We start from the raw sequence: 114,359 nt of genomic DNA, 5'->3' as shown, positions 1-114,359 counted from the left end.
TGCAGGGGGACGACGCGGAGCTGACCGCTGCGGTACGCGCGGCGCAGGAGGGCGGCGAGACCGCCTTCCGCACCGTCTACCGAGCCGTGCACCCGCGCCTTCTCGGCTACGTCCGCACCCTCGTACCCGACGCGGACGCCGAGGACGTCGCCTCCGAGGCGTGGCTCCAGATAGCCCGCGACCTCCCGCGGTTCGCTGGAGACGCCGACCAGTTCCGCGGCTGGGCCGCCCGCATCGCCCGCAACCGGGCACTCGACCACCTGCGGATGCGCGGCCGCAGGCCCGCCGTCGGCGGCGACGAGAGCGAACTGGCCGGACTGCCGGCCGGCGCCGACACCGCGGCCGAGGCACTGGAGGCCCTGGGCACCAGCAGCACCATGGCGCTCATATCCCAACTCCCGCGCGACCAGGCGGAGGCCGTGGTGCTGCGCGTGGTGGTCGGGCTGGACGCCAAGAGCACCGCGCAGGTGCTCGGCAAACGCTCCGGCGCGGTGCGCACCGCCGCACACCGCGGGTTGCGCAAACTCGCCGAACTGCTCGAAGACCGCGCGCGCGATGCGCCCGAGAGCACCACGGAGGGCACCGGGGGCGGCGCCGACGCCCTCGACGGCGGCTCCGTACAAGGACCCGTCGGCGACTCCGGCGGGCGCGGCCCGGGGCCCAGGCCAGGCGGCGGAGCCGCGAAGGGCAGGGCCCGTGGCATGGCCCGCGGTGTGACGCATAAAGCCACACGAACGCTGAGGGAAACGTGATGGCGGACGACCGGTACAGCTGGCTGGACGAAGAGACCGCGGAGCGTTTGCTGCGAGGTCTGCCGGTCGACCCTCCGGACGGCGGGGGAAGCGACGCGGGCTCCGCTTCGCGGCCCCGGGCCGGCGCCGCGCGGGCCGCGGACACCGCGGGAGGCACCCGCCCGCCCTCTCCTTCCTCCTCTTCTTCCCGATCCTCTTCCCGTTCCCGTCCCGCCTCCGGTCCTGGCTCCCGCCCCGGCGGCGGTCCCGACGCGCCCGGACGGGGCGGCGGCCGTTACGGCGTGCCGTCCGAGGAGTGGTTCGAGGAGGCCGACCGGCGCACGGCCGCGCGGCTGGCCGCCGCGCTGGACGACCTGGCCGCCGCCCACACCGCACCCTGGACCCCCGCGTCCACGAGCGACGCGGCGCCCGGTGCCGCCCCCGTCGAGCTGCCCGGCGAGGCCGCCGCCCTGGAGGCGTTCCGCGCCGCCCGCCTCGGCGGCCCGCACGCGGGCTCGGCCGGCCCCGCGGCGGCCCGCGCCGGAAGAGCCGCCGACCTCGGGCTGACCTCGGGCGCCACCGGGGAGAGACGCGGCGAGGACGGCGCCGGCACCGGATGGGAACGCGGCCGCAGCCGCACCCGGTACCTGCTGACGGGCAGACCCCTGCGCGCCGGATTCGCCGTCGCCGTCGCCGGGTGCGCACTCGGCGGCGTCGCGGTCGCGGCCGGCACGGGCGTTTTGCCGACACCGTTCACCGGTGGCGGCACCCCCGCCGCCACCGTCTCCCCGGCCGCCACCCCCACGGGAGAGGACCCCGAGGCGAGCAGCCCGGGCGGCGACGAGGACGGCGAAGGCCGCGACACCGCGGGCGACGGACGCCGCACCCCCCGGGAGACCGACAGTGGCGGCCCGTCGCACGACGACGACGGCCACAGGGACGACAAGCACCCCGGCGACCCCCGCGACCTGGCCAACTCGGGCGGCGGAGGCAAGCACGACAAGGACGGCGGCGGCCACAAGGACAAGAAGCCCGGCAAGAAACCCGGCAAGGGGCTGGGCGACTCCGACGACCGCAAGGAAGCCATCGCCATGGCCCTGTGCAAGGCGTACACGGCCAACAAGCTCGAAGCGGACGACCGCAAGAAGCTGGAGCGCGCGGCGGGCGGCCGCGCCGTGGTGCGCAAGTTCTGCATCCAGTACGGCGACTCGGGCGGCAGCACGCCGGGTGGCGGTGACGGCGGCGGCCAGGGCGGCACCCCGGGCGGCCCCGGCGACGGCGGCTCGGACGGGTCCGACGGCTCCGACGGCTCCGACGGATCGACGGGGGGCGGCGGACACCCCTCGGTACCGGGTGACGACACCGGGGGCGTCGGCGGCACGGGCGGCAGCGACACGCCCTCCGCCCCCGCCGAGCCCGGCGAGGGCTCGGCCGGTGGCGTCAACAGCACCGTGACAGGCGCCACACCCGGCCCCTGACCAACCGGTGTGACACTTTCGCGCGGCCCGGCGCTGAAGAGAGTGAGCCGACTGGTCATCGGCGGCGCGGAAAGCCCGAGGTTCCCCCCGTACCTCTGGGTTCGCGCGATGGCGCGGGTGGGACACGTTCCCCCGGTCCCGCCCGCGCCCCTCGGCTTTTACCTCCGCCCTGCTCCGGCCGGGGGTTCGGGGGTCGCCCCCGGATGATGCTGTCCCCGGTCCCGCCCGCGCCCCTGGGCTTTTGGCGACCTTGCTCTTTGGGTCTTGGCCTCCGCGCCCCTCGGCTCTTGTGTTTCGCGCGCCTCACGTCATTTGTAGACGACCACCTTGTCGCCCGCGCGGATCTGGTTGAAGACCTTGGCGATCGCCTTCTTGTCGCGGACGTTGACGCAGCCGTGGGAGGCTCCGGCGTAGCCGCGGGCGGCGAAGTCGGAGGAGTAGTGGACGGCCTGGCCGCGGCTGAAGAACATCGCGTAGGGCATGGGCGTGTGGTAGAGGGTCGAGACGTGGTGGCGGCTCTTGAAGTCGACCTTGAATTGGCCCTCGCGGGTCGGCGTGTAGTCGGATCCGAAGCGCACGTCCATCGCCGTACGCACCGTGCCGTCGACCATCCACGCGGCTGTCCGGCTGCTCTTGCTGATGCACAGCGCCCGCCCCGTCATGCAGCGCGGGTCGGGTGCGTCCAGCGGGCGGGAGGTGGTGGGGTGGAGTTCGGTGCGGGTGGGCTGGTGGGTGCGGGCGCGCAGTGCGGTGAGCACCGGTTCTGTGACCTTGCCGGTGCGGGGCATGCCGCGCTGTTTCTGGAAGGCGGTGACCGAGCCGGCGGTCACGGATCCGTAGTAGCCGGTCGGGTTGCGGTCGAAGAGGCCCAGTTGGCGCAGTCTGGCCTGGAGTTCGCGGACGTTCTCGCCGCGGGAGCCCGGTGCCATCCGTATGGCGCTCTGCGCCGCGGGCCGGGCGGGGGGCGCGGGCTTCGGGGCGCGGGTGGTCGGTGGGGGCGCGGTCTTCGTCGCGGGTTTCGCCGAGGGTTTCGACGGCGGCTCGGCGGGCGCCTGTTGCGGCGCCTTGGAGACGCGGATCAGCGGCTCCTGTGCGCCGGTGCCTTTCGTCTGGCAGCCGGCGACGGCCCCCGCGGTCAGCATGACGGCGGCGGCCGCGGTGAGGCGGCGGTACGCCGGTGCTCCCCTCCGGTGCATCCCCAACCCCCCGGGCGGTTCGACGGATGTACGGACCATCACTGCCCAGTACGCCGTCCTCGTGAACCTGTGGAGGTCTTCGGGTGTGCCCGGAGTCTCGGCACCCGGTTGGTTACTGGCGGGTTTCGAACTGGGTGCCGATCGGGGACAGTAGCCGCGAGGACGAACGACGAGCAGCGTGCGAGGTGTCCATGGCGACCGGTACCGGGGCGGGGCCCGCCGAGCAGCCGCGGGCGGACGGTGACGGCCCGGGCCCTGTCCGCCTGCCGGGCCTGGCGGCGGCCGTGACCGCGCTGGCGGACGGCCAGGTGACCGCGCGGGAGCTGACCGAGCGGGCGCTGCGCGGTATCGAGGCCACGCAGCCCACGCTGAACGCGTTCCGCAGGGTCCGCGCCGAGGCGGCACTGGCCGAGGCGGACGCGGCCGACGCGGCGCTGTCCCGGGGCGAGCGGCGGCCCCTGCTCGGGGTGCCGCTGGCCGTCAAGGACGACACCGACGTGTGCGGGGAGCCCACCGCGTTCGGGTGCCGTGGCGACTTCCCCCGCAAGACCGCCGACGCGGAGGTCGTGCGCAGGCTGCGGGCCGCCGGAGCGGTCGTCGTCGGCAAGACCAACAGCCCCGAGCTGGGGCAGTGGCCGTTCACCGAGGGGCCCGCCTTCGGCGACACCCGCAACCCGTGGAACCGCGACCACACCCCGGGCGGCTCCTCCGGTGGCGCGGCGGCCGCGGTCGCGGCCGGTCTGGTGCCCGCGGCGCTGGGCTCGGACGGCGCGGGATCGGTCCGTATCCCGGCGGCGTGGACGCACCTGGTCGGCGTCAAACCCCAGCGGGGCCGCATCTCGACCTGGCCGGACCCGGAGTCGTTCAACGGCATCACCGTCATCGGGCCGCTGGCGCGCACCGTCGAGGACGCGGCGCTGCTGCTCGACGCCGCGAGCGGCAACCACCCGGGCGACCTGCACCGGCCGCCGCCCGTCGAGGCGCGGGCCGCCGTCACCCGCGATCCGGGGCGGCTGCGGATCGCACTGTCGACCCGCTGGGCGTTCACGGCCACCCCCAAGCGGCTGGACCCGCGCGTGGAGGCGGCCGTGCGGGCGCTGGCCGAGCGGCTGGCCGCCCTCGGGCACGAGGTCGAGGAGGCGGATCCGGCCTACGGGCCGATCGGGCTGACGTTCGTGCCCCGGGCGACGGCGGGCGTCCGTGCCTGGGCCGGGCGCGCCCCCGACGCCGCACTGCTCGATCCGCGTACCAGGGGTACCGCCCGCACCGGGCGGCTGCTGGGCGGCCCCGTCCTGCGTGCCGCGCGCGCCGCCGAGGGGCCGCTGCGCCGCCACGTGGGCCGCGTCTTCCACCGCTACGACGTGGTGCTGGCCCCCACGACGGCCACGCCGCCGCCCCGGGTCGGCGAACTGGCGCGGCTGAGCGGCTGGCAGACCGACCGCCGGATGATCGCGCACTGCCCCTACGCGTGGCCGTGGAACGTGCTGGGCTGGCCCGGCGTCAACGTGCCCGCCGCCGTCACCGGCGACCTGCGGCTGCCAGTGGGCGCCCAACTCCTCGGCCCCGGGGACAGCGAACCCCTGCTGCTGTCCCTCGCCGCCCAACTGGAGGCCGACCAGCGGTGGTACGAGCGGTGGCCGCCGACGGTGTGACTCCGACGGTGTGCGGGCGGGTGGGTCCGCACGCCTGTCAGCCGGACAGTGCCGCGAGGTAGGAGGTGACCTCCTGGGCGTCCTCGGTGATCAGCGCGAGGTAGCCGTCGGGGCGGACCAGGTGGAGCGCGCCTGCGGTGTAGGGCGGCGTGGCGGGGAGCGGATGCGTGCGCACGTACGGCGGCAGGCCGGCCGGGGGAGTGACGTCGCCGACCGCCAGCAGGGTCAGGTGCGGGCCGCGTAGCAGGTCGAAGACGCGCAGCGGGCTGCCGTCGGGCGCGGTGGCGGGGGCGTCCGGGGCGCGGTCGCCCGGTGCCGGCGTGCCCGCGGGGGGCGCGGTCGAGTGGGGTGTCGCGGGGGGCGCGGTCGGGTGGCGGGTCAGCGGGCTGTCGGGGTAGGCGAGGTCCAGTTGGTGGGTCTCGGTGCCGCGCTTGGCCGCACGGCGATGGAGCCGGGTGGAGAGCCCGAGGACCGCGGCGGCCAGCGGCGCGCGTTCGGCCTCGTAGGTGTCCAGCAGTGCCACGTCGGCGTGCCCGTGCAGCACCAGGCCCAGTTTCCAGCCGAGGTTGTAGGCGTCCTGCACGCCGGTGTTGAGGCCCTGGCCGCCCGCGGGGGAGTGGATGTGCGCCGCGTCGCCTGCCAGGAAGACCCGCCCCGAGCGGAAGCGGTCGGCGAGGGCGGCGTTGACCCGGAACTCGGAGGCGTACACGACGTCCTTCAGCTGTTCCGGAGCCAGGTCGGTGCGGGCTGCGAGGAGTTCGCGCAGGAGCGCTTCCCGTGTGGCTCCCGGGGCGCCGTCCAGGGTGGCGTGCCGGGCGACGAACTGGAAGGTGTCGTCTCCGGGCATCGGGCACAGGGCGAGGGCGCCGTGTGCCCCGTGTGCGCTGTCGCGCCAGATGTGCCAGTAGCGCCGGTCGAGCCCCGCGAGCCGGACGTCCGCGACCACGCTCGGCTCGGCCTCCACCGTCTCGCCCGTCATGCCGATGCCCAGCGTGGCCCGCACCGTGCCCCGGGCGCCGTCGCAGCCGACGGCGTACGCGGCACGCACGGTGCGCACGGTGTCTCCGGTGGACAGCCGGGCGGTGACGCCGTCCGCGTCCTGTTCCAGGCCGGTGAGCGCGGTGCCGAACTCCACCTCGCCGCCCAGCGCGCGCAGCCGTGCGAGCAGCAGTTCCTGGGTGCGCCACTGGGGCAGCATCCACACCTCGGCGTAGGGGGCGTCGGGACGGGGTTCGGCCCGCTCGATCAGGTCCCACTCGACGGGCGGCTCCCCGGCGCGGTGCACCAGCATCCGGGGGTAGGGACCGCCCGCCGCCCGTACGGCGTCGACGATGCCGAGGTCGTCGAAGACCTCCATGGTGCGCGGCTGCACCCCCTTGCCGCGGGCGCCGGGGAAGAGGCCGTCCCCGCGTTCGACGACGGTCACCGCGACGCCGCGGCGGCGCAGGTCGCAGGCGAGCGTGAGGCCGGTGGGGCCCGCGCCGGCGACGAGGACGCGGCCGTCCCCGTCCTTAACACTGTTAAGTGGAGTCATGACGGGAGCCTGCGCTTAACGCCGTTAAAATGTCAAGCGTGTCCGAGAGGAAAGACCAGGCAAGCCGTCGCCCGGCACGGAAGAAGGCAAGCCCGCCGCGACTGGACCGCGCGCAGGTCGCCGAGACCGGACTGCGGCTGCTCAACGAGACCGGTCTCGAAGGGCTCAGCCTGCGCAGGATCGCCAAGGAACTGGACGTCCAGGCCCCCGCGCTCTACTGGCACTTCGACAGCAAACAGGCTCTGCTGGACGAGATGGCCACCCTGATGACGCGCGAGATGCGCCACCTCGAGTACCGGGTGGCACAGGACGCCGACTGGGACGAGTGGTTCGCCGAGAGCCTGCGCGTCCTGCGCCGGGCACTGCTGCGCTACCGCGACGGCGCCAAAGTCTTCAGCGGCACCCGCATGACCACCACCGAACACGGCGCGGGCCAAGAGCTCTACCTGCGCATGATGACGCAGGCGGGCTTCACCGTGAACGCCGCGGCCCGCGCCTTCTTCACCGCCTTCAGCTACACGATCGGCTTCGTCATCGAGGAACAGGCCGTCCAGCCGCTCCCCGGCGAACGCACCGAGGGCTACGACCCCGCGGAGCGCACGGAACGCATGGCGGCCTTCCCCCTGGCGGCGCAGATCAGCGCCGACCTGTTCACCGACTACGACGCCCGCTTCGACGAAGGTCTGCGGGCGGTGATCGAAGGCCTGCGGGCCACGGTGCTGCGCGAACCGCCGAGCTGAGCGCCGAAGGCGGTGAACGTCAGCCCAGTGCGGCGCGTTTGAGCGCGCGGGCCCGGCGGGCCACGCGGCGGACCGCCGGGCTGCGCGGTACGAACGCGAACTGGCGCGGCACCGCGCCCGGCAGGGCCAGCGACGTCAGCCTGCGGCGCTTGAAGTAGCGACGGGTGGCGGGGGAGAGGTGGTCCGCCAGATAGCGCTCGGCCTCCTCGCGCAGGTGCGGGTAGGTCCTCGGCTGCATGCAGAAGCCGACCGCCCCGACCAGCCCCGCCAGGTCCACGCCCCGCGCGGGGACGAACCCGGCTGAGGCGGTCGCGTCCAGATCCGGCAACAAGGCGTCCACCAGCGTGACCGGAACCCGGTTGCTGTTCTCGTACGGCGTGACCCGCTCCAGCAGCAGCGCGGTCCCCGTACGGGCCGCGGGCAGCCCGTAGAAGGCCGAGGCGGTCAGCAGCGCCGTGGAGAAACAGCCCACCACCAGCGCCGGGCGCATCCGCGCGTACAGCGCCTCGGCCGGCACCGGCGAGGAGAGCACCGTGAGACCGACACCCAGCTCGCCTGCCTCCTTCTCCAGGGCGCGGGAGTAGCGCGCCGGAGCCACCGGATGCGGTTTGAACACGAGGTCCCCGTGGCCCCGCGCCGCCGCCCCGCGCAGCATGCGCAGGTGCAGCTCCTCCTCCTCGTCCACGGTCAGGATGTCCAGCGCCGACAGGTACTGGCCCAGCAGCAGCGCCCCGCCCTCGGGCGCCTCGGCCACCGAGGGCGGCACGTCGGCCGACAGTTCGGCCAGTACGGCGCGGAAGGCCTCCGTGGGCACCACTTCGGCCGGCACCCCGAACTCGGTCAGCAGCAGCGGTGCGAGACCCGGCACCAGGTCCAGGTGCAGCAGGCGGCGCACCCGGCCGCCGACCAGCGGATCGAGCTTGTTGCGGGTGGGGCCGTAGCTCATCAGCCCGTCCGCGTACACGTCGATGGGGGCGTCCGCGAACAGCCGGGCCACCGCGAGCGCGGGCTCGACCTGCAGCGATTCGAGCACGAGCTGGACCTCGTCCTCGGGCCCGTCGCCCAGGTTCCACAGCATCCGCAGGTGCCGCTCCCACAGCGGGGCGTCGTCCGAACGGGGCGACCAGCCGCCGGGGTGGAACGGGCGGATCGTCTCGTTCCAGGAGAGCACCCTCTCGAAGCGGCCGCGCAGCCTCGCGAAGCCCGGCATCGCATCGAGCGCCGGCGTGGTCTCCGGATTGCCCGCGTTGTTGCTGACCAGCAGCAGGCGCTGGTCCGCGGCCTCGAAGTGGCCCGCGTCCAGCGCGGCGGCCAGGGTGGCGGCGCCGTAGAGGGTGGAGGCGAAGAAGATCTGGGTGCGCATCAGGCCGCCGCCTCCGTCCGCTTGCCGGTCGGGTCGGTGTCCGGGGCGGTGCTGCTCTGGCCCACGCCGCCCGGATCGGTGCCGCTCGGGGCCGTGCCGTCCGGACCCGTGCTGCCCGGGTTGGGGCCGTCCTGGCCCGCGCCTCCGGGGCGTCGGCGCAGGCGCCGCAGCCGGGAGGCGCGCTCGGCGTCCATCGAGTCCAGCGCCTGGCCGAGCACGTCGGGAGGCATCCGTTTGAGGGCCGCCGCGCTCATCGCCCGCAGCCTGCGCGCGACCTGCGGCTCGAACCTGCCGCTGGTGAGGTGGTGCGAGATGATCGCGCAGTAGGTGCGGACCGCCTTGGGCAACAGCGCCTCCGCGTCGCGGTCCCGCGCCGTCTCCTCGATCACCTGGTCGAAGGCGCGGATGAAGTCCAGCTGCCGTACGTCGCCGATCTGCGTCAGCGACGAGGCCACCCCGCGCCGGTAGAAGACCCCCAGCAGGCCGACCGCGGCGAACGAGCGTGCCTGACGGTGCAGCCGCCAGATCCACGGCCGGTCCTCGGCGGTGCGCAGCCCGTCGGTGAAGTGCAGCAGCCCCTGATCCAGCAGCCTGCGGTGGTAGATGCCCGCCCAGGCGTAGGCGTAGTCCACGGACGTGCTGCGCCCGGCCGGCAGTATCGCCTCCCGCGGGTCGCCCACCACGCCGCGCCGCCCGTGCGGCACCCGCGCCAGCGTGCGGGCCCGCGCCGTGCACTGCACATGGTCGGTGCGCACGAAGTCGCAGCCGAGGCGCTCGATACAGGCCACCAGACGCGGATAGTGGCCGGGGGCCAGCCAGTCGTCCCCGTCCAGGAACGTGACGAACTCGCCGCTCGCCTCGGCGAGCCCCGTGTTGCGCGCGGTCGCCAGCCCGCCGTTGCGCGCGTGCCGCACCCGGATCACCCGCGCGGCACCGTCGAGATCCTTTTCGCCGCGCTGGAGAATCTCCGGCGTCTCATCCTGGGAAGCGTCGTCGACGAGAATGAACTCGAAATCCCGGCGCGCGTTCGCACCCAGACTCCGAAGTGTTTCTGCGGCGTACGACTGCACGTTGTAAAACGGCACGATGACGGAGAGCTTTACCACCCGACGGACGGTAGGCGCTGCGCCGCCCGCCGTCTTGACCTGCGGCGGGCCGGGGGGTGAACGCCGCGTGGCGGGATGGTGAACGGGGCGGCGGGCCGGGCGGGTTGGCCGTTCGTCGACGCGCTGTTAACCGTCTGTTGCCCCCGCGTTGGGCCGCCTTGCGGAATCCCTTCCTAACGTCGGCGACGTGCCCTCACCAGAAACTCCGACTTCCGCGAACACGCCGGGACCGCGTGCGTTTCCCGACCAGCGTGCCCACGCGGAACCGCACGGTTCCCCCACCCCCGGGCCCCGCCGGGTCGCGGTGCTCGCGGACTCCGACACCCGGTGGAAATGGGGTGCGTCGACCGCCCGCCGGCTGGCCCCCGGTGCCGTCATCGACGGGCTGCTGCTGCGCGGCCGGGCCACGCCCACCCCGCGCCAGCTCGCCGAGGTCGGCGTCACCGTCGACGTGCTGCGCGAGGTCACCACCCGGGAGTTCCTGCGGGCCGCCACCGGGCCCGGCGGCTACGACATGATCGTCCTGGCGTGCGTCGGCGGCGCGGTACAGGCCATGCTCCACGGGCTGCGCCGGGCGACCGCCGGCACCGAAGAGGGCGCGCCCGCGCACCGCCCCGTGGTCGTCACCGGTTATGTCGGCGTCGTCTACGAGAAGCTCACCGACGGGCTGCTGCTGCGGCACGGTGCCGATCTCGTCCTCGCCAACTCGGCCCACGACACCGACCGCTTCCGCGCCGTGTACGAGGGCGTGGGCGCGCCCGCGGACGGGGTGCTGGAGTGCACCCTGCCGTTCCTCACGGACACGCGGCCGGCCCCCGGTGCCCCCGGCACAACCGTCACCCCCCGAGCCGGTGACGGGCGCGCCACCCCCACCCCCCGAGGCCGCGACGAGGCCGTCACCCCCCAAGACGGTGACGAGGCCGTCACCCCCCAAGACGGTGACGACTCCCTCACCCCCCAAGCCGGTAACGGCCGCGACACCTTCACCGTCGTCTTCGCCGTCCAGCCCTCCGTCCCCGCCTCCCGCGAGGACCGCGCCTACCTGCTGCGCCGCGCCGTCGCCCACGCGCTGCGGTACCCCGAGCGCGAGGTGCTGATCAAGCTGCGCAGCAAACCCGGCGAACACACCACCCACATCGAGGAACTGCCCTACCAGAAGCTCGTACGCAAGCTGCCCGGCGGCGACGGCACCGGCGGCGGCCTGCCGGCCAACTGCCGCCTCGTCTACGGCAACATGGGCGCGCTGCTGGACCGGGTGCGGCGCACCGGCGGCCTGCTGGTGACCGTCAGCTCCACCGCGGCACTCGAATCCCTCCACCGCCACGTGCCCACCGCCGTCCTCACCGACCTCGGAGTGCGCGAAGGCCTGGGCAACCACTACTTCACCGGCTCCGGCTGCCTCGCCTCCTGGGACGAACTCGACGACGGCCTGCTGCCCGAGGCCGACCCCCGGTGGGCACTGCGACAGGGGGTACGCGGCGGCGACGGATACGCGGCCGCGCGCGAACGGGTCGCCGCACTGGCCGTCCGCTCCGCCCGCACCGGGCTGCCGCCCCTGACCCCGTACTACACGGCACGCACCGCCCCCGGTTACCTGCCCGGCATCCTGCGGCGCTACGGACTCGGCCCCGACGGAACCCCCGTAGGACCGGCGGCGGGCTCCGGCGGCGCCGACGACGAAGAACCCGGCGCCGTCGGTGCCGCCGGACGCGGCCTGCTGCGGCGCGTGGTGCGCGAGGCGGCGCGCGGCGCCTACCGGCACGGGGTGCAGCGCGTCGCGCCGCTCATCCGGAAGGCGGGAGAGCTGTGACGGCCCACCCCGCGTCCCCCGCAGCCGCCCCGCGGCCCGCGAAGACCTCCCAGCCCCACCCAGGAGTCAACATGTCCTCAAGCCCCGCGGTCCTCGCGGTGATACCGGCCCGTGGCGGGTCCAAGGGCGTGGCCGCCAAGAACCTGGCGCCCGTCGCCGGCGTGCCGCTCGTGGCCCGCGCCGCCCGCGAATGCCTGGCGGCGCGGAACATCACCGACGTCGTCGTCTCCACCGACGACCCGGCCATCGCCGAGGCCGCACGCTCGGCAGGGGCCGAGGTCGTCGAGCGGCCCCCCGCCCTCGCCGGCGACCTGGCCAGCAGCGAGGCCGCCGTCCTGCACGCCATGGACCAGTGGGAGAAACGGCACCGCATGCCGCTGCACACCGTGCTCCTCGTCCAGTGCACCAGCCCGTTCCTGGTACGCGAGGACGTCGAACGCGTCGCGGCCGCCGTCCTCGACGACGGAGCCGACAGCGCCCTGACCGTGGCCCCCTTCCACGGCTTCGTCTGGCGGGCCGGCGAGGCGGTGGAACCCGGTGGTCACCAGGCACAGCCCGGTGGTGAGCCGGCGGTCTCCGGCGGTGTGCCTGCGGCACCCGGTCTGTCGGCGACCCCCGGTCTGCCGGCGGTGCCGGGCGGCCACGCGGGCAGCGCGTACGGCGTCAACCACGACCGCGCCGTACGGCCACGCCGCCAGGACCGGCCCGAGGACCTGCTGGAAACCGGCGCCGCCTACGCCATGGACGCCATGGGCTTCCGGGAAGCCGGCCACCGGTTCTTCGGGCGGACCGCCGTCGTCCGTACCGACCCGGCGCGCGTCCTGGAGATCGACGACCCCCACGACCTCGACCGCGCCCGCGCACTGGCACCCCTGCTCGACGCCGACCGCCAGTGCCCCGGCGCGCTGCCCACCCGCGAGGACATCGACGCGGTCGTCCTCGACTTCGACGGCACCCAGACCGACGACCGGGTGTACGTCGACTCCGAGGGAAGGGAGACCGTCGCCGTCCACCGCGGCGACGGCCTCGGCATCGCGGCCCTGCGCCGCGCCGGCCTCGACGTGCTGATCCTCTCCACGGAGACCAACCCGGTCGTCGCCGCCCGCGCCGCCAAGCTCCGGCTGCCGGTGCTGCACGGCATCGACCGCAAGGACCTCGCGCTCAAACAGTGGTGCGAGGAGCGCGGGATCGCCCCCGAGCGCGTCCTGTACGCCGGCAACGACGCCAACGACCTGGCGTGCTTCGCCCTCGCGGGCTGGCCCGTCGCCGTCGCCGACGCCCACGACGCCGTACGGGCCGCAGCCCGCGCCGTCACCACCCGGCGCGGCGGAGCGGGGGCGGTCAGGGAGATCGCGGGGTGGCTGGTGGGGGCGGGGCTGGGAGGGGACACGGATCGCCGCGCTCGTGGGGCCCACCCACAAAAGGACCCCCGCCCGAACCCGGCGCCCACCCCCGCCGCCTCCTGACCTGCAAAAACCCTACCCCGCCCCACCGCCGCACACCCCCCGAACCACCCCACCGCCCTTCAGTACCCATCCCAGAAACAAACCCCCGGAAATGGTGAACATGAACAGCACCGGCCTCAGCGCCAGCCCCCGTACCCGCGCTCTCGGTACCAAGACCGTCGGCCCCGGCCACCCCGTCTACGTCACGGGGGAGATCGGCATCAACCACAACGGGGATCTCGACAACGCGTTCGCTCTGATCGACGCCGCCGCCGAGGCGGGCTGCGACGCGGTGAAGTTCCAGAAGCGGACGCCGGAGATCTGCACGCCGCGCGACCAGTGGGATCTGGAGCGGGACACCCCGTGGGGTCGGATGACCTACATCGACTACCGGCACCGGGTGGAGTTCGGCGAGGACGACTACCGGGCCATCGGTGAGCACTGTGCCGCGCGCGGCGTCGACTGGTTCGCGTCGCCGTGGGACGAGGAGGCTGTCGCGTTCCTGGAGAAGTTCGACGTGCCCGCGCACAAGGTGGCTTCCGCCTCCCTCACCGATGACGATCTGCTGCGCGCTCTGCGTGCCACGGGGCGCACCGTCGTCCTGTCGACCGGCATGTCGACGCCGAAGCAGATCCGGCACGCGGTGGAGGTGCTGGGCAGCGAGAACATCGTGCTCTGCCACGCCACCTCCACGTACCCGGCGAAGGCGGAGGAGCTCAACCTGAGGATGATCCACACTCTCCACGAGGAGTTCCCCAACGTTCCGATCGGCTACAGCGGTCACGAGACGGGTCTGCAGACGACGCTGGCGGCTGTCGCTCTGGGCGCTGTCTTCGTGGAGCGGCACATCACTCTCGACCGGGCCATGTGGGGCTCGGATCAGGCGGCTTCCGTCGAGCCGCAGGGCCTCACCCGTCTTGTGCGGGACATCCGCACCATCGAGGAGTCCCTCGGTGACGGTGTGAAGAGGGTCTACGACAGCGAGTTGGCGCCCATGCGCAAGCTGCGCCGCGTCAAGGGCGCGGTCGCCGAGGCGGCGGAGGCGGCCGGAACGGCCGAGTCGACCGCCTCCCGCGCGGGGTCCCGCGAACCGGCCGCGGTCTGACGGCGGCTTTCGACGCCCCCGACGCGGAAACGGAGCGTGTGCGCAGTGTCCCGTAACCGCTCCGGCCTCGGAGCATCCGCGGACTCGTCCGCGACCGACCCCGGGGGCGGAGCCATCCCCGGGCCCAGCGACGGGGCTCTCGCGTTCGTCGAGAGCCCCGTCCAGCTCCTCAACGTCCTCGAGTGGGCGCACAACCATCCCGCGCCCGCCACCTCGACCCCGCTCACCCTCGTCGTCCTGCCGCCGACCGATCCGATGACCCGCGGTCAGCTGCGCCGTATGGCCGAGCTGGCCCGCGATGAGGGGATCGTCGTGCGCTGGCAGGAGGCCAGGGACGGGGCCGTCGGTGCTCTGACCGGCCTGTTCGCCCTCTCCCGGCGAGTGCGCAGGGCCCGCACCCTGGTCATCGGGGACCCGTTTTCCCGCTACGTCCAACTGCTGCTCGCTCTCACGTCGGCGCGCGCGGTGCACCGTGTCACGGTGGTGGACGACGGTACGGCCACCATGGAGTTCGTCGCCCAACTGGCGCGCGGTGAGCGCTTCGTGCGCTGGCACCGGCGTGGCACTGGTGGCGGGGCGCGTGCGTGGTTGTTCGCGCCGGTCTCCGGCCGTGCCCGCCGCCGCCTCACGCCGCGTGCGGACGGTTCCCGTCCGGTGGAGGTCTTCAGTGCCATGCCGGTGGAGGCGCCCGGCAACGTCACCGTCACGGCGAACGAGTTCGCTTGGACCCGCGCCCGGTTCGGGCCGCCCCGGTTGACCAGGGGCGCCGACCTGGTGGGTACGTCCCTGGTGGAGACCGGCGTCGTGGACACCGACCGCTATGTGGAGGCCGTCGCCTCGCTGGCCCGTACCTACGGGGCCACCCGCTATTTCGCGCACCGCCGCGAGAGCAGCGAGAAACTCCAGCAGGTCAGTGCTGTCACCGGGCTGGAGATCGTCCGCCCGGATCTTCCTCTCGAGCTGGTCGCCCGGCGCGGCCCGGTCGGCCGTACGATCCTCAGCTTCCCCTCCACCGTCGTCCACACGCTTCCGCTCGCCCTCGCCGGCACCGCCGTGACCGTGGCCGTCTGCGACATAGACCCCGCCTGGCTCACCCGCACCGCCTCGCCCCGCGCCCACAGCTTCCTGACGGGTGTCACGGGCACGGCCGCCCGGGCCAGGAGGCTGCCGGCCGCGCCCCCGGCCGCGCCGGAACCGAGCGCTTAGGCCGCCTCGCCCGCGGGTGGGGCCGTGCGGAACCGAGAGAGCAAACGAACAGCCATACCCATCCCCAAAAGGGCATAACCGCCGCCGGGGCGAGATTTTCTTCCCCTGAGAGGTTGAACTTTCGTGGATCTCTCGCCAGTTGCGGCTCCGGTGCGCCTACTCTTCGACCATGAACGAACTCCTGTCCCCTGCAGCCCCGGAGGTAGACGCACGCGGAGCCGCCGGCGTACTTCCCGAGCTGCCCGGCCGCCTCACCGAACCTCTCCGGCGCGAGCTCATCGCCTTCCGTCGCGACCTCCACATGCACCCCGAGCTGGGCAACCAGGAGTTCCGTACGACCGCGGCGCTCAAGACCCGGCTCGAACGTGCGGGCCTGCGTCCCAGAGTGCTGGCCATGGGTACGGGTCTGATCTGCGACATCCACCCCGGGCTCGGCCAGGAGCCGGGCGATGCCCGGGCCGCCGACGGGGCGGAGCCTGTGGAGGCCGCGCCGCTGCTGGCGCTGCGGGGCGACATCGACGCGCTGCCCATCCCCGACACCAAGGACGTGCCCTACCGCTCGACGGTCCCCGGGCGGGCGCACGCCTGCGGGCACGACGTGCACACCACCGTGGTGCTCGGAGCCGGCCTGGTGCTGGCCGAGCTGGCGCGGGCCGGGGCGTTGCCCCGCCCGGTGCGGCTGCTGTTCCAGCCCGCCGAGGAGGTGCTGCCCGGCGGTGCTTCCGACGCGGTCGACTGCGGGGTGCTGGACGGGGTGGGCTCGATCCTGGCCGTGCACTGCGACCCGCGGGTGGACGCGGGCCGTCTCGGTCTGCGGGCCGGGCCGATCACCTCGGCCTGCGACCGGCTGGAGGTGGTGCTCAGCGGCGCGGGCGGCCACACCGCGCGCCCCCATCTGACGACCGACCTGGTCACCGCCGCGGCCAAGCTCGTCACTCAGGCGCCCGCGCTGCTGGCGCGCCGTGTGGACGCCCGCTCGGGCCTCGCCCTGACGTGGGGGCGGATCGAGTCGGGGCACACGTCCAACGTCATCCCGCAGCGTGCCGAGATGTCCGGCACCCTGCGCTGCCTCGACCTGCCGACCTGGCGCGAGGCGCCCGATCTGGTGCACGCGGTGATCGACGAGCTGGCGACGCTGCACCGCGCCAAGTGCGAGCTGACGTATGTGCGCGGGGTGCCGCCCGTCGTCAACGAGCCGTCCGCGACGGCGCTGCTGCGCGAGGCGATGACCGCGCGCGCCGGCGCGGCCTCGGTGGAGAGCACGGAGCAGAGCCTGGGCGGCGAGGACTTCTCCTGGTATCTGGAGCACGTGCCCGGCGCCATGGCCCGGCTCGGGGTGCGGCCTGTCGGCGACCGCCGCAGCCGCGACCTGCACCAGGGCGACTTCGACGCCGACGAGACCGCGATCACCACGGGCGTCGAGCTGTTCACGGCCGCTGCCCTCCTGCACCGCTCCTGACCCGCTCCCGCTTCGCTCCTGCCGCACGCGGCGGCGCCCCGCGCCGAGAGCTCTCGTGCCCCCGTGCCGGTGTCCTCCGGGCCCTGGCCCGGGGGAGGTATGTCGGACATGGGGGCCCTCGGGGTGGGCCCCGGCGGGTGGCCGGGGCACCGTCCGTTCGCGACGATCCGATAACGGCTGGTTCCCGTCTCCTTCTGCTGGAAATCTACGCGCGTTAATGTGTGCCCGTCTCAAGGGCCGGAACCCAACTGCGGTGCCGGAACCGGTGCTTCCACGACCACAAAGGGGACTCCGTTGCGTCGGGTAACAAAGCTGGCCACCGCGGTCGCCGCCACCGCGACTCTCGCTCTGACGGCCACCGCCTGCGGTGAAAGCTCGACGGAGTCGAGCGACGGCAAGAAGACCAAGGGCGTCGGGCTCGCGTTCGACGTCGGTGGCCGGGACGACCACTCGTTCAACGAGGCGGCGGCCCGGGGTACCGACAAGGCCGAGAAGGAACTCGGCGTCAAGACCAAGGAGATGACCGCCGGGAACAACGAGACGGAGGAGACCCGCGAGCAGCGGCTCACCTCCCTCGCGAAGGCGGGCTACAACCCTGTCATCGGCGTCGGCTTCAACTACGGCAAGTCCGTCAACAAGGTGGCCAAGGACTTCCCCGACACGACGTTCGGTGTGGTCGACGAGCAGTCCCACGCCAAGAACGTGGTCGGCATGACGTTCGCGGAGAACGAGTCGTCCTACCTGGTGGGCGTGGCCGCGGCCAAGAAGACCAAGTCCAAGAAGGTCTCCTTCATCGGCGGCGTGGACAACGCGCTCATCCAGAAGTTCGAGGCCGGTTACGTCAAGGGCGTCAAGGACACCGACCCCAAGATCAAGATCGAGGTCGACTACCTCTACAAGGAGTCCGACGAGGGCTTCAACGCCCCGGACCGCGCCAAGAACATGGCCAAGGGCATGCTCGCCCGCGGCAACGACGTGATCTACACGGCCGCGGGGCAGTCCGGCGCCGGCTCGATCGAGCAGATCAGCAAGAAGAAGGGCGCCTGGGCGATCGGGGTCGACTCCGACCAGTACCGCCAAAAGGGCCTGGAGAAGTACAAGGACGTCATCCTGACCTCGTCCGTCAAGAACGTCGACGTCGCCGTCTTCGAGCTGATCAAGAGCGTGAAGGAGGGCAAGCCGCTGAAGGGGAACCAGACGTTCTCCCTGAAGGAGGACGGCGTCTCCGTCGCCACCTCGGGCGGCTACATCGACGACATCATGGACGACATCAACAAGGCCAAGAAGGACATCACCGCGGGCAAGGTGGACGTTCCCACCCGGCCGTGACGTTCCGCGGGCGGCCCCGGGTGCCGCGCGGCGCAGCCTGTGCTGTGCGGCGTGACGTGCGGGGCCGTCTTCCCTACGCACCTCCTTCACACCTCGCACCTCCTTCGCACCTCGTACCGTCTTCGCAGTTCCTTCCGCACCCCGTGTGCGCCTCTTCGTGGAGGGCCTCCACCCTCGCGCCGGGAATCTGAGCTCAACCAGGGAGCACGTCAGCCAAGTGTCCAGCGAGTCCAGCGGCAGCAGCAGCGCGCCGTCCGGGGCGGGCCCGGGGCCCGGTCGTTCCGGGAGCGCCGTCGAACTGCGCGGCATCACCAAGCGGTTCCCCGGAGTGGTCGCCAACCGCGACATCGACATCTCGGTGGCGCGCGGCACCGTGCACGCTCTCGTGGGGGAGAACGGTGCGGGCAAGTCGACCCTCATGAAGATCCTCTACGGCATGCAGCGGCCGGACGAGGGCACCATCGGCATCGACGGCGAGGACGTCGTCCTGCACAGCCCCGCCGACGCCATCGCGCGCGGTATCGGCATGGTGCACCAGCACTTCATGCTCGCCGACAACCTCACCGTGCTGGAGAACACCGTCCTCGGCGCGGAGAAGCTGCACGGCATCGGGTCCGGGGCCCGCAGGAAGATCGCGGAGCTGTCGGACGCCTACCAGCTCGGGATACGTCCCGACGCCCTCGTGGAGGAGCTGGGGGTGGCCGACCGGCAGCGGGTGGAGATCCTCAAGGCTCTCTACCGCGGTGCCCGCACCCTCATCCTCGACGAGCCGACGGCCGTGCTGGTGCCGCAGGAGGTCGACGCCCTCTTCGACAACCTGCGCGAGCTCAAGTCCGAGGGTCTGACGGTGGTGTTCATCTCGCACAAGTTGGGCGAGGTGCTCTCGGTCGCCGACGCGATCACCGTCATCCGGCGCGGCACCACCGTCGCCTCCGTGACGCCGCGGGAGACGAGCCCCAAGCAGCTGGCGGAGCTGATGGTCGGCAGCGAGCTGCCGACCGCCGAGACGCGCGAGTCGACGGTCACCGACACCCCCATGCTCGACGTGGCCGGGCTGCGGCTGGCGGCCACCGACTCCGACGGTGTCGAGCGTGCCGTTCTGGACGGGATCTCCTTCACCATCCACAAGGGCGAGGTCCTGGGTGTCGCCGGGGTGGAGGGCAACGGGCAGGCCGAGCTGGTCGAGGCCATCATGGGCATGAGCGACCCGGACGGCGGCACCGTCACCCTCGACGGGCAGGACATCTCGCACGCCCCCACCCGCGCCAGGCGCGAGGGCGGCATCGGCTACATCCCCGAGGACCGGCACCGGCACGGGCTGCTGCTGGAAGCGCCGCTGTGGGAGAACCGCATCCTCGGGCACGTCACCGAGAAGCCGAACACCAACGGTCCCCTCCTCGGCATCCCGGGCGCCCCGCGGCTGCTCGCGCTCGGTGACGCGCGGGCCGACAGCGAGCGCATCGTCGCCGAGTACGACGTGCGCACCCCGGGCATCGAGGTCACCGCCGCCAGCCTCTCGGGCGGCAACCAGCAGAAGTTCATCGTCGGCCGCGAGATGAGCCACCACCCCAAGCTGCTGATCGCCGCGCACCCCACGCGGGGCGTGGACGTCGGCGCGCAGGCGCAGATCTGGGACCAGATACGCGCCGCCCGGCGCGAGGGCCTGGCCGTGCTGCTGATCTCCGCCGACCTGGACGAGCTGATCGGGCTCTCCGACACGCTGCGGGTCATGTACCGGGGCCGCCTGGTCGCCGACGCCGACCCGGCGCACGTCACCCCCGAAGAGCTCGGCTCGGCCATGACCGGCGCCGCCACGGGACACCTGGAGCACCAGGAGGAGCCCACCGGCACGGCCGCCGAGGACGCCTCCGGGAACGACGACACGAACGGGGGCGCCAAGTGAAGGGCCTGAAGGAGAAGTTCGGCGCCGGGGCCGTGCTCCAGGCGCTGGCCGCACCCGCGCTCGCGCTCGTCGCGGCGTTCGTCCTCTCCTCCGTCGTCATCGCGGCGACCGGTGAGGACCCCTTCCACGCCTTCTACGTGATGCTCGACTTCGGCTCGAAGAGCGACAGCCAGGTCTGGATCATCAACAAGGCCATCCCCTACTACCTGTCAGCGGCGGCCGTCGCCATCGGCTTCCGCATGAACCTCTTCAACATCGGCGTGGACGGCCAGTACCGGGTCGCCGCCTTCTTCGCCGCCGTCGTCGGCGGGGCGCTCACCCTGCCCGGAGTGCTGCAGATCCCGCTGATCATCCTCGTCGCGATGGCCGTCGGCGCGCTGTGGGCGGGCATCGCGGGCGTGCTCAAGACGACCCGCGGCGTCAGCGAGGTCATCACCACGATCATGCTGAACTCCATCGCGGGCTCGCTGATCGGCTACTTCCTCTCCGAGGACAAGCTCGCCGTCAAGGACGGCAACCTCTTCCACACGCCCACCATCCCCGAGGCCGCCCGCTTCTTCCTCATCCCCACCGACCCCGACCCGATCTACGGCACCGTCCTCATCGCCGCCGTCATCGGCCTGGCCTACTGGTTCGTGCTGGGCCGCACCCGCTTCGGCTTCGACCTGCGTGCCGTGGGCCGCAGCGAGTCGGCGGCCAGCGCCAGCGGCGTGAGCGTGCGCCGGATGGTCGTCACCAGCATGCTGCTGTCCGGCGCCGTTGCGGGACTGGTCGGCATGCCCACGCTGCTGAACAAGTCCTTCAACTACGGCACCGACTTCCCCACCGGCGTCGGCTTCACCGGCATCGCCATCGCCCTGCTCGGCCGCAACCACCCCATCGGCATGGCGCTGGCGGCCCTGCTGTGGGGCTTCTTGGAGCGCACCGGCATCCAGCTGGAGTTCGAGGGCTACAAGCAGGAAATCGTCGGCGTGATGCAGGGGATCATCGTGCTGTGCGTCGTCATCGCGTACGAGATCGTCCGCCGCGTCGTGCTGCGCCGCCAGCAGCGTGAGGTCGGCGCCGAACTGAGCGCCCGGGCGGGCGCGGGCGCCGAGCAGGACGAGACCGAGCAGAAGGCGGGGGCCTCCGCATGAGCACCACCTCCACACCCAAGCCCGCCGCGCCGAAGAACGCGCCGGCCGCCCCCTCGTCGACGGGCGGCAGGCGGAAGCTGTCCTACCCCGTCGTGCTCCTGCTCATCGCCGGCGGCCTGCTGCTGCTCTCCCTCGTCCGGGTCGTCACCGGCGACGTACAGCTCTCCAACAGCGGACAGTTCTCCACCGCGATCGCCGCCGCCGTCCCCATCGGACTGGCGGGCCTGGGCGGACTGTGGGCCGAACGCGCGGGCGTCATCAACATCGGCCTCGAAGGCATGATGATGCTCGGCACCTTCGGCGCGGGCTGGATCGGCTGGCAGTACGGGCCCTGGGCCGCCGTCCTCGCCGGGATCGCCGGAGGCGCACTGGGCGGCCTGCTGCACGCGCTGGCCACCGTCACCTTCGGCGTCGACCACATCGTCTCCGGCGTCGCCATCAACATCCTCGCCCTCGGAGTCGTCCGCTACCTCGCCAAGCTCTGGTTCGGCGCCGAAGGCAGCGAAGCGGCCAAGGCGGGCGGCAACGACAAGCAGTCACCGCCCATGGACAACATGCCGTCCTTCACCGTGCCGGGACTCGCCGACGGGCTCGGCAGCATCGAGAAACACCACTGGTTCCTCGTCTCCGACCTGGCCGGCATCCTGCGCGCCCTGGTCAGCGACGTCTCCTGGGTGACGGTGCTGACAGTCGTCCTGTTCGCCGGCAGCTTCTTCGTCCTGTGGCGCTCCCCGTTCGGCCTGCGGCTGCGCTCCTGCGGCGAGAACCCCGTCGCCGCCGAATCCCTCGGCGTCAACGTCTACACCTACAAGTACGCGGCACTGATCATCTCCGGCGCCCTGGCCGGCCTCGGCGGCGCCTTCCTCGCCGTCGGCGTGCACTTCTACCAGGAGAACCAGACCGGAGGCCGCGGCTACATCGGCCTCGCCACCATGATCTTCGGCAACTGGCGTCCCGGCGGTGTCGCCATGGGCGCCGGACTGTTCGGCTTCATGGACGCCCTCCGCGTCGTCGGCGGCGGCGCCACCGTGCACGCCATGCTGCTGCTGATGGCCGTCCTGCTGGTCGGCCTCGCCGTCTGGAAGTTCCGCGCAGGGATGCGGGGCGCGCGCGGCGCCCGTGTCCAGGCCGCCGTTGCCCTCGTTATCGCCGTACTGCTCGTGCTGTGGTACGCGCTGACCGACACCGTGGCCCTGGAGTTCGTCGAGATGACGCCGTACGTCACCACGCTGCTCGTGCTCTCCCTGGCGGCCCAACGGCTCCGCGCGCCACGCGCGGTGGGCAAACCGTACCGTCGAGGCGAGGGAACCTAGCGTGCCAGACAACTCGGGAGCCGCCCCGGTGACCGGCCCGGCGGTCGACTGGGCGGCGCTGCGCGGGAAGGCCCGGGAGGCGCTCTCCCGGGCGTACGCGCCCTACTCCGGCTTCCCCGTCGGCGCCGCCGCGCTGGTCGCCGACGGCCGCACCGTCACCGGCTGCAACGTCGAGAACGCCTCCTACGGCGTCGGCCTGTGCGCCGAGTGCGGACTGGTGAGCGAACTGTTCGCGACCGGCGGCGGCCGGCTGGTCGCCTTCACCTGCGTCGGCGGCGACGGCGTGGTCGTCGCCCCCTGCGGCCGCTGCCGCCAACTGCTGTGGGAGCACGGCGGCGGCGACCTGCTGATCGAAGCACCCTCGGGAGTGCGCCCGCTCTCCGAACTGCTCGCGGACGCGTTCGGGCCCACCGACCTGGCCCGCTGACCCTCACCGGTCGTCGAACGAATCAGGGAGTACCCCCCCATGGACGCCATCTCCGTCATCCGCGCCAAGCGGGACCGCGAGGAACTGACCGGCGAACAGATCGACTGGATCATCGACGCCTACACGCGCGGCACGGTCGCCGACGAACAGATGTCCGCCCTCGCGATGGCCGTCTACCTCAACGGCATGACCCGTACGGAGATCTCCCGCTGGACCGCCGCCATGATCGCCTCCGGCGAGCGCATGGACTTCACGGCACTGCCCCGCCCCACCGCCGACAAGCACTCCACAGGCGGCGTCGGCGACAAGATCACCCTGCCGCTCGCCCCGCTGGTCGCCGCGTGCGGCGCCGCCGTCCCCCAACTGTCGGGCCGCGGCCTCGGCCACACCGGCGGCACCCTCGACAAACTGGAGTCCATCCCCGGCTGGCGCGCCTCGCTCACCAACCCCGAGATGATGGACGTCCTGCGCGACGCCGGCTCCGTCATCTGCGCCGCGGGCGACGGCCTGGCCCCCGCCGACAAGCGGCTGTACGCGTTGCGGGACGTGACCGGCACGGTCGAATCCCTCCCCCTGATTGCCTCGTCCATCATGTCCAAGAAGATCGCCGAAGGCACCGGCGCACTCGTCCTGGACGTCAAAGCCGGCTCCGGCGCGTTCATGAAGAACACCGACGACGCCCGCGAGCTGGCCACCACCATGGTGGAACTGGGCCGCGACCACGGCGTGCGCACCGTCGCCCTGCTGACCGACATGAACACCCCCCTCGGTCTGACGGCGGGCAACGCACTGGAAGTCCGCGAGTCGGTCGAGGTGCTGGCGGGCGGCGGCCCCGCCGACGTCGTCGAACTGACGGTCGCACTGGCGCGCGAGATGCTCGACGCGGCGGGCCTGACCGACGCCGACCCCGCCAAGGCCCTCGCCGACGGCTCGGCGATGGACGTGTGGCGTCGAATGGTCACCGCCCAAGGTGGTGACGCGGACGCGGAGCTGCCCCGGGCGAGAGAGCGGCACGTCGTCACGGCCCCGTCCTCAGGCGTCCTCACCCGCCTCGACGCCTACGCCGTCGGCCTCGCCGCCTGGCGCCTCGGCGCGGGCCGCGCCCGCAAGGAGGACCCCGTACAGGCGGGCGCGGGCGTCCAACTCCACGCCCGCGTAGGCGACCCCGTCACCGCCGGAGCCCCCCTGCTCACCCTGCACACGGACACCCCGGAGACGTTCGCGAACGCGGAGGCGGCCCTGACGAACGCCATCGACGTGACAGCCTCGGCCACATACGAGCCGACCCCACTGATCCTCGACCGGATCGAGTGACAGCGGGATCGTCCCCTTCGAACGCGGCGCACATCGGCTGCGGCACCTCGCCGCATGGTCGCCAGAAGCAACCCTTCCGCATGCCAGGTGGTCTTACCTGACGTCGTGTTCAGAGGAGCAGCCTCTGCCGACTCGTCCCGGTAACCGACTGGAAGGTGCATCCCGTGGCGCGCGATCCCGATTTCTGTCTGGTCGTTCCAGAGGACTTCGACGACACGGACGACGAAACTGGCGTGTATCCGATAGCCGCGAAGCTGTTCATCGCCTCAACCGCCGCGGAGGTCTTCAGGAAGGCCCATGAGTGGGTGGGGGAACACGATATCCGGCTGGTGGATGTCGCATGGAACTGCCTGTGCGGCGAGGAGGAGACCTACGCGCTGAGCATTTACTTCGCGTTCGAGCTGGACCCCGAAGACGCCTGACGACACTTGCCGGCGCTGCGCTGGGCGGTGCCGAGAGCCGGTCCGGACCGGTCCACTTCCGGCCGGCGTGGCCGCGCCTGGCTACGGCGTGTGGCAGACGGCCTCGATGTTGTTGCCGTCCGGATCCCGCACGAAAGCACCGTAGTAGGACTCGTGATACTCCGGCCTCACACGGGGAGCGTGCAGAGACTCGGCGCCGATGGCGACAGCGGCGGCATGGAACGCGTCAACGGCTTCCCGGTCGGCTGCCACGAAGGCGAGGTGGACCTCGCGCGCTTGCCCCTCGCCCGTGAGGGGGCCGAGCCACAGGGTGTGCCCGGTGGCGCCGTAACTGACAAAATCACCGAACGCCTTCGTCTGCTTCCCGCCGAGCGGCGCGAGAACGGCATCGTAGAACCGCGTGCTCGCCGCGACGTCCCGCACCTGGATCGCAATGTGATCAATCATGCGAGCCAGCTTTCCATGGACCTAGTACACCTGTCCGCTCAAAATCGCCGCCCACCGCCGCCCGAGCGCCCCGCCCTCCGGGCGCCATGGCCGCGCACCGGACCGTGAGCTCGGAACCGTCCTCAACTGTCATGGTCAGCGTCCTGCCGACAGACGCGGGGTCAGCAGCCGTCCCACCTCCGCCATGGCGTCGGGCGCGTCCGCAAGGCGGGCGTTCCAACCTGATTCAGGTCAAGTGCGTCGTCACTCCCGCTGCGTGAGTTGTGCCAAATCAGAGTAAAAGGTGCGACTGGGCCGAAGTTGCCTCGAAGGCAGTCCTTAAGCGCGTCCAGGTCGGCGCCGTAGTATCCGCCGGGGCCGTTCATGGCTTCACCCAAAGCGCAGTACAGGGCAGCCGTGTCGGTGACGTGTGCGCCTTCGACGATGAACTCGTCGCTACCGGTGGCGGGGAGGGGATAGTGCCATGCGGCACGCAGGCGAGCGGCGTCCAGCCAAGCAGTTCTGCCTTCCTCGTCGAGTCTTGCCCAAACCCGGGGCTCATGCCCGGTGGTGTCCTCACGCCAAATGGACCAGATCTCTTCCGTACGGGCTCGCGGGAGGTCCCACAGATATCCTGTGACGCGGAGGTCGACCCTGCCTTCGCCGTGCCGGAACTCCTCCACGATCTTTGCGCTTCCGATCGTGTACGCGGCTATGGGTTGACCCGTGCTATTCAGGACGCGTAGTTCCAAGGTTTCGGGGGCCGGTGGATGGGCCGGCGACGCAAGCCTCTCAGCTTTGGGGGCATGGAAGGTGGCGAGTTCGGATTCGTTCCCGAAAAAGCCCTCCGTCGTCCGAAGCGCGTACAGATCGATTCCTGTTTCAGTGGAGTCAGAAGGAATGGTGAGGTGAGTCGTACGCTCAACGCTGCTCCTTACGACGGAAAACGGCCAGAGCAACGTGCAGATCCTACTGGGAACGGCAGTTACAGGAAATCGACCTGAAAAGTGCCTCCCGCGCGCATTCGGATCGGAAGGATCTGACACCCGTCACCGGATTCGGAGCCCGTGCTCAGTGGATGTTTTCCAGCCACCGAGCACCCTTTTCTGTGTTTGCCAGCCACCACAACGCCCCCATGGGGTCCCAGTCATGGGACTCGCATCCCTCCTTGAACCTGGCAACAGAGTCGTCTACGCCAAGTGGCCAAGGTTCGAAACCTGTGTGGCCGAGATCACCGATCTCCATAACTTCTTCCCTCAGGAGTTCCCTCAGGAGCTCAAGGGAGACATCCCTGAAGTCTTCTCCGCGAGGGCTGGCGAACTCCTCGGCCACCCCGATGAGGAAGTCAACCATGACCCAATCGTCTTCTCCTTCGATTAGCATTTCCTTCACCAGTGGGATGAGGTGATCCTTCATGTCTCTTCTTCTCATTGCGACGGGTCTATGTGGACCTTTCTCGGTTTCTTGCTTTCTGGCCACCTCATATCTATGGTTGCGCCACCCGAATCGGATTCCGTCCTCCATTGGATCACGGTTCCATCGTCGAGTTTATATACCTCGGGTACCTTGGGGCCGCGGGCAGGTAGCTGTTCCGCGCCTTTCGTCCAATTGTCAAACAGCTTGCGAAGTTCCTCGTGGGTGTCGACCAGTCCAGTTCGGTTAGTAGTTCCTTGCCGTAGGTCCCTGAACTCCTGTCGTACTTCCTGAGGGCATTTAGCCAGTCCAAGCGGGTCACCCCACGTGTGGGGATTGTGTGCGTATGTATACGGAGAGGGAGAAGGGGCGAGGCCGAGCGGGTCCGCGGTGATATATCGACCCGTCTCGGGGTCGTAGTACCGGAAGTAGTTGAAGTGCAGGCCCGTTTCCGGGTCGGCGTATTGGCCGGGGAAGCGGAGGGGGCAGTCGGCGGAACCGGACGGGGCTGGGAGAGGAGTACCCCAGAGGGTGGTGCGGGATTGCCAGGCGAGGTCGCCCTGGGGGGTGAGCAACTCCGTGGGGGTGCCTACCGGATCGGTGACGACGGCGTGGAAGGCCGGTGTGTCCAGTAGGGGTTCGCGGGTGGTTTGGGTCAGGGGGCGGTGGGTGCCCGGGGCGTAGTCCCACGTCGTCGTCGTGCCGTCCGCAGACGTCTGTTCCGTGACGCGGGTGCCGTCCCAGGTGAAGGTGACCGAGTCCGTTCGGGAGTCAGGCCCGGACTTGGAGACGCGGCGGCCCAGAGGGTCGTAGGCGTAATGCCAGGTCTCACCCTGGGGATTGGTCGCCGATATCAGGCGGTCCTCGGCGTTCCACCGAAAGGTCCAGGCGTGCGTCTGGCCGTTGAGGAGCTTGCGGGTCTTGCGTATGAGGCGGCCGGCGGCGTCGTGTTCGTACCGCGTGCGGCCCGCACGGCGGATCAGGGTGCCGTCGTGTTCGCGGGGGCCGGGGGAGGGGTGGGCCGGGGCTTCGGCGTGGGACTGGTTGCCGACGGCGTCGTAGGCGTACTTCTCGCTCCAGCCGTGGGCTTGGACGCCCACCACGCGCCCCGCCTTGTCCAGGTCGAAGCGACGTGTCCCGGTCGTGAGCTCGCGGATCTCCGTGAGGTAGCCGTCGGGGCGGTAGGCGTAGGTGCGGTGCTGGAGGACCTCCTCCCCAGCGGAGTGGATCGTCTGGTGCGTGAGACGGTCGGTGGCGTCCCAGCGCTGGGCCAGGGTGGCCGACCCGGCCGGCCCGGCCGATCCGCCGAGGCGGCGGTGCGTTTCGCGGCCCGCCGCGTCATACGCGAAGGAGAGCGTCCCTCCCTGCGTGGACACCTCGACGGGGCGGTCCGCCGCGTCATGGGACCACGTCGAAATGTGCCCTGCGGGTGTCGTACGGCGCACGCGTCGGCCTGCCGTGTCGTAGGCGTACGACGTCCGGCGGCCGTTGACCGTCTCGGACAGTACGCGCCCCACCGCGTCTCGCTCCAGCACGACGTCCGTCGCCGCGTTCGTGGCGCGGACCACCGCGCCCGCCGCGTCGTAGGCGAACGTCGTCACCTCGCCGCCGGTCTCGTCGCGTTGCTCGACGGGGCGGCCGTGGGCGTCCACGGCGTAACTCAGCTGCTCACCGCAGGCGTTGGTCCGGACGCGGAGCCCGCCCGCCGCGTCCAGCTCATAGGTCTGCGTCGCCCCGTTGAAGTCCGTCTCCGCGACGAGGCGGCCTGCCGCGTCGTACTCGTAGCGCCATTCGCGGGCCTGCGGGTTGGTGACTTTCACCAGGCGGAGTTCGGTGTCGTACGTGAATGTGTATTCCGCACCGTCCGGGTCGCGCCGGGTGGCGGGGAGGTCGAAGTGGGTGTGCGTGTACGCCGTGGTGTGTCCCGCCTCGTCCGTGTGGGCGGCGAGGTTGCCCTCGCCGTCCCAGTCCCAGGACTCGCGGGTTGCGTCGGGGTTCTCGCGCCAGGCGGGTTTGCCCTCGATGGTCCAGCCGTGGCGGGTGGTGTTGCCGAGGGGGTCGGTGAGGGCGGTGACGAGGCCGTGCGGGCCGCGGCGGACGTGGGTGGTGTGACCGAGAGGGTCGGTGACGGCTGTCGGGAGGCCCGCCGCGTCGGGGGCGACGGTCGTCGTGTGACCGAGCGGGTCGGTGAGGGAGGTGAGGTGGCCGGTGCCGTTGTAGGCATAGTGGGTCACCGCCCCTGCGGGGTCCGTCGTCGAGGTGCGGTTGCCCGCGTCGTCGTACGTGTGGCGCCACACACCACCGTTCGGATCGCGGACCTCCAGCGGGAGGCAGTCGTCGTCGTAGACGGCGGTGATCGCGCTGCCGTCCGGGCGTTCGATTCGGGTGGTGTTGCCCAGGTCGTCGTACACGTAGCGGGTCGTGTGGCCCAGCGGGTCGGTGACGGTGACCGGGTGGCGGTTGGCCTCGTCCCACTCCGTGAGCGTGGTGTGGCCGAGCGGGTCGGTCACCGAGACGGTTCTGTACGCCTCGTTGTAGACGTAGACCGACTGGTGGCCGAGAGAGTCCGTGTAGCGGGTGGTGCGGGCTGCGTCGTCGTAGTGGAAGCGGCCGGAGAGGGTTCCGTCAGGTCCGACCGTGCGCAGGACCCTGCCCCGGTGATCGTAGACGTAGCCGAATGTCGTACCTCTGCGGTCCTCCCAGGACGTGATGCGGTGGTGGTCGTCGTAGCGGTAACGGAGCGGCAGGCCTGTCGAGTTGATGACCTGGTCGAGGTTGCCTGCCGCGTCGTAGCCGTACGTGACGAGGGTGGTGCTGCGTTCGCCGTGGAGCAGACGGAGAGCGGTGACGCGGAGGAGTCCCGGGTCGGTGTCGACGGCTATGCGGTAGCCGCCGGAGTGGCTGACCTCTTGCGGGGCGCCGGCCGCGTCGTATGTCACGTCGATGCGGTTGCCCGCGCGGTCGGCGATCGCCGCCAGCGGCAGCTCGCGGCCCCCGGCGGGCAGCGGTACGAAGTGCAGGACGCGGTTTTGCTCGGGCGCGGTGATGGTCATGGTCCCGTCGCGTTTGCCGTCCCAGTGCAGCGGCCAGCGCGGGCCGGAGAGGGGAAGCGTGGGGGTTTCCGGCTGCGGGACGGGGTAGGTGAGCAGCTTCCCGTCGTCGGCTATGTAGACGATGCCCTGGTCGTCGAGTTCCAGCCGTTGATCCAGTGTGCCCGTCCAGCTGGGCCCGAACCAGCCGCCGCAGGCGTGTCCTGACGAGAAGAAGCGGGTCAGCAGCAGGGGCAGCACGCCCGGCAGGTGCACGTCGGTGGCTGAGGTGAACATCTCTCCGGTCGCCACGTCGACCGGCTCGTTGACGCCCTCCCTCTCTGTGTTGCCCTTGTTCTCCCTCTCCGGATCGCCGTTCGCGCGCTCGCGGGCGCTGCCGTCGCGGCGCAGCGCCTTCTCGCGGCTCGCCAGTCGTTGGGCGGCGCTCTTGGCGGAGGCGGCGCCCTTGCGGAGGGCTCCTCCGCCGCCGGTGGCCAGGGCGAGGAGGAGGTCGGGGGTGAGCTGGCCGGCGGCGCGTGAGGGGTTGCGCTGCCATTCCTCCCAGTTGGTGACGGCTTTGGCGAATTCTTTGGGGTGGTGGGCGGCGTAGGCCGCGCCGTCGACCATGCCCGCCAGTTGCAGGGAGGCGCCGTCGGGCCCGTCCTCGACCAGGTACTCGAACTGCTTCCACAGACCCTTGGCGCTGTCCCCCATGCCGCCGAGGAACTCGCCGGTCTCCTTCTTGAAGCGGTTCCAGCCCTTGGGTGCGTTCGGAGCCTTCCGTGTCGCCTTCTCGAGCTTGCGTTTGGAGTCGTCGATGACGGTCTGGAGTTCCTGCTCCAGGGTGTCGAGGCGCCGGTGGCAGTCCTCCATCGCCGCCATACCGGGGTTCTCCGCCGGCGGCTTGTCGGGGAGGTTCTCGTCCTTGCGCTCGACGGCCTCGGCGTAGGCGGCGTCCTGCTTGACGTACGCCTTGGAGGCTGCCCGGGCGGCGTCCGCGTCCGCGATGATCGGCTTGAGCCGCTTGTGCACGGATCGCAGCTTGTCGGCGTAGGCGTCCAGCGCGGACGCGGCGGAGGTGAAGTACTTCTCGGCCTTCTCCAACTCCTTGGGCAGGTCCGAGCTGGCCTTCTGGAACTGGTCCGAGGCGGCACCGGTCCACGGCAGGAGGGACAGGTCGGTCAGCTTGTCGTAGCCGTCCTTGAACGCGCCGGCGTATGCCTTGAGTTTGATGACCAGGTCGTCGACCTTGTCGGGGTCGCCGTAGATGACGTCGCTGGGTTTGGCGTGGGGCGGTATGCGCTCCCGACCGCCCTCTGTGACGTCCTTGCCCGTCACGCGACCGACCCTTTCCGGCCCCCGTCGACGACCCAGCCCGCGCCGCCCTCGCCGGCCACCCGGTAGCGGGGGTTGGCCGGCAGGTCGCCCGTCACCGTCGTACCGTCACCGTCAGCCCCACCGCCGTCCCCGACGCTGCTGCCGCCGTCGTCGTCCAGCCAGGGTTCCTGGTAGATCTCCGGAGGCGGGTCGAACGTCGGACGGTCTCCGTCCTTCCAGGCGCGCAGTCCGTGCTCGCCGAAGGGGAGTTTGGCGATGTTGTCCTCGGTCGGTGCGAAGTCCTTGACCCGCAGCAGGTCCGCCATCATGTACGCCGCGATCACCTGCCGCAGTGTGTCCACGATCACGTCCGTGTGCTCGGCCACCCGGCCCATGCCGAAGCCCCACTCCTCCAGCATGTCCTTGGCGGGCTGCTCGATGTCGAACACGGCCGCGGTGGTGATACCACTGGACAACGACTTCCAGTCATCCTTGATCTTGTGCGCCGCCACGACCGACTCCTCCAACGGCCGCAGGATCTTCCGCACCGCGGCGATCTCGATCGCATAGCCCTCACCCGGCCTCGGATCGCCCCCGCCGCCCGGACCGCCGCCCCCCTCGTCACCTGCCACGTTTACCGCCCCTTCGCCCCATCCGGATCCGCCACGTCAGCCGCGTCCGTCGGGTCCGCCACGTCAGCCGCGTCCGTCGGGTCCGCCACGTCAGCCGGGCCCGCCAGCGTGGTGCCGTCCAGCAGGAACGGCTGCTCTCCCAGCGGATCGACCAGAGCCCGTACCCCCTCGGGCAACAAGCCGACCAGGTCCTCGGCCGTGGTCGACGCCCATCCGCACGCCCCCGCGAACAACGCCAACCGCTGCCACGAGGTGAATACCGGAACCACCGGCCCCTCCGACGTCTCCGTCACCAGAAATCCGGGTGTCTCCGGGCGCTGGAAATACAGGCGTACGTCGCGCAGTTGCGCCAGCTTCTCCGCCGGAGACATCCGCGCGACCGCCGTCTCGCGGACCAGGTCCCGCAACGACATTCCCTGCCCCCCATCCGAAGCGTGACCAGTCGGGAACCCATCGTATGTTCGCACGCGGGTGCTGCCGCCGACGGGGCCTGCGGGGGCTCGGTCAGCGTCCCGCCGACAGACGCGGGGTCAGTAGCCGTCCCACCTCCGCCATGGCGTCGGGTGCGCCCAGGGCGCTGTGGGCGTAGGGCAGGTCGTGGACGGTGAGCGGGCCGGTGATGAGGGAGTGCCAGGCGTCGGGGGCGGGGCGTGGGGCGGGGGCGGCGAGGGGGTCGGGTTCCGTGGCGCGGAGGTAGAGGGCCGGGCCCTCGTACACGGACGGGGTGTAGGTCGGCAGCAGGGCCGCGTAGTGGGACAGCATGCGGGTGACGGCGCTCAGTTGGGCCTCCCCGGCCGGCCCCGAGCCGAGGGCTTCGGTGACCAGGCGGCGGACCAGGTGGGGGTGCGCCGCGGGGTCGACGCGCAGCCGCGGGTCGAGGGGGGCGGCGTCCAGCAGGGCCAGCAGCTCCACGTCCTCGCCCTCCTTTTGGAGGTGTGCCGCCATCGCGTGGGCCAGCGCGCCGCCCAGTGACCAGCCCAGCAGCCGGTAGGGGCCGCGGGCCTGTACGGCGCGGACGCGGGCGACGTACTCGGCGAGCAGGCCGGGGAAGGTGGCGGCGAGCGGTTCGCGGGTGTCGCGCAGCCCCTGGGCCTGGAGGGCGTGGACGGGGACGGAGGGCGGCAGGTGCGGGGTGAGGGTGGCGTAGCACCAGCCGAGCCCGCCGGCGGGGTGGACGCAGAACAGCGGCCGGTCCGCACCGCCCGCGCGCAGCGGCAGCAGCATGGCGTAGGCGTCGTCCGTGGTGCCGCACGGGTCGCTCGCGGTGTCGAGGAGTTTCGCGAGCTGGCCCGGTGTCGGCGCGTGGTAGAGCGCTCCGAGGGAGACGTCGGCGCCCAGTTCGGTGCGGATGCGGTTGAGCAGGCGGGTGGCGGTTAGGGAGTGGCCGCCCAGGGCGAAGAAGTCGTCGTCCAGGCCGGTTTCGGGGACGCCGAGTACGGCGGCGAAGAGGGTGCACAGGGTGCGTTCGCGCAGGGTGCGGGCCGCGCGCGGGGCGGCGTCCGCCGCGGGGGGCGCCGTCGCGGTCCGTGTGGGCAGCGCGGCGCGGTCCAGTTTGCCCTGCGGGGTGAGCGGCAGCGCGTCGTGGGTGACGTACACGGCGGGCACCATGGCGGCGGGCAGGCGGCCTGCCGCCCAGGAGCGCAGTTCGGCGCCGACGAGGCCGGTGGCGGGCTGCGTGTCGTCACCGGGGACGCGCGGCGCGGGCACGATGTGCGCCGCCAGGTGCAGCGGGCTCTCGGGGGTTCCGGTGCGCTGTGCCGCGACGGCCACGTGGGCGACGCGGGGGTGCGAGGCCAGTACGGCCTCCACCTCCCGGGGTTCGATGCGGACGCCGCGCAGTTTGATCTGCTCGTCGGCGCGGCCCAGGTACGCGAGCATGCCGTCGTCGGTCCAGCGGACGAGGTCGCCGGTGCGGTACATCCGCGCACCGGCCCCCGCACCGGCCCCCGCACCGGCGTCGGCGTCCGGCCGCTCGCCCGTGCCCGGCTCGTCGTCGCCGCCGGCCCGTCCCGTGTACGGGTCCGGCCCCGCGTACGGGTCCGGCCCCGCGTACGGGTCCGGCACGAAGCGTTCCGCCGTCAACGCGTCGGCGCCCAGGTAGCCGCGCGCCACCTGGGCGCCGCCCAGGTAGAGCTCGCCGCGTGTTCCGGGCGGGACCAGGCGCCCGCAGTGGTCGAGTACGTAGGCGCGGACGTTGTGCTGGGGCCGTCCGATGACGGGCTCGTCCCGCTGCGCGTCGAGGCGGCACCACACGGCGTCCACGGTGCACTCGGTCGGCCCGTAGTAGTTGAGGACGGTGGTGGCGGGCAGTGCGCGCAGCCGCTGCCACAGTGCCTTGTCGAGCGCCTCGCCGCCGACCATGAGGGTGCCGGGCTGGTGCCTGCCGGGTGCGAAGAGGCCGGCGTCGAGGAGTTGGCGCAGGTAGGAGGGGGTCAGGTCGAGGAAGTCGAGGCGCCATTCCTCGATGCGGGCGACGAGCGCGGCGGGGTCGTGGCGCACCCTGTCCTCGGCCACGTGCACTTCGTGGCCCGCGGCCAGGAACAGCCAGGCCTCCCAGGAGGTGTCGAAGGAGAACGACGCCGTCAGCGCGGCCCGTAGCCTGCCGCCGCCGGTCCCGGCCACCGCCTCGGCCTCGGCCCCGCGGGCGGCGCGCTCCCGCGCCGCCGGGGTGATGAGGGAGACGAGATGGTCGTGGAAGAGGTGGGTGAGCTGCCGGTGTTCGACGACGACACCCTTGGGGCGGCCGGTGCTGCCTGAGGTGAACGCCAGGTACGCGGCGTCCTCGGGGCGCGGGGGCCTGGTCAGGTCGCCGGGCGCGGGATCGGTGGCGGGCTGGGTTTCGAGCAGGCGCCTCGTCGGCGGAGCGTCCGTCACGACGACGGGCACGGCGCACCGCGGCCCGGCTGTGCCCTCGCCCGGCAGGCGGGCGGCCGTCTCCTGCTGTGCCAGTACGCACAGCGGCGCGGCTTGCGCGAGCATCGTCCGGGTCCGTTCGGCCGGGTGTCCGGCCTCCAGGGGCAGGCAGGCGGCGCCGGTCTTGAGGACGGCGAGGACCGCGACGGCGTAGGCCTCGGTGCGGGGCAGGCCGAGGGCGATGGTGGTGCCGGGCCCCGCGCCGCGGGCGAGGAGCAGGTGGGCGAGCCGGTTGGCCCGCGCGTTCAGCCGGCGGCGGGTGAGGACGGCGGCTGCGCCGGCGGGGCCGCAGACGACGGCGACGGCGTCGGGCTCCTCCCGTACGCGCTGCTCGAACTCGGCGTGCAGCGGCGTGGCGGGGACCGGGAGCGCGGGCCCGCGGCCCCAGGCGAGCACCTGGTCGCGTTCGGCCGGGGTCGCCACGTCGATGTCGGCCACGCGGCGTGTGCTCTCACAGGTGGCGAGCGTACGCAGCAGGGAGAGGAAGCGGCGGTGGTGGGCGGCGACCTCGGCGGCCGGGTAGGTGTCGGGGTCGGCCTGGAAGTCGATGCGCAGGGAGCCGTCGCTGGGGCGGTCGTAGACGTTGACGCTCATCCCGGTGACGGGGCCGTTGGAGAGGTTGTGCAGGACGGCCGGGTGGCGGCCGAAGCTGACCTGCGGGTCGTAGACCATCACGTTGATGCCCCAGTCGGCCATGCCGCCCGCCAGCGTGGGGGCGGCCTTCAGCTCCCGCACCATGTCCCAGAAGGGGTACCGCTGGTGCCGTACCAGGCCCTTGGCCTGCGCCGCCGTGCGCCGCAGCAGGTCCTCGACGGTGCCCGCCGAGGGCGCGGGGACCCGCAGCGGCAGCACGTTGGCGAGCATGCACGGCACCTCGCGGGTGGCCCCGCCGCGTGCGGTGACGGTGACGTCGAGCATGACGTCACCGAAGCTGCCGGGCTCGCCGGGGCTCCCGGAGCTGACAGTGCCGTCGGACGGGGCGGGCGCAGCGGACCCCGCGGCCTTCGCGGCCTCCGCGGCCTCCGCTGCCTCCGCTGCCTCCTGTACGTGCTCCCGCTCGCCGAGCCGGTCCACGTACAGGGCCAGCGCCGCCATGGCCGCGGTGGCCAGCCCGGTACGGGCGCCCCGCGCCAGGGCGCGCAGGCCTCGCGCGGCCTCGGCTTCGAGGTGTCCGCTCTCCCGCACGAACCGGCGTGCGGGGCGCAGCCAGTGCGGTGAGGCGTGCGCCGAGGTGCCCCAGGCGGCGAGCTGCTCGGCCCAGTAGGCACGGTCGCGGGCCATGCGTGCGGAGCCGCGGTAGTCGGCCTCGTCGGCCAGCGCCTGCGCCAGCGGGGCGAGGCGCCCGTCGGGTACGGGTGCCCCGCTCTCCAGCGCGGTGTAGAGCTGCGCCAGCCGCGGCAGGAAGAGCGTCATGGAGAAGCCGTCCATGACGATGTGGTGGATGGCCATGTAGAGCGTGTACCGGTCGTCGGCCGTGCGCAGCAGCGTGAAGGTGAAGGCCCGGGCGTGCCGCGGGTCCACGGGAACGCCGAGGTCGGCCCACATCAGGGCGTGCGCGGCGGCGGCCGGGTCGTCCTCGCCGCGCAGGTCCACCAGCGGCAGCGGCCAGTCCTCGCAGTCCTCGACGACCTGCCGCACGTGCTCCTCGGGTCCCGTCGCGCCCTGACGCTCGTCCGTGGTGAACCGGACGCGCAGCGCCTCCGTCTCGGCGACGGTGCGCCGCAACGCCCGCTCCAGCAGCTCCGGATCGACCGGACCCTGGATCTCCAGAGCCTCGGCGGCCCGGAAGCACGGGTTGTCCGGGTCGAGTTGCTGGGCGTACCACATGCCTGTCTGCGCCGCCGTCAACGGCAGCCCTTCTCCGCTGCCGACCTGTCCCATCGAAACCAGCTCCTGATTGCGCCACACCGTCTGGGAGCACAACGAGAGGAGCTGTCAGAGGGCACCTTCCGACCGTGGGGCCGGTGTTCAGGGCTGTGCCGGCGCCGCCGCGCGCCGACTCGCGTACAGCGTGATCCCTCCCGCCAGCACCATGGCGCCCAGCGCCAGCGCGACGGTCGCGCTCCAGCCGCCCGCGGCGAACGCGGCGGCGCCCAGCGCACCGCCCAGGGAACTGCCCACGTAGTAGGACATCTGGTAGAGGGCCGAGGCCTGCGCGGGGCCGTGGGTGGCGGTGCGGCTGACCGAGCCGGAGGCCACCGCGTGCCCCGCGAAGAACCCTGCCGTGATCAGGACGAGCCCCGCGACGACGGCGGCCAGGCTGTCGGCGAGGCTGACGAGCAGGCCCGCGGAGGCGGTGCCGATCCCCAGGCAGAGGGTTCCGCGCCGGCCCAGCCGGGCGTTGAGCCGCCCGGCGGTGGCCGAGGCGAGCGTGCCCACCAGGTAGATGACGAAGATGGAGCCCACCAGGCCCTGGGAGAGCCCGAAGGGGGCGGCCACCAGCCGGTAGCCGATGACGGTGTAGACGGCGCCGAAGACGACCATGAACAGCAGCCCGATCGCGTACAGCCGCAGCAGCAGCGCGTTGCCCAGGTGGGAGCGGACCGTCGCGGCGACCCGGCGCGGGTGCAGCGGCACGGGGGTGAAGTGCCGTGCCTGCGGTACCAGGAGCCGGAAGGCGACCGCGCACAGCAGGGAGGTGACGGCGACGGCACCGAGCCCGGCCCGCCAGCCCCACGCCTCGGTGACCCAGCCGGTGAGGATGCGCCCGCTCATGCCTCCCACGCTGTTGCCCGCCACGAACAGCCCGACGGCGCCCACCAGGTGGCTGCCGCGTACCTCGTCGGAGAGGAACGCCATGGCCGAGGCGGGCACGCCGGCCACCGCCGCCCCCTGGAGCGTCCGCAGGGCGATGAGGACCGGCAGGCTGGGGGCGAAGGGGACGACGAGCGCGAGCGCGACCGCCACCGCCATGGAGACGGTCAGCATCCGGCGCCGGCCGAAGCGTTCGGACAGCGCGGCCAGCGGCAGCACGGCGACGGCCAGTCCGACGGTCGCGCCGGAGACGGTCCAGCTCGCCTGGTCGGGTGAGGCGTGCAGCGAGCGGGAGATCTCGGGCAGCAGCGCCTGGGTGGAGTAGAGCAGGGCGAAGGTCGACAGTCCGGCGGCGAACAGGGCGAGACGCATCCGCCCGTGCCCGGAGTCGCCGGGGCTCAGCTTCGTCGCGTCGGCGGCCTCAGCCGTCCCCTCGGCAGGACACGAAGAGGCGTCCACCGGCTGGGTGGACGCCCCGGTATCGAGAGCAGGCATGACACGAACGTACGAACTCTCCTCTCATCCGTCCAATGCATGAAAGTGCGAGAATCGATGCTCGTCCGCATCACCGCAGGTAAGGGCCGCCCGTGTCACCCTCCCGTAGCGTCGAAGACAGCTCCGTCACACCGCGGCCGCTCTCGGTCGGCGCGACGGCGCCCACGGTGTACGCGCTCACGCCCCGCCTCGCGCAGTTCGCGGCCGTCGCCCGCCACGAGCACGTCACCCGCGCCGCGCAGGAACTCGGCGTTCCGCAGTCCTCCCTCAGCCGGTCCCTTGCCCGGCTGGAGGCCGACCTGGGCGTGGCCCTCTTCGCCCGCCACGGCCGCACCGTCTCCCTCACCCCGGCGGGCCGCACGTTCCTGGCCGCCGCCGAGCGGGCTCTGACCGCCGTCGAACAGGGCGCCGAAGCGGTGCGCTCGGACGCCGACCCCGCCACCGGCAAGGTCGCCTTCGGCTTCCTCCACACCCTCGGCTGGGAGACGGTCCCCGAACTGCTGCGCGCCTTCCGCGCCGACCACCCGCGCGTCCGCTTCGCCCTGGTGCAGAACTACGGTGACGCCATGCTGGAGCGGCTCCGAGCCGGAGAGCTCGACCTGTGTCTGACCTCGCCCGTCCCCGACGCCCCCGACCTGGTCGCCCGCCGCCTGGACGAACAGCGGCTGCGGCTCGTCGTCCCCGACGACCACCGGCTCGCGCGGCGCAAACGCATCCGGCTCGCCGAGGCCGCCGAGGAGTCCTTCGTCACCCTGGAGCCCGGCTACGGCATGCGGCGCATCCTGGACACGATGTGCGCCGAGGCCGGGTTCACCCCCCGGATCGCCTTCGAGGGCGAAGAGGCCGAGACCATCCGCGGGCTGGTCGCCGCCGGGCTGGGCGTCGCACTGCTGCCCCCGCCCGTCTTCCCCCGGCCCGGCGTACGGGAGGTGACGGTGACCGCGCCGCGCGCCGTCCGCGAGATCGGGCTGGCCTGGTCAGCCGGGCGCCCCGACACGCCGCCCGTGGCCGCCTTCAAAGCGTTTCTGCTCAGCCGCAGGGGCCAACTCCTGCGTGCCGAACCCACCCACCACCCCGCCCCGGAGGACAACCGATGACCCCTCACCCGCACGGCCCGGCCGCTGCCCATGGACCCGACGCCGCCCATGGCCCCGGGCACGCCCACGGGGGTGGCGCCACCGGTACCGAACCGGACTGGGAGGCCCTCGCCGAACACCTCGAACGCGAGGCCGAACTGAACGTGCCGTTCCTCGAGGAGGCCGCCGCCTGGCTGCACGACCTCACGGGCAGCCGCGAGGTCACCCGCGTCCTCGACCTGGGCAGCGGCCCCGGCGTCTCCACCACCGCCCTCGCCCACGCCTTCCCCGGCGCCGAGACGGTCGCCGTGGACAGCGCCCCCGGGCTGCTGGAGCGCGCCCGCGCCCGCGCCGCACGCGAGGGGCTCGCCTCCCGGATCACCACCCGCTCCGCCGAACTCCCCGACGGCGTAGCCGACCTGGGCAGCGCCGAACTGATCTGGACCAGCAACGTCGTCCACCACCTCGGCGACCAGCGCGCCGCCCTGGAGACGTTCGCCGGAGCGCTGCGCCCCGGCGGTGTCCTGGCCGTCCGCGAACGCGGGCTGCCCACCCGCTACCTGCCCCGCGACATCGGCCTGGGCCGCCCCGGCCTCCAGGCACGGCTGGACGCCGCCGAGGAGGACTGGTTCACCGCCATGCGCGCCGAACTGCCGGGCCACACCCGCACGGTGGAGGACTGGCCCGCGCTGCTCGTCGCCGCCGGGCTGACCCCGACGGGCAGCCGCACCTTCCTCACCGACCACCAGGCCCCCCTCGACCCGGTCGCCCGCGCCCACGTGCGCGGCCGCCTCGAACGCTTCCGCACCGGCCTCGCCGACACCCTGGACGCCGACGACCTCGCCACCCTCGACACGCTCTTGGACGACACCTTGCCCGAAGGCGTCCTGCGCCGCCCCGACGTCTTCTTCCTGACAGCGACGACCGTGCACACGGCGGTACGCACCTGACCCGCGACGCCTGGCGCGCCCGCGCACGAGCTACCGCAAACTCTTGCCGAAGCCGCTCGCCAGCGGCATCCGCAGGCCCAGGGGCGGGGGAGCCGCCAGGGCGTCGGTCAGGGGCCGGCACAGGTCGCGGGCACACAGGGTGCCGAGGACGAAGTCCCGGGTGAGCGCGGAGACCTCGGCCGCGTAGCCGCGCAGCCCGTGTCCGTCCGTGTGCACCTCGAACCGGCACACCCGGGCGTTGACCTTCTTGGCGCGCTCGGCGAAACGGAAGGACAGTTCCGGGTCGCTCCGCGCGTCGTTGGTGCCGTGCACGAGCAGTACGTGACGGCCGCGCAGATGCCGTACGGGCTCCGCGTCGTCCGTGCCGTCCGCACCGTCGGCGCCGTCCAGCACGGGACCGAGCGCCACGACGGAGACCACCGCGGGATGGCCGGCGGCGCGCAGCGCCGCACGCCCGCCGACGCCTCTGCCGACCAGGCAGACGGGAACGTCACCGTACCGGCGTACGACCTCTTCGACGGCCCACTCGGCGTCCTCGGCGTACGCGCACCCGATGCGCCGGGCCCGACTGTCCGTGGCGGTCAGGGCCTCACCGAGAGCCCCGGCACCGTCGCCCGCCGCCTCGCCGGGGGGCGCGTCGGCGCGCGGACCGGGCTTTCCGATGTCCTCGACACCGCCTGCCCCCGGGGCCTCGACGTCTCTCCGGGCCTCGGCGCCGCCAGGGGCCTCGACGCCGCTCTCCACGGAGTCGGCTCCCGCGCCCCCGGCGCCCGGGGCGGAGCGCGCGCCCCCGGGCGCGTCGGACGACGGGCCCTCAGCCGCGTCCCGGCGGGTGGCAGCGGCGCGGTAGTGGACGACGTGCGCGGTCAGCGGATCGTCCCGCGTTCCGGCGCGCCCCAGACGGCGCGCCAGCGGCAGCGCGGCGGCCGCCGCCAGCGCGGAGCCGCGGAGCGCGCCGCCGCTGTCGCCCGGCAGGACGAGCACGACGGCGTGCGGTGCCTGCCCCACGGCCCCGTGGGGCCGTCCCAGGCGTGCTTCCCTCTCGGGCAACGCTCGCTGAGCCATGGCGCAACAATGGCACGCCGCCGCGCGGAGGGAAGGGAGTTGACGCAAGGGAGTGGGGAAACCGCGTGGAAACCCCGGGGAACGAGGGTCCTGAACGCCCCGAAGGCCCGGAACCACGGGTTCCGCACGCACGTGTTCCGCACGCACGTGTTCCGCACACACGGGTTCCGCACACGCGGTGCACGCACACGGGCGCCACGCGCACGGGTTGCCCGCACGCGGATCACCCGTAGCCCCCCGCCCGGGGCCAGGCGAGCGCACGGAACCGGACCACCCCGAAAACGCTCCCTCGTTCCCCATGCGTTCTACGCGCGTAGGAGCTAGAGTGCCGTGATGGTAAGCGAATCCGAGAGCACCGTCCCCCAGGGAGTCGTCCCCGGGGGTGTCGTCCCCACCGCGGAGCAGATCAGCCGCGCACCGAAGGTTCTGCTCCACGATCACCTCGACGGCGGGCTGCGCCCCGCGACCATCGTCGAACTGGCCCGCGAGGCCGGTTACGACGCGCTGCCGGAGACCGACGCGGGACGGCTGGAGAGCTGGTTCCGCGAGTCCGCCGACTCGGGCTCCCTCGAGCGCTATCTGGAGACGTTCTCGCACACGGTCGGCGTGATGCAGACCCGCGACGCGCTCTTCCGCGTCGCCTCGGAGTGCGCGCAGGACCTGGCCGCCGACGGAGTCGTCTATGCCGAGGTCCGCTACGCGCCCGAACAGCACCTGCTGGGCGGCCTGACGCTGGAGCAGGTCGTCGAGGCGGTCGACGAGGGCTTCCGCGAGGGCGAACGGCTGGCGCGCGCCGCGGGCCACCGCATCCGGGTCGGCGCGCTGCTGACGGCGATGCGGCACGCGGCCCGGGCGCTGGAGATCGCGGAGCTGGCCAACCGCTACCGCGACCTGGGTGTGGTCGGCTTCGACATCGCGGGCGCGGAGGCGGGCCACCCGCCCACCCGGCACCTGGACGCGTTCGAGTACCTCAAGCGCGAGAACAACCACTTCACCATCCACGCGGGCGAGGCGTTCGGGCTCCCCTCGATCTGGCAGGCCCTCCAGTGGTGCGGCGCCGACCGGCTCGGGCACGGGATGCGCATCATCGACGACATCCAGGTCGGCGACGGGGGAGACGTCAAGCTCGGCCGCCTCGCGGCGTACGTGCGCGACAAGCGGATCCCGCTGGAGCTGTGCCCCTCCTCCAACCTGCAGACGGGCGCGGCGTCTTCGTACGCCGAGCACCCCATCGGGCTGCTGCGCCGGCTCCACTTCCGCGCGACGGTCAACACGGACAACAGGCTCATGAGCGGCACGAGCATGAGCAACGAGTTCGAGCACCTCGTGCGGACGTTCCGCTACACGCTGGACGACATGCAGTGGTTCACCGTCAATGCCATGAAGTCGGCGTTCATTCCTTTCGATGAACGTCTCGCCATGATCAACGACGTCGTCAAGCCGGGATACGCGGCCCTCAAGGCGGAGTGGCTCTTCCCCACCGCCGCGGTCTGACGCCCGGTGACCAGCGCTTCCGCCGCCGCCCCGCGCCCCGCGGGCGGCGGCGGAAGGCGTCGGGCGCCCCGCCGCGGATCCCGTCTCGACGGCGACTTACGGCGTCGCCCGCGTGTTTGCGACTCCTCGGAATTCCTGGCTACGTTCGCCGGGCTGCTCAGGCCCCCGGGCCGCTGGAGCCCCGCACCGGGGCACTCAAGCCCTGTTCGAGCTGCTCAAAGCCCCCACTCCGAGGACGTAGACACTGATGAAGCAGGTAGCCAAGAAGACGCTGGGCGTCGCCGCGCTGGGTGCGGCCGCCGTCGTGGCCGGCGCGGGTTCCGCCTCCGCCGCCCCCACCGACATGCTCGGCGGCGCGCCCGCAGGCAAGGCCCTCGGTCCGGTCGCCGAGACCGCGGGCAAGACCGTGGGCGACCTTCCGCTCCGGGAGGCCACCCAGGGCCTGCCGGGCGGGCTGTCCCAACCGGTGGGCGTCGCCCAGCAGGCGCTGTCCGGGGCCCTGACGGGTACCCCGCTGGACGCGACCGAGACGGTGGCCGACAACGCGCAGAAGTCCACCGAGGGCAAGAGCTCGGCCCCCGGCGGCGGCATGCTCGGCGGCCTGCCCCTCGGCAAGGCCCTCCCGGTGGGCGGCTCCCACTGACGCAGCGCGGCGGTGGCCGCCGCTGAGGCAGGCTGCCGGGCCGACGACGGCGGCGCCCCGAAGGGGCTCTCCACGGCGGAGGGGCTGCGTCACCCGCGACGGGTGACGCAGCCCCTTTTCGTTCCCCCTTCGCGCGGCGAACAGCCCGTCCCCCGGCGGTCAGTGCCCGAGGTAGGCGAGCACAGCCAGCACCCGGCGGTTGGCATCCGCCGACGGGCTGATCGCGAGCTTGGTGAAGATGCTCGCGATGTGCTTGGCGACCGCGCTGTCGCTCAGATGCAGACAGGCGGCGACGGCGGTGTTCGACCGGCCCTCGGCCATCAGCGCGAGGATCTCGCGTTCGCGGGGCGTGAGCGTGCCGATGGTGCCGCGGGCGTCGCTGCGGGACAGCAACCGGGAGACGACCTGGGGGTCCATCACCGTCCCTCCGGCGGCGACCCGCAGGACCGCGTCGACGAACTGCTCGGTGCGGGTGACCCGGTCCTTGAGCAGGTAGCCGACGGCGCCCTCGCCTCCGGCGAGCAGCTCCTTGGCGTACAGCGTCTCGACGTACTGCGAGAGGACGAGAACGGGCAGAGCGGGCCGTTGCCGACGGGCTTCGAGGGCGGCCCGCAGCCCCTCGTCGGTGTAGGTCGGCGGGAGGCGCACATCGACGACGGCGAGATCCGGTGCGGCATCCGACGCGTCGAGCAGCGCGCGCAGCAGCGACGGGCCGTTGTCCACCGCGACGACCTCGTTGCCGTACTCCTGCAGTGTGCGGACGAGCCCGTCCCTCAGCAGGAAGAGGTCTTCGGCGAGGACAATGCGCACGGAATCTCCATCGTCAGCGTGGTCGGCCCGCCGTGCGGGCTGTGCAGGGTGAGGGTGCCGTCGAAAGTGTCCAACCGCCTGCGTACGCCGAGGAGGCCGGTGCCACGGGACGGATCGGCACCTCCGCGGCCGTCGTCGGTGACCGTGGCGCGCAGCAGGCCGCCGGCGTGCGTCAGCACGATGCGGACCTCACGTGCGGCGGAGTGCTTCGCGGCGTTGGCGAGCGCCTCGCTCACCGCGAAGTAGGCGGCCGACTCGACCGGCGCCGCGAAGCGGCCCGGCAGCCGGGCCTCGACGTGGGCGTCGAGGAAGCTGTCGAGAGCCAGCGAGCGGATGGCGTCACCGAGACCCCGGTCGGTGAGGATCGGCGGGTGGATGCCGTGGACGAGGGCACGCAGATCCGCCAGGGCCTGCTCGGAGGTGGTGCGCACGTCCAGCAGCAGTTCGCGCGCCGCACCCGGGTCCGTCTCCAGCAGCCGGGTCGCCCGGTCGACCGTCATCCCGAGGGCGACCAGCCGGGCCTGCGCGCCGTCGTGCAGATCCCGCTCGATGCGCCGCAGTTCGGCCGACAAGGTGTCCACCGCCCTGGCCCGGGTGTCCGCCAGGTGCTCGACCCGCCGGGCGAGCCGGGCGCCGCGGGAGGCGGAGAGCAACGGCCGGCCCGTCCTGGCGTGGAGCCGCAGTACGGCGGGGGCCATCAGCAGCCCCGCGGCCATCAGGGCCAGGCCGAGCGCCAGCGCGGCGAACACCGTCGACGAGTCGTGTACGGGAACGAACGCGTACCAGTTGCCGTCGCCGAGAAGCCGCCAGATGAACGGCTGCACCAACACCCCGAACGCGCCGTACTCGACCAGGGCGAGCGGCACCGCGACCAGCAACCCGCCGACGAGCGGCTCCACCCAGGCCCACGCCAGGTCGCGCCAGAACCCCTCGTCGGCGAGCACCGCCCTCGCTCGCGCGCGGGCGTCGCGGGCCGGGACGTCGCCGTGCGGGGGCTCGGGGCCGCTGACGTGGAGGCCCGTCCACTTGGCGGCACGGGTCCTGGAGCGGTCGGACAGTGCCCGCAGCCGGCGTGCGGTCGGCGGCAGGAGCCACAGACCGGCCCCCACGGGCAGCAGCAGGAGGGCGGACACCACCAGCGCGCCGGTCACCCACACCGCGACGGCGTGCAGCCCGGCCACCTGGCACCGGCCGAGGGCCGTACCGGCGCGGGAGACGAGCGCGCGCGGCTTATCGAACATCTCTCATGATCACCGGCAGCCTAGCCCGTACGGACGCGGCCGACTGCGCCCCAGAAGCAGCCGACCGCGCCGCACGAGCGGTTGTCCACGCCCACACGGCCGCGGCCAGCAGACACGAAGAGCCGAAGACCACCATGGGGAGCACCGCGCCGGACTCCTCGTCCATACACAGCAGCATGCCGAGGTTGATCAGCGCGTGAAAACCTCCGGCGAGCAGCAGCCGCGAGCTTCCCGCCAGATCGAGGGCCAGGCCCAGCACCACCGACATGGAAACCGCCGCCACCAGGAAGGACACCGCGTACACCGGGTGCCGCGCGAAGATCTGCACGTGCCAGACGCCCCACACGATGCCTACCGTCACCGAGGCGCCCAGGGGGCCGAACCGGGTGCGCAGCAACGGCTGCAGCAGACAGCGCCATCCGATCTCCTCACCGCACGCCCCGAGCAACTGCGCCGCGGCGATCAGTGCGAACGGCGCTTCGGGCCGCGCGAGTCCGGCCTCACCGGTCAGCGCCGCGTGGAGCGCAGCGCTCACGACGATGATCACCGGCGCGGTGGCGAGCAGCAGCGCCCCGCGGGCCCGAGCCGGCCCGGTCCCCGCGAGCACCTCCCGCAGCCGCCCGGGCCACAGCAGCGCGACGACACCCACACCGAGAGCGGGGCCGAACTGCGTCAGCTGAACGACTTCGCCGGGTATCCGCGTCAGGGGCTGCACGGCCCCCAGCACGCCGGCCGCCGAAAACGCGACGGCCACGTACACGGCCATCGCTGTGAGGTCGAGGGATCTTTTTCGCATGGCACCGACGATGCCGCCGCGTCCGGTGGACGCCACTGCAGTTGATTGCCGAACAGGGGTGTATCCAGGTACACCCCTGCGGCGACCGGTGGTCGACTGGCCTGGTGCCGGACACCCGCGCGCCAGGCCACATCGTCACCCGCGTCGTCACCCGCGTCGTCACCGTGCGTGCGGGGGGCTGTCCTCGGATCCGTCGGAGGCTGCCGTGCGACGCGGCAGGGTCACCACGCGGACCTGTGGTGCTGTCGCTCGCTGGGGAGCAGCACCCACAGTGCCAGGTAGAGCAGGCACTGCGGTCCCGGCAGGAGGCACGAGACGAGGAAGAGGACGCGCACCGTGGTGGGCGTGGTGCCGAAGCGCCGTGCGAGGGCGGCGCAGACGCCGCCGATCATGCGTCCCTGTTCGGGGCGGGCCAGTGCGGGCATGAGGCTGCTCCTTCGTCGGTCGTTCTCTCTCTGTCTTCCGACGATAGAACGGACCAACGGGATGAACATCGCACTACGGTGCCATTCCGACCCTGGTGGCTCTCGGGGGCGACCCCTGGGAGGTCTCCTCCCGCAGGCGTACACCGGTGCCGGTCCGACGCTCGGCCGTCCCGGACCGCTGCCCGCCGTCCGGCAGGCGGCCTCCTCCGCTGCGGTCGCCCCAAGAGCGCAGGCCGCGCCGCACCAACGGGAAGACGAGCCCGGCCGCCAGCGCCACTCCCGCGGTGTTCAGCAGCACCGTGTCGACGTCGAGGAGCTGCCCCGACACCCCTGTCTGCGCCAGCGTGAGCCCCACTGAGAGCATCGCCCCGGCGAAGGTGGTGCGCGCCACGGTGCCGGGGAGCCTGCGGTGCAGGCGTCCTGTGGCCAGCGGCAGCAGCACCCCGAACGGTGCCGGCAGCAGCAAGGCGGGGCCCAGCGCCTCCAGCGCGGCCCGCGGCCCGTCGGCGAGTTCGGCGCGGATGGTGGCCAGCGGTTGCAGGTTGGCGGGCGCCATCCAGGGAACCGAGAGGGGGCGCAGCGTCAGCCAGCCGACGAGACACAGGTGTACCGCCAGCAGGAGGAGTCCCACGGCGCGGATACGGGAGGCGGAGGTCAGGCCGCCGGAGCCAAGGCGCTGCACGCCATCAAGGACGCCAGCGCGTTCCGCCGCGGTTCCTTGCGGTGTCCTGAGCGGGTCAGGACTGTGTCACACGCGTGTCCCGGCCCGGGCCGCCGCACGCGTCCCACCGCCTCATGCACTCCGCCCGCGCGTGTCCCGGCTGCCGCCGCCGTACGCCCCGCCACGGGTGCCGCTCACACCTCCGTGCCCGACGTCTCGGCCGCCTCCGGCCGAGTCCGCAGTGCGGCACCGCACTCGTAGCGCTTCAGCGGCGCCTTCGTCTTCCCGGCCGCCTTCTCGTCGCCGTCGCCGTCGCTGTCGTCCGACGGGGAGCCGGCCGGGCCGCCGAGGACCACTCCGTCGTCGGCGTCGGCCGCCGCGGTGTCCGCGTACGTGCACACCAGCTGTGCCAGCGCGAACGACGGCAGCTCGTCCGGTGGCCGGTTGAGCCGCAGCGCCTCGTCCGGGTCGCCGTCGGCGGCCGGCTCGACCGTCAGGTCGTCGGGCACGGCCGTGGTGAATCCCGCCGCACCCTCCGTGGTGCGCGGCTGCCGCTTGAGCTCCTCCAGCAGCTTCCGCGCCACCGGCAGCCGCTGCGCGGACGAGCGCCCCTGCGGCATCCGCACCTCCCGTTCGACGGGCGAGACGCGGGAGCCGCACACCAGGTAGACGCGGACGAGTGACCGCGCGCCGCCCGCTTGCGGGCTCTCGTGGTCGTCGGGCAGCACGCAGCCCACCCGGGAGGGGGCCGCGCCGGCGTCCACGGGGACGGAGGTGGCGCGGATGCCGCAGCCGGTCGCCATCGCGGCGAGGACGCACAGGAGTATGAGCGGCGCCGGGCGCCCGCGCCGGGCCCCGGCAGGTGTCCGGGCGAGCGGCCCCGGCGGTGACTGCTTCCGCCGTGCGGAGCGGCTCATCGGTCTTCTCCCTCGTCCTGAGCGCGGTCGCCGCCGTGGCGCGGGTGCTCGCCGGTGCCTTCGCCGTTCTCGCGCTCCCACTCCTCGGCGACGCGGCGGGCGTCCCTGGGCAGGTGGAGGGTGAAGACCGCGCCGCCCTCGCCGCTGGGGGCGTTGTGCGCGGTGATCTCCCCGCCGTGGATGTGGGCGTTCTCCAGCGCGATGGAGAGGCCGAGTCCGCTGCCCTCGGAGCGGGGGCGGGAGGCGCTCGCCTTGTAGAAGCGGTCGAAGACGTGCGGCAGGACGTCCTCGGGGATGCCGGGGCCCTGGTCGGCGACCTCGATGGCCAGTTCGTCACCGTCCCCGCCGTCGGGCCGCTCGCGGGTGTGCACCGACACCCGCACCGGGGAGCCGCCGTGCTTGAGGGCGTTGCCGATCAGGTTGGCGAGGATGACGTCCAGCCGGCGCGGGTCGAGCCGGGCCATGATGCCCCGGTCCGCGTCCAGCTCCACCGCGTCCAGCCAGGCCCTGGCGTCGATGCAGGCGGTCACCTGGTCGGCCACGTCCACGTCGTCCAGCACCAGCCTGGCCGTGCCCGCGTCGAAGCGGGTGACCTCCATCAGGTTCTCGACCAGGTCGTTGAGCCGCCGCGTCTCGCTGACCACCAGCTGTACGGCGGGCGCGATCATCGGGTCGAGATTGTCCTGCTCCTCCTCCAGCACCTCGGTGACCGCCGAGATCGCCGTCATCGGGGTCCGCAGCTCGTGCGACATGTCGGCGACGAACCGCCTGCTGGACGCCTCCCGCGCGCTCAGCTCGGCCACCCGCTGCTCCAGCGAGGCCGCCGCGTCGTTGAACGTGCGCGACAGCTCGGCCAGCTCGTCCGTACCCGAGACCCGCAGCCGCGTCTCCAGCTTCCCCTCGCCGAGCCTGCGCGCCGCGTCGCCGAGCCGCCGCACCGGGCGCAGCACCGTCGTCGCCGCGGCCTGCGCCAGCAGCATCGCGCCGATCAGCGCGAGACCTGTGGCGATCCCCAGCGACCAGCCCAGCGAGCTGAGATCGTCCCGCTCCGGGGCCAGCGACTTGAGCAGGTATCCAGTCGGTGTGGGGTCTTCGCCGATCACCTTCGCGCCGCCGACCAGGTACGGGTCGCCGTCCAGCGTGATGCGCTGCCAGTACAGGTGGTAGGGGTGCTTGTTCTGCTTGGTGACGGGGCGCTTCTCCTCGACCGCGTGGCGCAGCCGGTCCGGCACGTCCCCCAGGGCGAAGTCGTCCAGGTTGGAGGCCGCGGCGCACCGCTTGCCGCTCTCCGTCTCGTCGACGAGCAGCACCTGGTAGTTCTGCGAGCTGCGCGCCATCTTCGCGGCCGCCTCGCGCAACTGCCCGCAGTCGACCTTGCGGGGCAGGTTGCCCGCGTTGTCCTCCATCGCCTTGCGGAAGTCGTTGAGCGCCGCGTTCTGGGCGCGGGTGAGAACGGCGTCGCGGTTGAGCCAGTAGGCGATGCCCGAGGCGGAGACCGCCGCCGTCAGTGCCACCAGCGCGAAGACGACGACGAGGCGGAGCCGCAGCGACGGCAGCAGACCGGCGAGCCGGGAGCGCAGGCGCGCCCCGAAGGAAGGGGCATCGGTCACTGCGCGGTTCCGTTCTGCGTGCTCGTACGGTTCTGTGCGCCCCTATGGTTCCGCGTGCTCGTACGGTTCCTGCTGGTGCGGTCCGTCACTGCGGCGGGTCCAGCCGGTAGCCGACGCCGCGCACCGTGCGGATCAGGGTGGGGGAGGAGGGCACGTCCTCGACCTTGGCGCGCAGCCGCTGCACGCAGGCGTCCACGAGACGCGAGTCGCCCAGGTAGTCGTGCTCCCACACCAGACGCAGCAACTGCTGCCGGGAGAGGGCCTGCCCGGGGCGTCTGCTCAGCTCCAGCAGCAAGCGCAGCTCGGTCGGCGTCAGTTGCAGGTCCTCGCCGTTCTTGGTGACCGTCATCGCCGCGCGGTCGATCACCAGCGAACCGAAGGTCGCCGCATCGTTGGACTCCCGCTCGCCGCGCCGCATGACCGCGCGGATCCGCGCGTCCAGCACCCGGCCCTGCACCGGTTTGACGACGTAGTCGTCCGCACCGGACTCCAGGCCCACGACGACGTCGATGTCGTCGCTGCGGGCCGTCAGCAGGATGATCGGCAGCTGGTCGGTGCGGCGGATGCGGCGGCACACCTCGAAACCGTCGATGCCGGGCAGCATCACGTCCAGCACGATCAGATCCGGGCGCTGTTCGCGCAGCAGCTTGAGGCCGTCCTCACCGGACGCGGCGGTCGCCACGCGGTGCCCCTGGCGGGTCAGACCCATCTCCAGGGCGGTACGGACAGCGTCATCGTCCTCGATCAGCAACAGGAAAGGCACGCGCGCCATTCTGGCCCATGGCGGCCCCATACTTCGACCGGCGGTCGGCCCCCGGCAGCGACACGCCCCGCGACCTGCGCTGTGTGTGACCCGCCGCCCCTTGTGACACCGCTGTGACAGACGGGGGACCTCGCCATGAAATCGGGGCGGCAAGGTTTATCCCACAAGCAAGCGACCGGTTGGCTCCGAGGGGGCGCGAGATGAACACACTGCACAGCACCAACACCAGCGCAGTCCTTCACACGCGTCTGCACGTCCCCGCGGTTCCCGCCACACAGAACCGGTCGGAGATCTCCGGCGCCGAGACGGGCACAGCGCTGCTCGACCACGGCCGGGAACTCGGGGGGACACGGGGGTGTCCGCGCGGCACCGGACGGATGCGTACGCGAACGGTCTTCGGGCCCGCGGTCGAGGGGCTGAGGGGAGACGCCCCGGGGGGGAAGACGGGGGACCGGGGGGAGCCGGGTCACACCGGCGACACGTCGGGTCATACCGGCGACACGGGGGAGAACGGGAGCGAGGGGGGCTCCCGGGGCAGTGGTGAGTACAGGAAGGCGACGGCTCTCGGCACCGTCGAGGAGCCCGGGGGGACTCCGGACGCGGACGCGGACGCCGAGGCGGCGTTCACCGCCTACGTGCGCGAGCGCCGTGCCTCCCTGTACGCCACCGCCTACCACCTGACCGGCGACCGGTTCGAGGCGGAAGACCTGCTGCAGAGCGCGCTCTTCTCCACCTACCGCGCCTGGGGCCGCATCACCGACAAGGCGGCGGTCGGCGGCTACCTGCGCCGCACCATGACGAACCTGCACATCAGCGCCTGGCGCCGCCGGAAGCTCAACGAGTACCCGACGGAGGAGTTGCCCGAGACCGTGGGGGAGCAGGACGCGATGCGCGGCACCGAACTGCGCACCGTCCTGTGGCAGGCCCTCGCCCGGCTGCCCGAACTCCAGCGCACCATGCTGGTCCTGCGCTACTACGAGGGCCGCACCGACCCGGAGATCGCGGACATACTCGACATCAGCGTCGGCACGGTGAAGAGCAGCATCTGGCGCTCCCTCCGCCGCCTGCGCGACGACGAGGTCCTCAGCTTCGGCCGTGACCAGGAAGAGAGCTTCGACGAACTGGTCGCCTGACCGAAGCGGCCACACGCACGTCCACCTGACCCCGCGGGGACATGGGGCACAGGGGGCTACGGGGGAAACAACGGGGATACGGGGGACACGGGGGAGCAACGGGGAAAGGGAGAGAGCGGTTCCGCCTGGACAGGGGGTCCAGACGGAACCGCTTTCTTGCGTTGTACCGAGACCCCCGGTCGGCGTGCGGACAAGAGCCGGCCCCCGGGGCAGCGGCCCCCTCTCACCTCCCCGTGGCTGCCGCGGTGAGGTCCGTGGCCGTGCGCAGGCGGGTGATGCGGGCGTGGGCCTCCGTGTGGGCGCAGGGGGTGGCGCCCAGGGCGCGGTGGCGGGCGACGAGGGCGGGTTCGGCGCGCATGAGGCGCCAGCCCCTGCGCAGCAGGACGGGCAGCGGCTTGCGCGCCTCGCGGATGTCGCGCAGGAGGCGGCGGCGGAACGTGGTGGAGGGGCGGCCCCGCAGGCAGATGGCGTCGGCCAGCAGCCCGAGGGCCGCGCAGCGTGCGGCGATGTCGGCGGCGAAGATGCCCTCCGCGAGGAAGAGGGGCGAGCCGTCGAGGGCGAGGCGGTCCGTGCCGGTGCGGGCGCTGCGGGAGAGGTCGTAGCGGGGGGCCGTGGTGGCGCCCTCGCGGCAGAGTTGGGCGATGGCGCGGACGGCGGCGCCGGCGTCCCAGGAGCGGGGCGAGTCCCAGTCGACGGTGTCTCCCACCAGGGGGAGGGTGGGGTCGTCGCCCTCCTTGTAGAAGTCGTCGAGGCGCAGGACGGGCAGTCCGCTGCGGGCGGCGAGCCGGGTCTTGCCGGAGCCGGAGGGGCCGGTGACGAGGACGACCCGGGCGAGCGCGGGCGCGGCGGCCTCGCGGTGCGGGACAGCCGCGCGGTGCGCGGCGGCCTCGTGGTCCGGGGCGGGTGCCCGGCCCGCGGTGGCGGTGGCGGCGCGGGGCGTCGTGGAGGGTGCGTCCGGTGCGAAGGTGGCGGTCGGTGCGGGGCTCTCGGCCTGCGCGGGTACGTCCGCTGCGGACGCGGTCCGTGTGGGGGCGTCACAGGTGTCGCTGGAGTCGGTCACGGGCAACGATTGTCCGTCATGCCCCCGGCGCGCTCGAAGACCCGTACGAAAGTGGGATACGCGGCTCCTGTTACCGACCCGCGGACGGGGCGGACCGGGGCAGAGCGGGCCCCCTGCCGCCTCGCGGGGAAACTGGCCGCCGCGACCCGCGTACCGCCCCTCCCGGAAACCGTCCCTGGACAGGGAGAATGGCCTCCAGGACATCCGATGGAGAAGGGAGGCCCTTCCGTATGGCACAGGAAGTACGCGGGGTCGTCGCACCCGGCAAGAACGAGCCCGTGCGGGTCGAGACGATCGTCGTGCCGGACCCGGGCCCCGGCGAGGCCGTCGTCCAGGTGCAGGCGTGCGGTGTCTGCCACACCGACCTGCACTACAAGCAGGGTGGGATCAGCGACGACTATCCCTTCCTCCTCGGGCACGAGGCGGCGGGTGTCGTGGAGGCCGTGGGCGCGGGCGTCACGGATGTGGCGCCCGGCGATTTCGTGGTGCTCAACTGGCGCGCGGTGTGCGGCCAGTGCCGGGCCTGCAAGCGGGGCCGGCCCTGGTACTGCTTCGACACCCACAACGCCGAGCAGAAGATGACGCTGGCGAGTGACGGGCGTGAGCTGGAGCCGGCGTTGGGCATCGGCGCCTTCGCCGAGAAGACGCTGGTCGCGGCCGGGCAGTGCACGAAGGTGGACCCGTCGGTCTCGCCCGCCGTCGCCGGGCTGCTCGGCTGCGGGGTGATGGCCGGGATCGGCGCCGCGATCAACACGGGTCAGGTGACCCGCGGTGACTCCGTGGCCGTCATCGGGTGCGGCGGTGTGGGCGACGCCGCGATCGCGGGCGCGCGGCTCGCGGGCGCCGCGCGGATCATCGCCGTCGACATCGACACGAGGAAGCTCGCCACGGCGGAGAAGATCGGCGCCACCCACACGGTCAACTCCTCCACCGCCGACCCCATCGAGGCGATCCGCGAGCTGACCGGCGGCTTCGGCGCCGACGTGGTCATCGAGGCGGTCGGCCGCCCGGAGACGTACAAGCAGGCGTTCTACGCCCGCGACCTGGCCGGAACCGTCGTCCTCGTCGGCGTGCCCACGCCTGAGATGACGCTGGAGCTGCCGCTGCTGGACGTGTTCGGCCGGGGCGGCTCCCTCAAGTCCTCCTGGTACGGGGACTGCCTGCCCTCGCGGGACTTCCCCATGCTGATCGACCTGCACACGCAGGGCCGCCTGGATCTGGGCGCGTTCGTCACCGAGACGATCAACCTGGACGAGGTGGAGAAGGCGTTCGAGCGGATGCACGCGGGCGACGTGCTGCGTTCGGTGGTGATGCTGTGATGGCGGCCCGTATCGATCACCTCGTCACCAGCGGCGAGTTCCGCCTGGACGGGGAGACGCACCAGGTCGACAACAACGTGTGGATCGTCGGCGACGACACCGAGGCCGTGGTCATCGACGCCGCGCACGACGCCGACGCCATCGCCGAGGCGCTGGGCGGGCGTACGCTGCGGGCGATCGTGTGCACGCACGCGCACAACGACCACGTCGACGCGGCCCCCGAGTTGGCCGACCGCACGGGCGCGCCGATCCGGCTGCACCCGGACGACATGCCGCTGTGGAAGATGACCCACCCGGACCGCGACCCCGACGGGGAACTCGCCGACGGCGACGTGGTCTCGGTCGCGGGGGTCGACCTGACCGTCCTGCACACCCCCGGTCACGCGCCGGGAGCCGTCTGCCTGTTCGCGCCGAGCCTGGGCACCGTCTTCACCGGCGACACCCTCTTCCAGGGCGGCCCCGGCGCGACGGGACGCTCCTTCTCCGACCACCCGACGATCGTCCGCTCGATCAAGGAGCGCCTGCTGACGCTGCCGCTGGAGACGGTGGTGCGCACCGGGCACGGGGACAGCACGACGGTGGGCGAGGAGACCGCGCACGTGTGACGCGGTGGAGGCCTGGAGGGCTACTGCCGGTAGCCCTCCAGGAAGCGGCCGATGCGCGAGATCGCCGCGTCGAGGTCGTCGGCGCGCGGCAGCGTGAGGACGCGGAAGTGGTCGGGGTGGGCCCAATTGAAGCCCGTTCCCTGGACGACCTGGATCTTCTCGCGGAGCAGCAGGTCGAGGACGAAGCGCTCGTCGTCGTGGATCTTGTGGATCTCGGGGTCGAGTCGCGGGAACGCGTACAGCGCGCCCTTGGGTTTGACGCAGCTGACGCCGGGGATCTCGTTGAGCTTGCGCCAGGCCACGTCGCGCTGCTCGTGGAGCCGGCCGCCGGGCAGCACGAGTTCCTCGATGGACTGGCGGCCGCCGAGCGCCGCCTGGATGGCGTGCTGGGCCGGGGCGTTGGGGCACAGCCGCATCGAGGCCAGCATGGACAGGCCCTCCAGGTAGTCGCGGGCGTGCTGCTTGGGCCCTGAGACCAGGAGCCAGCCGGAGCGGAAGCCGGCCACCCGGTAGGCCTTGGACAGCCCGCTGAAGGTGAGGCAGACCAGGTCGGGGGCGAGGGTGCCGACGTGGTGGTGGGCGGTGCCGTCGTAGAGGATCTTGTCGTAGATCTCGTCGGAGAAGACCATCAGACCGTTGCGCCGTGCCAGGTCGAGGATGCCCTCCAGCACCTCGCGCGGGTAGACGGCGCCGGTGGGGTTGTTGGGGCTGATGATGACGACGGCCTTGGTGCGTGAGGTGATCTTGGCGGCCATGTCGTCGAGGTCGGGCAGCCACTCGGACTGCTCGTCGCACACGTAGTGCACCGCCTTGCCGCCCGCCATCGTCGTCACGGCCGTCCACAGGGGGAAGTCGGGCGAGGGGATGAGGATCTCGTCGCCGTCCTCGACCAGCGCCTGTACGGCCATCGACACCAGCTCGGAGACGCCGTTGCCGAGGTAGACGTCGTCCACGTCCGCCTCGGGGAAGCCGCGCTGCTGGTAGTGCTGGGCGACGGCGCGGCGCGCGGGCAGGATGCCGCGCGACTCGGTGTAGCCGTGCGCATGGGGGAGCATCCGCACCATGTCCTGGATGATCTCGTCGGGCGCCTCGAACCCGAAGAGCGCCGGGTTGCCGGTGTTCAGCCGCAGCACGCTGTGCCCGGCCTCCTCCAGCGCGTCCGCCTGTTCGATGACCGGGCCCCGGATCTCGTAACAGACCTCGCTGAGCTTGTTCGACTGCCGGAACTCCATGCTCGCCCGCCCTCCTGCGCCTCACTTGGTTACTTGGTTCTACCAAGCCCGGACTTGGAAAGTCCAACCACATGTCTAGACTGACGGACATGCAGAGCCACGCCGGCCCCAGCCGATCACGCCGCAGCTACGACCAGTTCTGCGCCCTCGCACGCGCCCTCGACTCCGTCGGGGACCGCTGGACACTGCTCATCGTCCGCGAACTGCTGGCAGGACCTCGCCGCTACACCGACCTCCACGCCGACCTGCCGGGCGTCAGCACCGACATGCTGGCCACCCGGCTCAAGCACATGGAGGCCGAAGGGCTGGCCGAACGGCGCCGCCCGCCGCGCCCGGCCACCGGGCACGTCTACGAACTCACCGCACGCGGCCGCGCCCTGCTGCCGGCGCTGACCGCGCTCGCCGCCTGGGGAGCCCCCGCGCTGGGCAAGCCACGCCCCACCGACGCGGTACGCGCCCACTGGTGGGCCCTCCCGCTGCGGGAGGCCGTGCGGCGGTCCTGCGGCGGCGATGTGCCGGGCGCCGTCGACGTCGCCCTGCCCGAGGGCACCTTCCACCTGCGGCTCGACGACGAGCCCCGGGGCGGACCGGCGTACGCGGAAGGCCCCGCGCCCGAAGAGGCCGGGGCGCGGCTCGAACTGGACGCCGACGCGTGCGCCGCTCTCGCCGACGGTTCGCTGGCACTGGCGGACGCGGTGGCCGCGGGAACGGTCCGCGCGGCCGGGAGCGGTTCGTGGGCCCGGAAGCTGCGGGGCGAGTGACGGCACCGCCGCGGTACGGAAACGCGGGCGTGCGCTCCCGTACCGGCCTGGGCCGCCGCGGCGACGAAAGAGGGACCGGGGGAGGCCGCCACGGCCCTCCGGCCCCTCTTCTCCGTTCTTCTCCTCCGGGCCTCTCCTCCGTCGGACGTCAGGCGCCGACCGGGTGCCAGACGGTCTTGGTCTCCAGGAAGGCCGTCATCCGTTCGAGACCCGGCTGCGCCGACCAGTCCGGATCCTGCGCGGCGGGCCGCAGCACGCGCTTGAGGTTCTCCGCGGCGGCGGCCTCCAGCTCGGCCGCCAACCCGCCCTCCGCGCCCGCCAGGTCTACGGCTTGGACGTCCGCGTGCGCCGCCAGCGGGCGCGCCAGCTCGGCGGTGTCGCCGGAGAGGACGTTGACGACGCCCCCGGGCAGGTCGGAGGTGGCCAGCACCTCGGCCAGGGACAGCGCGGGCAGCGGGGCGTTCCGCGAGGTGACGACCACCGCCGTGTTGCCGCTGACGAGCACGGGCGCGAGGACGGAGACGAGCCCCAGCAGCGAGGAGCGCTGCGGCGCCAGCACGGCCACCACGCCCGTCGGCTCCGGGGTGGAGAGGTTGAAGAAGGGGCCCGCGACCGGATTGGCGCCGCCGACCACCTGGGCGAGCTTGTCCGACCAGCCCGCGTACCAGACCCAGCGGTCGATCGCCGCGTCCACCGCCGCCTGGGCCTTCGCCTTCGAAAGGCCTTCGGCCGCGGTCACCTCGGCGGCGAACTGCTGCCTGCGGCCCTCGAGCATCTCCGCGACGCGGTAGAGGACCTGCCCCCGGTTGTAGGCCGTCGCACCCGACCAGCCGCCGAACGCCTTGCGGGCGGCGACGACGGCGTCCCGCGCGTCCTTGCGCGAGGCGAGCGGCGCGTTGGCCAGCCACTGGCCCTTCCCCGCCGCGCCGGCGGCTGATGTCGCTGCGGTCACCTCGTACACCCTGCCGCTCTCGGAGCGGGGGAACTTCCCCCCGACGTACAGCTTGTAGGTCTTCAGGACGGCCAGCCGCCCCCGTGACGTCTCAGGCGTGCTCAAGGTAGGCCTCCAGACCGTGCCTGCCGCCCTCGCGGCCGTAACCCGACTCCTTGTAGCCGCCGAACGGCGAGGTCGGATCGAACTTGTTGAAGGTGTTGGCCCACACCACCCCGGCCCGCAGCTGGTTGGCCGTCTGCAGGATGCGCGAGCCCTTCTCGGTCCAGATGCCGGCCGAGAGGCCGTAGGGGGTGTTGTTCGCCTTGGCCACCGCCTCGTCCGGCGTGCGGAAGGTCAGCACGGACAGCACGGGGCCGAAGATCTCCTCGCGCGCGATGCGGTGCGCCTGGCTGACGTGGGTGAAGACGGTCGGAGCGAACCAGTAGCCCTCGCCGGGCAGTTCACACGGTGCCGACCAGCGCTCCGCGCCCTCGGCCTCGCCCGCCTCGGCCAGCTCGGTGATGCGGGCCAGCTGCTCGGCGGAGTTGATCGCGCCGACGTCGGTGTTCTTGTCGAGCGGGTCGCCCACGCGGAGGGTCGCCAGCCGGCGCTTGAGCGCGTCGAGCACCTCGTCGTGCACCGACTCCTGGACCAGCAGCCGGGAGCCCGCGCAGCAGACCTGGCCCTGGTTGAAGAAGATGCCGCTCACGATGCCCTCGACCGCCTGGTCGAGCGGGGCGTCCTCGAAGACGATGTTGGCGCCCTTGCCGCCGAGTTCGAGCGTGAGGCGCTTGTCCGTGCCCGCGACGGTGCGGGCGATCTGCCTGCCGACGGCGGTCGATCCCGTGAAGGCGACCTTGTTCACGTCGGGGTGCGCCACCAGCGCCGCGCCCGTCGCCCCGTCACCCGTGACGATGTTGACGACACCCTTGGGCAGCCCGGCCTGGCGGCAGATGTCGGCGAAGAACAGCGCCGACAGCGGCGTCGTCTCGGCCGGCTTGAGGACGACCGTGTTGCCCGCGGCCAGCGCCGGAGCGATCTTCCAGGCCAGCATCAGCAGCGGGAAGTTCCAGGGGATGACCTGCGCGGCGACACCCAGCGGGCGCGGATCGGGGCCCAGCCCCGCGTAGGAGAGCTTGTCGGCCCAGCCCGCGTAGTAGAAGAAGTGCGCGGCGACGAGGGGAAGGTCGGCGTCGCGCGACTCGCGGATCGGCTTGCCGTTGTCCAGCGTCTCCAGCACCGCCAGCTCGCGGGAGCGCTCCTGGATGACGCGGGCGATCCGGAACAGGTACTTGGCGCGCTCGGTGCCCGGCAGCGCCGACCACGGGCCGAACGCGGCGCGCGCCGCCCGCACCGCCGCCTCCACGTCCTCCTCACCGGCGTGCGCGACCTCGGCCAGCACCTCCTCGGTGGCCGGGGAGAGCGTCTTGAAGACCTTGCCCCCTGCGGCCTCGCGGAACTCGCCGTCGACGAACAGCCCGTAGGAGGGCGCGAGGTCGACGACGGCACGGGACTCGGGCGCGGGCGCGTACGCGAACAGCTGCGACGCCGCGGCGCTCGCCGACGGGTTCGGCGGGGTGGTGTTGTCGGTCATGCTCAGTCCACCGTCACGTAGTCGGGGCCGGAGTAGTGGCCCGTGGTCAGCTTCTGGCGCTGCATCAGCAGGTCGTTGAGCAGGCTGGAGGCGCCGAAGCGGAACCAGTCGGGGCTGAGCCAGTCGCCGCCCGCCGTCTCGTTGACCAGCACCAGGTACTTGACGGCGTCCTTGGCCGTCCGGACGCCGCCCGCCGGCTTCACGCCCACCTGCCGTCCGGTGGCCGCCCGGAAGTCGCGGACCGCCTCCAGCATGAGCAGCGTGTTCGGCGGCGTCGCGTTGACGGCGACCTTGCCCGTGGAGGTCTTGATGAAGTCGGCGCCCGCGAGCATGGCCAGCCACGAGGCGCGGCGGATGTTGTCGTAGGTGGCCAGCTCGCCGTTCTCGAAGATCACCTTGAGGTGCGCGTCGCCGCAGGCCTGCCGCACCTCGCGGATCTCCTCGAAGACCCGCAGGTAGCGGCCCGCGAGGAAGGCGCCGCGGTCGATCACCATGTCGATCTCGTCCGCTCCGGCCGCCACCGCCTCGCGGGTGTCGGCGAGCTTGACGGAGAGCGCGGCGCGCCCCGCGGGAAACGCCGTGGCGACGGACGCCACGTGGATCTCGCCCGCGCCGGCGTCGTCCAGCGCCCGCCGAGCGGTGGCCGCCATGTCCGGGTAGACGCAGATGGCCGCGACGCGCGGCGCCGTGCGGTCGCTCGGATCGGGGCTCGCGCCCTTGGCGCACAGGGAGCGGACCTTGCCCGGGGTGTCGGCGCCCTCCAGGGTCGTCAGGTCGATCATGGAGATCGCCAGGTCGAGCGCGTACGCCTTCGCTGAGGTCTTGATGGATCGGGTTCCCAGTGCCGCTGCCCGGGCTTCCAGCCCGACCGCGTCGACACCGGGGAGTCCGTGCAGGAAGCGGCGGAGAGCGGCGTTAGAGCTCGTCACGTCGGGAAGGGTGCCCCTCCCGGCGTCGCGAGGGGCCGCATCGGTAGGCATGCTCACCACAGCACCATATCTACGCGCGTAGCCGCGTGTCACCCCTCGGAATCGGACTGGGGCCGTACGCCGACGGAAAGGGCCCTGCGCCAACGGGAGAACGGCCGGTGCCGGCGGGAGGACGAGCCGTGGACCCGCGGGACCAGCTCGCGCGCGGAGCCGTCCCCAGACGCGGCCGCGCAGCAGAGCCGGCGGGGGCGGTTCCGCCGCGTGTTTCGATGCCGTACCGCAATGTCCGCCATGCGGACGGTCGGGCACAATCGATCGCATGACGAGCGAGGACAAGCGCCAGGACGACGGCCCCGAGGGCCAGGGCGACGGGGGCCGAGCCGCGGGAGAGGGATTCCCCGACCGGGTCTACCGGTCGCCCGCCGGAATGGCGGGCGGCATCGTGCTGCTCGCCGTCGGCCTGTGGCTGGCCGGTGACGCCGTCTTCGGCGGCGAGGGCCGCACCCCGTGGCTCGCGCTCGCCGGGCTGCTGTTCGCCGTCCCCCTCGTCGTCGCCTTCACGCTGCGGCCCGCCGTCTTCGCGGGGGAGTGGCGGATGAAGGTGCGCAACCCCTTCCGCACCGTCGAGGTTCCCTGGGGCACGGTCGAGACGATCCGCGCCGGCTACTCCAGCGAGGTCGTCGCCGGCGGCACCAAGTACCAGCTGTGGTCGATCCCCGTCTCGCTGCGGGCCCGTAAGAAGGCGACCCGGCACAACGAGCGCGTGGCCACCGGAAGGCCGCCCGTCTCGCGCGGCGGGCTCTTCGGCGGACGCGGGATGCCCGACCTTGCCGACGCGGCCGACGCGAGCGACAAGCGCGCCCCCTCCGACCAGGCGATCGACGAGTTGCGGGCGCTGGTGGAGGACCACGGCGCCAAGGAGAAGTCCCAGGGCGAGGTCACCGTCCGCTGGTCCTTTGAGGTCCTCGCCCCCGCGCTGGCGGGCGCCGTGCTGCTGGCGGTACTGCTGGCGACGCAGTGACCCGCGCGGCGCCCCGGCCGCCCCTGGTGCCCGGACCGGGGTGCGGGCTCGCGGGGAAGCCCGGACCCGGGGTGCGGGCTCGCGAGAGAGCGACGTCAGCTCACGCGCCAAAGCCGCACCGTCTTGTCGTCGCTGCCGGTGGCCAGGATTCTCCTGTCCGGGTGGAATGCCACCGCCCTGACGGGAGCGGTGTGCTTGGTGAAGGCCTGGACGGGCTTCCCTGTTTCCACGTTCCACAGCCGCGCGGTAGCACCATGGCCGTCGGCGGCCAAGAGCTTGCTGTCCGGACTGAAGGCCACCGAACTGACGGCATCGGCGCGGTTGGTGAAGGTGTGGAGGGTCTTTCTCGTTTCCAGGTTCCATAGCCGCGCGCTGCTGTCGTAGCTGCCGGTGGCCAGGGTCTTACCGTCCGGGCTGAAGTCCACCGCGGTGACGGCGTCGGTGTGGCCTTTGAGAGTAACAACGGAATGTTTGTCCTTCAGGTTCGCCAGCAGCACTCTGCCGTCCCAGATGCCGATGGCCAGGGTTCCGCCGTCCGGGCTGAAGGCCACCGAGACAGCCCCCTTGCTCAGGCCCTGGAAGGTGTGGGCGGACTTTCCCGTCGCTACGTTCCACAACCGCACCTCCCCGTCATGACCGCCGGTGGCCAGGGTTTTTCCCTGCGGGCTGAACGCCACGGAAGCGACGGCATCGCTGTGCCCTGTGAGGGTGTGCAGGCGTTTCCCCGTTTTCGCGTTCCACAGCTCTGCTTTGTGGTTGTCGCCGCCGGTGGCCAGGATTTCGCCATCCGGACTGAACGCCACGGAAAAGACGTTGCCGAGGTTGGTGAGGGTACGGGTGTTCTTCTCCGTCTCCATGTTCCACAGGCGTGCGTTTCCGTAACCGCCGTTGGTGGCCACGGTCGGTCCGTCCGGACTGAAGGCCACCGAGGTGACATTATCCGGGCAGTGGAGGGTGCCCGCGGCTTTTACGGTGACCTTCTTCGCGGTAGGGCTCGCTGTTTCCTTGGTGGCTCCGTCTCCGGACTCCCCTCCGTCGTTGCCCGGCAGCAGCGCTACCGCGGTCGCGCCGCCCACCACGAGAACGCCCCCGAGGGCGAGGATTGCCCGCCGGGGTACCGGTTTCCGGGCCGGCTCCTGTGCGTCTGGCGGGGCGTCTCGGCCCTCGCGGCCCCCGGTGGTCCTGCGCTCGGCCGACCGTGACGGAGAGGCGGAACCGCGAGGAGAGGCCGGCTTCTGCGCGGAGGCCGACTGCTGCCGCGTGCCCGAGTGCCGGGTGCCCGGGGGAAAGGTCACGACCAGGGTGTCGGTACGGGCGAGCGGTTCGCTCGACGGGCGCGACTTCTCGGGCGGGGGAGCGCGGGTGAGCGGTGCGCTGGGCGGTTCGGCACTCTGCGGTGGTGCGGCTGGAGGCGGGGCTGGGCGGCGGGCGAGGGCCACGTCGCCCTCGCCCGCGAACCGCAACTGCGGAGCGATGACGGCGTCGGCGGTCATCCAGTGGTGCACTTGCCGGTAGATCTCGACGACGGTCAGGTGTTCGGCACCCGCACTGGACGGTGCGCTGCGCAGGGCCCGGACGAGTTGCCGGGTGAACGGGCTGGGTTGGCCCGGGCGGGTGGCCGCCTGGGCGAGTTGGGTGGATCTGCTGCTGGTGAGGACGTAGCGGCCTCTCCCCGCGACCGGGGTCGTGGGGGTGGCTCCCTTGAAGGCGCCGCTGTAGCAGCAGTCGAGGACGATGAGGATGCTGGTCGCCGGTGAGCCGTCGAGGATGTTGTTGATCTCGATCGCGCTCAGTGCGGTGGCGCGCAGTGCGGCCGTTCTGGTGTCCCTGGCGCACAGGTAGAGGGTGCCGCGTTCGTCGAGTTGGCCGTGGCCGCTGTAGTACAGCAGCAGCACGTCCCCACGGGTCGCGGTGGTGAAAAGCTCGTCGACCCGCTCCCTCAGGTCGTGGATGCCGTAGTCGGGCAACACCTCGAGGTCGGCGGAGTCGAACAGCCCGGCCTGCTCATCCGCGAGCGCGTTGCGCAGTTCCACGATGTCGGTCAGCGGGCCTTCGAGGGCAGGCAGAGCGTGGGGGTCGCGAGGGTAGTCGGCATTGCCGATCAGCAACCCCCGGTAGCGCCGGCTCTCCGTCATCGGCCGTCGCCCCCGCACCGGCTGCCAAGAGCCTCGGTGAGAGCCTGGAAGGACGCTTGGTCGATATTGTCGCCGGTGACCCGCAGGCGTTGCTCGGCTCCCGAGTCATCGGTCCAGGCCACGGTCAGCGTTCTGGTCTTGTCCCGGTTCAGCCAGGCTCGGAAGCACGCCACTGCGGCCGTCACCGCTCCCGAAGAACCCAACGCGAGCACCGTCGTGTCGACAGCGCCCTTCTGCCCCGGCGCGGGCACACCGCGCCGGACGACCGCCCCCACCTCCTCGCGCAGGGTCGCATGAAGGTCCGCAACCTGGTCGCGCCACGGCTGATCGTGCAGAGCGAAGGTGTCACTACCCGGCTCAAACGCCAGTTCCAACCCAGCGGTCATGGCCTTCTCCCCCCACATGCCTTCACAAGGCAGCCTATTGGTGTGACACCCTTCCGTACTGCAAACCGGACATGCCGCCGCTGCGGAGCTCGGCACGCCCCCGACGCTGCACGGGGCCGAAGCCGCTGGCACGGCCCCGGCCCTCCGGTGCGCTCCGTGCGTGCGTCCGGGGGCGCCCGGGCAGGTGCCCGGTCGGCCTCGTGGGCAAGAGTGTGGTCACCGCACCAGGCGTTCCCCGTAAGAGGTTTGAGTACGCGCACTCATGTCCGCGGCCGTCAGGTCTCCCTAGCCTCCGTGTCATGGGCATACACAGCACCGGCGAGGACGCGGCGCCCGGCCTGCCGCGGGCGGGGATCACCGGGGTCGCCGCCGCGCTGCCGGAGCGGGTCGTGGACTCCGGACAGCTGCGGCGCACCGTCGCCGCGCACAGCGGGCTCGCGCTTCCCGAGCGGATGTTCGAGCGGGTCACCGGCATCGAGACCCGGCGTATCGCCGCCGAGGACGAGTACGCCTCCACACTCGCCACCCGGGCCGCACGCACCGCGCTCGACCGGGCCGGACTCGACCCGCTCGACATCGACCTGCTCCTGTTCGCCTCCGCCACCCGGGACGTGGCCGAACCCGCCACCGCGCACATCGTGCAGGACGCGCTCGGCTCCCGGGCGCACGCGCTGGACGTGACCAACGCCTGCAACAGCTTCGTCGGCGGCATCGACCTGGCCCGCGCCATGCTGCTGGCGGGACGGGCCCACCGGGCGCTGGTCGTCACGGGGGAGACCCCGAGCCGGGCGGTGCGCCACGACCCGGCCGACCTCGGCCAGTTCCGCGACGCGTTCGCCGGCTACACCTTCGGCGACGCGGGCGCGGCCGTGGTGCTGGAGCCCGTCGCGGCCGGCGGCATCCTCGACGTCGACACCGAGACCCACTCGGAGCACTGGGCGGTCGGTGGCATAGCCGGCGGCGGATCGCGGCATCCGCGCGGTGACGCGCACACCTACTTCCACGGCGACGGCGCCGCGCTGCGGGAGGTGTTCGAGAAGGTCGGCACCTGCGTGCTGGACCGGGTGCGCCACCGCACCGGCCTCGGCTGGCACGACTTCCGGCACGTCCTCGTCCACCAGGTGACGGTCCCCTACCTGGAGCGGTTCGCCGAACTGACCGGCGTGCCGTGGGACCGGCTGGTGGTGACCGTGCCCGAACTCGGCAACGTCGCGAGCGCCACCCTCGGCATCCAGCTCGACCGGGTGCACGACCAACTCGACCCCGGCGACCGGGTGCTGCTCGTCGGGCTCGGCGGCGGCGTCAGCCTCATGACGATGGTCTGGGAGAAGTCGTGACACGGACAGCAGCCGCGCCCGCAGCCGCGGCACAGGGCACCGCGCCGGCCCCGGCGGCCCACCCTCTGTGGGTCGTGGTCCCGGCCCACCAGGAAGCCGCACGACTGCCGGGCACCCTCGACGCGCTCGCCGCACAGACCGACACGGACTTCACCCTCGTCGTCGTCGACAACGCCTCCACCGACGACACGGCCTGCCTCGCCCGCGGGTTCGCGAAGCGGGCGCCGTTCCCCGTGCACGTCGTCACCGAACCGGAGAAGGGCGTTGGAAGCGCCGTGGACACCGGCTTCCGGTACGCCCTCGCACACGGTGCCGCCGCGCTGGCCCGCACCGACGCCGACTGCCTCCCGCACCCGGGCTGGGCGGCCGCCGCCCGCGCCGCGCTCGGCGGCGGCGCGGGTCTGGTGTGCGGACGCGTCGTCGCACGCGCCGACGAACACGGGCCCCTCGGCCGCGCCGCCTTCCGCCTCCTGGTGGGCCTCGCCGCGCTCTTCGGCAGGATCAGGCCCGCGCACCGGCGCCGCCACGGCTACCTGGCGCCCTACCGGATGCACGCGGGCAACAACATGGCGATCACCGCGCACCTCTACCAGCAGGTCGGCGGCGCGCCGCGGCGCCCCTCGCCCACCGACCGGCTCTTCCTCAACCGGGTGCGCCGCCACACCACCGCCATCACCCGCGAGCGCCGCATGGTCGTCGGCAACTCGACCCGGCGGCTGCGCGCCTACGGACTGCTCGGCACCGCCCGCTGGTACCTCGGCAAAGGCCCCGGGCGACACGGAGAGGACCCGCGCTGATGCTGGACACCCTTGCCACCGCGCTGCGCCGCGACCCGCACCTGCCTGCGCTGCTGGGCACCACCCTCGCGGGCGGCGTCCGCGTCCGCGCCACCCGCGGCGACCTGACCGGCCTGGCCGACCGCTACGCCGCCGCCCTCCACCGCAGGGGCCTGGGCCCCGGCGCCACCCTCGGGGTCGCCATCCGGCCGGGACCGCGCGCCCTCGCCGTGCTGCTGGCCGCCTGGCGGCTGGGGCTGCGCGCCGCCGTGCTCGACCCCGGTGCCGGACCCGACGTGCTCCGCGCCCGCCTCGCCCTCGCCCGCCCCGACCTCGTGCTCGCGGACGCCACCGCGCAGGCCGTCGCAGGATGGGCCGGCCCGCTGGCCCGCCGCGCCCACCTCGCCCTGCCCGACCTCGCCGGGCTGGGCGGCCCGCTCGCCACGATCGGGCCCCGGCTGCCCCGGTGCGCGCCCGCGCTGGAGACCGGCTCACTCGCCGCGCCGCGCCGTGCGGTGGACCACGCCGTCGACGCGGACGCGGACGCGGTCATCGTCTTCACCTCGGGCACCACCTCCCGGCCCCGCGCCGTCGTCCACTCCCGCGCGTCCCTGGCCGCCGGGATGGCGACGGTCACCGACCTGGTGCGCCCGTCGGCGGGCAGCCCCGTACTCGGCGGAACGTTCTTCGTGCTCGTACCGTCCCTGGCCGCGGGCGCCCCCGTCGCCCTGCCGGCCCGCCGGCCCCGCCTGCTGGCCCGGCAGTTGCGCCGGCTGCGCCCGCAGGCCACCTACCTGACGCCGCCGCAGCTGCGGGCCGCCCTCGCGGCGGACGCCCGCTTCACCGGGCGGGTGTGGACCGGCTCGGCGCCGGCGGGCGCCGCGCTGCTCGGCCGCGTGAAGGAGGCCGGAGCATCCGAGGCCTGGGGCGTGTACGCGCTCACCGAACTCTTCCCCGCGGCCGCCGTCGAAGCGGCCGACAAGGCGGCGTACGAGGGGGACGGCGACCTGCTGGGCGCTCCGCTGCCCGGCGTCACGGCCGAGACGGGACCGACGGGCGAACTCTTCCTGTCCGGGCCCGGCGCCCGCCACCGCTACCTCGGCGAGGATCCCGACCCGTGGGTGGCCACCGGCGACCGCGCCCACCTGGACGGCCGGGGCCGACTCGTCCTCGAAGGACGCGTGAAGGACATGGTGTTGCGGCGCGCGGAGAACATCTACCCGGGGCTGTACGAGCCCGCGCTCCACGTGCCCGGTGTCGATCTCGCGCTGCTCGTGGGGGTTCCGGTGGGGAACGGGGACGAACAGCTCGTCGCCGTCATCCAGCCCAGCCCCGGCGCCGACCGCCGGCTGCTGCGTGCCGCGCTGCGGGAGCCCCTGCGGCGCATGGGCGCGGCCCGCCCCGACGGCGTGCTGCTCGCCGACATCCCCCTGAGCGGACGGTCACGCAAACCCGACCGTGCGGCGACCGCGCTGCTGGCCGCGGGGCGCCACCGCCGGCCGGCCACCCGATGAGGCGGCGGCAGACCACGGTGCCAGGCACACACGCGACCACCCCCGCCCCCTCGCGGCGCACCAGGCCCCGCCCCGGCACACCGGCCAGGGCCGCCCGGCCATCCGGCGTGCGGGCAGCGCGGCGCCGGGACCGGCGGGTCTACAGCCACGCGCACCCGCTGCTGTTCGCCCTGCTCGCCGCCGCCCGCCGCCGCCCCGTCGTCCGGCTGGGCCGCACCGTGCTGGTGCACGACGCGGACGCCTACCGCCACGCCCTCACCCGGCTGCCGCTGGACCGCACGGCTGCCGGGACGACGGGCGGCGCCGTACGCGCACACGCGGGCGAAGGCGCACTCTTCGACCAGGAGGGCAACGGGCACAGAGGCACCCGGCGCACCCTCGCCGACGACCTCGGCTCCGCGGGCGTGGAACGGCTGCGCCCGGTGTGGCAGCGGGTCATCGCCCGCCACCTCGCCCCGCTCGCGACCGGCGGCGAGACCGACCTCGCCACGTTGGCCCACGAGCTGGCGGGAGCCACGGTGTGCGCGCTGCTGGGCGTCGCCGCCGCGCCGGGGGCGCTCGCGCGGGCCGCGGCCGAAGCGGCGGCAGCCACCGTCCGCGACCACCTGCCGGGTCCCCGCCGCCCCGGCGCGGCACGGGCCGCCGCCCGCGCCACCGCACGGCTGGAGACCCTGCTGGCACAGGACCGCGCACTGCCCGGTCCGCCGGGCACCGCGGGGTCCGGCCGGTGCGCGGCGGACCCTTCCGAGCCGCACGGGCGCACCGGCGACGGGCTGCGCGCCATGGTGGCGGTCGCCGCCGTCACCACGACGGTCGCCGCGCTGCCCAGGGCCGCCGCCTGGTGCGCGGACGCCGGGCTGTGGGAGCAGGCCGGTGACCGGCGCACGCGGGACGCGCTCGTCGGCGAACTGCTGCGGGTGACGGCGCCCTCGCCGCTGCTGCCGCGGGTGGCGGCAGCGCCGGGGACGCTGGGGGGCCGCCCGGTACGGGGCGGCGACCGGCTGGTCCTGGTGGCGCGGCACGCGGTCCGCGCCCACCGCGACGCGCCGTGCGGCGCCGCTCCGGCCCCGGCCGCCGTGGCGCACCTCGTCTTCGGGGCGGGCCCGCACGCGTGCCCGGGGGCGCGGCTGGCGCGGGCACAGCTCGCCGACCTGCTGGCCGCACTGGCCCCGTACCGCCCCGCCGTCGTCCGCGCCCGCACCGACCGCCGAGCGGCCCTCCCCGCCTGGCGCACGCTCACCGTCCGCGCGGACCCGCGCACCGGCACCACGCCCGGAGGGAGACGCGGCACGGTGCCCGAGGGGAGGCGCGGCACGGCGTCGCAGTACGCCCCGGGGCCGCCGGGGCACGGCTGGGGGCCGCCGTCTGAGCACCGCACCACCCGCCTGACAGGGGAGGAACCGTGACCACGATCGCCGTCACCGGAGCGAGCGGCTTCTGCGGCAGCCACGTCGCCAGGGCCGCGGCCGCACAGGGCGCCGAGGTGGTGTGCGTGGGCCGGCGCCCCGGGCCCGTCGGCCGTCACGTCCACTGGGACGCGGCGCTGGGCCGCCCCCCGGACCTGGGCGGGGCCGACACGGTGGTGCACTGCGCGGCCGCCGTGGGCGACCCCGTGCCGGGCTCGCCGCGCGAGGCGGCGATGCGCGCCGTCAACGTCGCGGGGACGGCGGCCCTGCTCCGGGCCGCGGCAGACCGGCCCCTGGTGTGGGTGAGCAGCGCCAGCGTCTACGCTCCGGGACCTGAGCGGGCGCGGCTGCGGGAAGAGCACCCGGTGGGCGCCCAGCTGAACGCCTACGGGCGCACGAAGGCGGAAGGCGAGGCGCTGGCGCTGTCCGCCGGTGCGGTGGTGCTGCGGCCCCGCGCGGTGTACGGCGTGGGGGACCCGCACCTGGTGCCGCGGCTGCTGGGGCGCGTGCGGCGCGGCCTGTTGCTGCTGCCCGGCCGCGACGTGCAGCTGAGCCTGACGGCTGTGGAGAACCTGGCCGACGCCTGCCTGGCCGCCGCCGGTTGGCCGGCGGGCGCCTACAACATCGCGGACCCGGTCCCCTACAGCAGGGACGAGGCGGTCCGCACGGTCCTGGCCGCCCACGGGGTGCACGCCCGTGTGGGGCACCTTCCGGCGGCGTTCGCCCGCGCGGCGGCGACGGCCGCCGAGCGGCTGGCGCGGCGGCGTCCCCTCGCCGAGCCGCCGCTGACCCGCTACGCCGTCGCACAGTTGGCGCGCGGCGTCGTCCTGGACGTCACCAGGGCCCGCCGCCAGGGCTGGACGGCCCAGCGCACCCTGACCGACTACGCCCAAGATCTCGGCCAGGACCGTCCTCGGGCCGGCTAGCGGACGCGCCCTCGTCCGGGGCCCGCGGGCCGTCGGCCGTGTGCGCCGTGTGTGCCCCGTTCGACGTGGTCGACCAGCAGCCGGGCGTCCTCCTCGGACAGGTCGATGCCGAAGGGGCCGGCGAACAGCTCGGGCAGCTCGGAGGGTTCGACGGTGCGTTCCTCTTCGGGGGCCAGGCCGGTGGCGGCGGTGGTCGTCCAGGTGAGGCCGTCGAGCTGGTCGGTGCGGTCGGGGCGTACCCGCTGGAGGAAGGGGCGGCGGTTGAAGGGGGAGTGGGAGCTGGTGGCGATGAAGTGGTTGCCGAGCGCGAAGTCGGCCGGGTACTGCGGGTTCTCGGTGAAGGTGTGGCGCGCCATCCAGCCGCCGTCGGCGTCTTGTTGGTGCAGCATCCAGCCCTCGGCTCCCGGGGTGACCTCGGTGTGCCGCAGCCAGAACCTGCGCCCCTCGATGGCCGGCTCGTTGCCGTCCACCAGTTCGATGACATCCAGTGGGCTGGTGCCGAAACCGATGTCGCTCAGCCAGCGGCGCCCCTCGACGGTGACCAGCACCATCGCGTGCGTCGCGGGGCGGATCCTGTCCGCGCCCATGCGGGGGCGGCCCGAGACGGCGGTGAAGGTGAACCCGAGCCGCTCCAGTGCCGCCGCGTAGAGCACGGTGTGCTCGAAGCAGTAGCCGCCCTGGCCGCGGCGCACCAGCTTGTCCTGGACGGTGCCCAGGTCGAGCGGGACATCGCCGTGCAGCAGGCAGTCCAGGTTGCCCCAGCGCACCGTCAGCACATGGGCCCGGTGCAGCGCGCGCAGCGTGCCCAGGGTGGGGGTGCGCCGCCCCGCGTACCCCAGCCGCGCCAGGTAGGCGTCGAGGTCCAGCTGATCGCCGTGCCACATCGGCCGGGCTCCTCCGTTCGTGGTGGTCGTGGGGACGACGCGTCCCTTCCACCCGAACTCGAACAAGAAGGCGACTATTCCGGTGTGGTGCGGAGGTACGCGCCACACCGGAACAGCCGCCGACACCCCTGCCCGGCTACGCCGCTACAGCCCCGTCGCCCGCCTCAGGTCGTCCTTGAAGCGGGCCAGCACCGCCGCGCCACGCTCACGCGCCGAGGCCAGATCGGCGGCGTCACCCACCGGGACGACGACCTCCAGATAGCACTTGAGCTTGGGCTCGGTGCCGCTCGGCCGCACCACCACGCGGCCGCCGCCGACCCCGTCGGCGCCTGCCAGCGAATAGCGCAGCCCGTCCGTCGGCGGCAGCGACGCGGTGCCCTGGGTGAGGTCGTCCGTACGGGCGACCCCGAGCCCGCCCAGCGCCGTCGGCGGCTCGGCGCGCAGCCGCTCCATCGCCGCGCCGATCAGCGACAGGTCGGACACCCGCACGGAGAGCTGGTCGGTGGCGTGGACGCCGTACTCGACGTCGAGGTCGTCCAGCAGCTCGCCCAGCGTGCGCCCCGCCTGCCTCAGCTCGGCGGCCAGCTCGGCGACCAGCAGCGCCGCCGTGATCCCGTCCTTGTCGCGGACGCCCTCCGGATCGACGCAGTAGCCCAGCGCCTCCTCGTAGCCGTAGCGCAGCCCGTCGACGCGGGCCAGCCACTTGAACCCGGTCAGCGTCTGGGCGTACGGCAGCCCTGCGGACTCGGCGATGCGCTCCAACAGCGAGGAGGAGACGATCGTCGTCGCGAACGTGCCCTTGGCGTGCTTGTGGATCAGATGGGTGGCCAGCAGTGCGCCCACCTGGTCGCCGCGCAGCATCCGCCAGCCGTCCTCGGCCGCCGCGTCGGGCACGGCGACGCCGCAGCGGTCGGCGTCCGGATCGTTGGCGATGATCACGTCGGGGCGCTCGCCGTGCTCGGCCTCCCAGGCACGCGCGGTCGCGTACGCGCGCTCCATCGCGCCGGGTTCCTCCGGATTGGGGAACGCGACCGTGGAGAAGTCCGGGTCGGGCTCGGCTTGCTCGGCGACCGGCACCGGCGAGGGGAAACCCGCCCGCTCGAACGCCAGCCGCGCCGTCTCGTGCCCCACACCGTGCATCGCCGTGTGCACCACCCGCACCTCGCGCGGCGACCCCTCGGTCAAGACGGCACCCGAACGCGCCAGGTAGGCGTCGAGCACCTCGCCGCCCAGCACCTGCCAGCCGGATTCCGCGCGGGGCACACCGGCGAGCGGGCCGACGGCGGCGATCTCGTCCGCGATCTGCCCGTCGGCGGGCGGCACGATCTGCAACCCGTCGCCCAGGTAGACCTTGTAGCCGTTGTCGCGGGGCGGATTGTGGCTGGCCGTGACCATGATCCCGGCGGCCGCGCCCAGGTGCCGCACCGCGAAGGCCAGCACCGGCGTGGGCAGCGGCGACGGCAGCACCGCCGCGCGCAGCCCCGCGCCGACCATCACGGCGGCCGTGTCGCGGGCGAAGTCGGCGCTCTTGTAGCGCGCGTCGTAGCCGACGACCACCAGCGGCTGACCGCCCCCCTCGCCCTGCCGCTCCCGCAGGTGGGCGGCGATTCCGGCGGCCGCGCGGATCACGACGGAGCGGTTCATCCGCATCGGTCCCGCGCCCAGCTCACCGCGCAGGCCCGCCGTGCCGAACTGGAGAGTGCCCGAGAACCTCTCCCGCAGTTCCTCCACCGCCCGCGCTTCGACGAGCCCGGCCAGCACCTGCCGCGTCTGCGGGTCGGGGTCCTCGGCCAGCCAGTCGCGGGCCCGGGCGAGCAGCGCCTCGTCGGAGTCCCGGGCCCGTGCGTCATCCCGCCGGGCGTCGCTCATCGTGTCCGTCCTGCCTTTCGGGAAGGGGAGTCCCCGTGGTGGGGGTCCCGAGGTGGGAAGCTCTCACGGCGGAGAGCCGGAGACCGCGGGCGCGGTGTCAGAGCCGCTGGAGCACCTGGGCCAGCAGCGTGCCCATCCGGGAGGCCGAGTCGCGGCCCGCCTGCAGGACCTCCTCGTGGTTGAGGGGCTCGCCGGTCATGCCCGCCGCGAGGTTGGTGACGAGGGAGACACCGAGCACCTCGGCGCCCGCCTCCCGCGCCGCGATGGCCTCCAGGACGGTGGACATGCCCACCAGGTCACCGCCGATGGTGCGGACGAAACCGATCTCCGCGGGCGTCTCGTAGTGCGGCCCGGGGAACTGGACGTAGACGCCCTCTTCCAGCGTCGGGTCGATCTCCTGGCACAGCGCGCGCAGCCGCGGCGAGTACAGGTCGGTGAGGTCGACGAAGTTGGCGCCGACGATGGGGGAGGCGGCGGTCAGGTTGATGTGGTCGCTGATGAGCACCGGCTGGCCGGGGCGCATGCCCTCGCGCAGGCCGCCGCATCCGTTGGTCAGGATGATGGTCTTGCAGCCCGCCGCCACGGCCGTGCGCACCCCGTGCGCGACGGCCGCGACACCGCGGCCCTCGTACGCGTGCGTACGGCCGAGGAAGACGAGCGCGCGCTTGCCGCCCACCGTGTGGGAGCGGATCTTGCCCGCGTGCCCCGCGGCGGTCGGCGGCGGGAAGCCGGGCAGCTCGGTGACGGCCAGTTCGTGGTCGGGGACCCCGAGCGCGTCGGCCGCGGGCACCCAGCCCGAGCCCATGACGAGGGCCACGTCGTGGCTCTCCTCGCCGGTCAGGGCCCGCAGCTTGGCCGCGGCCTCGTCGGCGGTGCGGTAGGGGTCGTCGGGGATGTGCGTAGTGGCTGAAGCGTTCACGCGACGAGGGTAGCCCCTTCTCGCCTACGCGCGTAGACGTGGGACGCAACTCCGGACGAACACACGGACGAGTCCGTGCCGAGCCGCCTCTCGTGTGTACGTTCCGTGCCCTGCGAGCCCAGCCCCCACCTGGCCCGTGCGCCCGGTCCCTAGCAGGGATCCCATGCGCCCGGTCCTTAGCAGGGGCGCTTACGCAGCTCCATCACATAGTCGTGCGGCGCACCCGCGGACTCCGCCGCATCCGCGATGTCGCCCAGATAGCGAGCCGAGGGCAGACCCCCCTCGTACCCGTTGAGCACGTAGCACCACGCCGGCTCCTCACCGTCCAGTGTGTGCACCCGCACCCGCATCCGCCGGTATATGTCGAGCCCGACGCCCTCCCAGCGGTCCATCGAGTCCTCGTCCATCGGAGCGATGTCGTACAACGCGACGAACAGCTGCGACCGCGGCGCCTCCACGAGGGTGGCCAGCGCGCCCTCCCACCCCATGTGCTCCCCGCCGAACGTCAGCCGCCAGTCGGTCATCCATCCGGTGCTGCGGAGGGGGGAGTGGGGGGCGCGGCGGGACATCAGGCGGGCGTCGAGGTTGCCGGCGTAGGCGGCGTAGAGCGACATCCCACGAGGGTAGCCGCCACACCCCTCGGGGCTCCGCCCCATCGCCCCCCTGGGGTGGGCCCCCCATACCTCCCCCTTTACCAGTGGGGCCAGCCCACCCCCGATGTTGCTGATCTCTGTCTGGGGGGCTCCGCCCCCCAGACCCCCGGCCCCTCGCCGGGGAGGCTTTGGGGCGGCTCCGCCCCCCAAAGGCCCCCCGCTACGGGGGCTCCGCCCCCCTAGGAACCCCCGCCAAGGGGCTCCGCCCCCTGGACCCCCACATGAGAGGACCACAGAACCTCAGTGCTGGGTCGACTCGTGCGCGATAGGGAGCCGGCTCTCCCCGAGGGGGCTCGGAGCCCCCTCGGGGAGGGGGGTATGTGGGGGTGGAGGACCCAGCGGGGTGGGGGCGGGGTGGGTGCGGGACAATGGGGGGGTGACTCGGATCGTGATCATTGGCGGCGGCCCCGGCGGATACGAAGCGGCTCTGGTAGCCGCCCAACTCGGCGCGGAGGTGACCGTCGTCGACTGCGACGGCCTCGGCGGCGCCTCGGTCCTCACCGACTGCGTGCCGTCGAAGACGCTGATCGCCACCGCCGAGGTGATGACGAACTTCGACTCCTCGTACGAGGAGCTCGGTATCCGGGTGGAGGACAAGACCCATGACCCGGACGACCCGGCGAGGGTCGTGGGCGTCGATCTCGGCAAGGTGAACCGCCGTGTCAAGCGGCTGGCTCTCGCCCAGTCGCACGACATCACCGCGTCGGTCACCCGTGCGGGGGGCCGCGTCATGCGGGGCCGGGGGAGGCTGGAGCCGGGGCAGGCGGTGGACGGTTCCCGTACGGTCACGGTCACGGTGGCGGACGGCAGCCAGGAGGAGCTGACGGCGGACGCGGTGCTGGTCGCCACGGGTGGTCATCCGCGTGAGATCCCGGACGCCCGTCCGGACGGCGAGCGCATTCTGAACTGGACGCAGCTCTACGACCTGGAGGAGCAGCCCGAGGAGCTGATCGTGATCGGCTCGGGTGTGACCGGTGCCGAGTTCGCGGGCGCCTACCAGGCGCTGGGCTCCCAGGTGACGCTCGTCTCGTCCCGGGACCGGGTGCTGCCGGGGGAGGACCCGGACGCCGCCGCGGTCTTGGAGGACGTCTTCCGCCGTCGGGGCATGAACGTGATGAGCCGTTCCCGTGCGGCGTCCGCGCAGCGGACGGACGACGACCGGGTGGAGGTCACGCTGCAGGACGGCCGCACGATCTCGGGGACGCACTGTCTGGTGGCGGTGGGCGCGATCCCGAACACGGCGGACATGGGTCTCGAGGAGGCGGGGGTCCGGCTCAAGGAGTCGGGGCACATCTGGACGGACAAGGTGTCGCGTACCTCGGCTCCGGGCGTCTACGCCGCGGGCGACTGCACGGGCGTCCTGGCGCTGGCCTCGGTGGCGGCGATGCAGGGCCGGATCGCGATGTACCACTTCCTCGGTGACACGGTGAACCCGCTGGACCTCAAGACGGTCGCCGCGAACATCTTCACCGATCCGGAGATCGCGACGGTCGGCTACTCGCAGGCGGACGTGGACAAGGGCGCCATCGAGGCGCGCGTCGTCAAGCTGCCGCTGCTGCGTAATCCGCGCGCGAAGATGCAGGGCATCAGGGACGGTTTCGTGAAGCTGTTCTGCCGTCCGGGGACGGGGATCATCGTCGGCGGTGTCGTCGTGGCGCCCCGGGCGAGTGAGCTGATTCATCCGATCGCGATCGCGGTTGACAACAATCTGACCGTGGAGCAGATCGCCAACACGTTCACGGTGTATCCGTCGCTGACGGGGTCGATCGCCGAGGTGGCGCGGCAGTTGCACACGCGCAAGCTGGCCGAACTGCACTGAGGGGCCGAGGGGGCGCTGTCCGAAAGGGCCCCTATACCACGTTGGGTGCCCTCCTACGAACAACTTCTGTTAATCGGCGGATACCGCTGAAAGCAGACGGTCGTTGGCGTTACTGTCAGTTTCGTGTTCGCTGCGGAACGTCGTCAATTGATCCTTGAAATGGTGCGCGCCAACGGAGCGGTCTCGCTCCGGGAGCTCGCCCGCGTCGTCCAGACCTCCGAAGTGACCGTGCGCAGGGACGTACGGGCGCTGGAGGCAGAAGGACTGCTCGACCGCCGGCACGGCGGTGCCGTGCTACCCGGCGGTTTCACCCGTGAGTCCGGCTTCCCCCAGAAATCCCATCTGGCCACCGCCGAGAAGACGGCCATCGCCGACCTCGCCGCCGGCCTGGTCTCGGAGGGCGAGGCCGTCGTCGTCGGAGCCGGTACGACGACTCAGGAGCTCGCGCGGCGGCTCGCGCGGGTGCCCGGGCTGACCGTGGTCACCAACTCGCTGCTGGTGGCGCAGGCACTGGCCCACGCCAACCGGGTGGAGGTGGTGATGACCGGCGGCACCCTGCGCGGGAGCAACTACGCGCTCGTCGGCAGCGGCGCCGAACAGTCACTGCACGGGCTGCGCGTCTCCCGGGCGTTCCTGTCGGGGAGCGGGCTGACCGCCGAGCGGGGCCTGTCCACGTCCAACATGCTCTCCGCGAGCGTGGACCGGGCGCTGGTGCAGGCGGCCGGGGAGGTCGTCGTGCTGGCCGACCACACCAAGCTGGGGACCGACACCATGTTCCAGACGGTACCCACCGATGTGATCACCCGACTGGTGACGGACGAGCCACCGCCGCACGACGACCGTGCCGAGACGGAATTGCAGGCGCTCGCCGACCGCGGGGTGCAGGTCGCCGTCGCGGGCTCCGCCACCTCCGCCTCCGCCGGGCGCGGCCGCCAGGACGTGCCGATGCCCACCCCGCGGCGGGCCGCCGCGCAGGGCGGGAGTCCGCCCCCCACCCACCTGCGGCCCACGGCCGCACCGGGACCCCGGGTGGCCGACCTGGCACCGCGCCGCCGCTGACGCACAACGCGCCGCCGGCGATGCCGGGCCCCCGTACGAGGGGGTCCGGCACCGCCGACGGCGTCAGGAGAGGTGGGCGGCGATCGCCGCGGCTCAGTCCTTGATCTCGCAGATGACGGCGCCGGAGGAGACCGAGGCGCCGATCTCCGCCTTGAGGTCCTTCACGGTGCCGGCCCGGTGGGCGTTGAGCGGCTGCTCCATCTTCATCGCCTCCAGGACGATGACCAGTTCGCCCTCCTCGACGACCTGACCCTCCTCCACGGCGACCTTCACGATGGTGCCCTGCATGGGGGAGGCGAGCGCGTCACCGGAGGCCGCGGAGCCGGACTTCTTGGCGGCCTTCCTGCGGGGCTTGCGTGCGCCGCCCTCGACGGCGGCCCGCGCCAGCGGCATGCCCAGCGACGAGGGGAGGGAGACCTCCAGGCGCTTGCCGCCGACCTCGACGACGACCGTCTCGCGGGTCGCTTCCCCGGCGTCCTCGTCCTCGGCCGCCGACGGCGCGAACGGCTTGATCTCGTTGACGAACTCCGTCTCGATCCACCGGGTGTGGACGTCGAAGGGCTCACCGGCGCGGCCGCTCACCTCGGGGGCGAACGCGGCGTCGCGCACCACGGTGCGGTGGAAGGTCAGCGCGGTGGCCATCCCCGACACCTCGAACTCGTCCAGCGCGCGCGCCGCCCGCTCCAGGGCCTGGCCGCGGCTCGCGCCGGTGACGATCAGCTTCGCCAGCAGCGAGTCCCACGCGGGGCCGATGACCGACCCCGACTCGACGCCCGCGTCCAGCCGCACACCCGGGCCCGAGGGCGGCGCGAACGTGGTGACCGTGCCCGGGGCCGGGAGGAAGTTGCGGCCCGGGTCCTCGCCGTTGATGCGGAACTCGAAGGAGTGACCGCGCAGCGGCGGGTCGTCGTAGCCCAGCTCCTCGCCGTCGGCGATGCGGAACATCTCGCGGACCAGGTCGAGGCCCGTGACCTCTTCGGTGACCGGGTGCTCGACCTGGAGGCGGGTGTTGACCTCCAGGAAGGAGATCGTGCCGTCCTGCCCGACGAGGAACTCGCAGGTGCCCGCGCCCTCGTAGCCGGCCTCGCTCAGGATGGCCTTGGAGGCGCGGTACAGCTCGGCGTTCTGCTCGTCGCTCAGGTAGGGGGCCGGGGCCTCCTCGACCAGCTTCTGGTGGCGGCGCTGGAGGGAGCAGTCGCGGGTGGAGACGACGACGACGTTGCCGTGCTTGTCGGCCAGGCACTGGGTCTCCACGTGCCGGGGGCGGTCGAGGTAGCGCTCGACGAAGCACTCGCCGCGGCCGAAGGCGGCCACCGCCTCGCGCACGGCCGAGTCGTAGAGCTCGGGTACTTCCTCCAGCGTGCGGGCGACCTTCAGGCCGCGGCCGCCGCCGCCGAAGGCCGCCTTGATGGCGATGGGCAGGCCGTGTTCCTCGGCGAAGGCGACGACCTCGTCAGCGCCGGAGACCGGGTCCTTGGTGCCGGCGACGAGCGGGGCCCCGGCGCGCTGCGCGATGTGCCTCGCCGCGACCTTGTCGCCCAGGTCGCGGATGGCGTGCGGGGGCGGGCCGATCCAGTTGAGCCCCGCGTCCAGGACCGCCTGCGCGAACTCGGCGTTCTCCGACAGGAATCCGTAACCGGGGTGGACGGCGTCAGCGCCCGAGTCGGCGGCGGCCTTGAGGACCTTGGTCATGTCCAGGTAGCTGGCTGCGGGGGTGTCACCGCCCAACGCGTAGGCCTCGTCGGCCACCCGGACGTGGAGTGCGTCCCGGTCCGGGTCGGCATAGACGGCGACACTCGCGATACCCGCATCCCGGCACGCGCGGGCGACGCGGACGGCGATTTCGCCGCGGTTGGCGATGAGCACCTTGCGCACGATGGCTCCCTCCTTGAAACAAGCTGAGTTTAGGTACTGGCGACACCTGACGCCGAGCCGCCCAGGGGGGTGAGCTTGCCCACACGGAGTGTCATGCGCGTCTCGCGCGGAACCGGATCTCCCCTCGTCATCCCACGGTACGCCGCTTTCGGGCACGGGTTGTCCGACTCAGGGGTGTGGGCTAACTCTCTGTCCCGGTGGCTCGGTGGAACCGGGGGTCTTTGTGGACTCCCTACGAGAGGAGAAGCGAAATTTTGCTGTGCGCCGTTTCCCTTGCCCCGGCATGTACCCGCCAGTAGCGTTCGCTCTGGCGCGTACACGTACCCGGAGTAACCCGGGCGCGTCGAGCGGGCGGGCCGCAACAGGCGTTCCGCCGAGGGCAGATGCAGGCCACAGAAGGGGTGGGCGCGGTGTCAGGGCGCAGACGAGCGGTGGCCGCGGTGACGGCGTTGGTGCTGACACTGGAGGCCGTCGTACTCGTAGGACTCAATCTCTTCCTCGGCAAGGTCGCCGACGTCCAGCAGATGTCGCTGGCGGGCATCGAGCCGCGCGCCATGACGATCTCCGCGGTGATCGGCGCCGTGCTGGTCGGCGGCTACGTGCTCACCTGCGCGCTGATCCTCGCGCGCACGGCGATCCGCGACCTGCCGCCGCGCGGGTTCTGGCGCATCGTGCTGATCAGCTGCGCCGTCGTCCACGGCGTGCTCGGCGCCTTCTGCGTCGGCCTGGTGGGGTGGACGGCCTTCGTGGTGCTGATGGCCGTCCTCGGTCTCCTCGTGTGGTCGCTGACCTGGTACGGCGCAGGCGACGACGAGCACGTCGAGCGGGCACCCGCAAGCCGGGATGCGGCCGCCTCCGCGCAGGGCGAGGTCAGCGCGCCACCCACAGGTCGGTGACGGCGACACCCAGATCGGCCAGCAGCCTGCGCAACGTCGGCAGCGAGAGCCCCAGCACGTTGCCGTGGTCGCCCTCGATGCCCTCGACGAACGGGCCCGAGCGGCCGTCCAGGGTGAAAGCGCCCGCCACGTGCAGCGGTTCGCCGCTCGCGACATAGGCGGCGACCTCCTCATCGGACGGTTCACCGAAGTGCACCGTCGTCGAAGCCGTCACCGAACAGCGCGCCTGAGCCGTCCGGGTGTCGACCACGCAGTGCCCGGTGTGCAGCACACCCGAGCGGCCCCGCATGTCCTTCCAGCGGGCCGCCGCCTCCTCGGCGTCCGCCGGCTTGCCCAGCGCCCGCCCGTCCAGCTCCAGCACCGAGTCGCAGCCCACGACCAGCGCCCCCGCCGCCTCGGCGCGGCCCGCCACCGCCGCCGCCTTCGCCTCCGCCAGCACCCGGGCCAGCTCCGAAGGGGTCGACGCGTCGATCGCGTCCTCGTCCACGCCGCTGACGACGACCTCCGGCGCCATCCCCGCCTGCCGCAGCAGCGCGAGACGGGCAGGGGAAGCGGAGGCGAGGACGAGACGCGGAGAGTTCATGCGGGCCATCGTAAGGACCCGCACCCCGCGCACGCGCACAGCGGACCCGGGCGGCTCACGAGTACGCCACCGACAACAGCAGCAGCATCACGACCGCCACCACCACCAGCAGCACCCAGCCGAGACGGTGCACCTTCTCCTGGGCCCTGCGCAGTTCCGGCGGCGGCTCGTCGCGGGGGTCCGACCACAGCATGCGCCCCATGGTGGGACCGGGCGGGCGCCCCCGCCTGAGTACGCGTACTCAGATGCGGACGCCCCGCGGGCACCGGATGCCCCGGAGGGCACGGGCCCGGCCCTCACCCCGGCCAGTACGTACGGCGCCAGGCACCCGGGCCCGGCTGCGGCAGCCGGCGCGGCACCGTACGGGCCGGCGACGACCACGCGCCCGGCACCCCGCGGCCCGGCTCACCCGGCGCAACGGCCGACGCGCGGGCCCGCACCACCGCCAGCGCGGCGGCCAGCTCCTCGGGCGTCGGATTGCCCCGCACGACCCGGATGGGCGGCTCGGGGGTCCGGGGGGACGTCTCTCGGGAATCCGTCATCGCGGCCTCCTCACAGCGGGATGTTGCCGTGCTTCTTCGGCGGCAGCTGCTCGCGCTTGGTGCGCAGCGTACGCAGACCGCGGGTGATGTGACGGCGGGTCTCGGCGGGACGGATCACCGCGTCCACATAGCCGCGCTCGGCCGCCACGTAAGGGTTGAGCAGCGCGTCCTCGTACTCCTGCGTGAGCTGGGCGCGCAGCTCCTCGGTCTCCTGCGGGGAGCCGGCGGCGGCCAGCTTCTTGCGGTGCAGGATGTTGACCGCGCCCTGCGCGCCCATGACGGCGATCTGCGCCGTCGGCCAGGCGAAGTTGAGGTCCGCGCCCAGGTGCTTGGAGCCCATCACGTCGTACGCGCCGCCGAACGCCTTCCGCGTGATCACCGTGACCAGCGGCACCGTCGCCTCCGCGTACGCGTAGATCAGCTTCGCGCCGCGCCGGATGATCCCGTCGTACTCCTGATCGGTCCCCGGCAGGAACCCCGGCACGTCCACGAACGTGAGGACCGGCACGTTGAACGCGTCGCAGGTACGCACGAACCGCGCCGCCTTCTCGCTCGCGTCGATGTTCAGACACCCCGCGAACTGCAACGGCTGGTTGGCCACCACACCGACCGGCTGGCCCTCGACCCGGCCGAACCCGGTGACCATGTTCGGCGCGAACAGCGCCTGCGTCTCCAGAAACTCCCCGTCGTCCAGCACATGTTCGATGACGCCGTGCATGTCGTACGGCTGGTTCGCCGAGTCCGGGATGAGGGTGTCCAGCTCCCGGTCCTCGTCCGAGGTCTCCAGATCCGCCTCTTCGGCGAAGACCGGCGGCTCCGAGAGGTTGTTGGACGGAAGGTAGGAGAGCAGCGCCTTCACGTACTCGATGGCGTCCTTCTCGTCACCCGCCAAGTGATGCGCGACGCCGGACGTGGCGTTGTGCGTCCGCGCCCCGCCCAACTCCTCGAACCCGACGTCCTCACCGGTGACCGTCTTGATGACGTCGGGCCCCGTGATGAACATGTGCGAGGTCTGGTCCACCATCACCGTGAAGTCCGTGATGGCGGGCGAATAGACGGCTCCGCCCGCACAGGGCCCGAGAACGAGGGAAATCTGCGGAATCACGCCGGAGGCGTGCGTGTTGCGGCGGAAGATCTCCGCGAACAGGCCGAGCGCCGCCACGCCCTCCTGGATACGGGCGCCGCCGCCGTCGTTGATGCCGATGATCGGACAGCCCGTCTTCAGCGCGAAGTCCATCACCTTGACGATCTTCTCGCCGTAGACCTCGCCCAGGGCGCCGCCGAAGATCGTGAAATCCTGCGAGAACACGCAGACGGGGCGGCCGTCGATCGTGCCGTAGCCCGTGACGACACCGTCGCCGTACGGACGGTTCGCCTCCAGGCCGAAATTCGTCGAACGGTGGCGGGCGAACTCGTCCAGCTCCGTGAAAGACCCCTCGTCCAACAGGAGTTCCACGCGCTCGCGCGCGGTCAGCTTGCCCTTCGCGTGCTGCTTCTCCACCGCGCGCTCCGAGCCCGCGTGCACGGCTTCCTTCGTGCGGTGCTCGAAATCCGCGAGTTTGCCCGCGGTGGTGTGGATGTCGAGGTCGTCGGACATCTCGGAGGGCTCCTAACCGTCACGGGGTGGCTACCGATCCGTAGGCTATCTGCGGCACGCCCGTTACGGAGTGCGTCATTGGCCACACCGCCAGCACCCTTTCCGCTGTCGCCGCGCCCTTTCTCCCCTTCTCCGAGCACCCTCACCCAAGAGGTAACTCCTTCGTACCTACGGGGGCTCCTAGGGGGGCGGAGCCCCCGTGGCGGGGGGGGCAGTTGGGGTGGGGGTCCCCCCGGACGGAGTCTGGGGGAGGAGCCGCCCCAAAGCCTGATCGGCGAGACCCCGGGGCTTGGGGGCGGAGCCCCCAAACAGAGGGTGCCCCTCGGGGGTGGGCGGCCCACAGAAGGACGGAGGCCAAGGGGGGCCCGCCCTACAAGGAAGGGGCGAGGGGCGAAGCCCCCACAAAGAACGGGTCCAGGGGCCGGGGGCCCATGGGAGGGGGGAACAGCCGAGGGCGGCACATAGTGTGGCGGCATGACGCCCAACCGCTGGTCGGACCTGTCCCGCCCCCCGCTCAACCAAACAGCCCTCCGCCGCGCCCTCCTCCACGAGAAGCACCCGCTCTGGACGCACCTGGAGGTGCTGGACTCCGTCACCTCGACCAACACGGAGCTGGTCTCCCGCACCCGCGCGGGCGAAGCCCGCCCCGGCACCGTCCTCGTGGCGGAGGAGCAGACCGCGGGCCGGGGCCGGCTGGACCGCGCGTGGAGCGCACCGGCCAGATCGGGCCTGTTCTTCTCCGTGCTGCTGCGTCCCCACGCGGCAGCCGAGCGCTGGGGCTGGATCCCGCTCCTCGCGGGCGTCGCCGCGGCGGGCGCGCTCGCCCGTACCGCGGGTGTCGACACGGGGCTGAAGTGGCCGAACGACATCCTGGCCACGGGGGCGGACGAGGAGCGGAAGATCGGCGGCATCCTCGCGGAGCGGGTGGACGACGAGCACGTGGTGCTCGGCATCGGGCTGAACGTCACTCTGCGCGAGGACGAGCTGCCGGTTCCCACGGCGGGCTCGCTGGCTCTGGCGGGCGCCCAGGGCACGGACCGTGACCCGATCCTGCGCGCCGTGCTGCGCGCGTTCGAGGACTGGTACGGCCGCTGGTCGGCCGCGGACGGCGATCCGGCGTCCTCCGACGTTCTGGAGGCGTACGCGGCGGGGTGCGTGACGCTGGGCAGGTCGGTGCGGGCGATGCTGCCGGGCGGGGAAGAGCTGCTGGGGGAGGCCGTGGCGGTGGACGGGGACGGTCGGCTGGTCATCGCTTCGGAACAGGGCGTGCAGCGTCCGGTCGCGGCCGGTGACATCGTCCATCTGCGTCCGGCGACCGGTAAGTGAGGTAGCGCACAACTGCCGTATGGTGGGCAATCGGCGGTGACATCGGGTGTCATCGGGCGCCGGGGTCCGGCTCACGGGCGGTGCCGGTGTGCCGCCGCGAGCAGGAGCGGCAAGAGGAACGGAAGGGCTGTGCGCAGGGACGACGCGAGGGCGCGACGCCACGTCGCGGAGGGTGCGGGGAGCCCCCGGTGACCGCGGACGATCCGGGTGTGCCCCAGCAGGGGCAGCCGGCCGGCTCCCGGGAGGACGACCCGGCGAGCGGCGGTGACGCCGACCCCGAGCGCGCTGGCGAGCGTGCCGATCCCGAGCCCGCCGGCGAGCGCGCCGGTTCCGCGCGCGCCGCCTCGCAGGACCCGGTCCAGGCCAACTCGTTCGCCGAGGACGTCGGCGAGGCGGAGATCGTCGAGGACGACACCGATCCCAGCGCGCTGCGTATCGAGGAGCTGATCCTGGGCTCCGCGCGGCAGTACACCCCGTTCCAGGCGGCGCGTGCGGCGGGCGTCTCGATGGAGCTGGCGTCCCGTTTCTGGCGGGCGATGGGCTTCGCCGACGTCGGCCAGGCGCGCGCGCTGACCGAGGCGGACGTGCTGGCGCTGCGGCGGCTGTCCGGGCTGGTCGAGGCGGGGCTGCTGAGCGAGCCGATGGCGGTGCAGGTGGCCCGGTCCACGGGGCAGACCACGGCGCGGCTCGCGGACTGGCAGATCGACTCGTTCCTGATGGGGCTGACGGAGCCGCCCGAGCCGGGGATGACGCGTAACGAGGTCACGTTTCCGCTGGTGCAGTTGTTGCTGCCGGAGCTGGAGGAGTTCCTGGTCTACGTCTGGCGCCGCCAGCTCGCGGCGGCGACCGGGCGGGTCGTGCAGGTCAAGGACGACGACGAGATGGTCAACCGCCGCCAGGCCATCGGCTTCGCCGACCTGGTCGGTTTCACCCGGCTGACCCGGCGCCTGGAGGACGAGGAACTGGGCGAGCTGGTAGAGGCGTTCGAGACGACCGCTGCCGACCTGGTGGCCGCGCACGGCGGGCGGCTCATCAAGGCCCTGGGCGACGAGGTCCTCTACGTCGCGGAGGACGCGGGCACGGCCGCCGAGATCGGCGTGCGGCTGATCGAGACGATGGCGAACGACGAGACGATGCCGGAGCTGCGCGTCGGCATCGCCTTCGGCACGATGACGACCCGGATGGGTGACGTCTTCGGCAACACGGTCAACCTCGCCAGCCGGCTGACGTCGATAGCGCCCAAGGACACCGTGCTGGTCGACGGCGCCTTCCGTGCCGAACTGACGGCTTCGGGGGCCGCTCCCGAGTCGGAGAAGGAGAGCGAGGACCTGTCGGGTTTCCGGTTCGCGCTCCAGCCGCTCTACCAGCGCCCCGTGCGGGGTCTCGGTGTGGTGGAACCCTGGCTGCTGAGGCGGCGTACCCCGCCGGGGCCCTGACGGCCTGCTTCGCGCGGGCGGCCGCCCGTGTCGGGGCGGCCTCCGGGGCCGGGGGCAGAGGGGGTTGTCCCCCGGGGGAAAGCAGCGTGAGCGTTATCGTGACGGCCATGGACCATGGCGAGCAGGTGTTCGGGGAGTGGGTGCGGGTCCGCAAGGACGGGCACGTCGCCGAGTTGGTGATGGATCGGAAGGCGGCCATGAACGCCGTCTCGACGGCGTTCGCGGGTGCGCTCGCCGACGCGTGCGCGGCCCTCGCCGCGGACGGCGACGTGCGGGCGACGGTGCTGACCTCCACGCATGAGCGCGCGTTCTGCGTCGGCGCCGACCTCAAGGAGCGCAACGCGCTCAGTGACGCGGAACTGGGCGCCCAACGTCCGTACACCAGTGCGGCCTACCGGGGCGTGCTGGAGCTGCCGATGCCGACGATCGCCGCCGTGCACGGCTACGCGCTCGGCGGCGGCTACGAGCTGGCGCTCTCCTGCGACCTGATCGTCGCCGACCCCTCGGCCGTGGTCGGGCTGCCCGAGGTGTCCGTCGGCGTGGTGCCCGGCGGCGGCGGCACCCAGCTGCTGCCGCGCCGGGTGGGCGCGGCCCGCGCCGCCGAGCTGATCTTCTCCGCGCGCCGGGTGGCGGCCGAGGAGGCGCACGCGCTCGGTCTCGTCGACCAGCTCGCCGAGGCGGGCGAGGACCGCGCGGAGGCGCTGGCCCTCGCCGGGCGGATCGCCGCGCACTCGCCCGTGGGGCTGCGGGCCGCCAAGCGCGCGCTGCGCACCGGATGGGGCATGGACCTGCGGGCCGGTCTCGAGGTGGAGGAGGCCGCCTGGCGAACCGTCGCCTTCTCCGGGGACCGCGCCGAGGGTGTCGCGGCCTTCAACGAGAAGCGGAAGCCCGACTGGCCGGGAGCCTGAGCGGCCTGCCTCCGCCAGGTTCCCCGGCACGAGATGTGTCAAGAGCGCCCCACCGCGCACGTGTCGTACGTAGAGTGAGGCCCTCCGTAGGGGGCCGCGCGGCAGAACGGCACGAAGCCTCCTAATCTTGGCCGTATGGGCCGAATACGTCAGGACGGGGACGCGGACGCGCGCCTGAGCGCCGTCGTGGGGCTGTCGCAGGCCATGGCGGCGGCGCAGACCTCCGCCCCCGCACCGGCCCCGACCACCTCCGGTGCCGCACACGACCCCGAGGCCGTCGCCGCCCTCTCCCACCGGGACATCGCCCACGCGGCCGCGCGCGGCGCGTGTGAGGCGATGGGCGGCACGTTCGCGGCCATCTCCGTCTGGGAGCGGCCGCGCGGGCGGCTGCGCGTCCTGGTCAACGTCGGGGACCGGGCGCCGGGGGAGGCCGAGTTCCCCGACGACGAGTCCTACCCCGCGCACGACTTCCCGCAGATCGCCGAGTCCCTGCACGAACGCTGGGCGGGCGGCGCCCGTGCCCAGGCCTGGGTGGAGGGCGAGGAGGGCCCGCTGTGGGGCGGTGACGAGGCGGCGCCCGGCTACCGGCGGGTGGCGGTGTGGCGGCGCAGGGGCCGCGGCTCGGGCGTGATCGCCCCGATCGTGCTGCACGGGCGCGCCTGGGGCGAGCTGTACGTCGCCAGGGCCGCCGACGCACCCGCCTTCACCAGGAACGACGCCGACTTCGCCGCTGTGCTGGCCGCGCTCATCGCCTCCGGCATCGCGCAGAACGAACGGCTGGAGGAGGTCCGCCGCCTGGCCTACACCGATCCGCTGACCGGCCTGGCCAACCGCCGCGCCGTGGAGTCCCGGCTCGACGAGGCCGTCGAGCTGCACCGGGATCTCGGCACGGTCGTCAGCCTCGCGGTCTGCGACATCAACGGGCTCAAGGCCGTCAACGACCAGCAGGGCCACGAGGCGGGCGACCGGCTGCTGGAACGTTTCGCCGAGGTCCTGGCCGACTGCGCGGCGACGCTGCCCGGCGCCCTGGCGGGGCGGCTCGGCGGCGACGAGTTCTGTCTGCTGACCGTCGGGCCGACCGCCGACGAGGTGGTGCGTGCCGCCGACGACCTCTGCCACGGCGCGGCGGCACTGGAGCTGGGGGAGGGCGTGGCCTGCGGCGTCGCCTCCACCGGCGACCCGGTCGGTGACGTGCGCACGGCCCACCGGATCTTCCGGCTCGCGGACGCGGCCCAGTACCGGGCCAAGGCGCTGCGTTCGGGCAAGCCGGTGGTGGCGGGCCGCGAGGGCGGACCCGACGACCCCACAGTGCGGCTGGCCGCCGACCCCGCACCGCTGCCACCCGCCCCGGAGCGCCGCCGCTTCCGCCGCGGATGAGCCCCGGCGGCTCCAGGGGCCCGGCCCGGTTCCGGGGGCCCGGCTCCGGTGTCCCGACGGCGGAGGGCTCGGCTCCAGGCCCCAGCGGCAGAGGGCCCCGAAGCGGGCGGCGCGAGACCTAGCGGCCCGTCGGCGGCAGCGTGTCGGCCAGCGCCTGGGCGAAGGCGGCCGGGTGTTCGACGCAGCCCACGTGCCCGCCGGGGAACTCCCGGCACTCCGCGCCCACCGCCTCGGCCAGAGCGGTGGCCATCGTGTGCTGGAGCTGTCCGCGTGAGGCCCGGCCGACGGCGACGACCAGCCGGTCCGCCACCCCCTTCAGCTCCGTCAGGTCAGGGGTGTGGTGGCTGAAGGGCCGCAGCACGTCGCGGAGGAAGTGCGCGCTGCTCGCCTCGATCGCGGCCCGCAGCCCGTCGGGCACGGGCGCGGGATCGCCCACGGCCGGGTCGTCGACGGGCTCCGGTGCGCCGAGGACGGCACCCATGCGGGCGTAGGCGGCGCCGACACCCTCGCGCACGGCGGTCTCCTGGATGCCGGCGAAGGCGGCCAGGACGGGAGGCGGGTCGGGCAGCACGCGGATCAGCGGCGGCTCGTGGGCGACGACGAGCCGCAGGCGCTCCGGATGCCGCGTCAGGAGTTCGACGGCGGCGACAGCGCCGGAACTGGTGCCGAGGACGGTGGCGGGCTCGTCGGGGGAGAGCAGGTCGAGCAGGCGCCGCGCGTCGGCCGCGTGCACCTCGACCGCCTGTTCCTCGCCCGGGGAGTCCAGCGGGCTGCCGCTGATGCCGCGCGGCGCGTAGCTGGCGACGGTGAAGCGGTCGGCGAGCGCCGGCGCGACGCCGTGGAAGACGTCCGCGTTTCCGGCGCCGCCCGGTATGAGCAGCAGGAGCGGCCCGGTGCCGCGCACTTCGTAGCGCAGGGTGGCGCCGGGGACGGGCAGGACGCCGACGCGCGGTGCGGTGGCGTCGGCGGGCAGGTCACTCATGGGACGCGATCTCCTTGTTCGTGCGGTGCTGGTGCTGGTACCGGTGCTGCTCGGTGCCGGCGCCCGGGGTCTCTTCGTGCGGCTGGTCCAGGCCCACCTCGCCGGCCGCCCCGACGACACGCTCCACCGTCGGCCCCGCCCGCACCATGAGCCCCCGCTTCCCCTCGCCGGCCCTGCCCCGTCTCGTGCCGCCTTCTCCGGCCGCCGCGAGCCTAAGGCCAGGGGCTGGAGGAGAGCACCTGATTTGCCCGGGGCGGTCGGAGGCGGCCGACCGTGACAGATGGCAATTCACTCATTAGTGTTTCTGAATATGAATATGCACACTGTGGTCGTGGGGAGCTCGGGGACCACCCCGGAGGAGGTCATCGCCGTCGCCCGGGACGGCGCCCGGATCGAGCTGCACCCGGAGGCGGTCGAGGCGCTGCGCACCGCCCGCCGCTTCATCGACGACCTGGCCGCCAAGCCCGACCCCGTCTACGGCGTCTCCACCGGCTTCGGCGCCCTGGCCGTCCGCCACATCGGCCCCGAGCTCCGCGCCCAGCTGCAGCGCAACATCGTCCGCTCGCACGCGGCGGGCATGGGCCCCCGGGTCGAGCGCGAGGTCGTCCGCGCGCTGATGTTCCTGCGGCTCAAGACGCTGGCCTCCGGCCGCACCGGCGTGCGGCCCGAGGTCGCCCAGGCGATGGCCGACGTCCTCAACGCCGGCATCACCCCCGTCGTACACGAGTACGGCTCCCTCGGCTGTTCCGGAGACCTCGCCCCGCTCTCGCACTGCGCGCTCACCCTGATGGGTGAAGGCGAGGCGGAGGACCGCGACGGCGTGGTCCGCCCGGCAGGCGACCTGCTCGCCGAGGCGGGCATCGCCCCCGTCGAGCTCCGCGAGAAGGAGGGGCTGGCCCTCCTCAACGGCACCGACGGCATGCTCGGCATGCTGCTGATGGCCTGCGCCGACCTCGCCCGCCTGTTCACCAGCGCCGACATCGCCGCGGCGCTCTCCCTGGAGGCGCTGCTGGGCACCGACCGGGTGCTGGCCCCCGAGCTGCACGCCATCCGCCCGCACCCGGGGCAGGCGGCCAGCGCCGCGAACATGCTCAAGATGCTGGCGGGCTCCGGGCTGACCGGGCACCACCAGGACGACGCCCCCCGCGTGCAGGACGCCTACTCGGTGCGGTGCGCCCCGCAGGTCGCGGGCGCGGGCCGGGACACCCTCACGCACGCCCGCACGGTGGCCGAGCGGGAGCTGGCGGCCGCCGTCGACAACCCGGTCGTGTTGCCGGACGGGCGGGTGGAGTCGAACGGGAACTTCCACGGGGCGCCCGTCGCCTATGTCCTCGACTTCCTGGCCGTGGCCGCGGCCGACCTCGCCTCCGTCGCCGAGCGCCGCACCGACCGGCTGCTCGACAAGAACCGCTCGCATGGCCTGCCGCCGTTCCTCGCGCACGACGCCGGGGTGGACTCCGGGCTGATGATCGCCCAGTACACGCAGGCGGCCCTGGTCAGCGAGCTGAAGCGGCTGGCCGCACCGGCCTCGGTGGACTCGATCCCCTCCTCCGCGATGCAGGAGGACCACGTCTCCATGGGCTGGTCCGCGGCGCGGAAGCTGCGGACAGCGGTGGACGGGCTCTCGCGGGTGATCGGCGTCGAGCTGTACGCGGCCGCGAGGGCCGTCGAGCTGCGCTCCCGTACGGCGGGCGCGGCGCCCGGTGAGGCGGCGCGCGCGGTGGTCGCGGCGCTGCGCGAGGCGGGGGCCGAGGGCCCGGGGGAGGACCGGTTCCTGGCGCCCGACCTGGCGGCTGCCGAGGCGTTCGTCAGGTCCGGCGCCCTGGTGGCGGCGGCCGAGTCCGTCACGGGGCCGCTGGCCTGATTCCGGCGGTCGGTCGGCCCCACCTGACGGCGGTGGCCGGTCGCGGGTCGGCGGGGCCGGCGGCGGTGCTCCGTCCGCCCGGGCCGGCCAGGGCGGACGGCTCCGCCCTGGCCGACCTCCGGTCCGGCCTAGCCGGTCCGGGCGGCGTCCTGCTCGTGTCCCAACCGCGTCACAGTGTCGCTGTGACGAGTGGGATGGTCAGGTTTTTCGGGGGTAGCGTTGGCTGTGGGGACGAACCAGAGGGCGCACAGTACTCCGCCGGCCGCCGCGGCGGTCGCCAGAGAGCGGCGGTGGACTGACAGCTTCGAGGGTCCGGCCTCGGACACGAAAAGGCCCTCCAGTGTGCGTCGGAACGGCGTACGGCTCGGGGGATCAGCGATGAACTGACCGTACGCGGGCTGATGTTACTGAGTGGTGGAGGCGATGGGGAAGGCATGCTTCCGCTCTTCCGGGGAACCAGGAAGGTTCCGTCCTTTTCGAACGGGACAGAACCACAACGGCTCCGTCCGCATCTAACGGGACAAGAGACGGAACGGCTCGCGAACGGGTCGGATACGTGTCCTAGACCACAGTTTTACCGAAAGTGGAACCGGTCATAGTCCCCCGTGCGTTCTTATGCAAGGAGCTGGAGCGCACATGTCCGATATCGGGCGCTGTGGGGGCCAAGCAGCTTTACCGGGGAGACATGGGGTTCCGAAGGCAAATGGAGAAGCCAGTGATGACGGGTGGGAAGCACCGCAGGGGTCTCGCGGCCACGGCCGTGCTGCTCGGTGGGGTGCTCGCGCTGAGCGGATGCGGTGGCGACGACGGGGGTGACACCGAGAAGTCCGCGGCGAAGAATGACATATCCGCCGAGAAGGACGCCTCGCAGGCCCGAATAAAGATCGCCTCCAAGGACGGCGCCACCAACGCGAGCATCAACAGCGGCGGCAAGGTCTCGGTCAAGGGCGGCAAGCTCACCAAGGTGAGCATGAAGGCCGCCCAGAGCGGTACCGAGGTCGAAGGCTCCCTCTCCTCCGACGGTACGTCCTGGAAGCCCGGCAACCAGCTGGAGCGGGCCACGAAGTACGAGGTCACCGCGACGGCCAAGGACAGCGAGGGCCGCAAGGCCGTGGAGAACTCCACGTTCACCACCGTCTCGCCCGAGAACAGCTTCATCGGCACCTACGCGGGTGAGGACGGCGCCACCGTCGGTGTCGGCATGCCGGTCTCCATCACCTTCGACAAGCAGATCCAGAACAAGAAGGCCGTCGAGTCCGCGATCAAGGTCAACTCGACCAGCGGCCAGGAGGTCGTCGGCCACTGGTTCGGCAACGACCGGCTCGACTTCCGCCCCGAGGAGTACTGGAAGCCCAACTCCAAGGTCACCCTCGATCTCGACCTCGACGGCGTGAACGCGGGCAACGGCAACGTCGGCGTCCAGGACAAGAAGGTCACCTTCAACATCGGCCGCCAGCAGGTCAGCACGGTCGACGTGAAGAACTACCAGATGAAGGTCGTCAGGGACGGCAAGACGATCAAGACCATCCCGATCTCCGCGGGCAGCGCCAGCAACCCGACCTACAACGGCAAGATGGTGATCTCCGAGAAGCACAAGGAGACCCGCATGGACGGGAACACCGTCGGGTTCGGCCGCAAGGGCGCCGAGGGCTACGACATCCCCGACGTGCCGCACGCCATGCGCCTGTCCACCTCCGGCACCTTCATCCACGGCAACTACTGGGGCGCTCCCTTCGGCTCCGGCAACACCAGCCACGGCTGCGTCGGCCTGAAGGACTCCCAGGGGGCGAACAACTCCGGCACCGACGGTGCCTGGTTCTACGAGAACTCGATGATCGGCGACGTCGTCGAGGTCAAGGGCTCGCCCGACAAGACCGTCCAGCCGGACAACGGCCTCAACGGCTGGAACATGGACTGGGCGGAGTGGAAGGCCGGCTCCGCACTGTGACGCCGCAGGCCGGCGGCGAGCACCGCGCCGGCTGAGCTTCGGCACCCACGAGGGTGGCCCCGGGCAGGGGCCACCCTCGTCGCCGTATGGCGCCCCCTGCCTCCGGGGCCGCGGGCGGGAGAGGCCCAGAAGGCCAGGAGGGAAGAGAAGGGGCGAGAGGGCAGGAGGCGGAGGGGCGTCGTTACGCCAGGCCCAGTACCTTCGGGTCGGTCGCCAGCTCACGCAGCGCCGCGCCGGGGTCCGCCACCAGGCGGCGCGCCCGCAGATCCATCACCCCGCCGACGCCGGTCAGCTCCGCGGCGAGTGTGCCGTCGGCCCTGCGGATGAGCTGGCGCATGCGGAAGGTCTTGCCCGGGCCCCACTCGAAGGCGCAGCTGACCGTCACCTCGTCACCCGCGTGCAGCTCCCGCAGGTACCGCACCGTCTGCTCCAGCACGACGGGCCCCACACCCCGGGCCACCATGGCGGCCTGTTCGATACCGGCCGCTCTCAGCGCCGACCAGCGCGCGTGCTCGCCGTACTGGAGGTACACGGCCTGGTTCACATGTCCCTGGGTGTCGGTCTCGTAGCCCCGTACCGTCACCGGGACGGTGCACGGATCGGCTGCGGGCTGGTCTTGTGACACGGTCTTCTCCGTCTCGTGGGCGACTCGTCTGGGCGGACTCGCCACCGCCCTGCTCGTCGGGCACGCGCCCGCGGCGGGCGGCGCGGCAACACCGGTCACGCTATCCGGCGGCCCGACGGCACCGCTCGGGGACTGCCGGCCCCGGCAGGCGGCGACGCGCTGGGCTCGTCGGGCGTCCGCTGGACGGTGTCGTTGCCGGCCGGGCGGTCGATCACGTACCGCCAGTGGCCGTCGGCCCCGCGCCGGGCGACGTCGGTGGCCGTTCCCCTCAGGTGGACGCGGGCGCCGTCAGGCCCGGTGCCGTCGATCTCCCAGTCGACGATCAGCAGGGCCACCTCGTCGGCGACGTAGGTGTGCCGGGGGCGCACGCTCAGCGGCAGACCGAGCGCGAGGAAGTCCGCGTTCGCGCGGGCCACAGCCCGCGGGGTGTCGGCCACGGTGCCGTCGGGGGAGACGAACACCGCGCCCGGCTCGTACATCTGGGCCACCGCCTCGGCGCTTCCGCTGTTGAACCGTGTCGCGAACACCGCAGGTACGTCCGCGGCTTCACGGGCAAGGGGGAGGGAACTGCTGTTCACGCGGGACCTCCGAGAGGGCGGAGAGGCGCCGTAGGCTCGGCGCGTAAGGACGAGAACTGACGTTAGGACCCCCGCACGTGGCTTACCCAACGGTCAGTGCCGGGCCGGGCCCCGCGCGGCCCGGCCTGCCCGACGATCCGCTGGCCCGCGCCGCGGCCCCGACGCCCGGCTGCCCCGTCGAGGTCGCCCTTGACGCGCTGCGGGGCCGCTGGACGACGCTGGTGATACGCGAACTGCTGCGCGGCACGCACACGTTCGGGGAGCTGGCCGCCGCGCTGCCAGACCTGTCGGACAAGGTCCTCACCGACCGTCTCCACCGGCTCGCCGCCACGGGGGTCGTTCACCGGGACCGGGCACCGGGCTGGCCCACCACCGTCAGCTACCGGCTCACAGCCCGCGGGCAGGCGCTGGGGCCCGTGCTGCAAGCTCTGTGGGAGTGGGGCGCGGCGGACTGACGCCCGCGCGGGCGGCCCGACCGACGGCGGTCTCGCCCCCCTTCCCTGCCGGTCAGCCGCGGAAGACCTGGGCCGTGTGCCAGGCGGTGTGCCTGACCGCGACCGGAGGGGCGCCGCCGGCGGGAGGAGCCATCGGACGGTCGGCGAGGTCGAGGACCTGGAGACGGGCCGCCGTGCCGGTGCCCGTGAAGTGGCGGGAGACGGTGATGCGCAGGCCGCCGTCCAGGCCGAGGACACCACGGTCGAACAGCTTGTGGTGGAGGGCGCACAGGCACAGGGCGTTCGAGAGGTCGTCGGGCCCGTCGAAGGCCCACCAGCGCACATGCGCCGCCTCCAGCCCCACCGGACGCGGGCGCGGCCCCAGCGCGCCGTCGAACCCGCAGAACGCGCAGCGGTTCCCGTACGCCGACATGACCTCGGCGCGGAGCCGGGCCGCGCGCACCGGGTCGCGGACCAGGCGGCGCACGGCGACCCGCGCCAGGTCCGCCACGTCCAGATCCAGCCCGGCGTCCGCGGCGACGTCCTCGTGCAGCGAGGGCGGAAAGTGCAGGTCGAGCAGGGTGTGGGCGAGAGTGGACAGCAGTCCGGGATCCTCGGCCAGGGCCGCGCGCAGGCCGGGCGCCAGCCGCCCCGTCGCACCGCTGGCCCGCAACCGCCCGACCTGCGATCCGGGGCTGTCGCCTCCCGTGTCCGTGCGGACCTCCCACACGCCGTCGCTCACCAGGTGGTGGAACGGGTAGCCCGGCGACGTGTCGCGCGGCGGGCCGTACTCCCGCAGCAGGCGTGCCACGTCGCGCTCGACCTCCGTGTAACGGAGCCCGCCGTCGGGGTCGGTCTGCTGGCGGCCGAGCGCGTACAGCAGCAACAGCGGTTTGTGCGGCGCCCGTTCGCCCTTCTGCGTCCACTGCCGGAGGTTGCCGACGCGTGCCACCCAGTCCATGCGTGCACTGTAGGGCGTGTGCGGCTGTGACACGACGGCCATTGTCCGGGCCGACACCCCCTCGATAGCCTCCTGTTGATCGCACCTGCACACGAAGGGATGGGCTCCACTCTCTCCTTCGAGACGCTCGTCGAGCCAGGCCCGTTCGCCAACGCGACCGCAGGGTCCGGCTGCGCGGCCCGGCGCGCGGCAGGCGCCGGCCTCCACGGGGTTTCCGCCCCGCGGCGCCAGGATGCCGCGTATGTCATCTTCTGCACGGAGTGCGGGGCGGGCGGCACGGACGTCCGGATACGCGGCACCGGCCGCCGGGCCTCCCGCACCGGCCGCCGAACGCCCCGCACCGGCCGCCCGGTACCCCGCGCCCGCCGCCGGGCCCGCGCAGCGGACCGTCGAGCGGCGCCCGTGGTGGCGGGACGAACGCTGGTGGCTCGCCGGGGTGTGCGGCGCCTTCGGACTGCTCTCGCTCACCGTCGTCCACCCAGGGCTGCCGCTCGGCTGGGACGAACTCGTCTACACGAGCCGCTTCGCGCCCTACGGGCCCGAGACGCCCTTCAGCGCCCCCCGCACCCGCGGCGTCCCCGCGCTCCTCGCACCCGTCGCGGCGTTCAGCGACTCGGTCGTGCTGCTGCGCTGCTACCTGACGCTGACCGCGTCGCTCTCCCTCTTCCTCGGCTACCTGCCCTGGCTGGGCAGGTTCGCTGGGCGCGGGACCGTGCCGCTCGCCGCCGCGCTCTACGGCAGCGTGTGGATCGCGCTCTTCTACGCGGGCGCGGCGATGCCCAACCACTACGTGGCCACGGGCCTGGTGGCCGCCGTCGGCTGTTTCCTCCGCCGCCCGGCCACGGGACGGACCCGCGCGGGTGCGGCCGCCGCGCTCGCCCTCGCCGCCCTGATGCGCCCCAACGACGCGGTGTGGCCCGCGCTCGTGCTGTTCACCGCCGCGCTGGGCGGCCGCCGACCGCCCCCGCGCGTCCGGACGCGGACCGCGCTCGCCCTCGCCTGCGGCCTCGCTGCCGGGCTGCTGCCCTGGGCCGTGGAGGCGTCGCTCCGCTTCGGCGGTGTGCTGCGACGCGTGCGCGCCGCGAGCGAGATCCAGGGCGGCATGAGCCCGCGCCTCACTCTCGACACCCTGAGGGCACACGCCGCCGCGCTGGACGGGCCCCTGCTGTGCCGCCCGTGCGACGGTGCGGCGATCGAGTGGGCGAACGCCGGATGGTGGCTGCTGATCCCCCCGCTGCTGGTGCTCGGCCTCCGTGCGGCACGCGCGCAGGGGCGCACCGCTTCGGCGGTGCTTCCGCTGGCGGCCGCAGCCGCCGTCGCCCTGCCGTACCTCTTCCTCATGGAGTACGCGGCACCCCGCTTCCTGCTGCCCGCCTACGGGCTGCTGGCCCCCGTCGCCGCGCTCGGCGCCCTCCGCGCCGTGCGGTGGGCCCGCGCTCGCGGAGCACGGCGCGCACGGGTACTCGTCCGGCTGGGCGGCGGTGCCCTCGCCGCCCTCCACCTCGCCCTCCAGCTCCAGCAGTTGGGCCTCCACTCCGGCATCCAGGCGGCGGCCCGCCACGACTGGCAGCGCATCGGGGAAGTGCTGCGCGCCCACGGCGTACGCCCTCCCTGCGTACTCGGCGGCAACAGCTCCACCATCCCGGTGGCCCACACCGCCGGCTGCCGCCCCGCCCAGGGGCGCACGCCCCATGCGCTCGTGCTCCGGAGAGCGCCGCTGCCCGCCTGGGCCGAGGCAGCCGACTGGCACCTCCACCCGGTGCCCCACACCTACAACCCCGGCTGGCGCGTCGCCGTCCCACCCCGCGCCGACACTCCCCACGGGCCGACGGATCTCTCACGGCCGGCCGGCCCTATGCGGCCGACGAGTCCCGCACGGCCGAGGGCCCGGGCCGCCGGGCCGTAAGACGGCTGAGAGCCCCGGGACGGGCGAAAGAGGCCGGGACGGGGGCGCTCCAGCCGGCGTGCTCCAGCCGGCGTGCTTCATCGGCGTGCTCCAGGTGGGCGTGCTTCAGGTGGGCGGCGGCGCGTGCGGCCTGGTGGACGACTTTCGGCCTCGTCCACGCCCACGAGCGCCCCACGAGCGCCCCACGAGCGCCCCACGGGTCTTGCGCGGACGACGAACGCCCCCGCTCACAACCGAACGGGGGCGGGTTCGCCACGAGGCCGACGACCTCGCCAGGCGTGCGCGGCTCCTCCTACGAGGCCAGCCCCACCGGGCAGCTCACGCCCGTGCCGCCGATGCCGCAGTAACCGGCCGGATTCTTGTCGAGATACTGCTGGTGGTAGCCCTCGGCCGGGTAGAAGGGGCGGTCCTCGGCGGAGAGGATCTCCGTGGTGATCTCTCCGTGCCCGGAGGCGCTGAGGACCTGCTGGTACGCGCCCCTGGACGCCTCCGCCGCGCTCGCCTGCGCGGCGGAGTGGGTGTAGACAGCCGAGCGGTACTGGGTGCCCGAGTCGTTGCCCTGGCGGAAGCCCTGGGTCGGGTCGTGCGCCTCCCAGAAGCGCTTGAGGAGCGTCTCGTAGGAGACCTTCGCCGGGTCGAAGACCACGCGGACGACCTCGGCGTGTCCCGTGAGGCCCGAGCAGACCTCCTCGTACGTGGGGTGCGGTGTGGACCCGCCCTGGTAGCCGACGAGGGTCGTCCAGACGCCGTCCGTCGTCCAGAAGACCCGCTCGGCGCCCCAGAAGCAGCCCATGCCGAAGTCGGCTACCTCCAGGCCCTCCGGGTACGGGCCCTGCAACGCCGTGCCCAGTACGGTGTGCCGCTCGGGCACGGCGAACTCCGGCTCAGGACGGCCCTGCAGGGCCTCCTCCGGGGTGGGGACGCGGTTTTTGAACCTGCCGAACAGCATGTCGTTCTCCAGACGGAAGTCGGAGGGGTGTGGGGGAGTCGGAGGGCCGTGTCCGGGGCGGCGGAGGCGGCACGGGGCCGGTGCGGGGCCGTTGCGTGGCCGGTGCGGTCGTCAGCCCTTCGACTTGGCGGACGAGGAGGACGCCGAGGCTGCCGTGGACGCCGTGGAGGCTGCGGACGAAGACGCCGGGGCGGAGGATGCGGCGGCTGCACTGGCCGTGACCTCGGTCTTCTTCTCCTCCACCGCGGTCTTCGTGCTCTCGCTCGACCCGGCGTCCTCGTCCGCTTCGTCCGCGTCGGTCGCCTCGGCGACGTCCTTGGACGTCCCCCCGGGCGTGCCGCCGTCCCCGGCTCCGTCCGGTCCGCCGACGGGGGCGCTGCCGCCCCCGGCCGCCGGCTGCTCCTCGAAGTCCACCCGGTTCATGTGCTTGTTCATCGACTTCATCAGCAGCCACACGGCCAGGCCGATGACCGCGAAGACGACGAAACCGAGCACGCCGGGAGTCACCTTGTTCTCGTCCAGGTCCTTGGCCAGCGGAAGGACCTGGACGAGCGTTGTCTGCGTCGGGCTCATACCGTCAATTCTCGCGGATCCCCGCGAAGAGGTCGTCCTCGGGGAGGGAGGTCTCCACGAGGGACTTCGCCAGCTCGTACTCCTCGGTCGGCCAGACCTCCCGCTGGATGTCCATCGGGACGCGGAACCAGCCGCCGTCCGGGTCGATCTGCGTGGCGTGCGCGATGAGCGCCTTGTCCCGGATCTCGAAGAAGTCGCCGCAGGGCACGAACGTGGTGAGCTCGCGCTCCTTGACCTTCATCTTCTCCCAGCGCTCCAGCCACTGCGTGTACGGCGACTCCAGACCGCGCTCGATCATCGCGGTGTGCATCGCCAGGGTGCGCTGCCGGTTGAAGCCCTGGTTGTAGTAGACCTTCAGCGGCTGCCAGGGTGCGCCGAACTCCGCCTCCGGATACTTCTCCGTGTCCGCGGCGTGCTCGAACGCGACCATCGTGATCTTGTGGGTCATGATGTGGTCGGGGTGCGGGTAGCCGCCGTTCTCGTCGTAGGTGGTGATCACCTGCGGGCGGAACTCGCGGATCAGCCGCACCAGCGCGCCGGCCGCCTCGTCCACCTCGACCAGGGCGAAGCAGCCCTCCGGCAGCGGCGGCAGCGGGTCGCCCTCGGGCAGCCCCGAGTCGACGAAACCGAGCCACGCCTGCTTCACCCCCAGGATCTCCCTGGCCTCGTCCATCTCCTTCCTGCGCACCTCGTGGATGTTCGCCTCGACGTAGGTGTCGCCCTGGAGTTTCGGGTTGAGGATGGAGCCACGCTCTCCCCCGGTGCACGTCGCGACCAGCACGTCCACCCCCTCGTCGACGTACTTCGCCATGGTGGCCGCGCCCTTGCTCGACTCGTCGTCGGGGTGCGCGTGCACGGCCATCAGTCGCAGTTGCTCAGTCACAACTCAATCCTCGTAAGTCGGCCATCGGCCCGCTGTCAGCGGTAGTGCGGGCGGCTTCTATAGTGACCGAACGAGGACCGTGATGTATTCCCGGTACGATCCCCCGCGCCGCCGAGAGGAACCGCCGCCATGGCCGATCTGAGCCAGAAGGCCCCGGAAGGGCGCTACGGGCGTACCGCAGGGCGCTCCGGCACGGGCGTGGGCCGTACGGACGCGCGCACGGACCGTCGGCTGAAGGTCACCGGCGGTGTGCTCGGTGTCCTGTTTCTGGCGCTCATCGGCTGGATCGGCGCCTCCTACGTCTCCGGGCAGGACGTCAGCGGCGAAGTGATCAAGTTCAAGGTCGTCTCCGACAGCGCGGTGGAAGTGCACCTGGAGGTGCGCAAGGACGAGGGCGCCGAAGGCGTGTGCACGCTGCGCTCCCGTGCGGAGAACGGGTCCGAGGTCGGACGCAGGTCCGCGGCGTTCGACGCGGGTACCGCGCGCGTCGACAGGGTCGTCACCGTGCGGACCACCTCCCGCGCCACCAGCGCCGAGCTGCTGGGCTGCGAGAAGAGGTAACCGGCCGCGCGCCGGTCACTTCCGGCCGTTCTCGGCCGCACCCGGCCGTGCCCGCCGGCCCCGGGCTGTGCCCGCCGGCCCCCGCCGTCTCCCGGGGATCGGTCGTTCTCCTGAGAAACCTGCCCTCCTCCCGAGGGAAAGACCCGTCCTCCTCCCGAGGAAAAGACCCGTCCTCCTCCCGAGGAAAAGGAGGAGTCGGTTCGCGGATCAGGGGCAGGGGTCGTGGCGGCAGCACCAGCGCGACCAGGAGCAGAGCGACCCGCATGTACCGCCACGAAGCCACCCAGGCCATCACAGCGCAGCGCGCGTTCGGCATCGTCCGCACGGCCACACCGGGCGAAGCCGTCACAGCGGCGGGCACCCTGCTCGACGCGGGACTCCACGCGGTCGAGGTGGCCCTCACCACCCCGCAGGCCCTCCGCGCCCTCGACGAGCTGACGGCGGCGCGCCCGACCGCTCTCCTCGGCGCCGGATCCGTCCTCGACGAGACCGCGGCACGCGCGGCGATCGAGGCGGGCGCGCGCTTCCTCGTCTCGCCGAGCCTCCACCGGGAGGTGCTGCGCACCGGTCACCGGTACGGGGTGCCGGTGTTCCCGGGTGTCGGCTCTCCCACGGAGATCGTCCGCGCCCTGGAGGACGGCGCGGACGCGCTCAAGCTCTTCCCCGCCTCCGCCGTCGCACCCTCGTGGGTCACGGACGTGCGGGCCGCGCTGCCCCAGGCGCCGCTCCTCCCCACCGGCGGGGTGACCGTCGAGACCGCACCGGAGTGGATCGCGGCGGGAGCCGTGGCCTGCGGCCTGGGCTCCGCGCTCACCTCGGGCGGCCCCCAGGCGGCCGGGCAGCGGGTGGCCGCGCTGCTGGACGCGCTGGCCCGCGCGCGGTGACCGCCCCGCGCGGCGCGGGGTGTCCCTGGCCCCGGTGACGCGCACGGCCTGCGCGTGTGGTGTGCTCGTGCGGCTGTGACCTGCGACGGAGCCATGGCCTTCTTCCCTTTTCCGCCGGAATTGTTAAGCTCGTGGTTTCGCCCACCAGTGAAGGCGCAGCCTGTCTGGTAGGGCGATTGCTGCATCAGCTGACATCCCAGTACCGACGAGGAGCACCTGTGACCCAGACCAGCGACAACGTCACCTGGCTGACCCAGGAGGCGTACTCCCAGCTCAAGGCCGAGCTGGAGTACCTGTCGGGTCCTGCACGTACCGAGATCTCGAAGAAGATCGAGGCGGCTCGCGAGGAGGGCGACCTCCGCGAGAACGGCGGGTACCACGCGGCCAAGGAGGAGCAGGGCAAGCAGGAGCTGCGGATCCGCCAGCTCCAGCAACTCCTGGAGAACGCGAAGGTCGGTGAGGCTCCGGCGGACGACGGTGTCGTCGAGCCCGGCATGGTGGTGAAGATCGCCTTCGACGGCGACGAGGACGACACCATCACCTTCCTGCTGGCGTCCCGCGAGTACGCCAGCACGGACATCGAGACGTACTCCCCGCAGTCGCCGCTGGGCACCGGTGTGAACGGCAAGAAGGTCGGCGAGGACGCCGACTACGAGCTGCCGAACGGCAAGATGGCCTCCGTCCGCATTCTGGAGGCCAAGCCCTACAAGGGCTGAGGGGCGGGCGAACCGGCCCACGGGTGCTGATGGCGGGCGGCCCGCGCGTGAGGTGCGCGGGCCGCCCGCCGTTTTCCGGCCCTTGGGCCTGCCGACCGTTGGGCCTGCCGACCGTCGGGCGTGCCGGCTGTCGGGCTGCCTCCAGGGCGTGCCGGCGGTGGCGTTCGCCGTCGTCAGGCCGTGGCGTTGCGGTATCTGCGGACCGCCAGGGTGCGGAAGACGGCGATGATGGCGGCCGACCAGATCAGTGAAGCCCAGACCGGGTGCTGCATGGGCCAGGCGTCCGGTACCGGGTAGCCCGGCGGCAGGTTGCCGAACAGCTCCCGCGCGGCGACGACGGTGGCGCTGAACGGGTTCCACTCGGCGAGGTGCTGGAGGAAGCCGGGCATGTTCTGGGAGGGCACGAACGCGACGGAGATGAACGTCAGCGGGAACAGCCACACCAGCCCGCCCGAGGTGGCGGCCTCCGGTGTCCGCACCGAGAGACCGATCAGCGCGCCGATCCAGGTGAACGCGTACCCCAGCAGCAACAGCAGCCCGAACCCTGCCAGTGCCTTGGGGATGCCGTCGTGGGCACTCCACCCCACGAGGGCGGCGACGACGGCGAGGACGACGAGCGTCAGCGTGGTCTGCACGAGATCGGCCAGCGTGCGCCCGGTCAGTACGGCCCCGCGCGCCATGGGCAGGGAGCGGAAGCGGTCGATGAGGCCCTTGTGCATGTCCTCCGCTATGCCGGCGCCCGCTCCCGCCGTCGCGAAGGTGACGGTCTGCGCGAAGATGCCCGCCATCAGGAACTCGCGGTAGGAGGCGGCGTCGGTGCCCGACCCGGGCACCTTGATGGAGCCGCCGAAGACGTAGCTGAAGAGCACCACGAACATGATCGGCTGGATCAGGCCGAAGATGACGACCTCGGGGATGCGCACCATGCGGATGAGGTTGCGCTTGGCGATCACCAGGGAGTCCGTGACGGACTGGACGATTCCGCCGCGCCCCTTCGGCGCGGTCCCGGCGGGCGCCGCCTGGGCGGTGGCACTCACTTGGTGGCCTCCTTGCGCTGTGCCGCGTCGCGGGACGCGTCGGTGCCGGTGCCCGGCTGGTCGTCGGTGTCCGTCGCCTGCCCGGTCTCGCCCTCGGCGGCGTGGCCCGTCAGGGAGATGAAGACGTCGTCGAGGGTGGGGCGGCGCAGGCCGATGTCGTCGATCTCGACGCCGCGGGTGTCCAACTCCCGGATGACCTCGGCGAGGAGCTTGGCTCCGCCGGTGACGGGCACGGTCAGCTTGCGGGTGTGCTCCTCGACGGTGCAGCTCTCCCGTCCGGCGCCGCGCAGCGCGTGGCTTTCGAGGATCTCCCGCGCGGTGGGGATGTGCTCGCGCTCGTGGACGACGACTTCGACCCGCTCGCCGCCGGTCTGGGCCTTGAGCTGGTCGGAGGTGCCACGCGCGATGACCCTGCCGTGGTCGACGACGGCGATGTCGTGCGCGAGCCTGTCGGCCTCGTCGAGATACTGCGTGGTCAGCAGCACCGTCGTACCGCCGGCGACGAGTTCCTCGACGACCTCCCACAGCTGCTGCCTGTTGCGGGGGTCGAGCCCTGTGGTGGGCTCGTCCATGAACATCACGGGAGGGCTGACCACCAGCGCGGCGGCGAGGTCGAGCCGGCGGCGCATGCCGCCCGAGTAGGTCTTGGCGGTGCGGTCGGCCGCGTCGGCGAGGTGGAACCGCTCCAGCAGCTCCTTCGCGCGCTTCTTCGCGTCGCGACCGGACATCTGGTAGAGCTGCCCGACCATCTGCAGGTTCTCACGTCCTGTCAGGTATTCGTCGACAGCGGCGAACTGCCCCGACAGGCCGATCGAACGGCGCACCGCCGTCGGGTTCTTGAGTACGTCGGTGCCCGCGACGACGGCCTTGCCCGCGTCGGGCCTCAGCAGGGTCGTCAGGACGCGGACCGCGGTGGTCTTGCCCGCGCCGTTGGGTCCGAGCAGGCCGAGCACGGTGGATTCGGGGACGTCGAGGTCGACGCCGTCCAACGCCCTCACGTCGCCGAAGGCTTTCACCAGCCCCTCGGCGTAAATGGCACCTGGCATGGATGGTCTCCCGGGGTGTGGAGCGCGTGGCTCTACGAAAAATGCTAGATCCGTCCGAAAAATCGGGCGTGCATACACGGCCGTGCGGCGGGTTCCGGCCCGACGACAGCAGTATGAGCCGACGCGATGTATCGCGTCAACCGCCTTTCACGATAGTTCGCGAGTGACCCGTGTCCTGTGCTGAGCGCTCAGCTGACGACGGTGTAGCCCGCCGCGCGCAGCCCGGACGCCACCTCGACGCAGTGTTCGGGGCCCTTGGTCTCCAGGTGCAGCTCCACCTCGACCTCGTCGAGCCCGAGCCGCGGATCGGTGCGGACGTGGCTGACGTCGAGCACGTTGGCGTCGGCCGTGGACAGCTCGCTCATCAGTGCGGCCAGGGCGCCGGGCCGGTCGGACAGGCGCAGCCGCAGCGACAGGTAGCGGCCGGCCGCCGCCATGCCGTGCCGCAGTGTCCGCTGGAGGACGAGGGGATCGACGTTGCCGCCCGAGAGCACCGCGGCGAGGGGGCCCTCGAAGCTGTCGGGGGCCGACAGCAGCGCCGCGAGGGGGCTGGCTCCCGCGGGCTCGACCACCAGCTTCGCCCGTTCGAGACAGAGCAACAGGGCGCGCGAGAGGGCGTCTTCGGAGACGGTGCGGATCTCGTCCACCAGCGCGTCGATGATGCGGAACGGGACGTCTCCCGGCCTGCCGACCTTGATGCCGTCGGCCATGGTCGAGGCCGACTCCAGCGCCGTCGGCCGCCCGGCCGCCAGTGACGGGGGGTAGGCGGCCGCGCCCTCGGCCTGCACGCCCACGAGCCGCACGTCGGGGCGGAGCGCCTTGATGGCCACCGCCATGCCGGCGAGCAGTCCGCCTCCGCCGACGCCCACCACGACCGTGCGCACCTCGGGGCACTGTTCGAGCAGTTCCAGGCCCAGCGTGCCCTGACCCGCCACCACGTCCGGGTGGTCGAAGGGGTGGATGAAGACGGCGCCGGTGGCGTACGCGTACTCCTTGGCCGCCTCCAGGGTCTCGTCCACCACCTGACCGTGCATGCGCACCCGTGCCCCGTACTCGCGGGTGGCCGCCACCTTCGGCAGCGGGGCGCCGACCGGCATGAAGACGGTGGAGGCCACACCCAGCAGCGAGGCCGCGAGCGCGACGCCCTGCGCGTGGTTGCCCGCGCTCGCCGCCACGACGCCGCGCCGCCGCTCCTGCGCGGAGAGCCCGGCGATGCGCACATAGGCGCCGCGCAGCTTGAAGGAGCCGGTGCGCTGGAGGTTCTCGCACTTGAGGTGGACCGGTGCGCCGACGAGCGAGGAGAGGTGCCGGCTTCCCTCCACGGCGGTGGTACGGGCGATCCCGGAGAGCGTCTTGTGGGCGCGGCGCACGTCGTCGAGACAGACGGGCAGTTCGGATCCTGGGGTGGCGCGGGGCGGTGCACTGGAGGCCATGCCGCCAGTCTGGCAGTCCGCCGGTACGGCCGGAGTGCGGTCGCCCGGGGGTGGTCCGCGTCACTGGTTCGTGCAGTGGAGGTACGCCCAGGGCCACTCCCGCGTACTCTGTCGGCACATGCTCAGGCCATCCTGGCCAACAAACCACCCCTGAACCGTCAAATCTCCTCAAAAACTCCCGCAGACTGACGAAGTGAGCGCACGTGCCATGCCCACGCACCCGGACATGACGACAGACACCTCAGACACCCCGGGACCACTCCAGGACGATCCCGCGGTGCCTGCCGACAGCGGTGCCCGCTCCTCCACGGCCGTGCTGGACGCCATGCAGCACCAGCTGGCGGTGTACGCGCGCCGCGCGGAACAGACCCGGCTCGGCGGGCTCGGACAGGCCCGCAACTCCATGGACCGTGCCGCCTACCTCCTGCTCAACCGGCTCGACCAGGAGGGCCCCATGGGCGTCAAGGCGCTCGCCGCCGGCATGGGGATCGACTCCTCCACCGTGACCCGGCAGGTCGCACCCCTCGTCGAGTCCGGACTGGTCAAGCGGACCTCCCACCCGGAGGACGGCCGTGCGGTCGTGCTCCAGCTCTCCCCGCGCGGTGAGGCCAGGCTCGAAGAGGTCCGCTCCTCGCGGCGCAACCTGATGCAGCTCATCACGCAGGAGTGGACGGAAGAGGAACGCGGCACCTTCTGCGAGCTGCTCACCCGCTTCAACGGGGCGATGCTCGACCTGCACCCCGGCGGCCTCGGCCAGCCACCCAGGTCCGGCTCCTGAGCACCCTCGGGACGCCCATGGTGACGCCCACAGGGGCGCCCGCGAGGACGCCACCGGCCCGCTCCGGCCCGCCGGTTGCACCCGGTGGCACGGGCACCGGAGCGGACCCGCGCGCCGCGCTCCGGCGAAGCTGACGACGCGCCTCTTGATTTGATCTGGCCGCCTGCCGTCCTATAGCGGCACAAGAGGCCGGGGGAGCGTCGCGCGGAACGCGCGCGGGAGGCGGCGTGCGAGAGCGTCAGGCACAGACGGAGCGCCTGAGCGCGCGCGAATTCGAGGCGTTCGTCGCGGGGGCCGGCGGCAGGCTTCTGCACGCCGCCACCCTGCTGACCGCCGAACCCCCCGGCAGCGCGCCCGCTGCCGAGCGGCTGCTCGTGCGGGCGCTGGCCCGCACCCGCGCCGACTGGTACCGGATGCGCGGCGAGGACCCCTACGAACGCACGCGCCAGGAGATGGCCGCGCACTTCGCCCGCACCGGCCTGCGCCACCGCCGCTCCCGCGGCGGCCTGTTGGGGGCGCTCGCCCCCTCCGAACGGCTCGTCCTGGTACTGCGGCTGTACGAGGGGGTCGCCGAGGAACAGGTCGCCGCCGGGCTCGGACTCCCCGTCGAGCGGATACGCACACTGCACACGCGGGCCCTGGCGACGGTGCTCAGCCGGCCACCGGCTCACCGGAGCGGCGCATGAGCCTGCCCGACCGCAGGGAGGCGGAGGTGCGGCGGCTCCTGGAGCAGCGCGCCGCGGAACCCGTGCCCCCCGACCTCGCCGAGCGGGCGCGCGAGGAGGGGGAGCGGTTGCTGGGGCGGCGACGGGCCCTGCGGACGGCTCTGTGGGCCGGGGCCCTGGCCGGGCTGGCCGCCCTGCTGGTGTGGGCCCTCGCCCTCGACCCGTGGACGGCGACGCCCCCGAAGACGACGTCTCCCACCGCGGGGTGGTGACGCCCTTCCCGTCCCTCCGTGCGGGATCCCTCCGCGCCCGCACGGAGGGACGGGAAGAAGCGGGGTCCGTCTCTCCACTCGTGAGGGGGCGGAAACCCGCCTCTCCACTCGGGAGGGCGGGTCCCCGTTTCTGCACACGGGAGGGCGGGTCCCCGTTTCTCCACACGGGAGGGGGGAAGGGCGAGGTGTCCGGTCGCTCAGCCCAGGGCCTGGGTCAGGTCGGCCAGCAGATCGTCGGCGGCCTCGATGCCGACCGACAGCCGCACCAGGTCGGCGGGCACCTCCAGGGCCGAGCCCGCGGCCGAGGCGTGGGTCATCCGGCCCGGGTGCTCGATCAGGGACTCGACACCGCCGAGGGACTCGCCCAGGGTGAACAGGCGAGCCCGGTCGCACACCCGCACAGCCGCCTCCTCGCCGCCCGCCACACGGAAGGACACCATGCCGCCGAAGCCCCGCATCTGCTTCGCCGCGATCTCGTGCCCCGGGTGCGAGGGCAGCCCCGGGTAGAAGACCTCGGTCACCTTCGGGTGCGCCGTCAGAAGCTGCACGAGGCGGGCCGCGTTCTCCCCGTGCCGGTCCATGCGCACCCCCAGCGTCTTGATACCGCGCATCACCAGCCAGGAGTCGAACGGCCCCGCGATCGCCCCCATCGCGTTCTGGTGGAAGGCCAGCTCGTCACCGAGCGCGGGGTCGGAGACGACGAGGGCGCCGCCGACCACGTCGGAATGCCCGCCCATGTACTTGGTCGTCGAGTGGACGACGACGTCGGCGCCGAGCGCGAGGGGCTGCTGCAGGTACGGGCTGGCGAAGGTGTTGTCCACCACCAGCCGCGCGCCCGCGGCGCCGGCGACCTGGGCGACGGCCGCGATGTCGGTCACACCCAGCAGCGGATTCGAGGGCGTCTCCACCCAGACGGCCTTGGTGCGCTCGCGCAGCGCGGCCCGTACGGCGGCAGGGTCGGAGGATTCGGCGACCGACCACTGGACGCCCCAGCGCTCGGCGACCCGCGCGAACAGCCGGAAGGTGCCGCCGTACGCGTCGTTCGGAATCACCACGTGGTCACCGGGCGTGAGCACGGTGCGCAGCAGGCAGTCCTCCGCCGCGAGCCCGGAGGCGAAGGCCAGGCCCCGCCTGCCGCCCTCCAGCGCGGCGAGGTTCTCCTCCAGCGCGGTGCGGGTGGGGTTGGCGGACCGGCTGTACTCGTAGCCGCCGCGCAGCCCGCCGACACCGTCCTGCTTGTAGGTGGAGACCTGGTGGATGGGCGGGACGACGGCTCCCGTGGCCGGATCGGCGGTCTGGCCCGCATGGATGGCGAGGGTCTCGAAGCCGTGCGGAGGGGGCGCCGAGGTCGTCCGGTCCCCGCCGCTGGTGCGGTTGTCACGCTGCTCACTCATGGGGGCGAGACTAGTGGGCCGTACGGTGGAGTGGGGGCGTGCTCACAAGAGCTCATCCCCCAGCACCGCCGAGCCCGCCGCCGACCCGCCGCCCCGTCACCCCGTGGAGACCCGCCGCCATGGAAGCCCTGTTCCTGCTGATCGCACTCGCCGCCCTCTTCGGTGTGGTGGCCTATCCCGCGATGCGCCGCCGACGGCTGCGGCAGGAGGGCAGGCAGGGGCTGGTCCAGGCCGTCGACCCGGGCGCCGGGTACGGCTTCGTCCCCGCCGAGCAGCTGGACGTACGGCTGCCGGGCCCCGACAGGGAACTCGTCGAGGCGCTGGAAGAGGCCCAGCGGACGCAGGACTGGGAGCCGGTGGCGCGGATGCTGGCACTGACGGGCGACGAGTACGAACTGCGCTGGCAGCGGGTGCAGTCCCTCGCGGGCGCGGCGGCCATGGAACTGGCACGCGCGCGGGAACAGGCGCGGGACGCCGGCGCGGAAGGACCCGCCGACGTGGTGTCCTTCAGCAAGGAGCGGGCCGCGGTCCAGCAGGACGCGAGGTGGCTGCGGCAGTGGCGCGCACAGCAGCCGAACGACCACGGCGGTGCGCAGGTGTACGCGCAGTTCCTCGTCTTCCAGGCGCTGGCCGAGCCCGGCTCCGCCGACCACCGCATCATCCTGGAGGAGGCGCGCAACGTCGCCCAGGACGCGGCCCAACTCGCCCCCGCCGACCCCACACCCCACCTCACCGAACTGCACATCGCCCGCCGCCTCAACTACCGCGAGGCCGATTTCGCGTCCCTGTGGGACACCGTGCGCCGCCTCGCCCCCGACCACATGGGCGCCCACCTGGCGGCGCTGCCGTACTGGTCGGCGAAGTCGATGGGCTCCAAAGAGCAGGCCGACGGATTCGCCCGCGCGGCGGCCGCCCACGCCGCCGAGGGCTCCCTCCTGGCCGCCCTGCCGCTGTTCGCGGCCTACGACCACCTGCCCGAGGTCAACATGGTCCGCGGCCTGTACGAGAGCGAGGAGATCAGCCACGCCATCGAGGCCGCCGAGTACGCCGTCGACCAGGTCGACGACGACCACCCGGTGCGCCCCCACGTGCTGCACCTCCTGGTGTGGTTCCTCGTCCGCGCCGAGCGGTACGGCGAGGCCATGGAGGCCCTCGCCGCCGTCGACGGCCACGTGGGCGCCGTCCCCTGGGTCGACGAGGGCGACCCGGCCGCCACGTACGCCGCCTACCGCGCACTGGCGGTCGCCGGCTGGGAGTCCACGGGCGGCGCCAGGGCCTCCCAGACCTGACGCCTCGCAGCGCTGTCAGATGACTGTCAGATCAGCGGCACGAAGCCCCTCGCGGCAATCGTCGAGCGAGAGCTGAGCGCGGCGGTCTGCGCGCCCAGTTCCCTGTCGAGCACGCTCGGCAGGGAACTGGAGAAGCGAGTGGGAGGCACATCGGATAGTCCTCGTGCGTCAGCGATGGCGCATGAATGCAAATGGGGCACATAGGGGAAGGAGCCTGAGCACGGCCGCTATGTCGGTGGTGAACCCGTGCGCCGGGGAGGTTGTCGTCCACACCCGGCTCCCACCCGCTCCGACTGCCTCGCGGGCCCCGCGCACAACTACGGCTCGCCAAGCTGCCCTTCAAACTGACCGACGGACGGACCCAGACCGTTGACCTGGACGAACTGCCCGAGCCCGAGTCGGACGCCTGTTGACTGTGCAGCGGAGTCCGACGCGCACCCTGGTGTCGGAGGTGTCGTACCCGTGCCCGGCGCTACCGCTCCGTACGGCGCAGGAACTGCCAACCCAGTACAGCCAAGGCGAGTGTCTGCACGAGAGAAGTGAGCACGAGCAGGGGCCGAGCGGTGGGAGAGCACCAGAACGCGGTCGTGCAGACCATCGGTAGGATCAGGTACGTGAACAGGTCCACCGCGGTCTGAAGCCGCTTACGCAAGGTGCGGCCCGCAACGTTGCGGTGGTATACCTCCCAGCCGAACACCGCGCCCCGGGCGGAGGAGAGTTCCCCCAAACGCGGCCCCAGTTGGTCGCGGACGTAGCAGCCGATCGCCGAGATCTTCTCGTCATTGACCAGGTAGGTCCAGCCCAGAATCAGGCAGATCGCAGGGGCGGAGAGTAACAGTCGGGACTGTCCGCTGTGAACGGTGACCGCCACGACCGCGGTGACCGCGGCGAGCGTGAAGTAGAGCAGGTTGTCGCGGAACCCTATGCGGGTCTTCTGTTCCTCCTTGAGGCGGTCGTACTCGGCCAGCAGGACTTTGCTCTCAGTGATATCGTCCATGGAGGTCACAGCCGTTCCTGTGCTCGATTCCAGGATCAGCCGAAAACCTGGAAGGGCGTCAGATCGTCGGGGTTGTGCCGTTCGATCCAGTCCTTCCCGTCCGCCGCGATCCCCTCCAAGAGGCGGAAAGTATGGGTGAAGCCGGCCGCGCTGAGACTGATCTCGGAAATCTCCCGGGCGCTCTCGTCCGGTGCCAGTTGATGGGCATCGGCGTCCTTGACACGGATCTTCCGGGCTGGTCCATTGGTGAGAACGAGTTCCAGGTCGTAGCCGATATCTGCGTTCTCCGTCACCTGCACCGAGGACAGTGCGTCGAACCGGTAGTTGCTCCGCTGCTCGTTCCTTCGCGTCGAGTCGGCGAACTTGAACTCGGAACTGATCTCGCGGATGCCGTCCCGGGTGAACAGGAACAGGCGGATGACGTAGTGCGAGTACCGCCACGGGCCGCCCCGGACCCGGGCTCGTCTGTAGGAGGGCGCCGGGGCCACCAGGATGGTGTGCGTGATCAGATTCCGCCAGGTGAGCCGGTGGTGCCGCAGCGCCTCGTCCACGAACGAAGTCTTGTCGCAGGTGAGCCAGGTCTCCATCTCCCGCTCGCTGGGGCGGGCCTCGTCCAGGAATGCCTTCCAACGCTGATGAGCCTTCTGCCGTGCGGCCAGCTCCTCCTGGTACTCCCGAGCCTCCCGGGCCACTCGGTGCCTTTCACGTCGGAATTCCAGCCACAGATGAGCGGCCGCGTGCCCCGACCAGGTCGCACCGAGCAAGGCCAGGAAGGCCCACAGCGGCCGCGGCTGGGCAGCGCCCGACACTGCCGTGCCGAACGCTGACAGAGCCACGGCGCCGAGAACAACGAGGGCTGCCACGGTCAGGATCTTCGTCTTGGCCGGCGTCCGGTCTTGGCGGTGCCGATCGAAGAGAGTGCCGTTGTTGTGGCGGTTCCTGTTCTCCTCGGCGAGGTACCGGATCAGCCAGGTGACCCGGTCCACACTGATCCTGCTCTCCCGGTAGAGGTCCGCGATCTCGGCGGCGAGGCCGGTGCGGACCTCAGCTGTGTGTGCGAGCCAGGCTTCCGGAGTGAATCCGTGGGGTGTGCGGACGCTGAAGTAGTGGTCGAACTTGTTGTGGACTCGTTTGGTAAACCCGTCCTCGGGAGGGGCGGGATCGTGCGGCTGTGGGGCGCCGGCTCCGGCCGTGTGATCCGGCCGGGATCCCCGGCCCCACCACTGGACGCCGTAGCGGGCCGCGACGCGGCCCGCTACGACTGCCACCAGTGACTCGACGACCGCCTGGGCCGGATGCGCGATCCATGCCAGGGCCCCGAGGACCGCACTGCTGACCACGAACAGGACTAGCCGGAGCGGGAGGGCCGCCCGGGCAGCGGCAGCGGCATCAGTGTTCAGGCGGGGCAACACGGCGCGCGCCCCAATGGGGGAGGGCTCGAAATAGGCCCAGACCCGTCCGACCCGGTCGTTCCCGAAGCGCTCCGCCCCAGCCCGTTCGAGGGTGTCCGCCCACAGGTCGTCCTTGAGTCCCCCGGTGAGCATGAGGTCGAGATGGCGAAGGATCGCATCATGCTGGCGGGACGGCAGGTCTTGCAGCTGCTTCAGTACGGGTCCGGTCGCTCCGCTGGCGGTGCCGAGCACCGCCAGCAGGTCGAAAGTGACGCGTAGGGCGTCCTTCCATTCGTCCTCGGAGTAGACCCGCACGAGCCCGGAGGCGTGGCGCAGCCGCTGGACCTCTTCGACGCTGAGGTCGTGGTAGGTGCGTGCGCTGAGCATGGCGAGCACCCAGTGGAAGCGCACCTCCGCGTTGTGGTAGCCGTGGGCGATCGCGTCCGTGATCATTTCGCGGGCACGGCTGGGAATTCCGTCCTCCAGAAGCCGCACGCCCACCCTGTACTTCTCTTGCGGCGAGGCATCCGGGTGGACGAAGTAGACGTTGGAGTTGTGTACGGTCTCCGCCTGGATCCCGACAGTGGAGTCGTACGCGGCCGAGCCGTACGTGGCCCCGCTGCTGTCACTCATGCCCGGTCACCGACTGTGGTGATCAAGTGGGCGAGCTCGGCCATCAGTGCAGGGCACTCCACGACCAGTCCGCGCAGTCTCCTGAGCGTCATGGTCGCCCGCTTCGACGAATCCGGGGTGTTTCCCCCGGCCGACCGGAGGGCGGAGTCCAGGTCGGCCAGGGCCTCCCGGTACGTGTCCTGGTCGAGGGCACCTTCAGCGTGGTGCCGCCTCAAACTTCCGCGGAAACCGTTGAGCGTCGCGATCAGGTCCATCGGGCTGGACTCCTGCGGAGCCGTGTTCATGTGAACCCTGCTGCCCGTGACCGAGCCGGCCATGATGCCGACGGTGCTGTTGTGAGCGGTGTTGCTGACGTGTCGGCCGGGCCGGTCGGCCGAAGGGGCCCTGCCGTCCCGGGGCACGGCGGCCTCTTCCTGTTCCGCTGCCAGTTCCACCGCTAACCGGATGGCGAACGCCGCGGCGTTCGCTGCGGCCTGCGGCTGCCAGTTGCGGTCGTCCGTGCTGTTCTTCGTGCCGTCCGCCCGGTCGCTGATTCCCCGAATGATGGCCACCGGTGCCCCGCTGAGATGGCCGGCTTGCGCCACGCCGGCCGCCTCCATCTCGATGGCGAGTGCGTCGTTATAGTGCTGCCGAATCCACTTCGCTTCGGCCGAGATCCTTGAGTTCTGGACGACCTCGCCGGCGGCGACCGCCCCGAAGCGAACCCGTGGCGCGCCCTCGTGACCGGAGGCGGAATCCGCCCAGTCGTTCAAGCGGGCCAGGTGCGAGGCGAGCTGGCTGATGCCGTGCGGTGCTTCCCACGCCCGCGGGCGTGCTTTGAGCCCGTCGTCCTCGCTGGTCCCACCGTGGTATGCGTACACGTGTGACGCCATGACGACGTCACCCAGCCTGGTGGCATCCCATAAAGCGCCGGCGACCCCGACGAACAGCACGGCCACCGGCGAGAACTCCTGAATCGCGCGTTCAGCGATCACCGCGGCGGAATGGTTCCCCTTGCTCGTCAGGCCGAGTGCGACACAGCACGTCGTACCCTGCACGGTTCCCACTTCGAACCGGGTACCACGCTCATGGCGGTGCATCTGCGGACTCGCCAGCTTCTGACGGACGGCCTGATACTCGAGATTGAGGGCGGTGAGAATCACCACCGGGGCTTTCGACATCTATTCCTCTTCCCCTCTCATATTCTCTTCCGCTGCGGGCGGTGCGGGGCGGATCAGTGGTGGGAACAGCACGGTCTTCGGACCGGCCCGGTACAGCTGTGCGGGCCGTCCGCCCGTGCTCCTGCGGTCCGTGCCGAGGGGGACGATGAATCCTTTTGCGGCCTGGACCTTGCGGTAGAAATTGCGAGTGTCGAGTGCGGTGCCCCAGACGGCCTCGTATACCTGTTGCAGCTCTGCGATGGTGAATTCCGCTCCGCAGAAGGCCGTGGCCAGCGAAGAGAACTCAAGCTTGGTGCGTGCGTGTTCGATACCGTCCGTTGCGATTCGGCGGTGGTCGAAGGCGACTTCCACCTTTCCCGACAGCACGGCGTGCGCGGGAACCCACGCTGCATCGCTGGCATCCGTCCCCGCGACCGGCTCGGGCAGTCCCGGCGCGATCGCCAGGTGTGCCACGGAGACGACTCGGCCGCGGGGGTCGCGGTCCGCTTCCCCGTACACGCCCAGCTGTTCCAGGTGGACCCAGCTAGATGTCAGCGCCGTTTCCTCGCTCAGTTCGCGGTGAGCGGCATCCAGGATTTCCTCGCCGTCGTGGTTCAGGAATCCTCCGGGCAGGGCGGACATACCGCGGAAGGGGTCTTCACCTCGCTCCACTAGGAGGACGTGCAGGTGGCCGTCCCGCAGCGTCAGGATCACGAGATCGACCGTCAGTAAGACCGGAGGAGGTGACCAGGCGTCATGTTGCATGTACTGCAAGGTACTTCAGTTACTGTCACTTACACAAGAAGGAGGTCGCGGCTTGGTGTCGCGTTCGACCCCTACGGTCCCGGCGCGGGTGGCGGGAGCGTGCGGATGGACCGGTCGGGTCCCGCCGGCCCGTTCCGGTTTCGTGGGTTCTCACGGCCGGTGCTGCGATACTGCCCGCATGGTGAACCGCCTGGCCGATGCCATGTCCCCGTACCTGTTGCAGCACGCCGACAATCCCGTCGACTGGTGGCCCTGGACGCCGGAGGCGTTCGAGGAGGCGCGGCGGCGCGATGTGCCCGTGCTGCTGAGCGTCGGGTACGCGGCGTGCCACTGGTGCCACGTGATGGCGCGCGAGAGCTTCGAGGACGAGGCGACGGCGCGGTTGATGAACGCCCACTTCGTGTCCGTGAAGGTGGACCGCGAGGAGCGTCCCGACGTGGACGCCGTCTACATGGAGGCCGTGCAGGCGGCCACCGGGCAGGGCGGCTGGCCGATGACGGTGTTTCTGACGCCGGATGCCGAGCCCTTCTACTTCGGTACCTACTTCCCGCCCGCGCCGCGGCACGGCATGCCTTCCTTCCCGCAGGTGCTGGAAGGGGTGCGCACCGCGTGGGAGGACCGGCGCGAGGAGGTCGCCGACGTGGCCTCCCGCATCAGCGCCGATCTGGCGGGCCGCACTCTCAGTCTCGCCGCGCCGCAGGTGCCGGGTGCCGAGGAGATGGGGGCCGCGCTGCTCGGGCTGACCA

General features: G+C 72.5%; 102 protein-coding genes (2 of these 102 only partly in view). 49 read left to right on the top strand and 53 right to left on the bottom strand.

All coding sequences use genetic code 11. From position 1 onward, the window contains the following. Positions 1-752, top strand: the 3' portion of a protein-coding gene (locus tag DTL70_RS20000) for an RNA polymerase sigma factor (RefSeq protein ID WP_114023359.1). The gene continues 1 nt to the left of window position 1, outside the view; the window shows 752 of its 753 coding nt (coding positions 2-753); its start codon straddles the left edge of the window (only 2 of its three bases are visible, at positions 1-2); its stop codon occupies positions 750-752. Between the two features lie 281 nt (positions 753-1,033). Next, the gene (locus DTL70_RS19995) at positions 1,034-2,209 is read left to right on the top strand and encodes a hypothetical protein (protein WP_147266796.1); all 1,176 of its coding nucleotides are present in this window, start codon (positions 1,034-1,036) and stop codon (positions 2,207-2,209) included. 308 nt (positions 2,210-2,517) lie between these two features. On the opposite strand, the gene DTL70_RS19990 is transcribed toward DTL70_RS19995, so the two are convergent. Then, positions 2,518-3,405 (bottom strand): L,D-transpeptidase family protein, encoded by an 888-nt coding sequence (locus tag DTL70_RS19990; RefSeq protein ID WP_114023357.1) that lies wholly within the window; start codon positions 3,403-3,405, stop codon positions 2,518-2,520. 191 nt (positions 3,406-3,596) lie between these two features. Here DTL70_RS19990 and DTL70_RS19985 point away from each other — a divergent pair, with 191 nt between their 5' ends. Further along, positions 3,597-5,057, top strand: coding sequence for an amidase (locus tag DTL70_RS19985; protein WP_114023356.1), 1,461 nt, complete (start codon positions 3,597-3,599; stop codon positions 5,055-5,057). A 37-nt stretch (positions 5,058-5,094) separates the two neighbouring features. On the opposite strand, the gene DTL70_RS19980 is transcribed toward DTL70_RS19985, so the two are convergent. After that, positions 5,095-6,591 carry an FAD-dependent monooxygenase gene (locus DTL70_RS19980; RefSeq protein ID WP_114023355.1) on the bottom strand — a complete coding sequence of 499 codons (1,497 nt, stop codon included), beginning with the start codon at positions 6,589-6,591 and terminating at the stop codon, positions 5,095-5,097. A gap of 29 nt (positions 6,592-6,620) precedes the next feature. Between DTL70_RS19980 and DTL70_RS19975 the strand changes: the two genes are divergently transcribed. Then, entirely contained in the window at positions 6,621-7,331 is a 711-nt protein-coding gene (locus DTL70_RS19975; protein WP_114023354.1) for a TetR/AcrR family transcriptional regulator C-terminal domain-containing protein, read from the top strand. A gap of 19 nt (positions 7,332-7,350) precedes the next feature. On the opposite strand, the gene DTL70_RS19970 is transcribed toward DTL70_RS19975, so the two are convergent. Both DTL70_RS19970 and DTL70_RS19965 read right to left on the bottom strand, forming a co-directional pair. Beyond that, positions 7,351-8,694: a polysialyltransferase family glycosyltransferase gene (locus tag DTL70_RS19970; RefSeq protein WP_114023353.1), complete on the bottom strand. Its 1,344-nt coding sequence runs from the start codon at positions 8,692-8,694 to the stop codon at positions 7,351-7,353. Continuing rightward, on the bottom strand, positions 8,694-9,800 hold the full coding sequence (locus DTL70_RS19965; protein WP_114023352.1) for a glycosyltransferase family 2 protein: 1,107 nt from the start codon (positions 9,798-9,800) through the stop codon (positions 8,694-8,696). The genes DTL70_RS19970 and DTL70_RS19965 overlap by 1 nt, the downstream gene beginning before the upstream one ends. 304 nt (positions 9,801-10,104) lie before the next feature. Here DTL70_RS19965 and DTL70_RS19960 point away from each other — a divergent pair, with 304 nt between their 5' ends. The 12 genes from DTL70_RS19960 to DTL70_RS19905 all read left to right on the top strand — a co-directional run bounded on the left by DTL70_RS19960 (position 10,105) and on the right by DTL70_RS19905 (position 24,669). Beyond that, positions 10,105-11,610 (top strand): DUF6716 putative glycosyltransferase, encoded by a 1,506-nt coding sequence (locus tag DTL70_RS19960; RefSeq protein ID WP_114023351.1) that lies wholly within the window; start codon positions 10,105-10,107, stop codon positions 11,608-11,610. Between the two features lie 71 nt (positions 11,611-11,681). Beyond that, positions 11,682-13,076 carry an acylneuraminate cytidylyltransferase gene (locus tag DTL70_RS19955; RefSeq protein WP_114023350.1) on the top strand — a complete coding sequence of 465 codons (1,395 nt, stop codon included), beginning with the start codon at positions 11,682-11,684 and terminating at the stop codon, positions 13,074-13,076. Between the two features lie 91 nt (positions 13,077-13,167). Beyond that, positions 13,168-14,160, top strand: coding sequence for an N-acetylneuraminate synthase family protein (locus DTL70_RS19950; RefSeq protein ID WP_425470385.1), 993 nt, complete (start codon positions 13,168-13,170; stop codon positions 14,158-14,160). A 45-nt stretch (positions 14,161-14,205) separates the two neighbouring features. Then, positions 14,206-15,366 carry a hypothetical protein gene (locus DTL70_RS19945; protein WP_425470384.1) on the top strand — a complete coding sequence of 387 codons (1,161 nt, stop codon included), beginning with the start codon at positions 14,206-14,208 and terminating at the stop codon, positions 15,364-15,366. A gap of 169 nt (positions 15,367-15,535) precedes the next feature. Beyond that, a complete protein-coding gene (locus DTL70_RS19940; protein ID WP_114023348.1) occupies positions 15,536-16,825 on the top strand; it encodes an amidohydrolase in 1,290 nt (429 codons plus the stop codon). Between the two features lie 294 nt (positions 16,826-17,119). Beyond that, complete coding sequence (locus DTL70_RS19935; protein WP_114023347.1) at positions 17,120-18,154, top strand: BMP family lipoprotein; 1,035 nt, start codon at positions 17,120-17,122, stop codon at positions 18,152-18,154. 217 nt (positions 18,155-18,371) lie between these two features. Further along, a complete protein-coding gene (locus DTL70_RS19930; protein ID WP_114023346.1) occupies positions 18,372-20,057 on the top strand; it encodes an ABC transporter ATP-binding protein in 1,686 nt (561 codons plus the stop codon). After that, positions 20,054-21,193, top strand: coding sequence for an ABC transporter permease (locus tag DTL70_RS19925; RefSeq protein WP_114023345.1), 1,140 nt, complete (start codon positions 20,054-20,056; stop codon positions 21,191-21,193). Before DTL70_RS19930 ends, DTL70_RS19925 begins: the two co-directional genes overlap by 4 nt. Continuing rightward, positions 21,190-22,506 (top strand): ABC transporter permease, encoded by a 1,317-nt coding sequence (locus DTL70_RS19920; protein ID WP_114023344.1) that lies wholly within the window; start codon positions 21,190-21,192, stop codon positions 22,504-22,506. Before DTL70_RS19925 ends, DTL70_RS19920 begins: the two co-directional genes overlap by 4 nt. Position 22,507: 1 nt before the next feature. After that, entirely contained in the window at positions 22,508-22,933 is a 426-nt protein-coding gene (locus DTL70_RS19915) for a cytidine deaminase (protein WP_245979483.1), read from the top strand. Between the two features lie 39 nt (positions 22,934-22,972). After that, entirely contained in the window at positions 22,973-24,247 is a 1,275-nt protein-coding gene (locus tag DTL70_RS19910) for a thymidine phosphorylase (protein WP_114023343.1), read from the top strand. A 164-nt stretch (positions 24,248-24,411) separates the two neighbouring features. Next, positions 24,412-24,669, top strand: coding sequence for a hypothetical protein (locus DTL70_RS19905; protein WP_114023342.1), 258 nt, complete (start codon positions 24,412-24,414; stop codon positions 24,667-24,669). Between the two features lie 81 nt (positions 24,670-24,750). Here DTL70_RS19905 and DTL70_RS19900 read toward each other — a convergent pair whose 3' ends face one another. The 8 genes from DTL70_RS19900 to DTL70_RS19865 form a co-directional block, all read right to left on the bottom strand. Then, on the bottom strand, positions 24,751-25,116 hold the full coding sequence (locus tag DTL70_RS19900; RefSeq protein WP_114023341.1) for a VOC family protein: 366 nt from the start codon (positions 25,114-25,116) through the stop codon (positions 24,751-24,753). Between the two features lie 161 nt (positions 25,117-25,277). Next, complete coding sequence (locus DTL70_RS19895; protein WP_245979482.1) at positions 25,278-26,054, bottom strand: barstar family protein; 777 nt, start codon at positions 26,052-26,054, stop codon at positions 25,278-25,280. A gap of 112 nt (positions 26,055-26,166) precedes the next feature. After that, a complete protein-coding gene (locus DTL70_RS19890) occupies positions 26,167-26,511 on the bottom strand; it encodes a hypothetical protein (protein ID WP_114023340.1) in 345 nt (114 codons plus the stop codon). Positions 26,512-26,522: 11 nt separating this feature from the next. Next, on the bottom strand, positions 26,523-30,875 hold the full coding sequence (locus DTL70_RS19885) for a DUF6531 domain-containing protein (RefSeq protein ID WP_114023339.1): 4,353 nt from the start codon (positions 30,873-30,875) through the stop codon (positions 26,523-26,525). Next, positions 30,872-31,486, bottom strand: a complete 615-nt coding sequence (locus DTL70_RS19880; protein WP_114023338.1) for a hypothetical protein — start codon at positions 31,484-31,486, stop codon at positions 30,872-30,874. The genes DTL70_RS19885 and DTL70_RS19880 overlap by 4 nt, the downstream gene beginning before the upstream one ends. Before the next feature lie 2 nt (positions 31,487-31,488). Next, entirely contained in the window at positions 31,489-31,899 is a 411-nt protein-coding gene (locus DTL70_RS19875) for an SseB family protein (RefSeq protein WP_114023337.1), read from the bottom strand. A 91-nt stretch (positions 31,900-31,990) separates the two neighbouring features. Continuing rightward, positions 31,991-36,280, bottom strand: coding sequence for a non-ribosomal peptide synthetase (locus DTL70_RS19870; RefSeq protein ID WP_114023336.1), 4,290 nt, complete (start codon positions 36,278-36,280; stop codon positions 31,991-31,993). Positions 36,281-36,367: 87 nt separating this feature from the next. After that, positions 36,368-37,648, bottom strand: a complete 1,281-nt coding sequence (locus tag DTL70_RS19865) for an MFS transporter (RefSeq protein WP_114023335.1) — start codon at positions 37,646-37,648, stop codon at positions 36,368-36,370. A 92-nt stretch (positions 37,649-37,740) separates the two neighbouring features. On the opposite strand from DTL70_RS19865, the gene DTL70_RS19860 reads away from it, so the two are divergent. Both DTL70_RS19860 and DTL70_RS19855 read left to right on the top strand, forming a co-directional pair. Then, positions 37,741-38,745, top strand: coding sequence for a LysR family transcriptional regulator (locus DTL70_RS19860; RefSeq protein WP_181861002.1), 1,005 nt, complete (start codon positions 37,741-37,743; stop codon positions 38,743-38,745). Beyond that, positions 38,742-39,674, top strand: coding sequence for a class I SAM-dependent methyltransferase (locus tag DTL70_RS19855; protein ID WP_114023334.1), 933 nt, complete (start codon positions 38,742-38,744; stop codon positions 39,672-39,674). The genes DTL70_RS19860 and DTL70_RS19855 overlap by 4 nt, the downstream gene beginning before the upstream one ends. A gap of 30 nt (positions 39,675-39,704) precedes the next feature. Here DTL70_RS19855 and DTL70_RS19850 read toward each other — a convergent pair whose 3' ends face one another. Next, complete coding sequence (locus DTL70_RS19850; protein ID WP_425470391.1) at positions 39,705-40,418, bottom strand: alpha/beta hydrolase family protein; 714 nt, start codon at positions 40,416-40,418, stop codon at positions 39,705-39,707. A 654-nt stretch (positions 40,419-41,072) separates the two neighbouring features. Here DTL70_RS19850 and DTL70_RS19840 point away from each other — a divergent pair. Then, complete coding sequence (locus tag DTL70_RS19840) at positions 41,073-42,233, top strand: adenosine deaminase (RefSeq protein ID WP_114023333.1); 1,161 nt, start codon at positions 41,073-41,075, stop codon at positions 42,231-42,233. Positions 42,234-42,480: 247 nt separating this feature from the next. Then, complete coding sequence (locus DTL70_RS19835) at positions 42,481-42,876, top strand: hypothetical protein (protein WP_114023332.1); 396 nt, start codon at positions 42,481-42,483, stop codon at positions 42,874-42,876. Positions 42,877-43,035: 159 nt separating this feature from the next. Here DTL70_RS19835 and DTL70_RS19830 read toward each other — a convergent pair whose 3' ends face one another. From DTL70_RS19830 to afsQ1, 8 genes are all read right to left on the bottom strand, one after another. Further along, positions 43,036-43,686 carry a LuxR C-terminal-related transcriptional regulator gene (locus DTL70_RS19830; RefSeq protein ID WP_114023331.1) on the bottom strand — a complete coding sequence of 217 codons (651 nt, stop codon included), beginning with the start codon at positions 43,684-43,686 and terminating at the stop codon, positions 43,036-43,038. After that, positions 43,650-44,927: a sensor histidine kinase gene (locus DTL70_RS19825; RefSeq protein WP_114023330.1), complete on the bottom strand. Its 1,278-nt coding sequence runs from the start codon at positions 44,925-44,927 to the stop codon at positions 43,650-43,652. The genes DTL70_RS19830 and DTL70_RS19825 overlap by 37 nt, the downstream gene beginning before the upstream one ends. After that, positions 44,917-45,723 (bottom strand): CPBP family intramembrane glutamic endopeptidase, encoded by an 807-nt coding sequence (locus tag DTL70_RS19820; RefSeq protein ID WP_245979481.1) that lies wholly within the window; start codon positions 45,721-45,723, stop codon positions 44,917-44,919. Before DTL70_RS19820 ends, DTL70_RS19825 begins: the two co-directional genes overlap by 11 nt. Before the next feature lie 221 nt (positions 45,724-45,944). Continuing rightward, positions 45,945-46,148, bottom strand: a complete 204-nt coding sequence (locus DTL70_RS19815; protein ID WP_114023328.1) for a PspC domain-containing protein — start codon at positions 46,146-46,148, stop codon at positions 45,945-45,947. Positions 46,149-46,221: 73 nt separating this feature from the next. Further along, the gene (locus DTL70_RS19810; RefSeq protein ID WP_114023327.1) at positions 46,222-46,830 is read right to left on the bottom strand and encodes a VanZ family protein; all 609 of its coding nucleotides are present in this window, start codon (positions 46,828-46,830) and stop codon (positions 46,222-46,224) included. Positions 46,831-47,003: 173 nt separating this feature from the next. Then, entirely contained in the window at positions 47,004-47,726 is a 723-nt protein-coding gene (locus tag DTL70_RS19805) for a hypothetical protein (protein ID WP_245979480.1), read from the bottom strand. Then, on the bottom strand, positions 47,723-49,336 hold the full coding sequence (locus DTL70_RS19800) for a sensor histidine kinase (protein ID WP_114023326.1): 1,614 nt from the start codon (positions 49,334-49,336) through the stop codon (positions 47,723-47,725). The genes DTL70_RS19805 and DTL70_RS19800 overlap by 4 nt, the downstream gene beginning before the upstream one ends. An 85-nt stretch (positions 49,337-49,421) precedes the next feature. After that, positions 49,422-50,099, bottom strand: coding sequence for a two-component system response regulator AfsQ1 (afsQ1, locus tag DTL70_RS19795; protein WP_181861001.1), 678 nt, complete (start codon positions 50,097-50,099; stop codon positions 49,422-49,424). Positions 50,100-50,299: 200 nt separating this feature from the next. On the opposite strand from afsQ1, the gene DTL70_RS19790 reads away from it, so the two are divergent. Further along, complete coding sequence (locus DTL70_RS19790; protein WP_114023324.1) at positions 50,300-51,232, top strand: SigE family RNA polymerase sigma factor; 933 nt, start codon at positions 50,300-50,302, stop codon at positions 51,230-51,232. A gap of 223 nt (positions 51,233-51,455) precedes the next feature. Here DTL70_RS19790 and DTL70_RS19785 read toward each other — a convergent pair whose 3' ends face one another. Then, positions 51,456-52,292, bottom strand: a complete 837-nt coding sequence (locus tag DTL70_RS19785) for a uridine kinase family protein (protein ID WP_245979479.1) — start codon at positions 52,290-52,292, stop codon at positions 51,456-51,458. A 230-nt stretch (positions 52,293-52,522) separates the two neighbouring features. On the opposite strand from DTL70_RS19785, the gene DTL70_RS19780 reads away from it, so the two are divergent. Next, positions 52,523-53,611, top strand: coding sequence for an S-(hydroxymethyl)mycothiol dehydrogenase (locus DTL70_RS19780; protein ID WP_114023323.1), 1,089 nt, complete (start codon positions 52,523-52,525; stop codon positions 53,609-53,611). Next, complete coding sequence (locus DTL70_RS19775) at positions 53,611-54,216, top strand: MBL fold metallo-hydrolase (protein ID WP_114023322.1); 606 nt, start codon at positions 53,611-53,613, stop codon at positions 54,214-54,216. The genes DTL70_RS19780 and DTL70_RS19775 overlap by 1 nt, the downstream gene beginning before the upstream one ends. Before the next feature lie 20 nt (positions 54,217-54,236). Here DTL70_RS19775 and DTL70_RS19770 read toward each other — a convergent pair whose 3' ends face one another. Continuing rightward, the gene (locus tag DTL70_RS19770) at positions 54,237-55,448 is read right to left on the bottom strand and encodes a pyridoxal phosphate-dependent aminotransferase (protein ID WP_114023321.1); all 1,212 of its coding nucleotides are present in this window, start codon (positions 55,446-55,448) and stop codon (positions 54,237-54,239) included. A gap of 89 nt (positions 55,449-55,537) precedes the next feature. On the opposite strand from DTL70_RS19770, the gene DTL70_RS19765 reads away from it, so the two are divergent. Then, the gene (locus DTL70_RS19765) at positions 55,538-56,209 is read left to right on the top strand and encodes a winged helix-turn-helix transcriptional regulator (protein ID WP_114023320.1); all 672 of its coding nucleotides are present in this window, start codon (positions 55,538-55,540) and stop codon (positions 56,207-56,209) included. A gap of 148 nt (positions 56,210-56,357) precedes the next feature. On the opposite strand, the gene DTL70_RS19760 is transcribed toward DTL70_RS19765, so the two are convergent. From DTL70_RS19760 to deoC, 3 genes are read right to left on the bottom strand one after another with little or no spacing between them, the layout of a single operon-like run. Beyond that, positions 56,358-57,266, bottom strand: coding sequence for an aldehyde dehydrogenase family protein (locus DTL70_RS19760; RefSeq protein WP_114023319.1), 909 nt, complete (start codon positions 57,264-57,266; stop codon positions 56,358-56,360). Further along, positions 57,253-58,737, bottom strand: a complete 1,485-nt coding sequence (locus tag DTL70_RS19755) for an aldehyde dehydrogenase family protein (protein ID WP_114023318.1) — start codon at positions 58,735-58,737, stop codon at positions 57,253-57,255. Before DTL70_RS19755 ends, DTL70_RS19760 begins: the two co-directional genes overlap by 14 nt. A gap of 2 nt (positions 58,738-58,739) precedes the next feature. Then, positions 58,740-59,717, bottom strand: a complete 978-nt coding sequence (deoC, locus tag DTL70_RS19750; protein WP_114023654.1) for a deoxyribose-phosphate aldolase — start codon at positions 59,715-59,717, stop codon at positions 58,740-58,742. A 268-nt stretch (positions 59,718-59,985) separates the two neighbouring features. On the opposite strand from deoC, the gene DTL70_RS19745 reads away from it, so the two are divergent. Then, positions 59,986-60,687 (top strand): PH domain-containing protein, encoded by a 702-nt coding sequence (locus DTL70_RS19745; RefSeq protein WP_114023317.1) that lies wholly within the window; start codon positions 59,986-59,988, stop codon positions 60,685-60,687. Between the two features lie 95 nt (positions 60,688-60,782). Here DTL70_RS19745 and DTL70_RS19740 read toward each other — a convergent pair whose 3' ends face one another. Next, complete coding sequence (locus DTL70_RS19740) at positions 60,783-62,822, bottom strand: caspase, EACC1-associated type (protein WP_114023316.1); 2,040 nt, start codon at positions 62,820-62,822, stop codon at positions 60,783-60,785. Continuing rightward, positions 62,819-63,208, bottom strand: a complete 390-nt coding sequence (locus DTL70_RS19735; protein WP_114023653.1) for an effector-associated constant component EACC1 — start codon at positions 63,206-63,208, stop codon at positions 62,819-62,821. The genes DTL70_RS19740 and DTL70_RS19735 overlap by 4 nt, the downstream gene beginning before the upstream one ends. 299 nt (positions 63,209-63,507) lie before the next feature. Between DTL70_RS19735 and DTL70_RS19730 the strand changes: the two genes are divergently transcribed. Genes DTL70_RS19730 through DTL70_RS19710 form a run of 5 tightly spaced genes read left to right on the top strand, consistent with a single transcriptional unit; the run spans position 63,508 to position 69,167 of the window. After that, on the top strand, positions 63,508-64,545 hold the full coding sequence (locus DTL70_RS19730) for a 3-oxoacyl-ACP synthase III family protein (RefSeq protein WP_114023315.1): 1,038 nt from the start codon (positions 63,508-63,510) through the stop codon (positions 64,543-64,545). After that, positions 64,542-65,342 carry a glycosyltransferase gene (locus DTL70_RS19725; protein ID WP_245979478.1) on the top strand — a complete coding sequence of 267 codons (801 nt, stop codon included), beginning with the start codon at positions 64,542-64,544 and terminating at the stop codon, positions 65,340-65,342. The genes DTL70_RS19730 and DTL70_RS19725 overlap by 4 nt, the downstream gene beginning before the upstream one ends. After that, a complete protein-coding gene (locus DTL70_RS19720) occupies positions 65,342-66,835 on the top strand; it encodes an AMP-binding protein (RefSeq protein ID WP_114023314.1) in 1,494 nt (497 codons plus the stop codon). Before DTL70_RS19725 ends, DTL70_RS19720 begins: the two co-directional genes overlap by 1 nt. A 17-nt stretch (positions 66,836-66,852) precedes the next feature. Continuing rightward, a complete protein-coding gene (locus tag DTL70_RS19715) occupies positions 66,853-68,241 on the top strand; it encodes a cytochrome P450 (RefSeq protein ID WP_220183638.1) in 1,389 nt (462 codons plus the stop codon). Next, positions 68,238-69,167, top strand: coding sequence for an NAD-dependent epimerase/dehydratase family protein (locus DTL70_RS19710; protein WP_114023313.1), 930 nt, complete (start codon positions 68,238-68,240; stop codon positions 69,165-69,167). Before DTL70_RS19715 ends, DTL70_RS19710 begins: the two co-directional genes overlap by 4 nt. On the opposite strand, the gene DTL70_RS19705 is transcribed toward DTL70_RS19710, so the two are convergent. The 4 genes from DTL70_RS19705 to DTL70_RS19690 all read right to left on the bottom strand — a co-directional run bounded on the left by DTL70_RS19705 (position 69,164) and on the right by DTL70_RS19690 (position 73,453). Continuing rightward, the gene (locus DTL70_RS19705; RefSeq protein ID WP_114023312.1) at positions 69,164-70,051 is read right to left on the bottom strand and encodes an arylamine N-acetyltransferase family protein; all 888 of its coding nucleotides are present in this window, start codon (positions 70,049-70,051) and stop codon (positions 69,164-69,166) included. The genes DTL70_RS19710 and DTL70_RS19705 overlap by 4 nt on opposite strands. 144 nt (positions 70,052-70,195) lie before the next feature. Then, positions 70,196-71,920, bottom strand: coding sequence for a phospho-sugar mutase (locus tag DTL70_RS19700; RefSeq protein ID WP_114023311.1), 1,725 nt, complete (start codon positions 71,918-71,920; stop codon positions 70,196-70,198). A gap of 97 nt (positions 71,921-72,017) precedes the next feature. Continuing rightward, complete coding sequence (locus DTL70_RS19695) at positions 72,018-72,839, bottom strand: purine-nucleoside phosphorylase (protein ID WP_114023310.1); 822 nt, start codon at positions 72,837-72,839, stop codon at positions 72,018-72,020. 176 nt (positions 72,840-73,015) lie between these two features. Continuing rightward, positions 73,016-73,453: a gamma-glutamylcyclotransferase family protein gene (locus DTL70_RS19690; RefSeq protein WP_114015518.1), complete on the bottom strand. Its 438-nt coding sequence runs from the start codon at positions 73,451-73,453 to the stop codon at positions 73,016-73,018. A 415-nt stretch (positions 73,454-73,868) separates the two neighbouring features. On the opposite strand from DTL70_RS19690, the gene DTL70_RS19685 reads away from it, so the two are divergent. Together DTL70_RS19685 and DTL70_RS19680 are read left to right on the top strand one after the other, a co-directional pair. After that, the gene (locus DTL70_RS19685; RefSeq protein WP_114023309.1) at positions 73,869-75,311 is read left to right on the top strand and encodes an NAD(P)H-quinone dehydrogenase; all 1,443 of its coding nucleotides are present in this window, start codon (positions 73,869-73,871) and stop codon (positions 75,309-75,311) included. Between the two features lie 123 nt (positions 75,312-75,434). Beyond that, the gene (locus DTL70_RS19680; RefSeq protein WP_114023308.1) at positions 75,435-76,370 is read left to right on the top strand and encodes a DeoR/GlpR family DNA-binding transcription regulator; all 936 of its coding nucleotides are present in this window, start codon (positions 75,435-75,437) and stop codon (positions 76,368-76,370) included. A gap of 93 nt (positions 76,371-76,463) precedes the next feature. Here DTL70_RS19680 and DTL70_RS19675 read toward each other — a convergent pair whose 3' ends face one another. Continuing rightward, a complete protein-coding gene (locus tag DTL70_RS19675; RefSeq protein WP_114023307.1) occupies positions 76,464-78,245 on the bottom strand; it encodes an ATP-binding protein in 1,782 nt (593 codons plus the stop codon). A 410-nt stretch (positions 78,246-78,655) separates the two neighbouring features. On the opposite strand from DTL70_RS19675, the gene DTL70_RS19670 reads away from it, so the two are divergent. After that, positions 78,656-79,141 carry a hypothetical protein gene (locus DTL70_RS19670; RefSeq protein WP_245979477.1) on the top strand — a complete coding sequence of 162 codons (486 nt, stop codon included), beginning with the start codon at positions 78,656-78,658 and terminating at the stop codon, positions 79,139-79,141. Here the strand turns inward: DTL70_RS19670 and DTL70_RS19665 are convergent. From DTL70_RS19665 to DTL70_RS19655, 4 genes are all read right to left on the bottom strand, one after another. Then, positions 79,116-79,733, bottom strand: coding sequence for a Maf family protein (locus tag DTL70_RS19665; protein ID WP_114023306.1), 618 nt, complete (start codon positions 79,731-79,733; stop codon positions 79,116-79,118). The genes DTL70_RS19670 and DTL70_RS19665 overlap by 26 nt on opposite strands. A 46-nt stretch (positions 79,734-79,779) precedes the next feature. Further along, complete coding sequence (gene mmpB / locus DTL70_RS33625; protein ID WP_181856385.1) at positions 79,780-79,917, bottom strand: morphogenic membrane protein MmpB; 138 nt, start codon at positions 79,915-79,917, stop codon at positions 79,780-79,782. A 103-nt stretch (positions 79,918-80,020) separates the two neighbouring features. After that, on the bottom strand, positions 80,021-80,266 hold the full coding sequence (locus DTL70_RS19660) for an acyl-CoA carboxylase subunit epsilon (RefSeq protein ID WP_114023305.1): 246 nt from the start codon (positions 80,264-80,266) through the stop codon (positions 80,021-80,023). A 10-nt stretch (positions 80,267-80,276) separates the two neighbouring features. Then, positions 80,277-81,863: an acyl-CoA carboxylase subunit beta gene (locus DTL70_RS19655; protein ID WP_114023304.1), complete on the bottom strand. Its 1,587-nt coding sequence runs from the start codon at positions 81,861-81,863 to the stop codon at positions 80,277-80,279. Between the two features lie 474 nt (positions 81,864-82,337). Between DTL70_RS19655 and DTL70_RS19650 the strand changes: the two genes are divergently transcribed. The 4 genes from DTL70_RS19650 (at position 82,338) to DTL70_RS19635 (ending at position 86,910) form a co-directional block, all read left to right on the top strand. Beyond that, the gene (locus DTL70_RS19650; protein WP_114023303.1) at positions 82,338-83,189 is read left to right on the top strand and encodes a biotin--[acetyl-CoA-carboxylase] ligase; all 852 of its coding nucleotides are present in this window, start codon (positions 82,338-82,340) and stop codon (positions 83,187-83,189) included. A gap of 188 nt (positions 83,190-83,377) precedes the next feature. Next, a complete protein-coding gene (locus DTL70_RS19645) occupies positions 83,378-84,625 on the top strand; it encodes an adenylate/guanylate cyclase domain-containing protein (RefSeq protein WP_114023302.1) in 1,248 nt (415 codons plus the stop codon). A gap of 107 nt (positions 84,626-84,732) precedes the next feature. Further along, the gene (locus DTL70_RS19640) at positions 84,733-85,533 is read left to right on the top strand and encodes an enoyl-CoA hydratase/isomerase family protein (RefSeq protein ID WP_114023301.1); all 801 of its coding nucleotides are present in this window, start codon (positions 84,733-84,735) and stop codon (positions 85,531-85,533) included. A gap of 135 nt (positions 85,534-85,668) precedes the next feature. Further along, positions 85,669-86,910: a GGDEF domain-containing protein gene (locus DTL70_RS19635; RefSeq protein ID WP_114023300.1), complete on the top strand. Its 1,242-nt coding sequence runs from the start codon at positions 85,669-85,671 to the stop codon at positions 86,908-86,910. Positions 86,911-87,028: 118 nt separating this feature from the next. Here DTL70_RS19635 and DTL70_RS19630 read toward each other — a convergent pair whose 3' ends face one another. Continuing rightward, a complete protein-coding gene (locus DTL70_RS19630; RefSeq protein WP_114023299.1) occupies positions 87,029-87,892 on the bottom strand; it encodes an alpha/beta fold hydrolase in 864 nt (287 codons plus the stop codon). Continuing rightward, complete coding sequence (locus DTL70_RS33620; protein ID WP_181861000.1) at positions 87,885-88,040, bottom strand: hypothetical protein; 156 nt, start codon at positions 88,038-88,040, stop codon at positions 87,885-87,887. Before DTL70_RS33620 ends, DTL70_RS19630 begins: the two co-directional genes overlap by 8 nt. A 168-nt stretch (positions 88,041-88,208) precedes the next feature. Between DTL70_RS33620 and hutH the strand changes: the two genes are divergently transcribed. Both hutH and DTL70_RS19615 read left to right on the top strand, forming a co-directional pair. After that, complete coding sequence (gene hutH, locus DTL70_RS19625) at positions 88,209-89,756, top strand: histidine ammonia-lyase (RefSeq protein WP_181861019.1); 1,548 nt, start codon at positions 88,209-88,211, stop codon at positions 89,754-89,756. Between the two features lie 718 nt (positions 89,757-90,474). Further along, positions 90,475-91,704 (top strand): L,D-transpeptidase, encoded by a 1,230-nt coding sequence (locus DTL70_RS19615; RefSeq protein ID WP_181860999.1) that lies wholly within the window; start codon positions 90,475-90,477, stop codon positions 91,702-91,704. Between the two features lie 181 nt (positions 91,705-91,885). Here DTL70_RS19615 and DTL70_RS19610 read toward each other — a convergent pair whose 3' ends face one another. Both DTL70_RS19610 and DTL70_RS19605 read right to left on the bottom strand, forming a co-directional pair. Then, complete coding sequence (locus DTL70_RS19610; protein ID WP_114023295.1) at positions 91,886-92,329, bottom strand: acyl-CoA thioesterase; 444 nt, start codon at positions 92,327-92,329, stop codon at positions 91,886-91,888. Between the two features lie 95 nt (positions 92,330-92,424). Continuing rightward, positions 92,425-92,907 carry a YybH family protein gene (locus DTL70_RS19605; RefSeq protein ID WP_220183637.1) on the bottom strand — a complete coding sequence of 161 codons (483 nt, stop codon included), beginning with the start codon at positions 92,905-92,907 and terminating at the stop codon, positions 92,425-92,427. Between the two features lie 77 nt (positions 92,908-92,984). Here DTL70_RS19605 and DTL70_RS19600 point away from each other — a divergent pair, with 77 nt between their 5' ends. Beyond that, the gene (locus tag DTL70_RS19600) at positions 92,985-93,362 is read left to right on the top strand and encodes a winged helix-turn-helix transcriptional regulator (protein ID WP_114023294.1); all 378 of its coding nucleotides are present in this window, start codon (positions 92,985-92,987) and stop codon (positions 93,360-93,362) included. Positions 93,363-93,414: 52 nt separating this feature from the next. Here the strand turns inward: DTL70_RS19600 and DTL70_RS19595 are convergent, their stop codons facing one another. Beyond that, positions 93,415-94,302: a phosphorothioated DNA-binding restriction endonuclease gene (locus DTL70_RS19595; RefSeq protein ID WP_114023650.1), complete on the bottom strand. Its 888-nt coding sequence runs from the start codon at positions 94,300-94,302 to the stop codon at positions 93,415-93,417. Positions 94,303-94,543: 241 nt separating this feature from the next. Here DTL70_RS19595 and DTL70_RS33615 point away from each other — a divergent pair, with 241 nt between their 5' ends. Continuing rightward, positions 94,544-96,208 carry a hypothetical protein gene (locus tag DTL70_RS33615; RefSeq protein ID WP_181860998.1) on the top strand — a complete coding sequence of 555 codons (1,665 nt, stop codon included), beginning with the start codon at positions 94,544-94,546 and terminating at the stop codon, positions 96,206-96,208. Positions 96,209-96,500: 292 nt separating this feature from the next. Here DTL70_RS33615 and msrA read toward each other — a convergent pair whose 3' ends face one another. The 3 genes from msrA to mca form a co-directional block, all read right to left on the bottom strand. Continuing rightward, positions 96,501-97,157 (bottom strand): peptide-methionine (S)-S-oxide reductase MsrA, encoded by a 657-nt coding sequence (gene msrA, locus DTL70_RS19585; protein WP_114023293.1) that lies wholly within the window; start codon positions 97,155-97,157, stop codon positions 96,501-96,503. A 111-nt stretch (positions 97,158-97,268) separates the two neighbouring features. Beyond that, positions 97,269-97,730: a hypothetical protein gene (locus DTL70_RS35140; protein ID WP_245979476.1), complete on the bottom strand. Its 462-nt coding sequence runs from the start codon at positions 97,728-97,730 to the stop codon at positions 97,269-97,271. 4 nt (positions 97,731-97,734) lie between these two features. Continuing rightward, entirely contained in the window at positions 97,735-98,613 is an 879-nt protein-coding gene (gene mca / locus DTL70_RS19575) for a mycothiol conjugate amidase Mca (RefSeq protein ID WP_114023292.1), read from the bottom strand. Between the two features lie 129 nt (positions 98,614-98,742). Between mca and DTL70_RS19570 the strand changes: the two genes are divergently transcribed. The 3 genes from DTL70_RS19570 to greA all read left to right on the top strand — a co-directional run bounded on the left by DTL70_RS19570 (position 98,743) and on the right by greA (position 100,774). Beyond that, complete coding sequence (locus tag DTL70_RS19570) at positions 98,743-99,174, top strand: DUF4307 domain-containing protein (RefSeq protein ID WP_114023291.1); 432 nt, start codon at positions 98,743-98,745, stop codon at positions 99,172-99,174. A 263-nt stretch (positions 99,175-99,437) separates the two neighbouring features. Next, entirely contained in the window at positions 99,438-100,058 is a 621-nt protein-coding gene (locus tag DTL70_RS19565; protein ID WP_114023290.1) for a bifunctional 4-hydroxy-2-oxoglutarate aldolase/2-dehydro-3-deoxy-phosphogluconate aldolase, read from the top strand. A gap of 218 nt (positions 100,059-100,276) precedes the next feature. Beyond that, positions 100,277-100,774, top strand: coding sequence for a transcription elongation factor GreA (gene greA / locus DTL70_RS19560; protein WP_114023289.1), 498 nt, complete (start codon positions 100,277-100,279; stop codon positions 100,772-100,774). Between the two features lie 173 nt (positions 100,775-100,947). On the opposite strand, the gene DTL70_RS19555 is transcribed toward greA, so the two are convergent. From DTL70_RS19555 to ilvA, 3 genes are all read right to left on the bottom strand, one after another. After that, on the bottom strand, positions 100,948-101,811 hold the full coding sequence (locus tag DTL70_RS19555; RefSeq protein ID WP_114023288.1) for an ABC transporter permease: 864 nt from the start codon (positions 101,809-101,811) through the stop codon (positions 100,948-100,950). After that, positions 101,808-102,857 (bottom strand): ATP-binding cassette domain-containing protein, encoded by a 1,050-nt coding sequence (locus DTL70_RS19550; protein ID WP_114023287.1) that lies wholly within the window; start codon positions 102,855-102,857, stop codon positions 101,808-101,810. Before DTL70_RS19550 ends, DTL70_RS19555 begins: the two co-directional genes overlap by 4 nt. Before the next feature lie 188 nt (positions 102,858-103,045). Beyond that, on the bottom strand, positions 103,046-104,290 hold the full coding sequence (gene ilvA / locus DTL70_RS19545) for a threonine ammonia-lyase (protein WP_114023286.1): 1,245 nt from the start codon (positions 104,288-104,290) through the stop codon (positions 103,046-103,048). Between the two features lie 208 nt (positions 104,291-104,498). On the opposite strand from ilvA, the gene DTL70_RS19540 reads away from it, so the two are divergent. The 3 genes from DTL70_RS19540 to DTL70_RS19530 all read left to right on the top strand — a co-directional run bounded on the left by DTL70_RS19540 (position 104,499) and on the right by DTL70_RS19530 (position 106,005). After that, entirely contained in the window at positions 104,499-105,068 is a 570-nt protein-coding gene (locus DTL70_RS19540; protein ID WP_114023285.1) for a MarR family winged helix-turn-helix transcriptional regulator, read from the top strand. A gap of 227 nt (positions 105,069-105,295) precedes the next feature. Further along, positions 105,296-105,754 (top strand): sigma factor-like helix-turn-helix DNA-binding protein, encoded by a 459-nt coding sequence (locus DTL70_RS19535; protein ID WP_114023284.1) that lies wholly within the window; start codon positions 105,296-105,298, stop codon positions 105,752-105,754. Further along, a complete protein-coding gene (locus DTL70_RS19530; RefSeq protein ID WP_114023283.1) occupies positions 105,751-106,005 on the top strand; it encodes a hypothetical protein in 255 nt (84 codons plus the stop codon). The genes DTL70_RS19535 and DTL70_RS19530 overlap by 4 nt, the downstream gene beginning before the upstream one ends. Before the next feature lie 197 nt (positions 106,006-106,202). Here the strand turns inward: DTL70_RS19530 and DTL70_RS19525 are convergent, their stop codons facing one another. Continuing rightward, entirely contained in the window at positions 106,203-107,399 is a 1,197-nt protein-coding gene (locus DTL70_RS19525; protein ID WP_114023282.1) for a cystathionine gamma-synthase, read from the bottom strand. Positions 107,400-107,518: 119 nt separating this feature from the next. On the opposite strand from DTL70_RS19525, the gene DTL70_RS19520 reads away from it, so the two are divergent. Continuing rightward, positions 107,519-108,688, top strand: coding sequence for a tetratricopeptide repeat protein (locus DTL70_RS19520; RefSeq protein WP_114023281.1), 1,170 nt, complete (start codon positions 107,519-107,521; stop codon positions 108,686-108,688). Between the two features lie 472 nt (positions 108,689-109,160). On the opposite strand, the gene DTL70_RS19515 is transcribed toward DTL70_RS19520, so the two are convergent. The 4 genes from DTL70_RS19515 to DTL70_RS19500 are packed head-to-tail and all read right to left on the bottom strand — an operon-like array spanning position 109,161 to position 113,613. Beyond that, positions 109,161-109,685, bottom strand: a complete 525-nt coding sequence (locus DTL70_RS19515) for a hypothetical protein (RefSeq protein ID WP_114023649.1) — start codon at positions 109,683-109,685, stop codon at positions 109,161-109,163. A gap of 35 nt (positions 109,686-109,720) precedes the next feature. Further along, entirely contained in the window at positions 109,721-111,709 is a 1,989-nt protein-coding gene (locus DTL70_RS19510) for a hypothetical protein (RefSeq protein WP_181860997.1), read from the bottom strand. Continuing rightward, on the bottom strand, positions 111,706-112,869 hold the full coding sequence (locus DTL70_RS19505; RefSeq protein WP_114023280.1) for a 5'-methylthioadenosine/S-adenosylhomocysteine nucleosidase family protein: 1,164 nt from the start codon (positions 112,867-112,869) through the stop codon (positions 111,706-111,708). The genes DTL70_RS19510 and DTL70_RS19505 overlap by 4 nt, the downstream gene beginning before the upstream one ends. After that, positions 112,870-113,613 carry an NUDIX hydrolase gene (locus DTL70_RS19500; protein WP_114023279.1) on the bottom strand — a complete coding sequence of 248 codons (744 nt, stop codon included), beginning with the start codon at positions 113,611-113,613 and terminating at the stop codon, positions 112,870-112,872. Positions 113,614-113,791: 178 nt separating this feature from the next. Here DTL70_RS19500 and DTL70_RS19495 point away from each other — a divergent pair, with 178 nt between their 5' ends. Beyond that, on the top strand, positions 113,792-114,359 hold the 5' portion of the coding sequence (locus tag DTL70_RS19495; protein WP_114023278.1) for a thioredoxin domain-containing protein. It continues 1,490 nt past the right edge of the window; only the first 568 of its 2,058 coding nucleotides appear in the window; it begins with the start codon at positions 113,792-113,794; its stop codon lies beyond the right edge, outside the window.

Source organism: Streptomyces diacarni (genome assembly GCF_003323715.1).
GTDB classification, from domain to species: domain Bacteria; phylum Actinomycetota; class Actinomycetes; order Streptomycetales; family Streptomycetaceae; genus Streptomyces; species Streptomyces diacarni.
The sequence above is the reverse complement of the archived record's forward strand: the minus strand, read 5'-3'. Positions and strand labels throughout refer to the sequence as shown.

Coding starts and splice junctions, on each gene's coding strand:
- DTL70_RS19990 (WP_114023357.1), bottom strand. CDS start 3,405: ATGCACCGGAGGGGAGCACCGGCGTACCGCCGCCTCACCGCGGCCGCC.
- DTL70_RS19985 (WP_114023356.1), top strand. CDS start 3,597: ATGGCGACCGGTACCGGGGCGGGGCCCGCCGAGCAGCCGCGGGCGGAC.
- DTL70_RS19980 (WP_114023355.1), bottom strand. CDS start 6,591: ATGACTCCACTTAACAGTGTTAAGGACGGGGACGGCCGCGTCCTCGTC.
- DTL70_RS19975 (WP_114023354.1), top strand. CDS start 6,621: ATGTCAAGCGTGTCCGAGAGGAAAGACCAGGCAAGCCGTCGCCCGGCA.
- DTL70_RS19970 (WP_114023353.1), bottom strand. CDS start 8,694: ATGCGCACCCAGATCTTCTTCGCCTCCACCCTCTACGGCGCCGCCACC.
- DTL70_RS19955 (WP_114023350.1), top strand. CDS start 11,682: ATGTCCTCAAGCCCCGCGGTCCTCGCGGTGATACCGGCCCGTGGCGGG.
- DTL70_RS19950 (WP_425470385.1), top strand. CDS start 13,168: ATGGTGAACATGAACAGCACCGGCCTCAGCGCCAGCCCCCGTACCCGC.
- DTL70_RS19940 (WP_114023348.1), top strand. CDS start 15,536: ATGAACGAACTCCTGTCCCCTGCAGCCCCGGAGGTAGACGCACGCGGA.
- DTL70_RS19920 (WP_114023344.1), top strand. CDS start 21,190: ATGAGCACCACCTCCACACCCAAGCCCGCCGCGCCGAAGAACGCGCCG.
- DTL70_RS19910 (WP_114023343.1), top strand. CDS start 22,973: ATGGACGCCATCTCCGTCATCCGCGCCAAGCGGGACCGCGAGGAACTG.
- DTL70_RS19900 (WP_114023341.1), bottom strand. CDS start 25,116: ATGATTGATCACATTGCGATCCAGGTGCGGGACGTCGCGGCGAGCACG.
- DTL70_RS19890 (WP_114023340.1), bottom strand. CDS start 26,511: ATGAAGGATCACCTCATCCCACTGGTGAAGGAAATGCTAATCGAAGGA.
- DTL70_RS19875 (WP_114023337.1), bottom strand. CDS start 31,899: ATGTCGTTGCGGGACCTGGTCCGCGAGACGGCGGTCGCGCGGATGTCT.
- DTL70_RS19870 (WP_114023336.1), bottom strand. CDS start 36,280: ATGGGACAGGTCGGCAGCGGAGAAGGGCTGCCGTTGACGGCGGCGCAG.
- DTL70_RS19865 (WP_114023335.1), bottom strand. CDS start 37,648: ATGCCTGCTCTCGATACCGGGGCGTCCACCCAGCCGGTGGACGCCTCT.
- DTL70_RS19855 (WP_114023334.1), top strand. CDS start 38,742: ATGACCCCTCACCCGCACGGCCCGGCCGCTGCCCATGGACCCGACGCC.
- DTL70_RS19840 (WP_114023333.1), top strand. CDS start 41,073: ATGGTAAGCGAATCCGAGAGCACCGTCCCCCAGGGAGTCGTCCCCGGG.
- DTL70_RS19835 (WP_114023332.1), top strand. CDS start 42,481: ATGAAGCAGGTAGCCAAGAAGACGCTGGGCGTCGCCGCGCTGGGTGCG.
- DTL70_RS19825 (WP_114023330.1), bottom strand. CDS start 44,927: ATGTTCGATAAGCCGCGCGCGCTCGTCTCCCGCGCCGGTACGGCCCTC.
- DTL70_RS19820 (WP_245979481.1), bottom strand. CDS start 45,723: ATGCGAAAAAGATCCCTCGACCTCACAGCGATGGCCGTGTACGTGGCC.
- DTL70_RS19815 (WP_114023328.1), bottom strand. CDS start 46,148: ATGCCCGCACTGGCCCGCCCCGAACAGGGACGCATGATCGGCGGCGTC.
- DTL70_RS19805 (WP_245979480.1), bottom strand. CDS start 47,726: ATGAGCCGCTCCGCACGGCGGAAGCAGTCACCGCCGGGGCCGCTCGCC.
- DTL70_RS19790 (WP_114023324.1), top strand. CDS start 50,300: ATGAACACACTGCACAGCACCAACACCAGCGCAGTCCTTCACACGCGT.
- DTL70_RS19780 (WP_114023323.1), top strand. CDS start 52,523: ATGGCACAGGAAGTACGCGGGGTCGTCGCACCCGGCAAGAACGAGCCC.
- DTL70_RS19775 (WP_114023322.1), top strand. CDS start 53,611: ATGGCGGCCCGTATCGATCACCTCGTCACCAGCGGCGAGTTCCGCCTG.
- DTL70_RS19770 (WP_114023321.1), bottom strand. CDS start 55,448: ATGGAGTTCCGGCAGTCGAACAAGCTCAGCGAGGTCTGTTACGAGATC.
- DTL70_RS19765 (WP_114023320.1), top strand. CDS start 55,538: ATGCAGAGCCACGCCGGCCCCAGCCGATCACGCCGCAGCTACGACCAG.
- DTL70_RS19755 (WP_114023318.1), bottom strand. CDS start 58,737: ATGACCGACAACACCACCCCGCCGAACCCGTCGGCGAGCGCCGCGGCG.
- deoC (WP_114023654.1), bottom strand. CDS start 59,717: ATGCCTACCGATGCGGCCCCTCGCGACGCCGGGAGGGGCACCCTTCCC.
- DTL70_RS19745 (WP_114023317.1), top strand. CDS start 59,986: ATGACGAGCGAGGACAAGCGCCAGGACGACGGCCCCGAGGGCCAGGGC.
- DTL70_RS19740 (WP_114023316.1), bottom strand. CDS start 62,822: ATGACGGAGAGCCGGCGCTACCGGGGGTTGCTGATCGGCAATGCCGAC.
- DTL70_RS19735 (WP_114023653.1), bottom strand. CDS start 63,208: ATGACCGCTGGGTTGGAACTGGCGTTTGAGCCGGGTAGTGACACCTTC.
- DTL70_RS19730 (WP_114023315.1), top strand. CDS start 63,508: ATGGGCATACACAGCACCGGCGAGGACGCGGCGCCCGGCCTGCCGCGG.
- DTL70_RS19720 (WP_114023314.1), top strand. CDS start 65,342: ATGCTGGACACCCTTGCCACCGCGCTGCGCCGCGACCCGCACCTGCCT.
- DTL70_RS19705 (WP_114023312.1), bottom strand. CDS start 70,051: ATGTGGCACGGCGATCAGCTGGACCTCGACGCCTACCTGGCGCGGCTG.
- DTL70_RS19700 (WP_114023311.1), bottom strand. CDS start 71,920: ATGAGCGACGCCCGGCGGGATGACGCACGGGCCCGGGACTCCGACGAG.
- DTL70_RS19690 (WP_114015518.1), bottom strand. CDS start 73,453: ATGTCGCTCTACGCCGCCTACGCCGGCAACCTCGACGCCCGCCTGATG.
- DTL70_RS19665 (WP_114023306.1), bottom strand. CDS start 79,733: ATGGCCCGCATGAACTCTCCGCGTCTCGTCCTCGCCTCCGCTTCCCCT.
- mmpB (WP_181856385.1), bottom strand. CDS start 79,917: ATGCTGTGGTCGGACCCCCGCGACGAGCCGCCGCCGGAACTGCGCAGG.
- DTL70_RS19660 (WP_114023305.1), bottom strand. CDS start 80,266: ATGACGGATTCCCGAGAGACGTCCCCCCGGACCCCCGAGCCGCCCATC.
- DTL70_RS19655 (WP_114023304.1), bottom strand. CDS start 81,863: ATGTCCGACGACCTCGACATCCACACCACCGCGGGCAAACTCGCGGAT.
- DTL70_RS19650 (WP_114023303.1), top strand. CDS start 82,338: ATGACGCCCAACCGCTGGTCGGACCTGTCCCGCCCCCCGCTCAACCAA.
- DTL70_RS19640 (WP_114023301.1), top strand. CDS start 84,733: ATGGACCATGGCGAGCAGGTGTTCGGGGAGTGGGTGCGGGTCCGCAAG.
- DTL70_RS19635 (WP_114023300.1), top strand. CDS start 85,669: ATGGGCCGAATACGTCAGGACGGGGACGCGGACGCGCGCCTGAGCGCC.
- DTL70_RS19630 (WP_114023299.1), bottom strand. CDS start 87,892: ATGAGTGACCTGCCCGCCGACGCCACCGCACCGCGCGTCGGCGTCCTG.
- DTL70_RS33620 (WP_181861000.1), bottom strand. CDS start 88,040: ATGGTGCGGGCGGGGCCGACGGTGGAGCGTGTCGTCGGGGCGGCCGGC.
- hutH (WP_181861019.1), top strand. CDS start 88,209: ATGCACACTGTGGTCGTGGGGAGCTCGGGGACCACCCCGGAGGAGGTC.
- DTL70_RS19615 (WP_181860999.1), top strand. CDS start 90,475: ATGACGGGTGGGAAGCACCGCAGGGGTCTCGCGGCCACGGCCGTGCTG.
- DTL70_RS19595 (WP_114023650.1), bottom strand. CDS start 94,302: ATGGACTGGGTGGCACGCGTCGGCAACCTCCGGCAGTGGACGCAGAAG.
- DTL70_RS33615 (WP_181860998.1), top strand. CDS start 94,544: ATGTCATCTTCTGCACGGAGTGCGGGGCGGGCGGCACGGACGTCCGGA.
- msrA (WP_114023293.1), bottom strand. CDS start 97,157: ATGCTGTTCGGCAGGTTCAAAAACCGCGTCCCCACCCCGGAGGAGGCC.
- DTL70_RS35140 (WP_245979476.1), bottom strand. CDS start 97,730: ATGAGCCCGACGCAGACAACGCTCGTCCAGGTCCTTCCGCTGGCCAAG.
- DTL70_RS19570 (WP_114023291.1), top strand. CDS start 98,743: ATGGCCGATCTGAGCCAGAAGGCCCCGGAAGGGCGCTACGGGCGTACC.
- DTL70_RS19565 (WP_114023290.1), top strand. CDS start 99,438: ATGTACCGCCACGAAGCCACCCAGGCCATCACAGCGCAGCGCGCGTTC.
- DTL70_RS19550 (WP_114023287.1), bottom strand. CDS start 102,857: ATGCCAGGTGCCATTTACGCCGAGGGGCTGGTGAAAGCCTTCGGCGAC.
- ilvA (WP_114023286.1), bottom strand. CDS start 104,290: ATGGCCTCCAGTGCACCGCCCCGCGCCACCCCAGGATCCGAACTGCCC.
- DTL70_RS19540 (WP_114023285.1), top strand. CDS start 104,499: ATGCCCACGCACCCGGACATGACGACAGACACCTCAGACACCCCGGGA.
- DTL70_RS19530 (WP_114023283.1), top strand. CDS start 105,751: ATGAGCCTGCCCGACCGCAGGGAGGCGGAGGTGCGGCGGCTCCTGGAG.
- DTL70_RS19525 (WP_114023282.1), bottom strand. CDS start 107,399: ATGAGTGAGCAGCGTGACAACCGCACCAGCGGCGGGGACCGGACGACC.
- DTL70_RS19520 (WP_114023281.1), top strand. CDS start 107,519: ATGGAAGCCCTGTTCCTGCTGATCGCACTCGCCGCCCTCTTCGGTGTG.
- DTL70_RS19515 (WP_114023649.1), bottom strand. CDS start 109,685: ATGGACGATATCACTGAGAGCAAAGTCCTGCTGGCCGAGTACGACCGC.
- DTL70_RS19510 (WP_181860997.1), bottom strand. CDS start 111,709: ATGAGTGACAGCAGCGGGGCCACGTACGGCTCGGCCGCGTACGACTCC.
- DTL70_RS19505 (WP_114023280.1), bottom strand. CDS start 112,869: ATGTCGAAAGCCCCGGTGGTGATTCTCACCGCCCTCAATCTCGAGTAT.
- DTL70_RS19500 (WP_114023279.1), bottom strand. CDS start 113,613: ATGCAACATGACGCCTGGTCACCTCCTCCGGTCTTACTGACGGTCGAT.